Annotated in this window: 132 protein-coding genes and 1 pseudogene (2 of these 133 only partly in view); 53 read left to right on the top strand and 80 right to left on the bottom strand. The window is 54.4% G+C overall.

Going from position 1 to position 106,838, the window contains the following annotated elements:
* The 27 genes from ACZ5M3_RS09790 to ACZ5M3_RS09660 all read right to left on the bottom strand — a co-directional run.
* Window positions 1-286 carry the 5' portion of an adenylate kinase gene (locus tag ACZ5M3_RS09790; RefSeq protein ID WP_464839417.1) on the bottom strand. It extends 305 nt beyond the left edge of the window, so only the first 286 of its 591 coding nucleotides appear in the window; the start codon lies at window positions 284-286; its stop codon lies beyond the left edge, outside the window.
* A 75-nt stretch (window positions 287-361) separates the two neighbouring features.
* Window positions 362-1,807, bottom strand: a complete 1,446-nt coding sequence (gene secY, locus ACZ5M3_RS09785; protein WP_464839416.1) for a preprotein translocase subunit SecY — start codon at window positions 1,805-1,807, stop codon at window positions 362-364.
* A gap of 33 nt (window positions 1,808-1,840) precedes the next feature.
* Window positions 1,841-2,287, bottom strand: a complete 447-nt coding sequence (locus ACZ5M3_RS09780; RefSeq protein ID WP_297090964.1) for an uL15m family ribosomal protein — start codon at window positions 2,285-2,287, stop codon at window positions 1,841-1,843.
* A gap of 11 nt (window positions 2,288-2,298) precedes the next feature.
* Window positions 2,299-2,766: a 50S ribosomal protein L30 gene (locus ACZ5M3_RS09775; protein ID WP_464839415.1), complete on the bottom strand. Its 468-nt coding sequence runs from the start codon at window positions 2,764-2,766 to the stop codon at window positions 2,299-2,301.
* A gap of 11 nt (window positions 2,767-2,777) precedes the next feature.
* A complete protein-coding gene (gene rpsE / locus ACZ5M3_RS09770) occupies window positions 2,778-3,485 on the bottom strand; it encodes a 30S ribosomal protein S5 (protein ID WP_464839414.1) in 708 nt (235 codons plus the stop codon).
* A complete protein-coding gene (locus tag ACZ5M3_RS09765; RefSeq protein ID WP_464839413.1) occupies window positions 3,482-4,087 on the bottom strand; it encodes a 50S ribosomal protein L18 in 606 nt (201 codons plus the stop codon). Before ACZ5M3_RS09765 ends, rpsE begins: the two co-directional genes overlap by 4 nt.
* A 10-nt stretch (window positions 4,088-4,097) precedes the next feature.
* The gene (locus ACZ5M3_RS09760) at window positions 4,098-4,544 is read right to left on the bottom strand and encodes a 50S ribosomal protein L19e (RefSeq protein WP_464839412.1); all 447 of its coding nucleotides are present in this window, start codon (window positions 4,542-4,544) and stop codon (window positions 4,098-4,100) included.
* A gap of 5 nt (window positions 4,545-4,549) precedes the next feature.
* Window positions 4,550-4,933 (bottom strand): 50S ribosomal protein L32e, encoded by a 384-nt coding sequence (locus ACZ5M3_RS09755; RefSeq protein ID WP_297090974.1) that lies wholly within the window; start codon window positions 4,931-4,933, stop codon window positions 4,550-4,552.
* 10 nt (window positions 4,934-4,943) lie between these two features.
* A complete protein-coding gene (locus ACZ5M3_RS09750) occupies window positions 4,944-5,498 on the bottom strand; it encodes a 50S ribosomal protein L6 (protein WP_297090976.1) in 555 nt (184 codons plus the stop codon).
* A gap of 10 nt (window positions 5,499-5,508) precedes the next feature.
* A complete protein-coding gene (locus ACZ5M3_RS09745) occupies window positions 5,509-5,901 on the bottom strand; it encodes a 30S ribosomal protein S8 (RefSeq protein WP_464839411.1) in 393 nt (130 codons plus the stop codon).
* An 11-nt stretch (window positions 5,902-5,912) separates the two neighbouring features.
* Complete coding sequence (locus tag ACZ5M3_RS09740) at window positions 5,913-6,083, bottom strand: 30S ribosomal protein S14 (RefSeq protein WP_014012546.1); 171 nt, start codon at window positions 6,081-6,083, stop codon at window positions 5,913-5,915.
* 1 nt (window position 6,084) lies between these two features.
* Window positions 6,085-6,636: a 50S ribosomal protein L5 gene (locus tag ACZ5M3_RS09735; protein WP_464839410.1), complete on the bottom strand. Its 552-nt coding sequence runs from the start codon at window positions 6,634-6,636 to the stop codon at window positions 6,085-6,087.
* A gap of 11 nt (window positions 6,637-6,647) precedes the next feature.
* Window positions 6,648-7,379, bottom strand: coding sequence for a 30S ribosomal protein S4e (locus ACZ5M3_RS09730; RefSeq protein WP_464839409.1), 732 nt, complete (start codon window positions 7,377-7,379; stop codon window positions 6,648-6,650).
* On the bottom strand, window positions 7,379-7,744 hold the full coding sequence (gene rplX / locus ACZ5M3_RS09725; RefSeq protein ID WP_464839408.1) for a 50S ribosomal protein L24: 366 nt from the start codon (window positions 7,742-7,744) through the stop codon (window positions 7,379-7,381). Before rplX ends, ACZ5M3_RS09730 begins: the two co-directional genes overlap by 1 nt.
* A gap of 10 nt (window positions 7,745-7,754) precedes the next feature.
* On the bottom strand, window positions 7,755-8,180 hold the full coding sequence (locus ACZ5M3_RS09720) for a 50S ribosomal protein L14 (RefSeq protein ID WP_464839407.1): 426 nt from the start codon (window positions 8,178-8,180) through the stop codon (window positions 7,755-7,757).
* Between the two features lie 5 nt (window positions 8,181-8,185).
* Entirely contained in the window at window positions 8,186-8,521 is a 336-nt protein-coding gene (locus ACZ5M3_RS09715; RefSeq protein ID WP_464839406.1) for a 30S ribosomal protein S17, read from the bottom strand.
* Window positions 8,518-8,895 (bottom strand): ribonuclease P protein component 1, encoded by a 378-nt coding sequence (locus ACZ5M3_RS09710; RefSeq protein ID WP_464839405.1) that lies wholly within the window; start codon window positions 8,893-8,895, stop codon window positions 8,518-8,520. The genes ACZ5M3_RS09715 and ACZ5M3_RS09710 overlap by 4 nt, the downstream gene beginning before the upstream one ends.
* Entirely contained in the window at window positions 8,781-9,047 is a 267-nt protein-coding gene (yciH, locus tag ACZ5M3_RS09705) for a stress response translation initiation inhibitor YciH (RefSeq protein ID WP_206204009.1), read from the bottom strand. Before yciH ends, ACZ5M3_RS09710 begins: the two co-directional genes overlap by 115 nt.
* 36 nt (window positions 9,048-9,083) lie before the next feature.
* Entirely contained in the window at window positions 9,084-9,284 is a 201-nt protein-coding gene (gene rpmC / locus ACZ5M3_RS09700) for a 50S ribosomal protein L29 (protein WP_167894555.1), read from the bottom strand.
* The gene (locus ACZ5M3_RS09695) at window positions 9,271-9,900 is read right to left on the bottom strand and encodes a 30S ribosomal protein S3 (RefSeq protein ID WP_297090996.1); all 630 of its coding nucleotides are present in this window, start codon (window positions 9,898-9,900) and stop codon (window positions 9,271-9,273) included. Before ACZ5M3_RS09695 ends, rpmC begins: the two co-directional genes overlap by 14 nt.
* Before the next feature lie 5 nt (window positions 9,901-9,905).
* Window positions 9,906-10,376: a 50S ribosomal protein L22 gene (rplV, locus tag ACZ5M3_RS09690; protein WP_464839404.1), complete on the bottom strand. Its 471-nt coding sequence runs from the start codon at window positions 10,374-10,376 to the stop codon at window positions 9,906-9,908.
* A gap of 10 nt (window positions 10,377-10,386) precedes the next feature.
* Window positions 10,387-10,788, bottom strand: coding sequence for a 30S ribosomal protein S19 (locus ACZ5M3_RS09685; RefSeq protein ID WP_464840899.1), 402 nt, complete (start codon window positions 10,786-10,788; stop codon window positions 10,387-10,389).
* Window positions 10,789-10,793: 5 nt separating this feature from the next.
* Complete coding sequence (locus ACZ5M3_RS09680) at window positions 10,794-11,513, bottom strand: 50S ribosomal protein L2 (RefSeq protein ID WP_074631423.1); 720 nt, start codon at window positions 11,511-11,513, stop codon at window positions 10,794-10,796.
* A 13-nt stretch (window positions 11,514-11,526) separates the two neighbouring features.
* On the bottom strand, window positions 11,527-11,787 hold the full coding sequence (locus tag ACZ5M3_RS09675) for a 50S ribosomal protein L23 (protein WP_055429651.1): 261 nt from the start codon (window positions 11,785-11,787) through the stop codon (window positions 11,527-11,529).
* A 6-nt stretch (window positions 11,788-11,793) separates the two neighbouring features.
* Complete coding sequence (gene rpl4p / locus ACZ5M3_RS09670) at window positions 11,794-12,561, bottom strand: 50S ribosomal protein L4 (RefSeq protein ID WP_074631425.1); 768 nt, start codon at window positions 12,559-12,561, stop codon at window positions 11,794-11,796.
* Window positions 12,562-12,571: 10 nt separating this feature from the next.
* On the bottom strand, window positions 12,572-13,615 hold the full coding sequence (locus ACZ5M3_RS09665) for a 50S ribosomal protein L3 (RefSeq protein WP_464839403.1): 1,044 nt from the start codon (window positions 13,613-13,615) through the stop codon (window positions 12,572-12,574).
* 1 nt (window position 13,616) lies between these two features.
* Window positions 13,617-14,387, bottom strand: a complete 771-nt coding sequence (locus tag ACZ5M3_RS09660; RefSeq protein WP_464840898.1) for a putative RNA uridine N3 methyltransferase — start codon at window positions 14,385-14,387, stop codon at window positions 13,617-13,619.
* A gap of 510 nt (window positions 14,388-14,897) precedes the next feature.
* Here ACZ5M3_RS09660 and ACZ5M3_RS09655 point away from each other — a divergent pair.
* A complete protein-coding gene (locus tag ACZ5M3_RS09655; protein ID WP_464839402.1) occupies window positions 14,898-15,590 on the top strand; it encodes an ATP-binding protein in 693 nt (230 codons plus the stop codon).
* A gap of 141 nt (window positions 15,591-15,731) precedes the next feature.
* Window positions 15,732-16,067 (top strand): hypothetical protein, encoded by a 336-nt coding sequence (locus tag ACZ5M3_RS09650; protein ID WP_464839401.1) that lies wholly within the window; start codon window positions 15,732-15,734, stop codon window positions 16,065-16,067.
* Here ACZ5M3_RS09650 and ACZ5M3_RS09645 read toward each other — a convergent pair.
* Both ACZ5M3_RS09645 and ACZ5M3_RS09640 read right to left on the bottom strand, forming a co-directional pair.
* A complete protein-coding gene (locus ACZ5M3_RS09645; RefSeq protein ID WP_464839400.1) occupies window positions 15,984-16,604 on the bottom strand; it encodes a hypothetical protein in 621 nt (206 codons plus the stop codon). The two genes, ACZ5M3_RS09650 and ACZ5M3_RS09645, sit on opposite strands and share 84 nt — an antisense overlap.
* A 13-nt stretch (window positions 16,605-16,617) precedes the next feature.
* Entirely contained in the window at window positions 16,618-16,989 is a 372-nt protein-coding gene (locus tag ACZ5M3_RS09640; RefSeq protein WP_464839399.1) for a hypothetical protein, read from the bottom strand.
* 163 nt (window positions 16,990-17,152) lie between these two features.
* Between ACZ5M3_RS09640 and ACZ5M3_RS09635 the strand changes: the two genes are divergently transcribed.
* Window positions 17,153-18,565 carry an ATP-binding protein gene (locus tag ACZ5M3_RS09635; RefSeq protein ID WP_464839398.1) on the top strand — a complete coding sequence of 471 codons (1,413 nt, stop codon included), beginning with the start codon at window positions 17,153-17,155 and terminating at the stop codon, window positions 18,563-18,565.
* Between the two features lie 2 nt (window positions 18,566-18,567).
* Here the strand turns inward: ACZ5M3_RS09635 and ACZ5M3_RS09630 are convergent, their stop codons facing one another.
* Together ACZ5M3_RS09630 and ACZ5M3_RS09625 are read right to left on the bottom strand one after the other, a co-directional pair.
* Window positions 18,568-19,746: an aminotransferase class V-fold PLP-dependent enzyme gene (locus ACZ5M3_RS09630; RefSeq protein WP_464839397.1), complete on the bottom strand. Its 1,179-nt coding sequence runs from the start codon at window positions 19,744-19,746 to the stop codon at window positions 18,568-18,570.
* A 68-nt stretch (window positions 19,747-19,814) separates the two neighbouring features.
* A complete protein-coding gene (locus ACZ5M3_RS09625; RefSeq protein ID WP_464840897.1) occupies window positions 19,815-20,723 on the bottom strand; it encodes an asparagine synthetase A in 909 nt (302 codons plus the stop codon).
* Window positions 20,724-20,916: 193 nt separating this feature from the next.
* Here ACZ5M3_RS09625 and ACZ5M3_RS09620 point away from each other — a divergent pair, with 193 nt between their 5' ends.
* On the top strand, window positions 20,917-21,498 hold the full coding sequence (locus ACZ5M3_RS09620) for a P-loop NTPase family protein (protein ID WP_464839396.1): 582 nt from the start codon (window positions 20,917-20,919) through the stop codon (window positions 21,496-21,498).
* On the opposite strand, the gene ACZ5M3_RS09615 is transcribed toward ACZ5M3_RS09620, so the two are convergent.
* Window positions 21,499-22,272: a hypothetical protein gene (locus tag ACZ5M3_RS09615; protein WP_464839395.1), complete on the bottom strand. Its 774-nt coding sequence runs from the start codon at window positions 22,270-22,272 to the stop codon at window positions 21,499-21,501. It abuts the gene before it with no gap.
* A 29-nt stretch (window positions 22,273-22,301) separates the two neighbouring features.
* Window positions 22,302-23,456, bottom strand: a complete 1,155-nt coding sequence (locus ACZ5M3_RS09610; RefSeq protein ID WP_464840896.1) for a pyridoxal-phosphate-dependent aminotransferase family protein — start codon at window positions 23,454-23,456, stop codon at window positions 22,302-22,304.
* A gap of 164 nt (window positions 23,457-23,620) precedes the next feature.
* On the opposite strand from ACZ5M3_RS09610, the gene ACZ5M3_RS09605 reads away from it, so the two are divergent.
* From ACZ5M3_RS09605 to ACZ5M3_RS09585, 5 genes are all read left to right on the top strand, one after another.
* The gene (locus tag ACZ5M3_RS09605; protein ID WP_464839394.1) at window positions 23,621-24,787 is read left to right on the top strand and encodes an MFS transporter; all 1,167 of its coding nucleotides are present in this window, start codon (window positions 23,621-23,623) and stop codon (window positions 24,785-24,787) included.
* Window positions 24,788-24,876: 89 nt separating this feature from the next.
* Window positions 24,877-25,425, top strand: a complete 549-nt coding sequence (locus ACZ5M3_RS09600) for a 50S ribosomal protein L16 (RefSeq protein ID WP_088864062.1) — start codon at window positions 24,877-24,879, stop codon at window positions 25,423-25,425.
* A gap of 143 nt (window positions 25,426-25,568) precedes the next feature.
* The gene (locus ACZ5M3_RS09595) at window positions 25,569-26,711 is read left to right on the top strand and encodes an RNA ligase (RefSeq protein ID WP_464839393.1); all 1,143 of its coding nucleotides are present in this window, start codon (window positions 25,569-25,571) and stop codon (window positions 26,709-26,711) included.
* Window positions 26,712-26,792: 81 nt separating this feature from the next.
* Window positions 26,793-28,160 carry an ATP-binding protein gene (locus ACZ5M3_RS09590; RefSeq protein ID WP_464839392.1) on the top strand — a complete coding sequence of 456 codons (1,368 nt, stop codon included), beginning with the start codon at window positions 26,793-26,795 and terminating at the stop codon, window positions 28,158-28,160.
* A gap of 80 nt (window positions 28,161-28,240) precedes the next feature.
* Window positions 28,241-29,644, top strand: a complete 1,404-nt coding sequence (locus tag ACZ5M3_RS09585; protein ID WP_464839391.1) for an ATP-binding protein — start codon at window positions 28,241-28,243, stop codon at window positions 29,642-29,644.
* Between the two features lie 17 nt (window positions 29,645-29,661).
* Here ACZ5M3_RS09585 and ACZ5M3_RS09580 read toward each other — a convergent pair whose 3' ends face one another.
* Window positions 29,662-29,991 carry a HepT-like ribonuclease domain-containing protein gene (locus ACZ5M3_RS09580; protein WP_464839390.1) on the bottom strand — a complete coding sequence of 110 codons (330 nt, stop codon included), beginning with the start codon at window positions 29,989-29,991 and terminating at the stop codon, window positions 29,662-29,664.
* Window positions 29,988-30,281 (bottom strand): type VII toxin-antitoxin system antitoxin protein adenylyltransferase MntA, encoded by a 294-nt coding sequence (gene mntA, locus ACZ5M3_RS09575; protein ID WP_464839389.1) that lies wholly within the window; start codon window positions 30,279-30,281, stop codon window positions 29,988-29,990. The genes ACZ5M3_RS09580 and mntA overlap by 4 nt, the downstream gene beginning before the upstream one ends.
* A 229-nt stretch (window positions 30,282-30,510) precedes the next feature.
* On the opposite strand from mntA, the pseudogene ACZ5M3_RS09570 reads away from it, so the two are divergent.
* Window positions 30,511-30,744 (top strand): annotated as a pseudogene (locus tag ACZ5M3_RS09570) (type II toxin-antitoxin system RelE family toxin); the annotation flags it as partial.
* Here the strand turns inward: ACZ5M3_RS09570 and ACZ5M3_RS09565 are convergent.
* The 3 genes from ACZ5M3_RS09565 to nuoE are packed head-to-tail and all read right to left on the bottom strand — an operon-like array spanning window position 30,662 to window position 35,784.
* Complete coding sequence (locus ACZ5M3_RS09565; RefSeq protein WP_464839388.1) at window positions 30,662-33,523, bottom strand: NAD(P)-binding protein; 2,862 nt, start codon at window positions 33,521-33,523, stop codon at window positions 30,662-30,664. The pseudogene ACZ5M3_RS09570 and the gene ACZ5M3_RS09565 sit on opposite strands and share 83 nt — an antisense overlap.
* Window position 33,524: 1 nt before the next feature.
* Complete coding sequence (gene nuoF, locus ACZ5M3_RS09560; protein WP_464839387.1) at window positions 33,525-35,327, bottom strand: NADH-quinone oxidoreductase subunit NuoF; 1,803 nt, start codon at window positions 35,325-35,327, stop codon at window positions 33,525-33,527.
* A complete protein-coding gene (nuoE, locus tag ACZ5M3_RS09555; protein WP_464839386.1) occupies window positions 35,320-35,784 on the bottom strand; it encodes an NADH-quinone oxidoreductase subunit NuoE in 465 nt (154 codons plus the stop codon). Before nuoE ends, nuoF begins: the two co-directional genes overlap by 8 nt.
* 167 nt (window positions 35,785-35,951) lie before the next feature.
* Here nuoE and shyB point away from each other — a divergent pair, with 167 nt between their 5' ends.
* The 13 genes from shyB to ACZ5M3_RS09490 all read left to right on the top strand — a co-directional run bounded on the left by shyB (window position 35,952) and on the right by ACZ5M3_RS09490 (window position 45,522).
* Window positions 35,952-36,956 carry an NAD(P)-dependent hydrogenase/sulfhydrogenase 2 subunit beta gene (gene shyB / locus ACZ5M3_RS09550; RefSeq protein WP_464840895.1) on the top strand — a complete coding sequence of 335 codons (1,005 nt, stop codon included), beginning with the start codon at window positions 35,952-35,954 and terminating at the stop codon, window positions 36,954-36,956.
* Window positions 36,953-37,828 carry an NAD(P)-dependent hydrogenase/sulfhydrogenase 2 subunit gamma gene (gene shyC / locus ACZ5M3_RS09545; protein ID WP_464839385.1) on the top strand — a complete coding sequence of 292 codons (876 nt, stop codon included), beginning with the start codon at window positions 36,953-36,955 and terminating at the stop codon, window positions 37,826-37,828. The genes shyB and shyC overlap by 4 nt, the downstream gene beginning before the upstream one ends.
* Window positions 37,828-38,565, top strand: coding sequence for an NAD(P)-dependent hydrogenase/sulfhydrogenase 2 subunit delta (gene shyD, locus ACZ5M3_RS09540; RefSeq protein ID WP_464839384.1), 738 nt, complete (start codon window positions 37,828-37,830; stop codon window positions 38,563-38,565). The genes shyC and shyD overlap by 1 nt, the downstream gene beginning before the upstream one ends.
* Window positions 38,562-39,809: an NAD(P)-dependent hydrogenase/sulfhydrogenase 2 subunit alpha gene (gene shyA, locus ACZ5M3_RS09535; protein WP_464839383.1), complete on the top strand. Its 1,248-nt coding sequence runs from the start codon at window positions 38,562-38,564 to the stop codon at window positions 39,807-39,809. Before shyD ends, shyA begins: the two co-directional genes overlap by 4 nt.
* Before the next feature lie 100 nt (window positions 39,810-39,909).
* A complete protein-coding gene (locus ACZ5M3_RS09530) occupies window positions 39,910-40,617 on the top strand; it encodes a DUF257 family protein (protein WP_464839382.1) in 708 nt (235 codons plus the stop codon).
* Window positions 40,586-41,260 carry a DUF257 family protein gene (locus tag ACZ5M3_RS09525; protein ID WP_464839381.1) on the top strand — a complete coding sequence of 225 codons (675 nt, stop codon included), beginning with the start codon at window positions 40,586-40,588 and terminating at the stop codon, window positions 41,258-41,260. Before ACZ5M3_RS09530 ends, ACZ5M3_RS09525 begins: the two co-directional genes overlap by 32 nt.
* Window positions 41,261-41,390: 130 nt before the next feature.
* The gene (locus tag ACZ5M3_RS09520; protein ID WP_464840894.1) at window positions 41,391-42,056 is read left to right on the top strand and encodes a DUF257 family protein; all 666 of its coding nucleotides are present in this window, start codon (window positions 41,391-41,393) and stop codon (window positions 42,054-42,056) included.
* A complete protein-coding gene (locus ACZ5M3_RS09515; protein WP_464839380.1) occupies window positions 42,056-42,757 on the top strand; it encodes a DUF257 family protein in 702 nt (233 codons plus the stop codon). The genes ACZ5M3_RS09520 and ACZ5M3_RS09515 overlap by 1 nt, the downstream gene beginning before the upstream one ends.
* Window positions 42,748-43,095: a tRNA-binding protein Pbp11 gene (gene pbp11 / locus ACZ5M3_RS09510; protein ID WP_464839379.1), complete on the top strand. Its 348-nt coding sequence runs from the start codon at window positions 42,748-42,750 to the stop codon at window positions 43,093-43,095. The genes ACZ5M3_RS09515 and pbp11 (ACZ5M3_RS09510) overlap by 10 nt, the downstream gene beginning before the upstream one ends.
* Before the next feature lie 44 nt (window positions 43,096-43,139).
* The gene (pbp11, locus tag ACZ5M3_RS09505; RefSeq protein WP_464839378.1) at window positions 43,140-43,448 is read left to right on the top strand and encodes a tRNA-binding protein Pbp11; all 309 of its coding nucleotides are present in this window, start codon (window positions 43,140-43,142) and stop codon (window positions 43,446-43,448) included.
* Window positions 43,449-43,458: 10 nt separating this feature from the next.
* On the top strand, window positions 43,459-44,304 hold the full coding sequence (locus ACZ5M3_RS09500; RefSeq protein ID WP_464840893.1) for a TatD family hydrolase: 846 nt from the start codon (window positions 43,459-43,461) through the stop codon (window positions 44,302-44,304).
* Between the two features lie 229 nt (window positions 44,305-44,533).
* A complete protein-coding gene (locus ACZ5M3_RS09495) occupies window positions 44,534-44,803 on the top strand; it encodes a hypothetical protein (protein WP_464839377.1) in 270 nt (89 codons plus the stop codon).
* Window positions 44,804-44,817: 14 nt separating this feature from the next.
* A complete protein-coding gene (locus ACZ5M3_RS09490; protein ID WP_464839376.1) occupies window positions 44,818-45,522 on the top strand; it encodes a hypothetical protein in 705 nt (234 codons plus the stop codon).
* On the opposite strand, the gene ACZ5M3_RS09485 is transcribed toward ACZ5M3_RS09490, so the two are convergent.
* The 4 genes from ACZ5M3_RS09485 to ACZ5M3_RS09470 all read right to left on the bottom strand — a co-directional run bounded on the left by ACZ5M3_RS09485 (window position 45,509) and on the right by ACZ5M3_RS09470 (window position 47,148).
* Window positions 45,509-45,838 carry a nucleotidyltransferase domain-containing protein gene (locus tag ACZ5M3_RS09485; RefSeq protein ID WP_464839375.1) on the bottom strand — a complete coding sequence of 110 codons (330 nt, stop codon included), beginning with the start codon at window positions 45,836-45,838 and terminating at the stop codon, window positions 45,509-45,511. The genes ACZ5M3_RS09490 and ACZ5M3_RS09485 overlap by 14 nt on opposite strands.
* The gene (locus ACZ5M3_RS09480; protein WP_464839374.1) at window positions 45,828-46,226 is read right to left on the bottom strand and encodes a HEPN domain-containing protein; all 399 of its coding nucleotides are present in this window, start codon (window positions 46,224-46,226) and stop codon (window positions 45,828-45,830) included. Before ACZ5M3_RS09480 ends, ACZ5M3_RS09485 begins: the two co-directional genes overlap by 11 nt.
* Before the next feature lie 129 nt (window positions 46,227-46,355).
* Complete coding sequence (locus tag ACZ5M3_RS09475; RefSeq protein WP_464839373.1) at window positions 46,356-46,727, bottom strand: nucleotidyltransferase domain-containing protein; 372 nt, start codon at window positions 46,725-46,727, stop codon at window positions 46,356-46,358.
* A gap of 7 nt (window positions 46,728-46,734) precedes the next feature.
* A complete protein-coding gene (locus ACZ5M3_RS09470; protein WP_464840892.1) occupies window positions 46,735-47,148 on the bottom strand; it encodes a HEPN domain-containing protein in 414 nt (137 codons plus the stop codon).
* Window positions 47,149-47,220: 72 nt separating this feature from the next.
* On the opposite strand from ACZ5M3_RS09470, the gene ACZ5M3_RS09465 reads away from it, so the two are divergent.
* Window positions 47,221-47,595: a hypothetical protein gene (locus ACZ5M3_RS09465; protein ID WP_464839372.1), complete on the top strand. Its 375-nt coding sequence runs from the start codon at window positions 47,221-47,223 to the stop codon at window positions 47,593-47,595.
* On the opposite strand, the gene ACZ5M3_RS09460 is transcribed toward ACZ5M3_RS09465, so the two are convergent.
* The 3 genes from ACZ5M3_RS09460 to rtcA are packed head-to-tail and all read right to left on the bottom strand — an operon-like array spanning window position 47,592 to window position 49,385.
* Window positions 47,592-48,068, bottom strand: a complete 477-nt coding sequence (locus ACZ5M3_RS09460; RefSeq protein WP_464839371.1) for a PIN domain-containing protein — start codon at window positions 48,066-48,068, stop codon at window positions 47,592-47,594. The two genes, ACZ5M3_RS09465 and ACZ5M3_RS09460, sit on opposite strands and share 4 nt — an antisense overlap.
* On the bottom strand, window positions 48,061-48,318 hold the full coding sequence (locus ACZ5M3_RS09455) for a UPF0175 family protein (RefSeq protein WP_464839370.1): 258 nt from the start codon (window positions 48,316-48,318) through the stop codon (window positions 48,061-48,063). Before ACZ5M3_RS09455 ends, ACZ5M3_RS09460 begins: the two co-directional genes overlap by 8 nt.
* Before the next feature lie 38 nt (window positions 48,319-48,356).
* Window positions 48,357-49,385 carry an RNA 3'-terminal phosphate cyclase gene (rtcA, locus tag ACZ5M3_RS09450; protein WP_464839369.1) on the bottom strand — a complete coding sequence of 343 codons (1,029 nt, stop codon included), beginning with the start codon at window positions 49,383-49,385 and terminating at the stop codon, window positions 48,357-48,359.
* Between the two features lie 91 nt (window positions 49,386-49,476).
* On the opposite strand from rtcA, the gene ACZ5M3_RS09445 reads away from it, so the two are divergent.
* Entirely contained in the window at window positions 49,477-50,067 is a 591-nt protein-coding gene (locus ACZ5M3_RS09445) for a hypothetical protein (RefSeq protein ID WP_464839368.1), read from the top strand.
* Here the strand turns inward: ACZ5M3_RS09445 and ACZ5M3_RS09440 are convergent.
* Window positions 50,048-50,923: a hypothetical protein gene (locus tag ACZ5M3_RS09440; protein WP_464839367.1), complete on the bottom strand. Its 876-nt coding sequence runs from the start codon at window positions 50,921-50,923 to the stop codon at window positions 50,048-50,050. The two genes, ACZ5M3_RS09445 and ACZ5M3_RS09440, sit on opposite strands and share 20 nt — an antisense overlap.
* A 49-nt stretch (window positions 50,924-50,972) precedes the next feature.
* Window positions 50,973-51,485: a metallophosphoesterase gene (locus tag ACZ5M3_RS09435; protein WP_464839366.1), complete on the bottom strand. Its 513-nt coding sequence runs from the start codon at window positions 51,483-51,485 to the stop codon at window positions 50,973-50,975.
* 118 nt (window positions 51,486-51,603) lie between these two features.
* On the opposite strand from ACZ5M3_RS09435, the gene ACZ5M3_RS09430 reads away from it, so the two are divergent.
* The 9 genes from ACZ5M3_RS09430 (at window position 51,604) to ACZ5M3_RS09390 (ending at window position 61,573) form a co-directional block, all read left to right on the top strand.
* Window positions 51,604-52,098 (top strand): hypothetical protein, encoded by a 495-nt coding sequence (locus ACZ5M3_RS09430; RefSeq protein ID WP_464839365.1) that lies wholly within the window; start codon window positions 51,604-51,606, stop codon window positions 52,096-52,098.
* Complete coding sequence (locus ACZ5M3_RS09425) at window positions 52,098-55,367, top strand: AAA family ATPase (RefSeq protein ID WP_464839364.1); 3,270 nt, start codon at window positions 52,098-52,100, stop codon at window positions 55,365-55,367. Before ACZ5M3_RS09430 ends, ACZ5M3_RS09425 begins: the two co-directional genes overlap by 1 nt.
* Before the next feature lie 68 nt (window positions 55,368-55,435).
* On the top strand, window positions 55,436-55,867 hold the full coding sequence (locus tag ACZ5M3_RS09420; RefSeq protein WP_297091749.1) for a translation initiation factor IF-2 subunit beta: 432 nt from the start codon (window positions 55,436-55,438) through the stop codon (window positions 55,865-55,867).
* Window positions 55,868-55,965: 98 nt separating this feature from the next.
* Window positions 55,966-57,534 carry a carboxyl transferase domain-containing protein gene (locus ACZ5M3_RS09415; protein WP_464839363.1) on the top strand — a complete coding sequence of 523 codons (1,569 nt, stop codon included), beginning with the start codon at window positions 55,966-55,968 and terminating at the stop codon, window positions 57,532-57,534.
* 19 nt (window positions 57,535-57,553) lie between these two features.
* Window positions 57,554-57,925, top strand: coding sequence for an OadG family protein (locus tag ACZ5M3_RS09410; protein ID WP_464840891.1), 372 nt, complete (start codon window positions 57,554-57,556; stop codon window positions 57,923-57,925).
* 2 nt (window positions 57,926-57,927) lie between these two features.
* On the top strand, window positions 57,928-58,389 hold the full coding sequence (locus ACZ5M3_RS09405; protein ID WP_464840890.1) for a biotin/lipoyl-containing protein: 462 nt from the start codon (window positions 57,928-57,930) through the stop codon (window positions 58,387-58,389).
* A gap of 6 nt (window positions 58,390-58,395) precedes the next feature.
* A complete protein-coding gene (locus ACZ5M3_RS09400) occupies window positions 58,396-59,601 on the top strand; it encodes a sodium ion-translocating decarboxylase subunit beta (RefSeq protein WP_464839362.1) in 1,206 nt (401 codons plus the stop codon).
* An 84-nt stretch (window positions 59,602-59,685) separates the two neighbouring features.
* The gene (locus tag ACZ5M3_RS09395) at window positions 59,686-60,531 is read left to right on the top strand and encodes a CBS domain-containing protein (RefSeq protein ID WP_464840889.1); all 846 of its coding nucleotides are present in this window, start codon (window positions 59,686-59,688) and stop codon (window positions 60,529-60,531) included.
* A gap of 37 nt (window positions 60,532-60,568) precedes the next feature.
* Window positions 60,569-61,573 carry a homoserine dehydrogenase gene (locus tag ACZ5M3_RS09390; RefSeq protein ID WP_464839361.1) on the top strand — a complete coding sequence of 335 codons (1,005 nt, stop codon included), beginning with the start codon at window positions 60,569-60,571 and terminating at the stop codon, window positions 61,571-61,573.
* Here ACZ5M3_RS09390 and ACZ5M3_RS09385 read toward each other — a convergent pair.
* Window positions 61,560-61,949 carry a hypothetical protein gene (locus tag ACZ5M3_RS09385; protein WP_464839360.1) on the bottom strand — a complete coding sequence of 130 codons (390 nt, stop codon included), beginning with the start codon at window positions 61,947-61,949 and terminating at the stop codon, window positions 61,560-61,562. The genes ACZ5M3_RS09390 and ACZ5M3_RS09385 overlap by 14 nt on opposite strands.
* Before the next feature lie 49 nt (window positions 61,950-61,998).
* Here ACZ5M3_RS09385 and ACZ5M3_RS09380 point away from each other — a divergent pair, with 49 nt between their 5' ends.
* Complete coding sequence (locus ACZ5M3_RS09380; protein WP_464839359.1) at window positions 61,999-62,523, top strand: ASCH domain-containing protein; 525 nt, start codon at window positions 61,999-62,001, stop codon at window positions 62,521-62,523.
* Here ACZ5M3_RS09380 and ACZ5M3_RS09375 read toward each other — a convergent pair.
* The 9 genes from ACZ5M3_RS09375 to ACZ5M3_RS09335 all read right to left on the bottom strand — a co-directional run bounded on the left by ACZ5M3_RS09375 (window position 62,520) and on the right by ACZ5M3_RS09335 (window position 68,110).
* On the bottom strand, window positions 62,520-63,146 hold the full coding sequence (locus tag ACZ5M3_RS09375) for a ZPR1 zinc finger domain-containing protein (protein ID WP_464839358.1): 627 nt from the start codon (window positions 63,144-63,146) through the stop codon (window positions 62,520-62,522). The genes ACZ5M3_RS09380 and ACZ5M3_RS09375 overlap by 4 nt on opposite strands.
* A gap of 65 nt (window positions 63,147-63,211) precedes the next feature.
* Window positions 63,212-63,607: a cell division protein SepF gene (locus ACZ5M3_RS09370; protein WP_464839357.1), complete on the bottom strand. Its 396-nt coding sequence runs from the start codon at window positions 63,605-63,607 to the stop codon at window positions 63,212-63,214.
* 74 nt (window positions 63,608-63,681) lie between these two features.
* Window positions 63,682-63,951, bottom strand: a complete 270-nt coding sequence (locus tag ACZ5M3_RS09365) for a hypothetical protein (RefSeq protein ID WP_464839356.1) — start codon at window positions 63,949-63,951, stop codon at window positions 63,682-63,684.
* A gap of 30 nt (window positions 63,952-63,981) precedes the next feature.
* Window positions 63,982-64,791 carry an exosome complex protein Rrp42 gene (gene rrp42 / locus ACZ5M3_RS09360; RefSeq protein WP_464839355.1) on the bottom strand — a complete coding sequence of 270 codons (810 nt, stop codon included), beginning with the start codon at window positions 64,789-64,791 and terminating at the stop codon, window positions 63,982-63,984.
* A gap of 1 nt (window position 64,792) precedes the next feature.
* Complete coding sequence (gene rrp41, locus ACZ5M3_RS09355) at window positions 64,793-65,542, bottom strand: exosome complex exonuclease Rrp41 (protein WP_464839354.1); 750 nt, start codon at window positions 65,540-65,542, stop codon at window positions 64,793-64,795.
* Complete coding sequence (gene rrp4 / locus ACZ5M3_RS09350; protein ID WP_464839353.1) at window positions 65,539-66,309, bottom strand: exosome complex RNA-binding protein Rrp4; 771 nt, start codon at window positions 66,307-66,309, stop codon at window positions 65,539-65,541. Before rrp4 ends, rrp41 begins: the two co-directional genes overlap by 4 nt.
* Window positions 66,306-67,016 carry a ribosome assembly factor SBDS gene (locus tag ACZ5M3_RS09345; protein WP_464839352.1) on the bottom strand — a complete coding sequence of 237 codons (711 nt, stop codon included), beginning with the start codon at window positions 67,014-67,016 and terminating at the stop codon, window positions 66,306-66,308. The genes rrp4 and ACZ5M3_RS09345 overlap by 4 nt, the downstream gene beginning before the upstream one ends.
* A gap of 11 nt (window positions 67,017-67,027) precedes the next feature.
* Window positions 67,028-67,810 carry an archaeal proteasome endopeptidase complex subunit alpha gene (gene psmA, locus ACZ5M3_RS09340; protein ID WP_464839351.1) on the bottom strand — a complete coding sequence of 261 codons (783 nt, stop codon included), beginning with the start codon at window positions 67,808-67,810 and terminating at the stop codon, window positions 67,028-67,030.
* A 78-nt stretch (window positions 67,811-67,888) separates the two neighbouring features.
* A complete protein-coding gene (locus ACZ5M3_RS09335; RefSeq protein WP_464839350.1) occupies window positions 67,889-68,110 on the bottom strand; it encodes a hypothetical protein in 222 nt (73 codons plus the stop codon).
* A 54-nt stretch (window positions 68,111-68,164) separates the two neighbouring features.
* Here ACZ5M3_RS09335 and ACZ5M3_RS09330 point away from each other — a divergent pair, with 54 nt between their 5' ends.
* From ACZ5M3_RS09330 to ACZ5M3_RS09315, 4 genes are all read left to right on the top strand, one after another.
* On the top strand, window positions 68,165-68,623 hold the full coding sequence (locus tag ACZ5M3_RS09330; protein ID WP_464840888.1) for an HIT family protein: 459 nt from the start codon (window positions 68,165-68,167) through the stop codon (window positions 68,621-68,623).
* Between the two features lie 79 nt (window positions 68,624-68,702).
* A complete protein-coding gene (locus tag ACZ5M3_RS09325; RefSeq protein ID WP_464839349.1) occupies window positions 68,703-72,572 on the top strand; it encodes an Ig-like domain-containing protein in 3,870 nt (1,289 codons plus the stop codon).
* Window positions 72,569-73,471 (top strand): hypothetical protein, encoded by a 903-nt coding sequence (locus ACZ5M3_RS09320; RefSeq protein WP_464839348.1) that lies wholly within the window; start codon window positions 72,569-72,571, stop codon window positions 73,469-73,471. Before ACZ5M3_RS09325 ends, ACZ5M3_RS09320 begins: the two co-directional genes overlap by 4 nt.
* A 157-nt stretch (window positions 73,472-73,628) precedes the next feature.
* Complete coding sequence (locus tag ACZ5M3_RS09315) at window positions 73,629-74,006, top strand: hypothetical protein (protein WP_464839347.1); 378 nt, start codon at window positions 73,629-73,631, stop codon at window positions 74,004-74,006.
* A 13-nt stretch (window positions 74,007-74,019) separates the two neighbouring features.
* Here ACZ5M3_RS09315 and ACZ5M3_RS09310 read toward each other — a convergent pair whose 3' ends face one another.
* A complete protein-coding gene (locus ACZ5M3_RS09310; protein ID WP_464839346.1) occupies window positions 74,020-74,346 on the bottom strand; it encodes a nucleotide pyrophosphohydrolase in 327 nt (108 codons plus the stop codon).
* A 9-nt stretch (window positions 74,347-74,355) separates the two neighbouring features.
* Window positions 74,356-74,643, bottom strand: a complete 288-nt coding sequence (locus tag ACZ5M3_RS09305) for a hypothetical protein (protein ID WP_464840887.1) — start codon at window positions 74,641-74,643, stop codon at window positions 74,356-74,358.
* Between the two features lie 90 nt (window positions 74,644-74,733).
* Here ACZ5M3_RS09305 and ACZ5M3_RS09300 point away from each other — a divergent pair, with 90 nt between their 5' ends.
* The 3 genes from ACZ5M3_RS09300 to iorA are packed head-to-tail and all read left to right on the top strand — an operon-like array spanning window position 74,734 to window position 77,235.
* A complete protein-coding gene (locus ACZ5M3_RS09300) occupies window positions 74,734-74,985 on the top strand; it encodes a hypothetical protein (RefSeq protein ID WP_464840885.1) in 252 nt (83 codons plus the stop codon).
* 5 nt (window positions 74,986-74,990) lie between these two features.
* On the top strand, window positions 74,991-75,305 hold the full coding sequence (locus ACZ5M3_RS09295) for a hypothetical protein (protein WP_464839345.1): 315 nt from the start codon (window positions 74,991-74,993) through the stop codon (window positions 75,303-75,305).
* 31 nt (window positions 75,306-75,336) lie between these two features.
* On the top strand, window positions 75,337-77,235 hold the full coding sequence (gene iorA, locus ACZ5M3_RS09290; RefSeq protein WP_464840884.1) for an indolepyruvate ferredoxin oxidoreductase subunit alpha: 1,899 nt from the start codon (window positions 75,337-75,339) through the stop codon (window positions 77,233-77,235).
* Here iorA and ACZ5M3_RS09285 read toward each other — a convergent pair.
* Window positions 77,232-77,549, bottom strand: a complete 318-nt coding sequence (locus ACZ5M3_RS09285) for a hypothetical protein (RefSeq protein ID WP_464839344.1) — start codon at window positions 77,547-77,549, stop codon at window positions 77,232-77,234. The genes iorA and ACZ5M3_RS09285 overlap by 4 nt on opposite strands.
* An 84-nt stretch (window positions 77,550-77,633) precedes the next feature.
* Entirely contained in the window at window positions 77,634-78,317 is a 684-nt protein-coding gene (locus tag ACZ5M3_RS09280) for a DUF4152 family protein (RefSeq protein WP_464839343.1), read from the bottom strand.
* 56 nt (window positions 78,318-78,373) lie between these two features.
* On the opposite strand from ACZ5M3_RS09280, the gene ACZ5M3_RS09275 reads away from it, so the two are divergent.
* Entirely contained in the window at window positions 78,374-78,844 is a 471-nt protein-coding gene (locus ACZ5M3_RS09275) for a hypothetical protein (protein ID WP_464839342.1), read from the top strand.
* On the opposite strand, the gene ACZ5M3_RS09270 is transcribed toward ACZ5M3_RS09275, so the two are convergent.
* A complete protein-coding gene (locus ACZ5M3_RS09270) occupies window positions 78,815-79,138 on the bottom strand; it encodes a hypothetical protein (protein ID WP_464839341.1) in 324 nt (107 codons plus the stop codon). The genes ACZ5M3_RS09275 and ACZ5M3_RS09270 overlap by 30 nt on opposite strands.
* A 55-nt stretch (window positions 79,139-79,193) precedes the next feature.
* On the opposite strand from ACZ5M3_RS09270, the gene ACZ5M3_RS09265 reads away from it, so the two are divergent.
* Entirely contained in the window at window positions 79,194-80,246 is a 1,053-nt protein-coding gene (locus ACZ5M3_RS09265; RefSeq protein WP_464839340.1) for an AI-2E family transporter, read from the top strand.
* On the opposite strand, the gene ACZ5M3_RS09260 is transcribed toward ACZ5M3_RS09265, so the two are convergent.
* The 5 genes from ACZ5M3_RS09260 to ACZ5M3_RS09240 form a co-directional block, all read right to left on the bottom strand.
* A complete protein-coding gene (locus ACZ5M3_RS09260) occupies window positions 80,173-80,709 on the bottom strand; it encodes a nicotinamidase (RefSeq protein ID WP_464840882.1) in 537 nt (178 codons plus the stop codon). The genes ACZ5M3_RS09265 and ACZ5M3_RS09260 overlap by 74 nt on opposite strands.
* Window positions 80,710-80,753: 44 nt before the next feature.
* A complete protein-coding gene (locus tag ACZ5M3_RS09255; protein ID WP_464839339.1) occupies window positions 80,754-81,473 on the bottom strand; it encodes an ABC transporter ATP-binding protein in 720 nt (239 codons plus the stop codon).
* Window positions 81,470-82,177, bottom strand: coding sequence for an ABC transporter permease (locus tag ACZ5M3_RS09250; RefSeq protein ID WP_464839338.1), 708 nt, complete (start codon window positions 82,175-82,177; stop codon window positions 81,470-81,472). The genes ACZ5M3_RS09255 and ACZ5M3_RS09250 overlap by 4 nt, the downstream gene beginning before the upstream one ends.
* Before the next feature lie 39 nt (window positions 82,178-82,216).
* Complete coding sequence (locus ACZ5M3_RS09245; protein WP_464840880.1) at window positions 82,217-83,251, bottom strand: ABC transporter substrate-binding protein; 1,035 nt, start codon at window positions 83,249-83,251, stop codon at window positions 82,217-82,219.
* A gap of 117 nt (window positions 83,252-83,368) precedes the next feature.
* Window positions 83,369-83,767: a DUF2240 family protein gene (locus tag ACZ5M3_RS09240; RefSeq protein WP_464839337.1), complete on the bottom strand. Its 399-nt coding sequence runs from the start codon at window positions 83,765-83,767 to the stop codon at window positions 83,369-83,371.
* Between the two features lie 98 nt (window positions 83,768-83,865).
* On the opposite strand from ACZ5M3_RS09240, the gene ACZ5M3_RS09235 reads away from it, so the two are divergent.
* From ACZ5M3_RS09235 to ACZ5M3_RS09225, 3 genes are read left to right on the top strand one after another with little or no spacing between them, the layout of a single operon-like run.
* On the top strand, window positions 83,866-84,252 hold the full coding sequence (locus ACZ5M3_RS09235; RefSeq protein WP_464840879.1) for a PaaI family thioesterase: 387 nt from the start codon (window positions 83,866-83,868) through the stop codon (window positions 84,250-84,252).
* A gap of 49 nt (window positions 84,253-84,301) precedes the next feature.
* A complete protein-coding gene (locus ACZ5M3_RS09230) occupies window positions 84,302-84,592 on the top strand; it encodes a PadR family transcriptional regulator (protein ID WP_464840877.1) in 291 nt (96 codons plus the stop codon).
* Between the two features lie 3 nt (window positions 84,593-84,595).
* Entirely contained in the window at window positions 84,596-85,774 is a 1,179-nt protein-coding gene (locus ACZ5M3_RS09225) for an MFS transporter (protein WP_464839336.1), read from the top strand.
* 50 nt (window positions 85,775-85,824) lie between these two features.
* Here ACZ5M3_RS09225 and ACZ5M3_RS09220 read toward each other — a convergent pair whose 3' ends face one another.
* The 5 genes from ACZ5M3_RS09220 to ACZ5M3_RS09200 all read right to left on the bottom strand — a co-directional run bounded on the left by ACZ5M3_RS09220 (window position 85,825) and on the right by ACZ5M3_RS09200 (window position 91,476).
* Window positions 85,825-86,040 (bottom strand): hypothetical protein, encoded by a 216-nt coding sequence (locus ACZ5M3_RS09220; protein WP_464840876.1) that lies wholly within the window; start codon window positions 86,038-86,040, stop codon window positions 85,825-85,827.
* 39 nt (window positions 86,041-86,079) lie between these two features.
* Window positions 86,080-86,334 carry a hypothetical protein gene (locus tag ACZ5M3_RS09215; protein WP_464839335.1) on the bottom strand — a complete coding sequence of 85 codons (255 nt, stop codon included), beginning with the start codon at window positions 86,332-86,334 and terminating at the stop codon, window positions 86,080-86,082.
* A gap of 76 nt (window positions 86,335-86,410) precedes the next feature.
* On the bottom strand, window positions 86,411-88,633 hold the full coding sequence (locus ACZ5M3_RS09210; protein ID WP_464840874.1) for a S1 RNA-binding domain-containing protein: 2,223 nt from the start codon (window positions 88,631-88,633) through the stop codon (window positions 86,411-86,413).
* A gap of 34 nt (window positions 88,634-88,667) precedes the next feature.
* Window positions 88,668-89,846 carry an MFS transporter gene (locus ACZ5M3_RS09205; RefSeq protein ID WP_464839334.1) on the bottom strand — a complete coding sequence of 393 codons (1,179 nt, stop codon included), beginning with the start codon at window positions 89,844-89,846 and terminating at the stop codon, window positions 88,668-88,670.
* Window positions 89,847-90,006: 160 nt separating this feature from the next.
* Entirely contained in the window at window positions 90,007-91,476 is a 1,470-nt protein-coding gene (locus ACZ5M3_RS09200) for an S-layer protein (RefSeq protein ID WP_464839333.1), read from the bottom strand.
* Window positions 91,477-91,543: 67 nt separating this feature from the next.
* On the opposite strand from ACZ5M3_RS09200, the gene ACZ5M3_RS09195 reads away from it, so the two are divergent.
* The 5 genes from ACZ5M3_RS09195 to ACZ5M3_RS09175 are packed head-to-tail and all read left to right on the top strand — an operon-like array spanning window position 91,544 to window position 94,336.
* Window positions 91,544-92,080 (top strand): DUF2391 family protein, encoded by a 537-nt coding sequence (locus ACZ5M3_RS09195; RefSeq protein ID WP_464840872.1) that lies wholly within the window; start codon window positions 91,544-91,546, stop codon window positions 92,078-92,080.
* Window positions 92,081-93,118: a DUF3226 domain-containing protein gene (locus ACZ5M3_RS09190; protein WP_464839332.1), complete on the top strand. Its 1,038-nt coding sequence runs from the start codon at window positions 92,081-92,083 to the stop codon at window positions 93,116-93,118.
* Between the two features lie 40 nt (window positions 93,119-93,158).
* The gene (locus tag ACZ5M3_RS09185) at window positions 93,159-93,863 is read left to right on the top strand and encodes an HAD family hydrolase (protein ID WP_464840870.1); all 705 of its coding nucleotides are present in this window, start codon (window positions 93,159-93,161) and stop codon (window positions 93,861-93,863) included.
* 24 nt (window positions 93,864-93,887) lie between these two features.
* Entirely contained in the window at window positions 93,888-94,082 is a 195-nt protein-coding gene (locus ACZ5M3_RS09180) for a hypothetical protein (protein WP_464839331.1), read from the top strand.
* The gene (locus tag ACZ5M3_RS09175) at window positions 94,082-94,336 is read left to right on the top strand and encodes a type II toxin-antitoxin system RelE family toxin (protein ID WP_464839330.1); all 255 of its coding nucleotides are present in this window, start codon (window positions 94,082-94,084) and stop codon (window positions 94,334-94,336) included. The genes ACZ5M3_RS09180 and ACZ5M3_RS09175 overlap by 1 nt, the downstream gene beginning before the upstream one ends.
* Here ACZ5M3_RS09175 and ACZ5M3_RS09170 read toward each other — a convergent pair whose 3' ends face one another.
* The 6 genes from ACZ5M3_RS09170 to ACZ5M3_RS09145 all read right to left on the bottom strand — a co-directional run bounded on the left by ACZ5M3_RS09170 (window position 94,337) and on the right by ACZ5M3_RS09145 (window position 103,708).
* Complete coding sequence (locus ACZ5M3_RS09170; protein WP_464839329.1) at window positions 94,337-94,729, bottom strand: type II toxin-antitoxin system VapC family toxin; 393 nt, start codon at window positions 94,727-94,729, stop codon at window positions 94,337-94,339. It abuts the gene before it with no gap.
* Window positions 94,716-94,940, bottom strand: a complete 225-nt coding sequence (vapB, locus tag ACZ5M3_RS09165) for a type II toxin-antitoxin system VapB family antitoxin (RefSeq protein ID WP_464839328.1) — start codon at window positions 94,938-94,940, stop codon at window positions 94,716-94,718. Before vapB ends, ACZ5M3_RS09170 begins: the two co-directional genes overlap by 14 nt.
* Window positions 94,941-94,991: 51 nt before the next feature.
* On the bottom strand, window positions 94,992-101,177 hold the full coding sequence (locus ACZ5M3_RS09160) for a DNA polymerase domain-containing protein (protein WP_464840869.1): 6,186 nt from the start codon (window positions 101,175-101,177) through the stop codon (window positions 94,992-94,994).
* A gap of 294 nt (window positions 101,178-101,471) precedes the next feature.
* Complete coding sequence (locus tag ACZ5M3_RS09155) at window positions 101,472-101,693, bottom strand: hypothetical protein (RefSeq protein WP_464839327.1); 222 nt, start codon at window positions 101,691-101,693, stop codon at window positions 101,472-101,474.
* 76 nt (window positions 101,694-101,769) lie between these two features.
* Entirely contained in the window at window positions 101,770-102,852 is a 1,083-nt protein-coding gene (locus tag ACZ5M3_RS09150) for a hypothetical protein (protein ID WP_464839326.1), read from the bottom strand.
* A gap of 22 nt (window positions 102,853-102,874) precedes the next feature.
* Entirely contained in the window at window positions 102,875-103,708 is an 834-nt protein-coding gene (locus ACZ5M3_RS09145; RefSeq protein ID WP_464839325.1) for a hypothetical protein, read from the bottom strand.
* A 221-nt stretch (window positions 103,709-103,929) separates the two neighbouring features.
* Here ACZ5M3_RS09145 and ACZ5M3_RS09140 point away from each other — a divergent pair, with 221 nt between their 5' ends.
* Complete coding sequence (locus ACZ5M3_RS09140; RefSeq protein ID WP_464839324.1) at window positions 103,930-105,288, top strand: RsmB/NOP family class I SAM-dependent RNA methyltransferase; 1,359 nt, start codon at window positions 103,930-103,932, stop codon at window positions 105,286-105,288.
* Here ACZ5M3_RS09140 and ACZ5M3_RS09135 read toward each other — a convergent pair.
* Both ACZ5M3_RS09135 and ACZ5M3_RS09130 read right to left on the bottom strand, forming a co-directional pair.
* Window positions 105,285-106,367, bottom strand: a complete 1,083-nt coding sequence (locus ACZ5M3_RS09135; RefSeq protein ID WP_464839323.1) for a choice-of-anchor L domain-containing protein — start codon at window positions 106,365-106,367, stop codon at window positions 105,285-105,287. The two genes, ACZ5M3_RS09140 and ACZ5M3_RS09135, sit on opposite strands and share 4 nt — an antisense overlap.
* 90 nt (window positions 106,368-106,457) lie before the next feature.
* Window positions 106,458-106,838 carry the 3' portion of a TIGR00296 family protein gene (locus ACZ5M3_RS09130; RefSeq protein WP_464839322.1) on the bottom strand. The gene runs 234 nt beyond the window's last position, so 381 of the gene's 615 nt are visible here — the last part of the coding sequence; its start codon lies beyond the right edge, outside the window; its stop codon occupies window positions 106,458-106,460.

Below are 106,838 nucleotides of genomic sequence, written 5' to 3'. Positions count from 1 at the left end.
CTACAGGGGTTCTGATGGTTGCGTGGGTATCGAGGAGTATGGGCTCCATCTTGGCCATTTCAACGATCCTCCTGGCGACTTTCATCTGGAGTTCCTTCTGAACGTTGGGGTTGAGTTTTCTCATCTCGTCCCTGTGGCTCACCAGTCCCGCCTTCACCGCCTCCTCGAACATGAGATCGCCAAAGTTAACTAGCCTGAACTTGACCTTTGTTTTTCGAAGGGCCATCCGGGTTATTGTGCTCTTACCCACCCCTGGAATCCCTGTTATCATGACCACAAACGGCATCACGCTCACCCAAGGAGGTTTCTGGAAGAAGTAATCGAACCGGGTTTAAAAGGTTTTGTGAAAGAAAAGAAAGACTCACTTGGTGAAGAACCTCCTCAAAGCCGGGAACATCTCGGTGGCCTGTTCTCTGGCTATCTCCTCATAGAACCTGTAGAGGATACCCACCGTAAGGAGGATTCCCGTTCCCGTACCAAGGGCTCCAAGGAAGTCCGCCAGCACTGCCACTATTGCCAGGGTGAACGAACCCCAGAAGGTGACGTAGGGGATGTACCTGTTGAGCACCCTCTCCAGTATCCTAGGATCGCGCCTGAATCCCGGAATCTGGAGGCCGGCGCTCTGAAGCTGTCTGGCGATGCTCCTGGCGTCAAGACCTGTCAGCTCAACCCACAGGAATCCAAAGAGTATCGACCAGAAGATCGTCATCAGCGCGTAGACCAGAGCCCTTCCTGGGTCGGCTATAACATGGTAGATGTCCCTCGGTGGATAGAGGTACGTGACGAAACCGGTCAGGGGATAGCCGTTCTGGTCGAAGGTTCCGAGGAAGGTGTAGCCGAAGCTGTTGAGGAGCCTGGCCCAGAGCTGGATGTTGGAGTAGAGGGCAAAGGTCAGGATGATCGGGATGTTGCTGACGTACATGAACCTTATCGGATACCTTCCGCGAACGGTAACACGGCCGTAGCTGAGCGGTATCTCGACGCGCATGCTCTCAAGATAGACAACCACAAGGAAGACGACTATGGTGGCCAGCAGATCCATCATATCCGGCAGCGTTCCCCTGTAAAGTGCACCCGTGAGGTCGCCGTAGAACAGGTGCTGTATGAAGGCGGGGATGGCACCTATTATCGCAGGCCCTCCTGTGACGGGGTCGATATAGTCAGGGGTCGTTGCGGGGTTCAGGGCCTTCGTAATGACGGTCTGTGAAACACCCGCGGCGATGAAGAGGCTGATACCGCTTCCGATACCCCACTTGCTCACGAGCTCATCGAGGAGGATGAGCATCACGGAGGCGAATCCAAGCTGGAGTATGATGAGTATCGCTAGGCCGAGTCCGATGTACGCCTCACCGGCGGGTGTCGTCACGGTCTGGAAGGCGCCGAGGCCGGTATCCACCCTACCGAAGGCACCGGCAAAGACGTATATGGCTGCTTCGAAGAAGCTCATGAAGACTGCAAACAGCTTCTGAGCGGCCTGATAAAACCTCCTATCCTCGTGATTGGAGAGATCAAGGTGAACTATCTCGGAACCAACGAGAAGCTGCATGATGATGCTCGCGGTGACTATCGGTCCAATACCGAGCGTCAGAAGAGAACCACTCCTTCCTGCGAGGACGAACCTGAGCGTGGCAAAGTAGTCCTGGATCTGTGCAGGGATTCCATAGAGCGGAATCTCGGCGAGTACGAAGTACAGCAGCAGAACGATTCCCGTCCACATAAACTTCTCCTTGAGCGGCACGTGCCTCTTGGGCCGCTCCACCTCGGGGAAGTACCTTTCAATCGCGAACACTACGTTTCTGAACCCCATGATTAACACCCGCCAAAAGTTAAATTAAAGGGGTCAGGCGAGGAGAACCTCGCCGCCAGCGGCCTTTATCTTCTCCTCGGCCTTCGGGGTGACGTAGTAGGCCTTGATGGTAAGGGGCTTGGTGAGCTTCCCGGTGCCGAGAACCTTGTCAACGCCGAGCTGGGTGACGTCAACGACTATCTTCCCCTCCTCCTCGTAGGCAACGCCCATATCAAGGAAGAGGGTGAGGTTCTCGTCTATGTCGCTGAGGTTTATGGTCTTTGGAGTGTACTGGACGGCTTTGGGCCTGTGGAAGCCCCTCTTGCCGAGGTGATCCGGGGCGTATTTGATTGTCCAGGTCCACTTGGTGTTCTTCCTCTTTCCGGTTCCTGCCATTCCCTTACCGCCCTTGCTACCGCCGCCGCGGTGCTTCTTCTTGCAGCCCCATCCGTGAGTGTGACTTCCGCGGAGCTTCCTAACCTTCTTCTTTCTCCTTATCATCTCTCGCCACCTCAGAGCATTCTCTCAATGAGGTCGTTTATCCTCTCGCCGCGGTAGCCGAGGGCACCGCCTTCCTTAAAGCTGCGCTTCTTGCTGCCCCTGAGGCCGCCCCTCGGCGGGTGAAGCCTGAAGACCGGCTTGATGTTCGGCAGGTCGGTGAGCTTCATCTCGCCGTCAACGACCTTCTTGGCGAACTCGTCGATGGTAATACCGAGCTTCTCCTTGACGTACTCGTCGGTTACCGGCCTGTTGCCGATGAGCCTGCCCCTCTTCCTGATGAGCTTGGCAAGGGTCTCTGCGTCAATCTCACCCCAGGTGATGTAGTCCTTGACCTTCTGAACCATTCCCTTGTAGCTCGGGTTGTCGTCGACGAGGACGAGGTGGTTGATCCTGTGGAGGCGGAGCATGGCGAGAGTGTCCCTGACTTCACCCCTCGCCCTTATCCCGCTCCTAAGCCTGATTAGTGCAAGCTTTGCCATCCTCTCTCACCTCACTCCAGCTCAAAGTTGGCTGTCATCTCCCTTCCGACAATGATACCGTACTTCTCTTCCATGCCCGGCTGAATCGCAACGCGGTTGGTGTTGTAGAGCGCGTTGAAGACTGCCTTGGCGAAGTTGACTGTCGTCCTGGTCTCACCCAGGCTCTGCGACCAGACGTCTTGGACTCCAGCGAGGCTGAGTATCTTCTTGCCGACGTCACCGATGACAAGGCCGAGACCACGCGGTCCGGGCATGAGTTTGACCTTAACGCTTCCCTCTTTGCCCTCGACGGCGAACGGAATTGAGTGCGGTCTCCTACAGCGGCACTCCCAGCTTCCACAGCCGCGCTTGATCTCTATGATGTTCATCTTGGCGTAGTTGATGGCCTTCCTGATGGCTATTCCAACCTCCTTGCCGTGGCCGATTCCGAGGCCAACGTAGCCGTCCCTGTTGCCGACAGCCGCGAGAACCCTGAAGCGGATTCTCCTGCCGCTGTCAGTCATCCTGACGGTGAGGGCTATGTCGAGAACCTCCTGGTTCTCCCTGAGGTTGACCTCCGGAAGGAGGACGTCCACTATCTCCGGCTCCTTGATCTGGTACCCCTTGCGGAATATCTCGTGAATGTCAGTTATCTGGCCCTCTTTGACGAGCTGACCGAGCTTGGTCCTCGGCTCCCACTCCTCCAAAACCCTCTGGGCGATCTCCCTCGGGTCGCTCATTCTCTCGCCTCCTCAAACTTCTCGATTATCCTCGCCTTGACCTCCTCAAAGTGCTCGGGGAGCTTTTCCGGATCAAGGCCCTTGACGAGGTATCCTGAGAACTGTTTCCTGTACTTCTCCTCGTCCTCCTCCTTGAGGGCCTTGGCGTAGTTGGCTATGTGCTCGCCGTTTATCCTGTAGTCCTCCGGATAGATCTCCTCGCTGTGCGGGACGTTGAGTCCAGCGTCAACGGCTCCCTTGAGGACAGCAAAGATGCTTGAACCCCTGGTCGGCGGGTGGAGACCTATGTCGAGGATGGCCTCATCTATTCCAGCCTTCTTGGCCTTGTAGCCTATGAGGAGACCGAGCAGGTAGGCACTCGGGGTATTGCCGCCGTGGCCCTTCCAGCCAAAGTCCCTCATAAGCTCCCTGGTGTGGGCTGAGACTACAGTCCTGTCGCCCTTCGGGTCGTAAACGACTATCTGGGCGACGTGGTGGTTCAGGGTCTTCCTCACAACAAGCCTGGGCTTGCCAGACTTGAGGAGGGCGAGCCTCTTGTGATAGTTAGTCTTACCCTCTCTCCTCCTCCTGAACGGAACCCTATACCTCGGTCCGTGTGCCATCTCTCTCACCTCACTCCTTCAAGATACCGTGCTCCTGCATGAACATGTAGAGCTGCCTCTTGTTCTTGAACTGGCCGCCCTTGGCACGGATGTAGAGCCTCCTGTAGGCGTGCTCGTCGAGCTTGCCCTCGGCCTTGAGCTTCCTGAGCTCCTTCCTGAGGGCGCGGATGGTCATCATCCAGCGCTCCTTCTTGCCCATCCTGGCGGTCTTCTTACCCTTCTTGCTTCCGGGGCCCCTGTGGCGTCCCTTCTTTCTGGCCTCCTGATAGGCCCTGGCGCGAGCCCTGCTCTGTCCCTTGACGGGCTTCTTCTTTATGACGCCGTCGTTGATGAGCCTCTTGATGTCCTCCCTAGTGATGGCAGCCGCTACGTCGTCAATCCTCTCCGGGTCGATCCAGACCCTGTTCTCACCGCACTTCAACAAATCAGCGGCAATCCTTCTCTGCATCTTGAGCATGAGTCTCACCTCGCGTTAAGAACCTTCACACCGAGCTCCTTCGCCCTGGCAAGTATCGCCTCTCTCTTCCTGGCACCAACGGTTCTGGCTATCCTGGCGGCCTGCCTGGTCGGGTCGATGGCCTCAAGCTCCTTGACGTTGTGGACGAGGACTTCCTCATACCCGCTCGGGTGGAGTCCCCTAACGAGCCTCGGTGAGCTCCAGCCTATGCTCGGTGACCTGGCCTTACCCTTCTTCTTGAGCCTCATCTTGCTGTCGATTCCCTTGGGCCTGCGCCACTTCGGGTCGTTCTTGAACTTCGGATAGCGCCACCACTCCTGCCTGAGGAAGCGGGGCTTCTTCCTCTTGATCCTGGCCCTTATCCTAAGGAGTCTCGCCTTCTCGTTCATTTCTCACACCTCAGAACTTTATCGGCTTACCAGCCTTCTCAACGATGTAAATTCCATCCTGGAAGACACGCCTGTCCCACTTGGTTATCCTGGTAGCCTGCTCGATGTTCGCAGCGGTCTGGCCGACCGCCTCTTTGTCTATGCCCTCGACGATGACCTCCTGGCCCATGACCTTGACGGTGACTCCCGGAAGTATTTTGGCTCTCCTCGGGTTCTTCTCACCGAGGAAGTTCTCAATGACAACCTCGTCACCCTGAACCTTGACGGTCATCGGGAAGTGGCTGTAAACGACCTTGAGCTTGTAGGTGAAGCCCTCGGTGACGCCCTTGATCATGTTGGTTATGTGGGCCTTGAAGGTTCTGGCTATGGCTATGTCGCGCTTCCTCGGGAACTCCTTGAAGACGACGACCTTACCGTCTTCGGTGAAGATCTGAACGCCCGGGTACCTGAGCTCCCTCTCGAGCTCGCCCTTCGGACCCTTGACCTTGACGACGTTGTTCTCAACGGTGACCTCGACTCCCTCCGGAATCTCAACCTCTTCCCTTACCCACGCGTCTATCGGCATCTCTCTCACCTCAGTAGACGTAGGCTATCAGCCTTCCGCCGATTCCCTTCTCGATGGCCTCTTTGTGCGTCATGATGCCCTGGGAGGTCGAGACTATGAGGATACCGAACTCGAAGGCCGGAAGGAACCTCTTCTCCCATGCCTCGTACTCCCTGGCCTTAACGGGGAACCTCGGCTTTATCGCTCCAGCCTTGTTGATCTTTCCTATGAGCTGCACCCTGTAGATGCCCGCCCTTCCGTCGTCTATGAACTCAAACTCACCGATGTAGCCGTTCTCCTGCATAACCCTGAGGACCTCTCCTATGAGCTTGGAGGCCGGCTTGAGGTAGACCTCCTTCTTTCCGACCCTCTCGCTGTTGGTTATGTGGGAGAGAGCGTTCGCCAGCGGGTCAAGCAAAGTCATCTCCTCTCACCTCACTCGTACTTCTTAAAGCCCAGCTTGGGGGCTATCTCTCTAAAGCAGTGCCTGCAGAGCATAAGGCCGTGTATCCTGATTATCGGGCCGTACTGGCCGCAGCGCATGCACCTTCTCGCACCCTTCCCAAACTTCCTGGGCTTCCTCTTGTTGTAGTCAGCCTTCGCCATCTCACAATCCCTCCACGGTAACCTTAAACTCCTCCATAGCGAAGACGATACCCTCCTCCTTGGTCAGCTTGTGCCTGTTCGGTATCTTCTTCCTCTGCCTCTTCCTCTTGGCAACCCTGAAGCCGGGCCTCTCAAGGGTGACGCAGACGTCCATACCGAAGATGCCTATCTCTGGGTTGTACTCAACGCCCGGTATGTTGATGTGCTCGTCTATTCCAAAGCAGAAGTTGCCGTGCTCGTCGAAGTTGCTCGCCTTAAGCTTGTTGTCAACAGCAGCGAGGAGTCTCTTGAGCATCTCCTCGGCCTTCTCGCCGCGGAGGGTGACCTTGACCGCTATCGGCTCTCCGCGCCTGATTCCGAAGTCCTTGTTGGTCTGCCTGGCCCTTCTCCTTATCGGCTTCTGACCGACAAGCTGCTCCAGCATCTTCTCGGCCTTGGTGAGCCTCTCACCGCTCTCGCCGACACCGATGTTTATGGTGACCTTCGCAATCCTGGGCTTCCTCATCGGGTGAGCTTCCCAGTCTGCAAGGATAGCCTCTCTGTTGATCTGCATCTCATCTCACCTCACGGAAGGGAAATCTCCGGCTTGTCCTTACCAACGACGAAGGCGTACTCCTTCAGCGTGTCGAAGAGCTCACCGTTCTCGTCCTCGATGGTGACGACGTCCGGCCAGCCCATCGGGAACTGCCTGACCTCAACGACCTTACCCTTCCTTGCGACGTTCTTACCCTGGGTAACGAAGACGTAGGCTCCTACCTCGAACGGGATGACCTCAATGACCTCCCTCTCCGGAACCTTCATGAGGACGGTGTAGGCCGTCCTGTACTTGTCCTTGTCGTCCATTGTAACGAGGTGGTTGCTTCCGTCGTGGAGGTTGAGCTGTACCTTCGCACCCTTGACCATTCTCTTGTTGCTTATCCTGAGCGGCTTGATGCCCGCTTCCTTCTCGCTTATCGGGTGGAGTATGAGCTTGCCGATCCTGTTCGGAAGAACCCTGTAGTGCTCGCCGGTCTCGGGGATGGAAACGACGTCCATGATTCCGACCGGGAACTTGTAGTCCTTCCTGACGCGGCCGTCAACGAGTATCTTGCCCTCGTTGAGTATCTTCCTGGCCTCGCGGGCGGTCTTGGCATAGCCGAGGTAGTCCCTGACTATGTAGAGGAGCGGTATGGAGGTCCTCATACTGTGCGGACCCGGCCTCGGCCTGACCGCCCACTTGTAGGTCTTTCTTGAGATGTACCACTGATTCGGAGCGGCAAGCCTCTTAAGGTGCCTCTTGGCTCCTTTCCTCGCCATCAACCAGCCCTCCTATTAATTATCTTCTCCCTCTTCTCGTCCTCAAGGTTGAGGTCTATTATCATAACGTTCGACGGGTGGATCGGGTAGAAGACCTCGGTTCCGTCGACCTTCTTCTGGGTGACTCCCTCGATGTGTATCCTGTACCTCTTGAGGTCAACCTCAAGGACCTTGCCTTCCTTGCCCTTGAAGTCGCCGCGCATAACGCGAACCTTGTCGCCCTCCCTGATCGGAAGGCTCCTCACACCGTACTTGTTCCTGAGCTCCGGGCTCAGAGTGGCGGCCATTATCTTGCTCCTAAGGTGAAGGGGAGCGTTGTAGAGGAACTTCCTCTGCTTCTTGGGCTGTCTCGTCTTCAACTTCATCATTCTCACCTCACAACACTATGCTCGCTATGCTCCCGAGCCTGACCCAGCGCTCGGCGGCTTCCCTTGCTATGGCACCCCTGATCTCAGTTCCCCTCGGGACACCCTCGGGGGTGACTATCGCTGCCGCGTTGTCCTCGAACTTGACGCGCATGCCATCAAGGCGCCTGTACTCCTTCCTCTGTCTGACGACAACGGCCCTGACCACCTGGTGCCTGATGTCCGGTCTTCCCTTCTTGACGGCGGCGATGACCATGTCGCCCACACCGGCTGAGGCGAGCCTCCTCCTGGTTCCCCTGTAGCCAACGACACCTATGATCTGGATGACCTTGGCACCGCTGTTGTCGGCAACCTTGAGGTAAGCGCCTATCGGAAGAGCGCGAGTTGGCCTGACCGGGCTAATACCTCTCGTAGCACCTGCACCCTTCTTCGCCATCTATATCACCTCTCGCCAGCCCTCTTGGTGACTGCAACAACAACCCAGCTCTTGGTCTTGCTTATTGGCCTGGTCTCGGCGATGAGAACCCTGTCACCGACCTTGGCGTCTATGCACTCCGGGTTGTGAGCGTGAACCTTGCTCCTCCTGAGCTCATACCTCTCGTACTTCTTGAGGTAGTGGTAGTGCTGCCTCTCGACGACGATGGTCTTCTTGCCCTTGTCGCTAACAACGATGCCCTCGAAGTACCTGCCGTGTATCTTGAGGTGCCCGTGCCAGGGGCAGTGCGGATCGTCGCACTTCTCAGCGGGAGGCTGAACATTCAATCCGATCTCTCTCATTTTCGCCACCTCTTCTTCAATCTCATCTCGGGTCTTCCAATCAGCTCTTTTCCGTTGATCCGGATCCTTTTATCGCCAACTTCAAACTCGAGCTCCACCACGTCCTTCGGGATAACCCAGACCCTCTCACCGCCGATGGTGAGGGTGTTCCTCGTCTCGTCAAGGACGTAGCCCTCGATGCCAACCAGCTCTGGATGAGATGCCCTTATAATTTTTGCTTTCAGCCCTATGAGCTCGCTCCAGATGATGTTCTTTGCCGTCACTCGATTTCTATCAAGTCCTCTGAAAATCCAAGGTCTCCCAGCAGCTTCTTGACCCTTTCTCTGTGGTCTCCCTGGAGCTCTATCCTTCCCTTCTTTACCGTTCCGCCGCATGCCAGCTTCGCCTTCAGCTTTTTGGCTATATCTTCGAGGTCAAACTCCTTCTCGTCTATGCCCTCGATTATGGTTTTAAGCTTTCCGTAGCGGGCTTTCTCTATGTAGACTCTAATTCTCTGCTGCTCCTTCAGGACCTCCTTAAAGAGCATCTCATCCAGAGGGTTAACAATCCTAGGCACTAACCATCACCTTTTCTCCCTAAGCTTCTCCTTCTTTATGGTCAGCAGGCGCGCGATGTCGCGCCTGATGTTCCGGATGACCATGGGGTTCTCAAGAGAAGCCCCCATGGTGAGCACACCCCTCTCCTTGGCGAGTTCAAGGCGGAGCTCCCTGATCTTCTTGTCGATCTCCTCGATGCTCATCTCCCTAATCTCACTCGGCTTCATTGGTGCTCACCTCTTCCTGAACCTTCTCTATAACCTCTATCTCGTCCGGGAGCTTGGCATCGGGCGGCATGATGGAGACCTTGACGCCGATGACGCCGAGCTTGAGCTTGGCCTGGGCGTAGCCCTTGCTGACGAGGGTTTCAGCCGGGTTTCCAACCTTGGCGAGGTAGCCCTGGTAGAACCTGACGCTCTTGGCCCTCTCACCGGTGAGCTTTCCGCTCAGGCGGATCTCAACACCCCTGGCGCCGTTCCTCATGATGGCCCTTATGGCTGAATAAGCTGCCCTCCTGAAGTGGATGCCCCTCTCAAGGGCCTGGGCAAGCCTGACGGCCTGAACCTTGGCGTTGAGGTAGGGGTTCTTGATCTCCTCAACCTCGATCTGGGGGTTCTCAAGGTTGAACTGCCTCTCAAGGGTCCTGGTGAGCTCCCTAATGCGCCTGCCACCCCTGCCTATAACGTAGCCGGGGTTGGCGGCGAAGATGATGACCTTGGTTCCAAGTGGGGTCTTCTTGATGTCTATTCCGCCGTAGCCGGCACGCCTGAGCTCCTTCTCGAGGTACTCGTCGATGAGCATCTCCTTAACGCCTTCCTTGATAAAGTATCTCTCGATCGCCAAAAGTCTCACCTCCTAACTTCCTCAACGACTATCTCGATGTGGGTGGTCTGCTCGTTGAACGGTGTGGCCCTTCCAAAGGCCCTCGGAATGTATCCGCGGAGCACTGGACCGCGCTGGGCAGCCGCGTGGATTATCTTGAGCCTGTCCGGGTCGAGACCCTTCTGCTCGGCGTTGTTCTTGGCGTTGAGGAGCACTTTCTTGACGGCCTTGGCGACCTTAACCGGGTAGCGACCGGGACCGAAGCCCTTGCCCTGCTTGTGACCCTGGCTGTCGTTGAAGCGCCTCATTGGAACGGGCCTCTTCAGGGCGATAACGTCGTCGAGGTACTTGAGGGCATCGTTGAGCATCATGCCCCTTATCTCCCTGAGGAGCTCGACGCTGTGCTTGGGGGAGATCCTGAGATCCCTTCCGCTGGCGCGAGCCATCCTGTCCGGGTCAAAATTTTGGAATGAGTAGGAAAACCTGCCCCTGCTCATCTATACCACCTCACTTGATGGCCACGAACATTGACGACCTGGTCGCACCGACACCAGGTGAGCCGTGCTGGACTATCTTCCTCGTAAGGGCGAACTCGCCGAGGTAGTGGCCTATCATTTCCTCCTTGATCTCAACTGGGACGAACTCCTTTCCGTTGTAGACGTGGATGGTCATGCCGACCATCTCGGGAAGGATGACCATGTCCCTGCTGTGGGTTCTGATCGGCTTCTTGTACTTGCCCTTCTTGGCAAGCCTTATCTTCCTGAGGAGCTTCTTCTGCTCCGGCGAAAGGCCCCTCCTGAGACTCCTTCTCTGCCTAGCCGGGAGGAGCTTGGCAAAGTCCTCCAGTGACATGTTGAGCAGTTCCTCGAAGGTGTAACCCCTGTACTTAAACTCCTTCTTTCTCGCCATCTTCATCACTTCCTCCTACCCGTTCTTCTCGCGGCTATGTGACCGACCTTCCTTCCGGGCGGGGCGCGCCTCGAAACGGTGCTCGGCCTTCCGATGTGGTGCTCCTTACCACCGTGCGGGTGGTTGACGGCGTTCATCTTGACACCCCTCGGCTTCGGCCAGAACCTGTTCCTTGCCTTGGCGATGTAGTAGGCCTTACCGGCCTTAACGATGGGCTTCTCGAGCCTTCCACCGCCGGCGACAACGCCTATGGTGGCCCTGCACATCGGGTTGAACTGCTTGAGCTCACCGCTCGGAAGCTGGACTATGACTTTGTCCTTCTCCCTGCTGACGACGAGCGCATAGGCACCGCCAGCGCGAACGTACTTGCCGCCGTCACCCGGAACTCCCTCGATGTCGTAGACGTAGCTTCCCTCGGGTATCATTGCCAGCGGGAGGGTGTTGCCTATCTTGATCGGGGCGTTCGGCCCGATGGCTATCTCCTCACCGACAAGGACTCCTTCGGGGGCTATTATGAGCTTTTCCATGCCGTTCTCGAACTTGACGCGGGCGACCGGAGCGGTCCTTCCCGGGTCGTGGAGTATCTCGACGACCTTGCCGACGAGGGTCTTCTCCTTGGTAAGGTTGAGCGGAACGTACCTGACGGCGCCCCTGTACCTGTGGGAGGGGGCTCTAAAGGTCGTGGTTCCCTTACCTCTCCTCTGCTGAATCAAACTCTTTCCCATCTCACTCACCCCGTCAGAACAATCCTATCCTGGCAGCAACCTCACTTGCGCTGTACTCGGGCTTGAGCTTCACGTAGGCCTTCTTCTCTCCCCTCATTGTTATAAGGGTGTTGACCTTCTCGACCTTGACCTCGAACATCGCTTCCACGGCCCTTTTGATGTCGGCCTTGGTTGCCCTTCTGTCCACTATGAAGGTGAGCTTGTTCTCGTTCTCAATCATCGCCACGGCCTTCTCCGTGACGACCGGCTTTATGATGACCTTGTACGGATCCATCTCTCATCACCCGTAAATCTCCCTAAGCCTCTCAATAGCTCCCTTCGTCCAGACCGTGAGCCTTCCGGGGTGGGTACCCGGGGCGAGCAGCTCGGCACTGAGGTTCTCAACGGTAACGACGTCAACGCCCGGGTGGTTCCTCGCTCCCTGGACGATTCCCTCGTTCTTTGCAACGACGATGAGCGGCCCCTTGGCCTTCTTGTAGCGCCTTCCGCGCATCTTGCCCTTACCAGCCCTTATCTTGGTGTTCTTCTTGGCCCTCTCGATGTCGTCCCAGACACCGAGCTTCTTGAATATCTCCCTGGTCTGGGCTGTCTTGAAGACCTTCTCGAGGTCGTCAACGACAACGAGGGGAACCTGCGGGACGTTGTCAACGATGTGCCCCCTGGCCCTGACGAGGTCGTAGTTGGCCGTTGCAGCTATGGCGCTCATAATGGCAAGCCTGCGCTCCTTCTTGTTGATGTCCTCCCAGATTATCTTCTCAACCTTGGGCGGGTGGGTTCTCCTTCCACCCCTCGCGAAGGGGACGAATGCGGCAAACCTCGGGGAGGTCTTTATCCTCTCAACCCTCGCCATGCCGTGGCCCTTTCCGATGTTCTCGGTAACGCGCCTCTTACCGGCCATCGGATCCCTGCCCTGCGGCTGTATCCTGTGGGTCCATGAGGCGATGACAGCCCTCCTGATGAGGTCGGGCCTGAATGGAGTGGCAAAGACCTTTGGAAGCTCTATCTCCTCCACAGGCTCGCCTTCGAGATTGAAAACCTTAACCTTCATCTATCTCACCTCACTGCTTGGATTCCCTACTGACGTAGGTTATCTGCGGCCTCTCAACCGGCGGCTTCTTCTTCGGCGGCCTGATGGCCGGCCTGACCCTGATGATCCTCTTGAAGGAACCCGGCACGGTTCCCTGTATCATGAGGAAGTCGCTCCTTATGATCCCGTAGTGCGGGAAGCCACCCTTCGGGGTGATGTCTATTTCGTCCTTGTCCCCGAGCTTGAGCTTGCCGTTCTCGCCTATGGCTATGAGCCTCTTGTTGAACTCGGTCCTGTGGTGGAAGCCCATCTGACCGGCCTGCGGGACGGTCCACATGACCCTGGTCGGGTGCCACGGACCGAGGTTACCGACGTGCCTGGCCTTTCCAGCGCGCTGGGCCTTGTGGAACTGTATCTTAATGCCCCAGCGCTTGACCGGGCCCTGGGTTCCCTTGCCCTTGGTGACCGCTATGACGTCGAGGAGCTCACCCTCGTGGAGAACCTCACCCGCGCGGAGCTCCTTGCCGATCTTCTCCTTGGCGTATTCAAATTTCGCCTTGACGTCGTCGCCGCCGATGGCGTACTCCATGACCTCGGGCTTCTTCTTGAGCTTGATGAGCCACGGCTGGGTGTGGACGAGAAGGCGGATGTCAACTATCTCGCCGTCGTTGACGAGATCCTCGAGCTGATCGAGCTTCTCCTTGAACGCCTCCTCACCGTACTCCTTGGGCAGGGTCTTTATGCGCCTTTTAACGTAGTCGTTGAGCTCGTGGAACCAGACCTCGGTGGCGGTCTCAAGTCCGAGGTAGCCCTGCCTGTAGGCCCTGATGCCGTAGACGAAGAGCGGCGGGACTTCCACGATAGTGACCGGCATGAAGACTTCTTTGCCCTTGGTGAGCCCTGGCCTGTCGTCTATCATGAGGATGTGGGTCATGCCAGCCTTGTAGCCGGCGAATCCAAGCATCCTGACCTCGCTGTCCTGCGGCCACTTCCTGATTCTCGGGACTATGCTCTTGGCCCTCTTTCTAGGGGAGTAAGCCAGTGAACCTCTCCTTGGCCTGTGTATTTTTCCCATCTCAATCCCTCCTTATGAGATTAAACACCGCGAGTGTGGCTAGCAAAGCCTCCTCGGTGCGGACCGTTTTGGTCCGCTGATTCGGAACCGTGTTGAGGATTAGATCAAAGTCATATTCCTCCTCGCCGAGGAGCTCCATCACGCCCTTCCTCGGTGAGCCGAAGACGAATCCGACCTCCCCCTCCAGCGGGGGAAGCTTCACCTCTCGAACGTCGCGACCCTTCCGCGAGGTCGCGATGACCAAATCCAGCCCGGCCTTTTTAAGTGTTTTCGCCAGTGACTTTCTCGTTAGGTGCACTTTGTATCCCCAGTACTCCTCTGGTTTCGCCGGTATCACCCTGAGCGGCCTTACCGAGACGATCCTGAAGGTCGCACGCCCTTCAACGTCCCCCTCGACCATCGCGAGGTCGTCGAGGCCGATGTCCGCGTAGGTTCTGCGTCCTTTCCTGAAGGCGAAGCCCTCGCGGATTTCGCCCACCTTAGGTTTTCCCTTGAGCTTGTGGTGCGGCGTCCTGAGCGGCGGGATAACGCCGACGTACCTGAGCTCAGGCATCAGCGGAAACAGTTTCTTCCTGAGGTACTGGGGCGTTTCCGCGTACTCGAGGATCGTCTTTATGAACCTTCCGTCCCTGCCGCCTGCTTTGTATATCCAGATGTGCTCGACGCCGAATATCGCGCAGGCCCTGGCTACCTGTCCGACCTTGTACGTCCTGATCTTCGGATCATCGGTCTCTTCGAGGAGTGAATCCGGAATGAAGACGTGCCAGGCCATTTTTCCGTCATCCTTCGCTGTGGTCACTTCAACGCTGAACTGGGGTCTATGGAGAGTATTTAAAAGGCTTTCGAAGGCTGCAACCCTTTTTTAGTCTGGAATGTATGCAACTTTTTTGCAAACAAACTTCGCCTGCGCGACGTTGAAGCGGAGCTTTAACGCACGGGACGACAGTCCCGTTGAGTTTGATCAAGGTTCGTGGTTCTTTTTTCTTTTTAAGATACCAAAGCACGAGTGGATTCTTTTTTACAGGCTGTTTTGAAAGTAAATTCTCTCAATATTGCCTACTCTCAGGGAGTTCCTCTCCAGTGACACCCTCTGAGCGTCGATTCAAGTTGGACTCCATTTAAAATGCAAATTAACGAAAATGGAATTCACAGCCACCCCAGTGTTCGTTTCTCAAGGGAATCCTACCCAATCTGGCGATTTAATAGGAACCACGAACTTTGATGAAACTTTGCGAAGACGAAGTTTCCGGGAAAAGCTTTTAACTTGGGGGGGTGCAAGTTAATGCTGTTCTCACCTTACCCAAAGACGAAGAGGGAAGAACTGTTTGACAGGGAGAGGGAGCTTAAGGAGGTCGAAGAGGCGATAGAACGCGGCGAGAGGTTAATCCTTCTCCTCGGGCTCAGGAGACTCGGGAAAAGCTCCCTCCTAAACGTTGCCCTCAATGAGCTTCCTAACCCATCAATCAAGACAGACGTGCGAAAGACCTACTCGGAGTTCTCCTCCGTAAACAGGTACGTCATCGGGAAGATGCTGCTCTCGGCGATGAGCAGAAAGCGAAGGATCATCGAAGAGGCAAGAGTCTTCCTCGAAAGGGTTAGAGGAGTAAGCGTGTCAGGGGTTAGGATTGAGATAACTTCAAAGGAGTTCTCGATAACTGAGCTCTTGGAGGCCCTCAACGAGTACGGGGAAAGGGCAGGAAGGATCATCATAGCGTTCGACGAGGCCCAGTACCTCCGGTTCGGTGGTGTGACGAAGTACGACGGAATTTTAGCTTACGCAATTGACAACCTCGAGAACCTGACCTTCGTCCTGACGGGCTCGGAAGTGGGCCTGCTCTTCGACTTCCTTAAGTTCAATGATCCGAACGCTCCGCTCTTCGGCAGGCACCACCACGACATAACCCCCGACAGGTTCAGTTCAGAGCTGAGCGCCGAGTTTCTGAGAAAGGGCTTTGAGGAGGAGAAGTTAGGGTAAGCGAGCGCGAGATTGACGCAGCCGTTGAGGAACTGGACGGAATAGTCCGCTGGCTGACCCTCTACGGCTACGTCAGGGTCACGAGAGGGGATAGGACACGAAAAGGCTATCGAGGGAGTTCTCAGGGAGGCGAAATCAGTTGTGAACAGCGAGCTGTCAAAGCTTTTCGCCTACAGTCCGAGGTACAGGGTGATACTGAAGGCTATAAGCCTCGGCTATTCCCGCTGGAAGGACATCAAGGGCTACCTGACGCTCAAGCTCGGCTACGTCAACGACTCCAACTTCTCGTCTCTGCTTGAGAACCTTGTGAAGTCTGGCTACATGGAGAAAAGGACGGCAGGTATAAGATTTCGGACCCTGTTCTCGAAAAGGTTTTCAGGGAGCTTTAAACTCTCAGAGTTTCTTTATCTCCTCCGCCCTGTTGAACTCGCCCCACTTTATTATCTCGATTGCATAGGCATAGAGGCCGAGCTTTAGGAGGTTCTCCGGTGTTGGGTCGCCTTTAGAAAGCTCGGTAATTCTCGCGGAGAGCTTTTGAATAGCTTTTTCTTTTGCATTTTCAGAGTAGTCCGCGAACTCCAAAGCCTGGAGGATTGAGAGGACTTCGAGTTTGGCATCTTCAGCCCCTTTGGCCCCTTTCTGGAACGAATGTTCTGGCTTTTCCTCTATCTTCTTCCCGCTGATCTCCGCCAAGAACTGACGGAACTCCTCAAGCTCCGGCTCGATGTCGATGCCCGCGTTCCGGAGAACGACAAAGGGATCGTCAATGTGGTAGTGTATTGCTCTCCCGAGTATCTCCAGGTTCTCTTCCGTTACTTCTGGAAGCAGCTTGTCTATGATCTTGAAGGTCTTTTCAAAAGCGGTTTCCATTACATTCGTGGTTTTTTCACGATCTACGGTCAGACCCCTCCTCCCTGCGTGGTGTGCGAGCGCACCTGCCAGTCGCTTGTAGTTCTGCTTTATGTATGCATAGTCCCTCCTGTTTTCGTAGAGCGCGTTTAGCAGATCTTCCACCGCCTTGGCGGCTTTACTGCTGTGAACACCCGTGTGGTATGCCATTGCGACCGCGAGGAACGCGTGGAGCAGAGGGTAATGGACTGTGATTATTTCTTCCTCGGGAGTTGCTTTGTATGCATAATTTTTTGTACTCCGCCTCTTGTATTACGCCCGGCTTGCCTGTGCGCGGGTTGTGGTCAAGGATCCTCGCTATTTTTGCAAGATCCTGATCCGGTGTTGCGCGGCTGAGCAGGTAGTATAGACCTTTTCCGTGTTCTTGAACCACGACGGATACCTTCCCCCTTAGACCTTTTGGTACAGTTGACTCTTCTCTTTTCTCTTCCTTTTTCTTCCCTCCAAATATGAACATCCCTGCGAGAGGCAAGAGAGCCAACGCCACCACCCACTAAACTTCACCACAAGAAGAGATAAGCCTTTTCATCATCTGTAAGCCCTCTCGCACCTCTCGACCTTGACATGAGGTTCGCAACTTCCCTTCCGGCGGCATGCACCTGTTTTCAAAACATTTAAATAATTTACCTGTGAGTAAATTACTGTGAAGTAAAATGTTTGTGGACAGGCGTGAAGAGCTGGGGCTTTTGGAGGAGAGGCTCAAAAATGGGAAAGCGGAATTCGTAGTTGTCTACGGCAGGAGAAGGATAGGAAAGACGGCACTCCTCCTTGAGTTCCTCAGAAGAAACGGCGGCGTTTACCTCCTCGCGAGGGAGACGAGCAAAGTCGAAAACCTCAGGAGGTTTTCCGAGAGGCTAGCGGAGGTGTTTAACGACGAACTCCTGAGAAAGAATCCCTTCCAAAGCTGGGACGCGTTCTTTGAATACCTCCACCAGAGATCTAAGGAGAAGAGGCTCATCCTCGTCATAGATGAGTTCCCGTACCTCGTTAAGGGGGATAAAGCGCTGCCCTCCATTCTACAGGAGTACTGGGATTTGAAGCTGTCGGAGGGGGGAATCTTCTTAATCATCTGTGGTTCCAGCGTTTCCATGATGGAAAGGCTTCTAGGCTACAAGAGTCCCCTCTACGGCAGACGAACCGGCCAGCTAAGGCTCCGATCGCTTGATTTTTTCAACGCAAGGTCGTTCCTTTTGGGATACCCGATCGAAGAGTTTATGAAAGCCTACGGCATTCTCGGCGGGACACCAGCCTATCTCCTCGAGTTCAGCGATGGGAAGAGCCTTGAGGAGAACCTGCGAGACTACTTTAGACCCGACTCCTTCCTGTACGGTGATGCGCTCTTCATTCTCAGGGAAGAGCTTGAAGAGCCAAGGAACTACTTCGCTATAATGGAAGCCATCGCAAGGGGGAAAACTTCGCTTGGAGAAATAATGACTGAGACCGGCCTTGAGAGGTCATTGATTGGAAAGTATCTCTCCGTTCTAATCGGGCTTGAACTGGTGAGGCGTGAAGTCCCTGTAACTGCGAGCAGGAAGAGTCGGAAGGGACGATACTACATCAACGATCCTTATTTTTCCTTTTGGTTCCGTTACGTCCACCCAAACTCTGACTTAATTGAGACAGGGCAGGGGGAGCTTCTCGTAGGTCTCGTTATGGAGGACCTTTCGGCGTACATTGGCGTTGTCTTTGAGGACGTTGCAAGGCAGTTTTTGCTCAGATTGAACAGGGCAGGAAAGCTTCCGTTCCGCTTTACGAAAATCGGCCGTTGGTGGCACAAGAGCGAGGGGATTGACCTCGTTGCCTTAAACGAGCGGGAGAAAAAGGCCCTATTCGTTGAGGTAAAGTGGAAAGGCTTAAGCGAGAGGAAAGCGAGGGGGATTTTGAATAGGCTGGAGAGGAGGGCGGAGCTTGTAGGTCTGGGAGGATGGGAGAAGTGGTATGGAGTGGTGGCGAAAAGCATCGAAGGCAAAGAAAAGCTGGAAGGAGAGAAGTGGCTTGCATGGGATCTGAGAGACCTTGAAGGCATTGGTGGTTCAGGCATTAAACGAAAAAGGAACTCCCCTTAAGCTCAGCGTCCCATAACCGTGAACAGCTCCTCCAGGAACATTTCGACGTCATCCCGCGTGTTGTAGAGATGCGGCGAGGCCCTTATCCCGTAGTGGCCGAGAACGCCGCGGTGGCTGACTGAAATCCTCTCCGCGGCGAGCTTCTGATACAGTCTTTCCTCTTCCTCATAGCTCAACCCTGTTTTTATTGTGACTATCGCGGAACCCTCTGCGAGGACCTCAAGGCCAGCGCTCATGACCTCGTCCCTTATCCTCTCCGCGAGCTTCAGGTTGTGGCGCTCTATCTCCTCGATGCCTATCTCGTTTATGAGCCTCAGGGAGGCCTTGAAGGCTGCGACTATAAGATAAGGCGGGCCGCCGCCGAAGTCGAGCTTCTTGACGCCCCTGGCGGGCTTCAGTTCGTCCCAGGGATCCTTCTCGGGCAGTCCCCACCAGCTGTCCCATTCACCCGCTGGAGGTTCGTTGTTCAGCAGGCCGGTTATCGGCTTCATCTCATCTAGAATCTCGTCCGAGACGTAGATTAGGCCCGCCCCAGTGTCGGGGCTGAGGAGCCATTTTTCACCGCCCGCGGAGAGAGCATCAACGCCCTCCTTCTCCGGGTAGAGGCGGAGCGAGCCGAGGTGCTGGACGGCGTCAACTATCAGCCAGGCGCCGTGTTCATGGGCCATCCTCGAAAGCTCCCTGAGATTGAGCCGCTGCCCGGTGACCCAGTTGACGGAGCTTAAGACTACCGCAAAGGTGTTGTCGTCTATTGCCTTTTCGATGTCCTCTAGGCTGTGAACCCCCTTCCTGTTTTTCACAACGCGCAGCTCAAGGTTAAAGCGTCCTGCATAGCTTCTGAGGAGTGCAGGGAGGGTTGGAAACTCCGTGTCCAGTGAAACGATGTTCTGCCCCTTCTTCGGCTCAAGGGCCAGCAGAATTCTCCTCAGGCCCTCCGTGGTCTGTATCGAGAGACCTACACTTTCTGGCTTTGTTCTCATTAACCTGGCCGCCTCTTTCAGCAGGGGCTTCAGAACAGCCTCGTCCATGTAGTCAACCGAGTTGACATCCCCGTTGAATTCCAGGATATCAGTGAGAAGCTCTGCTGTGCTCTGGAGTGCAGTTGATGGCATCAGACCGAGGCTCGCGGTGTTTAGGTATGCCTTAAACCTCTCCAGCGCTGGAAACAGACTTTTTCTCATAGAAATCCCCAAAGAAGTAGGGAGGGATAGTTTAAATGGGTTTTGAAAGGGGAAGGTGTGAAAAGGCCTCAGATCACCGCTGGAACGCCGGGAATCCTCGGGAAGGGCTGAACTTCCGCTATATGCTTCGCCCCGACCATGTACCTGATGAGCCGCTCGACTCCGATTCCTGCTCCTGCGCTCGGTCTCAGGAGACCCGCCTTGGCCACCTCCAGATACGGTCTGAAGGCTTCAAGGCTTATCCCTGCTTCCATCATCTTCCTGACGATGACCTCGTACTCCCACTCCCTCTCGCCGCCGCTCGACACTTCGCCGTAGCCCTCCGGGAGGTATAGGTTGTAGTTCCTGAAGTGGCCCGGCCTCTCTGGGTCTTCCCTGTCGTAGAACTCTCTCTTAATATCGAGTACCCAGAAGGGTTCTTTCATGGCTTTGCTGGCCTCTTCCTCATCTCCGAACTCCTCTTTTATCTCCTCCAGGGTGAAGCGCTTGAAGGGTGTCCTGACCTTCGGAACCTCTCTTTCGAGCCCCCAGCTTCTTGCCTCCCTGAATAGACCGCTGATGAGTCCCTCGATGAGGCCCATCACGTCGTCCATGCTTGCGTAGGCTATCTCGAAGTCGAGCTGGGTGAACTCGTAGGCGTGCCTCCCGTCGTCGGCACTCCTTCCCTCAAGCCTCACGTTCGGCGAGAGGATGAAGAGCCTGTCTATTCCCATCGCCACCGCCATCTGCTTGTGGAGTATCATGCTGTGGGTCAGCCTCAGCCTTGAGCCGTAAACTTCGACTTCTGGAGGCTTCAGGGCTTCTTCAGCGGCGGGATCCGGCCACAGGGGATCGGTTATCGAGCTCAACATCACGGGGAGCATCCACTTGAAGCCCCTGCTCACCATGTACCTTGTCATATAGTCAATGACTCTCGTCTGGACTTCCATTATTGGTTCAATTTTTCTGGTCACAATTTGGAGAGCGTTCATATATATCACCTGATTTTTGTCACAGATTTTCTCCTTTATGGCCTTTATGCAAAAACTTTTGGATTTTGGCCAAAATATGACATTGAATTACAATTATTTCTGAACAATCGACAACATATGAGCCGTTGATTGACGTTTATCAACACCCTCCAGCGATAGCGTTATAACGCCAGCCGAGAACTTTGTATGGTGGTAAAGCATGGGAGTGTACATATTCACACCGGAGGACCTCATACGCTACGGTGCCGCGAGGGAAGGACAGCTTGACATCCTCAAAAAGGCGGTTCTGGATAAAGAGGACATTCTGATCGTTGGCTCAAGCCGCTCCGGGAAGACGAAGCTCGTCGAGGCTCTGATGCACTTTGTTCCCGACGGCTGGAAGGTTGTGGTCATCACCGCCTACGGTGAGTTCAAGCCCTTCAAGCCCAACATCGTTGTCATAGACACCCAGTTCGACAGCCAGTCCCTTGAAAGACGTACCTCCGACGTGATAGCCAAGATAAAGGCGATAAACCCGGACTACGTCGTCATCGACACAATCCACACCATTGACGTGGCGAGGGTCTTCCGTGAACTCATAGACAACTACGCCTTCATGGTCACCTCCCTCGCCCTCACAGACGACATAAAGGATGAGGTAAAGCACTGGCTCAGGATAAGTGGCGAGACCTTCGACAAGTTTGATATCGTGGTCGAGCTCAAGAGGGACTGGAGAACAGGGAAGAAGAGTATAAACAGGGTGTACAGGGTAAAAGACGGAAACCTTGAAGTCCTCCTGTGATCACTCTTTTCTGCTTCTCTCGTGTTTTATCACTTTCTTGAGCTCCCGCAGTATTCTGGTTTGGCTCTCCCGGTTCAGGTAGCCGAGGCGCCAGGCAACGTAAAGGAATACGTTGAAGGCCAGGGTCACGAGAAGGGCGATGACTATTGAGTCCACCGCCACTCCCGCTATTGTCATCTGAGTCCTTCTGAACATTCCAAGGATAACGTAGTCCGTTGGGCTCATGCGCTTCAGGGGTAGCGTTGTTCGCACCGTTCCGTTTTCTGGAATAATCGAGAGCATGTGGTTCCACGTTACCGAATACACCTTAATGTGGGTGCCGTTTTCGGCACAGTTCGGGACTTCCACGTTCCCCTCCGGCCACAGGCACGTCCCGTCGGGGTTTACCGTGGCCCACACGTCGGTGTGTTCATAGGTCTGGAAGTAGACGGTTCTGTTTTCTGGGAAAACCTTGACCACCTCTATATCCTGTGTAGCCCCCCCGTATACCAAGGCCCTGAAGAAGCGGTAGAGCTCGTCTATCAGCCAGTTGCTGAAATACTCGTCCTCCCAGACTATGTAGTAGTATACGTTGCCGTCCCTGTCCACCATGTAGAGCATCCCGTCGGGTGTGTCATCGGGTAGCGCATACACTATGGGACTGTAGGTTGGCGCGTCTTTGCTCTCCCAGGGCAGATAACCTTCGAGGGAATACCCGCTCGTGTAAAGGCCAACAGTCCAGAAGATGAAAAAGTTCAGTACGAACCATATTGCTATCCACTTTTTTGCTGCCATAAACTCCACTTAATCAAAAGAAAAGGGGATCAGCCCTTAAGCTTTTCTATGACCTCGCGCAGGTTCGCCAGCATCTCCTCGATGTCCTCGAAGGTCATGTACCCCATGTTTCCTATGCGGAAGGTCTTCTCGGCGACGCTTCCATATCCTTTGGCCAGTTCAAAGCCGCGCTCGCGCATCGCGTTGTAGACGTCCACCCCCTTCATTCCCTCCGGGACGACGACAGCGGTAATCGTCGGGCTCTCGTAGCCGGGCTCGGCGAGAATTCCAAGTCCCATCTCCTTGACACCCTCGCGTATCATCTCGCTCCTCTTCTTGTACATTCCGAGCCAGGCATCCTTGCCTCCCATCTTTTCAACTATCCTTAGAACGACGTTGAGGCCGAATATCTGCGGGAGCGGGGGCGTTGAGGGCGTTCCCTTCTTCTTCTCGTTGAACTTCTTATATAGCGGGAGGTCGAAGTACCAGCCGCGCTCCGGCATCTTCTCCGCTATCTCAAAGACGCGCTCGCTGACAGCTGCTACCGCTAATCCCGGCGGGACGCCGAAGGCCTTCTGGCTGCTCGCAAAGACGAGGTCAATTCCCCACTCGTCAAACTTTATGTCCGCACCGCCCATCGCTGAGACCGCATCGACGAAGAGGAGCTTGTCGTGTTCGTGGACGACCTTGGCCAGCTCGGGGAGCGGGTTCAGCACACCGGTCGAGGTCTCGTTGTAGGTTATCGTGACCGCGTGGACGTCGGGGTTCTTCCTGAGAGCATCATCGAGCTCCTCCGGCTTGATGGCGTAGCCCGGCTCCTTCTCAAGGACAACGGCTTTTCTGCCGTTGGTCTCAACTACATCCCTAAACCTGTTGCCGAATGCCCCTATCGTGGTAACCAGAACCTTTCCTCCCCGGGGGACGGTGTTCCTCACAGCGGCCTCCATGAAGCCCGTCCCGGAGCTCGGGAAGAGGATTATCTCGCCCCTATCAGCCTCAAGGAATGCCCTGAGCCTGTTGAGGGTGTCAACGTGAACCTCCTTCGCCTCGGCCGAGCGGTGGCTGAACATCTGAACGCTCATTATTGCGAGAACCTCGGGAAAACATGCGACGGGTCCGGCGGTAAAGAGCTTATACTTCGGCTTGACGAGCTCGTAAACCTCCCTGTAGGCTTCCTCATACTCCATGCTGAACTTAAGCTCCATCAGCATCACCTCGGCGGGAGTTTGGAGGTGAAATATAAAAAGGGTTCGTTGGCGGTGCGGGTTCTCCTCTGAAGCCCTGTTTATTTACCGAACCCGTTGCTGAAAAATCTTCGGCATAACCAAGACTTTTAAAAGCTTCACCCTAACGTTCAGAAGGTGGTCGTATGGAATCCAGACGCCTCACAGGGATACTCCTGCTCATACTGTCCGCCTTCACCGGCACGATAGCCTTCCGCCTCGCCACTCCCGCCATAGCGTTCTACACGCGCGACATACTCCGGGCCTCGATGCTATCCGTTTCAATAGTCTCTATGTCCTTCGTCCTCGCGAGGGCATTTTCGTCGGTCTTCGGTGGGCTGATCCTTGAGAGGGGCAAGAGGCTCGTCTATATTGGCGCGGTGGCCATGATGGGGAACGCCCTCGCGGTTCAGCTCTATCCCCTGACATCGACATGGGTTCAGGTAGCTGGAATAAAGCTCCTCAACGGCTTTCTAAACGGCCTCAGCTGGCCGATGGCACAGTTTGTGATAGCCGTGGCCACTCCCAGGGAAATACGGGCGAGAGTTACGGCAATATACTTCTTCTTTGGCAGCATAGCCGCTCTCCTCGGAAACTACGTCTATGCCTACACGATAGACCTCGGACTGGGCGGTCAGATGTGGATCGCCTCGGCCTTCTTCGTCCTGACCGGCCTGATAATGGTGGCCAGCTACGTCCTCCTCTACGATAGAATAACGCCCAAATGGAAGAAAACTCCCGACGGTGAAGGGCCGAGTCTCGATCCGAGGAGGGTTTTGATTATCGCCTCGCTGATGGCCATCATAGTTGCATTCACCTCCGGCGAGATAACCTACGTCTATGTCTCGGAGGCACTGGGGATGGACAAGGCAACGACTGCAACGCTCATCGGCTGGGCCGGTTTTCTGTCCGCGGTGCTCAGCTACGGTGTGTCGTGGCTCGCCGACGTGAGGAGCGAGAGGCGGATGGTCCTGCTGACCTCTCTGATGGCGGCACTCTCGCCTCTCCTTGCGGCGGTGAAGACCGCTCCGACGGTGTTCCTCGGGATATTCCTAGCGCTCTTCGCCTTCCAGAGCTTCAGGCCTGTGTCGAGGAAGGTGTTGGCTTCCTACCACCGCTCTTCCCTTGCCATAGGCGGCGTCAACGGCGTCCAGAACCTCTCAACTTTCCTGGGTGGAATGCTGTTCGGCTTCGCCTACTCGCTGGGGGAGCTTCACTGGGTTGTAACTCTCAACCTCGCCCTGCTGGCGTTCGCACCCGTTTCGGTGACCTTGCTCTGGCAGAGCGTTAAGCTTAAAGGCGGTGGGGAGTAAGTGCCCTTTGACGGAAACTCCAAAACTTTTATAAAAGAGAGCACTCGCCTAAGTTTAGGCTTAGCTTACGCTCATTTGGAGGTGAGAGTATGGGACTGAGACCAGCCAAGATTGATAGGGACGTTGACAAGCCCGCTTACACGAGGAGGGAATACATACGCGGTGCGCCCGGTCCGAAGATAACGATCTTCGATATGGGCAACCTCTCCGCTGAATTCGAGTACGAGGTCAGCCTTCACGCCGAGCAGGCCATGCAGATAAGGCAGAACGCCCTTGAGGCCATCCGTATCCAGGTGAACAGGTACCTCCAGAAGAACGTCGGAAGGAGCAACTACCACTTCAAGATAAGGGTTTATCCCTTCCAGGTTCTCCGCGAGAACCCGATGGCCACCGGCAGGAAGGCCGACCGTTACGGAAACGGTATGAGGAGGCCCTTCGGAAAGCCGATTGGCTTAGCCGCCCGCGTTAAGAAGGACCAGAAGATACTCACCGTCTGGGTGAACGAGAACCACCTCAAGTTCGCCCTTGGAGCGATGCACAGGGCCAAGATGAAGCTGCCCTACAGCGCCTACTACAGGATCTACGACAGGGAAGGCAACGACATCACAACCAAGGTTCTCTCGACGATGAAGCGTTGATGCGCAGCGCTGACGTGCGCTGGAGCCCACCGGGCTCTTCCTCTACAACTTTTGTCGCGTTTCTTGTGGTGGAGTTTTTGACAGGTTTCCCATATATTCATAATGATTATTAACGATGCCACCATAGGGCCAATGGTGGGACGATGGTAAGCTCGCACTTCATGAGCATGCTCCTTAAGATTGGCGTTCCAGAGGACAGGCTTCTGGTTCTTGAGGGAAAGGGCGGCATAGTCGAGGACGAGTTCGAGGGGATAAGGTACGTCCGCTTCCGCGATTCCGCGAAGGGCTTCCGCAGGGGGACGGTGGTGTTCGAGAACGGGGAGGCGATTCTTGGTTTTCCTCACATAAAGCGCGTCGTCCATCTCGAGAACGGAATAAGGCGGGTCTTCAAGAACAAACCTTTCTACGTCGAGGAGAAGGTGGACGGCTACAACGTCCGCGTCGTGAAAATCGAGAATAAGGTTCTTGCCCTAACGAGGGGAGGCTTCGTCTGCCCCTTCACGACCGAGAGGATAGGTGACTTCATCAACTTCGACTTCTTTAAAGACTATCCAAACCTCGTTTTGGCGGGAGAGATGGCCGGCCCCGAGAGTCCGTACATCGTCGAGGGGCCGCCCTACGTGAAGGAGGACATTCGGTTCTTCCTCTTCGACATCCAGGAGAAGGGAACCGGGAGGAGCCTGCCGGTGGATGAGAGGTACAAACTGGCGGAAGAATACGGCATACCACAGGTGGAGCGCTTCGGCCTCTTCGACCGCTCCCGCCTGGATGACCTCTACGACCTAATCGAGAGACTCAGCCGGGAAAAGAGAGAGGGCATCGTCATGAAGACCCCGGATATGAAGAAGATAGCGAAGTACGTGACGCCCTATGCCAACATCAATGACATCAAGATAGGCTCGCACATATTCTTTGACCTTCCTCACGGTTACTTTGTGGGACGGATTAAGCGCCTTGCATTTTATCTCGCTGAAAAGCACGTCAGGGGCGAGGAGTTCGATGAGTACGCCAAAGCCCTCGGAAAGGCCCTTCTCAGGCCCTTCGTCGAGAGCATACACGAGGTCGCCCACGGCGGAAACATCGAGGAGGTCTTCACGGTGAGGGTCAAGAACATAACGACCGCCCATAAAATGGTGACCCACTTTGAGAGGCTCGGCGTGAAAATCCACATCGAGGACATCGAGGATTTGAAGAACGGCTACTGGAGAATAACCTTCAAGCGGGTCTATCCCGACGCGACGAGGGAGATGAGGGAGCTTTGGAATGGCCTGGCGTTCGTGGATTGAGTGGATTTGAATTTTCCCCTTGCAATCACTAAAGAGTTGGGATTCAAAAGGTTTAAATTAGATGATCTCGGTTATATTATCATGATTATGCAAAAATTCATCAATAGAAGGGAGGAGCTGGCCAGACTCCGTGAGGCTTTCAAGAGAAACGCCTTGGTAATCGTCTACGGGAGGCGGAGGGTTGGAAAAACCCGACTCATAGTGGAGGCCGTGAGGGATTTTCCCCACATCTACCACCTCTGCAAGGAGGAGGAAGTGAGTGAAACCCTGAAGAGCCTGAGCCTCAAGCTCTTTCAGCTTACTGGGGACGGGAGGTTTGTAAAAAGGCCTCTCTCCTCCTTTGAAGAGTTCTTTGAGGCCGTTCCGCCCGGTATCGTCGTGATCTTTGATGAGTTCCAGGTCCTGGTTAGGAACCACCCCCGCATCCTCGGGGTTCTTCAGGAATACCTCGACTTTCGGGGAGGAAACCCCGTAGTCCTCTGCGGTTCGAGCGTCTCGATGATGGAGGAGCTTACCCAGTATGGAAGTCCAACCTATGGAAGAAGGGGACTCTCCCTGAAGGTTGAACCCCTGAGCTTCTTCCACATCCATGAGTTCCTGCCGGAATATTCCCCCGAAGACCTCGTGAAGACCTACGCCGTTCTTGGCGGCATTCCGGAATATCTCCTTCGCTTCGATCCATCCCTTAACCCCGAAGAGAACATCAGACGGGAGTTCTTTGGGAGGGGCTTCCTCTACGGCGAGGCCGAGTTCCTGCTCCGCTACGAGCTTAGGGACTTGAGCACTTACAACACAATCCTTGAGGCACTGAGCTACGGTTACAGGTCTTTCGGCGAGCTGAGGAACGCGACCGGAATAGATGGCTCCAAACTGCCCCGCTATTTGAGCGTCCTCATTGAACTCGGAATCGTGAGGAAGGAAGTTCCCATAACTTTGAAGGGCAAGAGCCGCCGGAGGAACGCGAGGTACTCGATAGGCGACAACTACTTCGCTTTCTACTACTCCTTCGTCTATCCCTTCAAGGAGGAGATAGAGCTGGACCTCCTCGATGCCCCCCTGGAGAACTTCGAGAGGGACTTTAACCGCTACCTTGGCTTCGCGTTTGAGGGAATAGCAAGGCAGTTTTTAATCGAGCTGAACCGGGCTGGAGAGCTCCCGTTCAGGTTCACGAAAATTGGAAGATGGTGGCACAAAAGCGAGGAGATTGACCTCGTTGGGTTAAACGAAAGGGAAAAGAAGGCACTATTCGTTGAGGTCAAGTGGAGAGAGTTGAGCGAGAGGGAAGCGAGGGGGATTTTGAAGGACTTGGAAAGAAAAGCCGAGCTGGTGGGACTGGAGGAGTGGGAGAAGTTTTATGGGATGGTGGCAAAGGGCATCGAAGAGAAGGAAGGGCTTAGGGAAGAGGGCTACCTCGTCTTCGACCTGGGTGATTTTGAGCGGATTCGATGAATTGGGAGCAGGGAAAGCGAGAGCCAGCGACCTCTTATCCAGCGAAACCCTTTTATGTATTTTCGACTCACGATTATATTATGAAGATTCGAAAATTTGTCAATCGCAAGAGGGAGCTTGAAACCCTTGAAAGTCTCTATCGGAGAGAGGGCTTCACCCTTGTCCTTGTAACTGGAAGGAGGAGAATCGGGAAGAGCAGGCTCGTCAGGGAGTTCCTAAAGGGAAAAAATGCCATAAGTGTCCAGTTCGAGAAGAGGCTCTGGGAGTACAATCTGAACAAGCTCAACAGGGTCATAGGGGAGTATTTTGGCATTCCGGCCCCAAACTTCTCCACCTTCAGCGACGCCTTCCGCTTCATCGCCTCCCAGCCGGGTGGAAGGCTCATCGTCTTCCTCGATGAATTTTCTTACCTGCTCCGCTATTCGGAAGTTGAGGCAGAGTTCCAGAGCATAGCTGACGAAATACTCGCGGAGAGCAACGTCATGCTGATCCTCTCGGCTTCCTCGGTGGGGTTGCTCAAGAGGAGCTTCTTTGACTACTCCAGCCCGCTCTACGGGAGGAGCGACGCGGCGCTGAACCTTCAGCCGCTGAGCTTCAAGCACCTATTCGAGTGGTTTGAAGGCATCTCGCCGGAGAATGCAGTGAAGGTCTACGCCGTAACATCCGGCGTTCCCAGGTACCTTGAGCTCTTCGAGGAGAGGGACGTTGATGGGGAAATCAGGGCCAACTTCTTCGACCCCAACTCCTTCCTCTTCCGCGAGGCCAAGGAACTGCTTGAAGAGGAGTTCAGGGAGCCTGAAACATATTACACTCTGCTTGAGGCTGTAGCCAAGGGAAAGACGAGGGTGAACGAGATAGCCCAGCACGCATTCCTTGAGCCCAAGAACACCGCGAGGTACCTTAGAATCCTCGAAGACCTCGGGATACTGAAGAGGGAGCTCCCCGTTGGCAGGAAAGCCAAAAAGGGCATCTACCGCTTCAAAGACCTCTACTTCGCCTTCTGGTTCAGGTTCGTGGCTCCATACTTCGAAGAGATAGAGAGCGGCTTCCCCGAGGGCGCGCTGGAAGACTTCAACGCCGAGTTCAACAACTACCTGGGCCACGCTTTCGAAGAGATAGCAAGACAGTTTTTAATCGAGCTGAACAGGGCTGGAGAGCTCCCGTTCAGATTCACGAAAATTGGAAGATGGTGGCACAAAGGCGAGGAGATTGACCTCGTTGCTTTGAACGAGCGCGAGAGAAAGGCTTTGTTCGTTGAGGTGAAGTGGAAAGAATTAAGCGAGAGGGAAGCAAGGGCGATTTTAAAGAACTTGGAGAGGAAGGCGGAGCTTGTTGGACTGGAAGAGTGGAAGAAGTTCCATGGATTGATAGCGAAGAGGGTTGAGGAGAAGGGAGAGCTGAGGGAGGAAGGCTGGTTGGTTTGGGATTTGGCGGATTTTAACAAAGCTTATGACGTGCCCCAGAATCATGGGAAGCGTAGGTAACCTGCCCAGGTGATGGTTCACAGGAGCTCTGAGAGAGTTTCCTTGAGGTGGAGGCTGTCCCCTTTTATCATCTTCCAGACGACCCGGAGGTCGACGCCGAAGTACGCGTGGATGAGCTTATCCCTCATGCGGGCCATTTCCCCCCAGTGGAGCTGGGGATGAGCGCTCTTAAACTCGTCTGGGATGGCCTTGGCGGCCTCACCGATGACCTCAAGCGCCCGGATTACCGCGAACTGGGTCTTTCTGTCGCTCAGGAATTCCTCAAAGCTCATCCCCTCCGTGAACTCCTCTATAAGGGAGATCGTCTCAGCCATGTCGTTGAGGTAGTCCTCGTGAGTTCGCCTCATACGTAGATAACCTCCCGCCTCACGTGCTCGGCTATCTTCGGCTTTAACGCGGACTTCATGACGAGGTCAACCCTAACGCCGAGGAGGTCTTCGAGGTACTCCTCAAGGCGAATGAACTCGAGAAGGGAGGGGATTCTGTAGAAGTCCACCAGAATATCGACGTCGCTGGTCTCTCTGGCCTCACCCCTGACGTAGGAGCCGAATATACCTATCTCCCTGACCCCAAATCTCTCCTCAAGTTCGCGCTTATGTCTCCTCAGGATGTCTTCAATCTCTTCGAGGTTCTTCATGGCTAGGTAATTGGTAAGCTAAGCTAAAAAACGTTTCCAATAGACAACTTCCTCGGCTACGAGTCGTTGAGCGGTAAGGAGAAAGAAGAGCTCAGGAAGATGTGCGAGGAGGTTAAGGGGGAGAGTTCGTCCGCTTTGAGGAGCTCTTCGAGGAATGAGCATGTGCGAGGTTGTTTTACCCGTAAAGCCGCGAAGCAGTTAAGAACCTTGAACCCGCCACGGGAGAAAGCTTAAGGATATAATTTTGACACTCTCCCAGAATCCCTTTTCATACCCTTACAAGAAGATTAGGGGTGAGAAGCACACTTACAGGATCAGGGTTGGCAGTTTCAGGATACTCTACGAGGTGGATGAAAAAAAAGGCCCACAGAAAGGGAAAATCAGGAGAAGAAGAGCTCAAAAACCCCGCTGGCCTCTTCAACGGCCCTTCCTACCCTCAGCTCCATCCCAAAGGCGTTCGTAACGGTGCCTTTCTTGGCCGCCCAGAGGCCCGCCGGGAGCACCAGTACGTCACCCGGCAGCTTCCTTTCCGTCCTTCCGATGACAACGTAGGCTTCAGCCTCAGGTATTCCGGTTATCCCTGCTTTAATGAGCCCAGCCGCGTTCACGCCGCTGTGCAGAATCAGCGTTGGAACGTCCAGCGGTTCTCCCTCCTCAAGTATCGCAACGTCGTAGTTCTCATCAACGATTTCCTTGCCCTTCAGGAGTATCTTGAGCAGCGGGTACCTCTCGGGGTCCGCCCTCAGGAGAACCCTCCTGGCGTTTCTGACGTCCTCAAGCGTGGCCGTTGAGAGCCCGCCCTCGACGGTTGAGCCTATCGGGATGCCCTTCTTCTCCGCAAAGGCCTTGAAGAAGGCTATCTCCTCGTTGGTCAGTTCAGGAGTAAGGATTAACGCGTACTCCCTCCCGGCCATGAACTTCCTGGCCTCATCCCAGCTCACCGGTTCGCCGTTAAGGAGCGGTTGAGTTAGGTCTTCGGCCCACGGCCTGGCAAAGCGGCAGAGGTCGCAGAGGTGCCTGTTCCAGCTCCCCTCGAAGCTCGAAGCCCTCACGAGCATGCCGTCGTAAACCTCGATGTTCATCTCGCAGGCAAAGGAACAGCCGTTGCAGACCGTCTTTACAGGCCTCGTCTTCCAGGGCCCGGGCTTGACGAAGGGGAGCTTCTCCGTTATTGCCCCAACGGGACAGAGGTCTATTGTTTCGCCGATGAACAGGCCGTCCGTATCTCCCAGCGTCTCCCCGAGGGGTGGTGAAATCCTCGTCTTGAATCCGCGGAAGAGGTAGTCGAGGACTCCCTCTCCAGCGACCTCGTGGGTGAAGTTGACGCACTGGCCGCAGAGGACGCACTTGTTGTTGTCGAGGGTGATGAACGGGTGGCTCTCGTCTATCTCGAACCTGTTCTGCTCGCCCTCGAAGGCGTACTGCTCGGCACCGTAAAGCGTCGCGTACTCCCTCAGCTTGCACCTGAAGACCTCCATACAGCCGCAGCTCATGCACCGCTTGGCCTCTTCAAGAACCTGCTCCTCGGTTAAGGCCGGCTCGACCTCCTCGAAGGTTCTCTTCCTCCTTTCCGGGTCGAGGAGCTTAACCTTAGCCCTCGGCTTCCTCTCAACGGCCTCGTAGTCCTTCTCGGTAACATTCTTCCAGTGGTTGTAGGGCCTGAGGTCGAAGAGGACGCGGTAAAGGTCATCATCGCTTAAGACTTCCTCGATGTGCTTCTCCGGCTCGGTGAGCACTTCTCTGGCCTTCTCCAGCTTGCCCTTAAGATACAGGTCTATCATTATCGCGGCCCTTCTTCCCGTTGCTATGCTCTCGATGACCGTTGAGGGCCCGAGGACGAGGTCTCCGCCGGCGAAAACTCCGGGAACGCTCGTCTGGAGCGTCACCTCATCAACGAGAGCCTTACCGCGCCTCGCCTCGATGCCGAGGCCCTTGAGGAACTCCTCGTCGCAGTACTGGCCTATGGCGAGGATGACGTTGTCGGCCCTGACGCGGAACTCCGAACCTTCTATAGGTATCGGCCTCCTCCTTCCGCTTGAATCCGGCTCACCGAGGCGCATCTTTACGAGCTCCACCTCCTCGACCTTCCCGTCGCCGAGAATCTTCACCGGGTTCGTCAGGAACATGAACTCCACGCCTTCCTCCACCGCTTCTTCCACTTCTCTCTCGTTGGCGGGCATCTCGGCCTTCGAGCGGCGGTAGACCACGGTAACCTTCGCACCGAGCCTCAAAGCTGTCCTTGCGACGTCCATGGCAGTATTTCCGCCGCCAACGACTATGACGCGCTCCCCAAGCTCGACCTTTTCACCGGTGTTGACCTTCCTGAGGAACTCTATGCCGTGCATCACCCCATCAAGCTCCTCGCCCGAGATACCCATCCTCCTGCTCCTCCACGCTCCAACGCCGAGGAAGACCGCGTCATATTCTTCACGGAGCTCCTCAAGGGTTACGTCCCTTCCGAGGGCGGTGTTGGTCTTCACCTCGATCCCCGTGTTGATCACGGTCGCTATGTCCTTATCGAGGACGTCCCTCGGGAGCCTGTAGGGGGGTATTCCATAGCGCATCATACCGCCGAGTTCCGGCATGGCCTCGATTATCGTAACCTCGTGCCCCATAGTCCTGAGGTAGTAGGCGCACGCCAGTCCGGCCGGCCCGCCGCCGACGACAGCCACTCTCTTCCCGGTCGAGGGCGGGATCTCCGGCATCCACGGGCCGTGCTCGAGGTCGTAGTCGGCCGCGTACCTCTTCAGCTGCCTTATCGCCAGGGGCTCCTCGACTAGGTTCCTCCGGCAGGCGTCCTCACAGAAGGCCGGGCATACCCGTCCAAGAACCGCCGGGAGAATGTACTTCTCCTTCATCAGCTTGACCGCCTCGTGGTACTTCCCCATCGCTATGAGGGCCAGATACCCCTGAACGTCGCTGTGGGCGGGACAGCCGTCCTGACATGGGCCGATGCAGTCGCCGTAGTGGTCGGAGAGAATGAGCTCCAGCGCGGTCTTTCTCATCGAAACGACTTCGTCGCTGAGGGTCTCTAACTCAAGCCCCTCCATCGGCTTGAGGGTGCACGAGGTGGTGACGCCCCTCCTGGTGGAGACGAGGCACAGGCGACAGGAGCCGTAGGGGTCAAGCTCGTTCGTGTAGCAGAAGCCGGGGACGTGCTCCTCAATCTCACGGAGAAAGTCTATGAGCGGCTTCCCCTCCGGGGCGTCGAACTCCTTACCGTTGACTATAATTTTGACCATCTCACTCACCCCCCGCATCGACTATCTCTATGGCGTTGAAACGGCACACCTCGTAGCAGGTTCCGCACTTGATGCACTCCTCCTGGTTGATTACGTGGGGCTTGAGCCTCTCGCCGCTGATGGCTTTGACCGGGCAGAAGATGGCGCAGGCTGTGCAGCCGGTGCATTTATCCGTGATTATGACGTACCTTATGAGAGGCTTGCAGACCTTGGCGGGGCATTTTCCTTCGATGTGCGCTAAGTATTCGTCCTTGAAGTAGCGGATGGTCGTTAGGACGGGGTTCGGGGCGGTCTGTCCGAGGCCGCAGAGCGAGCCGGCTTTGACCTGGTAGGCGAGCCTTTCGAGCTTCTCAAGGTCTTCCTCCGTTGCTTCGCCCTTCGTGAACTTGTCCAGAATCTCCCACATTCTCTTAGTCCCCAGCCGGCAGAAGGTGCACTTTCCGCACGATTCTTTGACCGTGAAGTCGAGGAAGAACTTCGCCACATCTACCATACAGGTGTCCTCGTCCATGACGACCATTCCGCCGCTCCCCATTATGGCGCCGGTGGCGTTCACGCTCTCGTAGTCAACGGGCGTGTCGAACAGGTACTCGGGAATACACCCGCCAGACGGACCGCCGAGCTGCACCGCCTTAATCCTCTTGCCGGTCTTCGTACCTCCTCCTATCTCGTAGAGTATCTCCCTCAGCGTCATCCCCATAGGCACTTCAACATTCCCGCCGTGCTTTATCTTGCCGGAGAGGGCGAAGACCTTGGTGCCCTTGCTCTTCTCCGTCCCGATCGATGCGTAGGCCTCCCACCCGTGCTTGATTATCCAGGGCACGTTCGCCCAGGTCTCAACGTTGTTGATGTTGGTGGGCTTTCCCCAGAGGCCCTTTTGAGCGGGATACGGCGGCCTCGGCCTCGGCATTCCGCGCTTGCCCTCTATCGAGGCTATCAGCGCCGTCTCCTCGCCGCAGACGAACGCTCCGGCACCTTCCTTGATGACGATGTCGAAGGAGAACTCGCTTCCGAGGATGTTCTCACCGAGGAAGCCCCTCTCGCGCGCCTGCTTCAGGGCTATCTTAAGGCGCCTTATTGCCAGCGGGTACTCGGCGCGGACGTAGATAAAGCCCTTGGTTGCTCCAATCGCGTAGGCGCCGATTATCATGCCCTCTATGACGCGGTGTGGGTCGCCCTCAAGGACGTTCCTGTCCATGAAGGCCCCGGGGTCGCCCTCGTCGGCGTTGCAGATTATGTACTTCTCGTCGCCTTTCGCCTGCCTTGCAAACTTCCACTTCAGCCCCGTGGGGAATCCGGCACCGCCCCTTCCGCGAAGCCCAGACTTCATTACGACGTCTATTATCTCCTCGGGCTCCATCTGAAGGGCCTTCCTGAGGGCCTCGTAGCCGCCAGCTTGGATGTACTCGTCTATGTTCTCCGGGTCGATGTAGCCCGAGTTCTCCAGCACTATCTTCCTCTGCTTGGCGAAGTAGCCGTCCACGTCCCAGGTCTTTCTCTCGCCGTTCTCCCACCAGTCGCGCTTGACTACCCACTCCCCGACAGGCTTTCCGTTGATGACGTGCTCCTCTATAATCCTGGGAACCCTCTTGGGGTCAACGTGGCCGTAGGTGATTATCTCCCCATCGGTGATGATGTCAACGAGGGGCTCGCGGTAGCACATACCGACGCAGCCAACTATCTTGAGCTTGATGTCAAGGCCTCTTTTCTCAAGCTCGGCCTTTATGGCCTCGTAGGTCTCCCTCGCGCCGGCGGCAATGCCGCAGGAGTTCATGCCGACCGCTATGGCCTTGATTTCAGACATCGAGCTTCCCCTCCTTAAGTTGCTTCATCAGCTTTCTCACCTTGTCGGGCGTGAGCTTGCCGAAGACCTTGTCGTTTATCATTATGACCGGGGCCAAACTGCAGCATCCGAGGCACGCTACGCGCTCCAGCGTCACGAGGCCGTCCTCGGTTGTCTGCCCCTCTTCAATTCCAAGCTCCTCGGTTATGGCCTGGGATATGTTCACGGCGCCGTTTACGTGGCAGGCCGTCCCGTGGCAGATTTTGACGACGTACTTCCCGAGGGGCTCGAAGCGGAACTGGGCGTAGAAGGTCGCCACGCCGTAGACCCTGCTGAGAGGGACACCGAGGTAGTTCGCTATCTCCTCAAGCGCCTCCCTGGGGAGGTAGCCAAACTTTTCCTGAGTCCGCTGGAGAAGGGGAATCAGCGAGCTCGGTTCCGGAGGGTAAGAGCGGATATAACCGAGGGAGGATTCCATTTTGCATCACCGCAAGGATTTTTCGGAAAAACTTCGACTTTAATGTTTATAAGCGTGCACTAAAGTACAAGTTAGTAACATTTGGTTGGTAACCGTTTGTTTGAAAAATTCTTAAATCAATCCTTTACAAACTTAAAATCGTAAGCCCGTTCGAGGCGGTGATGCCCTTGAGATACATAAAATTGCCTTCCGAAAACTTTGAGAAGTTCTTCAAGTCACTCGAAGCCTGGGGCACTGTCTATGCTCCAGTAAAGAAGGGGAGCATCTACTCTTTCCAGGAGGTGCATGACCCGGCGGAGATAGCGCTGGACTACAACAGGACCATGCTTCCGCCGAAGAAGTTCTTCTTCAGGCCCAGAGAGGCTATCCTCAGGCTGAAAAACGGCCGCTGGGAAGAGGAGATAGAGGCAGAACCGATGGTCCTCTTCGGACTCCATTCCTGCGATATCCACGGTCTCAAGATACTCGACAAGGTGTACCTCGATGAGCCCGCCGACCCGTACTACAAGAGCAGGAGGGAAAAGACCCTGATAATAGGGATAAGCTGCATGCCCGACGAGTACTGCTTCTGCAAGAGCCTCGGCACGCACTTCGCAATGGACGGCTTCGACCTGTTCCTGCACGAACTGCCGGACGGATGGCTTGTGAGGATAGGCAGCGTCCGCGGTCATGAGATAGTGTGGGAGGACGGCGAGCTGTTTGAAGAGGTGACCGATGAGGATCTGGCCAACTTCAAAGAGTTCGAGGAGAAGCGCGCGAAATCTTTCCAGAAGGAGCTCCCGCAGGAAGGTCTCGCAGACATGCTCGATCTGGCGTACAACAGCCCGGTATGGAAGAAGTACGCAGAGATATGCCTCGCATGCGGCAACTGCAACATGGTGTGCCCGACGTGCCGCTGCTACGAGGTCTGCGACCGCTGGATGGACGCGTACAAAGCGGTCCGGGAGAGGCGCTACGACTCGTGCTTCATGGAGAACCACGGACTCGTTGCAGGGGGCCACAACTTCAGGCCCACACGTCTTGACCGCTTCAGGCACCGCTATTACTGCAAGAGCTACTTCGACCCCTCGGCCGGCTACAACTGCGTTGGGTGTGGGAGATGCGACGAGTTCTGTCCAGCCAAGATAGAGCACGTTAAGGTTCTTGAGGAGGTTAGGGGGTCTCTGAAATGAGCGAGAACCCGTATGTGGCCTATAACGCCAGGATTCTCGAAGTGAAGGACTTGACATCAAGGGAAAAGCTCTTCACGCTACGCTTCCTCGATCCCGAGGTCGAGGCCAACTTCAACTTCAAGCCAGGGCAGTTCGTCATCGTTGACATACGCGGCTTCGGCGAGTTCCCGATAAGCATATGCTCCTCCCCGACGAGGAGGGGCTACCTCCAGCTCTGCATCAGGAAAGTCGGCAGGATGACCAAGTTCATACACAAGATGAAGGAGGGCGATATAATAGGAATCCGCGGGCCCTACGGAAACGGCTTCCCTATGGAGAAGATGGAAGGGGCAAACCTGATCCTCGTCGCCGGCGGCCTTGGAATGGCACCCCTCCGTTCGGTGCTCTGGTACGCCATCGACACCGGCAAATACGAGAACGTCTGGCTGCTCTACGGAACCAAAGCCTACGAGGACATACTCTTCCGCGACGAGATAATACACCTCCTGAAGCACGGTGAGGCCATGAACTGCTCGGTCAAGCTCGCCTACGAGGTCGAAAGCCCGTCGTGCATCTATCTGGAGAGGGGCTTCTCGGACAGGGTGTGCAAGGGTGTCGTCACCGACCTGTTCAGGGGGGAGGAGTTCGACGTGAACAACACCTACGCCCTCATCTGCGGCCCGCCGGTCATGTACAAGTTCGTCATAAGGGAGCTCCTCGACAGAAAGCTCTCTCCGGGCAGGATATACATGACCCTCGAAAGGAGAATGCGCTGCGGAATCGGCAAGTGCGGCCACTGCATCGTCGGAACGAGCACGTCCATCAAGTACGTCTGCAGGGACGGTCCGGTCTTCACGTACTGGGACGCTCTCTCCACAAGGGGGTTGATATAATGGACAAGCTCAAGTTGGGGGTTTTCGAACTTACCGACTGCGGCGGATGTGCCCTCAACATTCTCTTCCTCTATGAAAAGCTCTTCGACCTCCTCGAATTCTACGAGATAACCGAGTTCCACATGGCGACCAGCCTGAGCGAGGAGAACCACTACGACGTTGCACTCGTAACCGGCACGGTTTCGAGCCACCGCGACCTGAACCTCCTCAAGGAGGCGAGAAACCACTCCGAATACCTCATAGCCCTCGGAACCTGCGCAACCCACGGGTCCGTTCAGGGGAGCGTTGAACTCCCCATAAGGGAGAAGCTGAAGGCCGTTTACGGGGACAGTGGGAATCCGATGCGCGCCCTCGACTCCAAGCCGGTCGTCGAATACGTCGCCGTTGATTTCGCCCTTCCGGGATGCCCGTACGATAAGGAGGAAGTCTACCAGGTGCTCATCGACATTGCCAAGGGCATCGAGCCCGTTAGAAAGGACTACCCAGTCTGCCTTGAGTGCAAGCTCAACGAGTACGAGTGCGTGCTGGTAAAGAAAGGCCTTCCGTGCCTCGGCCCGATAACCTACGGAGGCTGCAAGGCTGTCTGCGTGCGCTCGGGTCTCGGATGCATAGGCTGCCGCGGTCCGCTTCCGGGGGAGGTGAACCCGGCCAGCGAGTACGAGATTCTCAAGAGCCTCGGCTACGATGACGAGTACATCGTGAGGAAGTTCAAGACCTTCGCGAGGTGGGAGCCATGATAATCGAGATGAGGGAATTCACGCGCGTTGAGGGCAACGGCAAAGCCGAGATAGTCATCGAGGACGGTGAGGTAAAGGACGTCAGGCTCCAGATAGTTGAGGGGCCGCGCTTCTTCGAACTCCTGACCCTGGGAAGACACTACTACGATGTTCCTGATCTTGAGGCGAGGATATGCGCCATCTGCTACCTCTCCCACAGCGTTGCCTCAGTCCTTGGAATCGAGAGGGCCTTCGGAGTTGAAGTTCCGGAGGAGATAACGCTCCTCAGGGAGCTCGGCCTGATAGGGGAGTTCCTTGAGAGCCACGCGCTTCACCTCTACCTCCTAGTTGCGCCGGACGTCTTCGGCTATCCCGACGCCATAAGGATGGCGACGAAGCACGGCGAACTCGTGAAGGAGGGACTGGCACTCAAGGCCTTTGGGAACAGGCTCAGAGTCATCATAGGCGGAAGGGAGATACACGGCATAAACGTCAAGCCCGGTGGCTTTGGAAGGTATCCGACCGTTGATGAGCTGGAGGAGATAGAGAGGGAAAGCGAAGCCCTTCTCCGGCTGGCCAGGCGGGCCGTGAGGCTCTTCGCACAGTTAGACCCCTACGGAGAGAGGGCAAAGCACTTCGTTGCCACCGACGGCTACCTGTGGGGCGAGAAGCTGATATCCGACGAGGAAGGCACCTTCCACTACACCGAGAGGATAGAGGAGCGATCCCTCGTCTACAGCTTCGCCAAGCAGAGCAGGTACAGAGGCGAGGCCTTCTTTGTCGGAGCGCTTCCGAGGCTGCTCCTTAAGTCGGAGATGCTCACCCCCACGGCAAAGAGGCTCTTTGAGGAGCACCGGGAGAAACTGGAGACAGGCTACGTCAGCTACAACAACCTGGCCCAGGCGATAGAGCTGGTCTACTCCCTCGAAAAGGCCAACGAGATAGCGAGGACTCTGCTCGATAGGGGCATCGATGGAGAGAACGTCCCCGTTGAGCCCAGGGAAGGCGAGGGAATCGGCTACGTGGAAGCGCCGAGGGGGCTCCTCATACACCACTACCGCACCGATTCCGAGGGCAAGATAGCCTACTCCAACATAATAACACCGACCGCGCTGAACCACGCCATGATAGAGGCCAGCCTCCTGAAGGAGGCCAGAGAACTCTACGGCGAAGTTGACGAGGGCAGGATGATAGGGCGCCTTGAGGAGACGGTGAGGGCGTTCGATCCGTGCATATCCTGCTCGGTGCACATTGTCAAACTGTAAACTTTTCTTTTCTGTTATTTTAACATATCTCCGATTATTCAGAAGGTTCTCCGGGGGCGCAAACAAAAGGCATATATTGCAGCGTATATAACCACATTATATGGTGGGATATCCTATGGACAGCATCAACGACTTGCTAAGGGCAATAGATGCCGTGAAGCCGGGAGAAACCGTTCTGGTGGAGTACCACCCATCCTACGTCCCGGAGTTCGCGACGCTGGCCCTGCTGATGTACGCCAGGAGGAAGGGCCTGCCGGTGGTGATAGACGACAACTTCGACGCCCTCCACGTTATACAGAGGCACCTAGCCCTGTGGGGGATTCACGAGGACTTCAGCGACGTTTTTGTCATCAAGTCCGACGGCCACGTGGATGTGGGCAACATCGTTGCCAGGATAAATTTCAGCGAATCGCCCGATGTCTACGTCAAGAAGTACGAGGACATTGGGAAGAAGCTGCTTTCAAGCATAGGGCCCTCCGTGAACATAGTCCTGGGGTTTGAGAAAATATTCGCCTTCATCCACAGCATCAGGGAGTTCTACCTCGTCATGACCCGGATCCAGAGGTTCCTCGGAAATCCAAGGAGGGCGTTTTACCTGGTGAACAAGAAGACGGCGGAGGGACTGGAGTTCAACCCCCTGCCGGAGATGGAGCGCATAGCCAGTACGGTGGTCGAGATCATCCCTTCCCCCGCATCTGGCAGGATAGTCTTCAAGAAGGCCCCATTGTTCGAACTCATCGGGAGCGAGCTTGAGGTTCCAATCGGGGTGATAGCAAATGCAGCCGGTGGCAAAGGAGACAGCGTTTAGGTTCATAGAGGGGGCACCCTTCGGGGACGTAATCCTTATGGAGGACGAGTCACCGTACGGAGCGGCCCTTGCCACGTACGTCCTTGTAAAGTACGCCAGGGAAAGGGGACTGCCGGTCTACATTGACGACGTGCTGGACTCCCTAGCACTCGTTAGGAAGCACCTGGAATTTCTCGGCATCCACGAGGACTTCTCCGACGTCGAGGTCATCAAGACGGGGGGAATGGAGACCGTGGGAAAAGTCATGGGCAGAATCCACCTGGAGGCCGAGCCCATCGTTTACATCACCCGGCACAGAGAAGTTACCAGGAGGATACTGGCATCCGGAAAACATCTAAACATATTCCTGGGTCTGGAGCGGCTGTTTGCATTCCTTGAGACCCGCAGGGAGTTCTACCTGTTCATAGCATACCTCAGGGAGTTCATCGGGAACACCAACAGGAAGTCATTCTACATAGTCAACAGGCCGGTGATCTCAACGCTGAGGTTCAATCCTCTCCCCGAACTCGAAGAGATCGCCAGCACCGTAGTTGAAATAAAGAGTAAAAAGGGAACCCACGTCGTCATCCCCCAGAAGGCCCTGTTTACCGGCATTATTGGCAAGGAGTTCCCGGGGATACCCGAAGAGATAGCCAAATGGTGACGTGTCTGATGGTTTGAAGGGGGCAGAAGGCCAGCCAGCGCTGCAACAGCGCCTGAAATCCTCTTTTTATCTCCTGTATGCCCGCAAAATGTTTATATCCTCTTAAAATAAACTTTAAAGGGTGAGAACTATGAACTGGGAAAAAGCCACCGAGATCGCTGACTCCCTGCTCCCCGGCGAAACAGTTCTCGTGAAATATACTACATCCTACATCCCCGAATTCCTGCTGAAGTTCTTCGTGGAATACTCCGAAAGAAAGGGAATCCCCCTACTCATAGATGACAATTTTGATACCCTCCACTCAATCGCGATCCGTGCAAAGATGATGAACCTCCCCCTGAAGCTGGACGACGTGTACGTCATAAAAACCGGCGGAAAACTGGACGTCGGAAACGTTGTGGCAAAGGTCCAATTCCACCCAGACCCGAGGGTCTACCTCAAGAACTACGAGGAGGCCATACAGGAGGCACTGAAGGAAATCCCAACCCCCGTGATAAACCTCGCAATCGGGGTGGAGAACCTGTTTCTCATAATAAGAACACCCCTCGACGCGTACCGGCTGATACTGGCGATGCAGAAGTTCATGGGCAACAGGAACAGGAAGGCATTTTACATAGTCAACGAGACCGTAATGGAGAACCTTCCGATAAAGGTTCTCCAGGAGTTCGAGAGGATAGCCACCACCGTCATAAGGCTCACGCCGTACCATACCGGCGCGACCCTGCGGGTCATCAAAAGCATTAATCCAAATCTCATAGGAAGGGAGGAGAAAATAGACGTCGAGGGGTGGATGTAATGGAGGCGTTTAAAAAGCCCGTTCTGGTCACCAAGAAGGATCTAGACGCCATGGTAGAACAGATCTGGCCGGGAGGCACTACAATAATTGAAAACCGCGGTGCCCTGGGCGCCGAGTTTGTCCTCCATGCGTTCATCCAGTACTCAAAAAGAAAGCGCATACCCCTCATAGTGGAAGACATCTTCGACACGCTCCCCATCTACGTACGGCACCTCAGGCTGATGGGCGTCCGGATGGATGATAGGGACATCACGGTGATCAAGGTTGGTGGGGCGCAGGAAGCGGGAAACGTCATAGCCAGGATTAGGTTCGAGAACGACCCCCACGTGTACCAGAGGAAGATCGATCAGGAGCTTCAGAAGGTAGTAGGCGATGGTGTTTACATACACCTTGTTCTCGGGCTGGAGAGGCTGCTGTTCCTCCAGGGCGACGTTCGCAGCACATACACCCTTCTGGGACTCATAAAGCAGAAACTCGGTGACAAACGCAGAATAAACGTCTACCTGGTAGAGGCACCCATAATGGAAACACTGGACTTCAACCCCCTGCCAATGCTGGAGGACATAGCGACCTCCGCAACAGAGCTCACCAGCGAGGGGGAGCTCATAAGGATGAAGTTCAGGAAGTCGGTGTTCACGCTGCTCATGCACAAGGAATACGTCCTCATATCCCCCAGGGAGACACTGGGGTGGTGGAGTTGAGCCTGCTCGGCAGGCTGTTCAAAGGGGGCAAAAAAGAAGAGTCAAAAATACGGCCGGCCCCCGGAAAGCCTGTGGGAAAATTCAGGGTGGAGAGCGTTCTCAGAGTCTTCACCAGGCAGGTTCTTATCGGAGAAGTAACAGAAGGCGTCGTTTATCCAGGTTGCAAGCTCAAGGGAGATGGCATCGGGAAGGTCGTGAAGATTGAGATGAACAGAAGGCAGGTGAACCTCGCCGAAAGCGGCAATAAAGTGGCCATAATGCTGGAAAATGAAATGCCCGTTGGAGAGAGGACGAACTGGAGATATACCCATGACAACGCGGCAGACCCACGCCCATAACAACCTTTAATTTCTCAGGCATTGACTCATATGAGGGGAAGACCATGGGCATCTTAGAGGGGTTCAGAAAAAAGAAGGATGAGCCAGAGATCGTCTCAAGGCACCCTGTCGGCAGATTTAAAGTTGTCGGGATTACGTACGTACTTGGAAAGCAGGTCTTGGGCGGAGTCGTGATGGAGGGGGTGATATACCCCGGCTACAAGCTCAAGGGGGGCGGAGTGGCCCTGGTGAGGGAGATCCACATCAGGAACAGGAAAGTGGATTTCGCCGTGGATCACGATGAGGCGGCCCTGGTTCTTGAGGGAAGGCTGAAGGTCAAAGAGGGCGAGGTCATAGAAGTTTACCAGTCGTGAGGTGATGGCAATGATAATCTGGGACGACCACTTCCACGTTGATCCGTTTAAGGGACTTTTCCTTGAGGCTGTCAAGCAGTTCCACAGGGCGGGAGGAACTCACCTCGTCGTCGTCTACAAGACGGCCCACGACTACGGCTTCCCCGGAATGGGCGCGGAGGACTTCATCAAGGCGATGGACTTCCACATTGAGCTTGTTGAGAAGATAAACAAGGAGACGCCCGTCAAAGCCTACGCCGTCGTCGGTGTTCATCCCGCCGAGTTCGTCTATCTGGCAGAACAAAAGGGCCTTGAATACGCCAAAAAAGAGGTTATGAAGGCCCTCGAATACGCCCAGAGGCTCTGCCTTGAGGGGAAGGCCATGGGCATCGGTGAAATCGGCAGGCCTCACTATCCGGTTCCCGAGGAAATCTGGAATGCCAGCATCGAGCTGATGAAGTACGGGATGAGCCTGGCAAAGGAAGCCGACTGCGCGGTTCAGCTCCACACCGAGAGCTTCGACGAAGCTAAATTCAGAGAGCTGGGCGACATAGTTAAGGAGGTCGGGATAAAGCCGTACAAGGTCGTCAAGCACTTCTCACCGCCGTTGGTGAAGGTGGCCGAAGAGGTCGGCGTCTTCCCGAGCATAATAGCGAGCAGGAAGAACATAAAAGCTGCCATAGAGCAGGGAAACCGCTTCATGATGGAGACGGACTACATAGACGATAAAAGGAGACCCGGAGCTGTTTTGGGGCCGAAGACTGTTCCAAAGAGGACGAAGGCCTTCCTCCAGAACGGCATCTTCACAGAGGAGGATGTCTACAGGATTCACGTTGAGAACCCGAGGAAGGTTTACGGGGTTGAGATAGAGGAGTGAGGCAGGGTATCCCAGCAAAAGGGACTTACACAATAGAGGGCATGAAACGTTATATAAGCGAACCGCAAAGTAGTAAGGGTGCGGTAAATGGTGATGATGCATAAGGTTAAAGCAAAAAAGATCGTCCCAGGCAGGTTCGGCAGGAAGAAAACAATCGAAGTAGATTTGTACGCACCGTCAACATACACACATATATCGGAGATGGCAGGGCACGCAGCAGGCGTTTCAGATGGCGAGGCTGCCTACGCCACACACACATGTCCATTACGGAGATGGGGGAGAGTACATTCTTTTCGCAAAAAAGAGGGGCTACGACAAATTTGCATATGATGCGCTAATTGGCATACTTGGAGGCATAGCAAGCTGGAAGTACGGCGTGGGCCACATAGATGATAAATATCGGCAAATACTTGTGAGAAGGGGGCAAAAAGACGGGGATGCATACTACTTTCCAAGGTCTGTAAAAAAATACGCAGTGACTTCTTTCCAGATTCTATAGCAACAGTTGTTCAGTTGCCCAGCTTTGACGAATTTATAGAGAGGCACGGAGACTACCTGAAACTGATGCTGCTTCAGGAGATCCTCTCAAAGTCGCCGAAGAGATTGTCAAAGGATGAGGAAAAGAAAATAGAGAAAACGATAGATATTGCGATAGATGCTGCAAAGAAGCTGGCAGAAACGTATGGAGATCCTGAAAAGCTCGTCCACGTTGGCCTGCTGAAAATAAGCCATGCAAAAGATGCGCTTAACGTTCTAGAATTTCTTAATCCCGAAAAACACCCGTTGGATGTGATCGGCGAGCACATAATTGAGCTCAAGAAAATGCATCCCGAAGTAGTGAAACCAGAAAAAGTATATGGACAAGAATGGTACGAGCTCCTCAAGAAGAGAGGGATCGATCCGAAGACGCTGGAGCCAGCAGAGGTAAGGCGGAAGTTTAAGAAAGTCCAGAAGGAGGCGGAGGAGCTCAGGACGAAGAGGCAGGAAGAGTTACGCCGAGAGGCCGCAAAGCTCCTCGGCGTTATCCAGGGTCTCAAAATGGCAAACGCCGGCGAGGAGGCATTGAGGGAGCTTGAGGAAAGGCTCCGGGAGGACATCAGAGGGCTTGACCGAGAAAACCTTGAGCTGGCCGGCCTCTACGCCCTCGTCATTGCCCACCTCCGCGATAACGACCTCGAAGGAGCTGAAAGGTTTCTCTTGGAGGTTACAGAGGGCTAAACTGTGTAGTCTGGGGATAGACCAACTTCCCCTCTGCCAGAACCGTCTTTATAAAGCTGTCATTTCTCCTTTTGAACTCCTCCGGCTTGATGACGATGGGACTTATCAGCTCGCCATGTTTGAGGAGGATGGCCGTTACAACCTCCATGAGCTCATCAAAATCCACCTCACCCACAATGAGCACATCTATGTCGCTCTCTTCGTCGTAGTCACCCCTCGCGTATGAGCCGAAGAGGATAACCTCCTCTATTGAATCACCAAAGCGCTCTTTTATGGCCTTCATGAACTCGTTAAGAGCCTGGGCCTTACTCCCCATTTCCAACCTCCTCCAGGGCCCTCTTAATCCGCTCAAGAAACCTCTCAGCGTTCTCAACAATGGCCTCTGCTTCCTCTTCAGTCGGTTCATAGTAGACATCATAATCCGCCCTGGAACGGAGGGAAAAAGCGGAGGTCAGGTACTTGGCATAAATCCTCTCAAGGAATCCTTCATCCACAAAATGAAGCCCAAACAGCCTGATCACACCGGAGTGCTTCTTGGGGTTCAATCCCTTTATCAGAAGAAGGCCCTTTGCCGCGTGGAACATCGAATAATAGGCTCGACTAATCGCGTCCCTGAGCTTTCCATTCTGGAGAAGGAGTTTAGCCGAGGACAGCTCCTCCTCTGCGAGTTCAATGTGTCTGGCGACTTCTTCTGGAACAGCCATGCTCACACCCGGTACAGTTTCATCCTCCGCATATTTAACCCTTTTCCCCGTATAACAGGAGGAGATGCTCGAAAAGCTCGCCAAAAAGCTCGGAGAGTCAATGGCAAAGGGACTGAAGGGAGCGAAGGACTAAACCCTCATCACCCAGTATTTCTCCTTCCTCATGCCCCTTTTCCTCAACTCTTCAAAGTACCTCTTGGCCGTGCTGTAGAAGCCGTTGTCGTGAAGCAAGATGCCCTCCTTCATGGCATCGAGGGCAGATGGAGAGAGATTTTCAAGTGCCCTGAGAAACTCCGACGGAGTGTAGGCGAGTATATCAACGGGCAGGAAATCTTCATTGAGCTTGTAGAGCGATTTTGTGCGGCGAAGGAAGTTTCCACTCAGCTTCTTGGAGATCACTATCAGGTCGTAGTCGCTTGCCCTGTTGTAGTCCCCTCTGGCTCTGGAACCGAAGAGAATGACCGTAACGTCTCCATTGAAGTAGTCAACTATTCTCTCCACAAACCTCTCAATCTCCGGCGAGATTCCTTGCCGTCCTCTTAACGAAGTTGATGACCTCTTCGGCATAATCAATCATCTCCATCGCGATGTCCTCCGAGTAGTACTCGAAGGGGGAACCCTCTGGATAGGCATCGGGGTATCTTGGAGCTATGTAGTTCCTGTCGAGCTCCATCGCCCTGTGGAACAGCTCCCTCGGAACCTCAAGGCCCTCATCGCGCAGGTTTCTGAGCAGGCGCGTTATGGAATGACCGATGGGTGCAAACCCCATGCCACGAAGGAGAGCCTTAACCGCCAGCTCCGCCGCCTGCTGGGCCTTAAAGCTCGCCCACTCATAGTCTCCCCCCTCAAGATCCCTGAGGGCGGAGCGGAGGGTCTTTTCGGCCTGCCTCATCCACCTCTCGTACTCGCTCCACTTGAACATGGGCACCATCAAAGGTTGGTAGAGGCCCTATTTAACCCTTCCCCCGGTATTATACCCTCCGGGAGGAGGGAAATGAGCATTGACTCTTTCTATGTGGCTTTTGGATATTTTATGGGAATAACCTACGCTGTATTATTCGTGTTTATTGGACTTTGGGATGTTCAGAGAAAGAAGAATACTCTCTTAGGAGAAAGCCTCGAAGACTCAAAAGAGCTTTACAAAGCCTATTTAGGCATATGGGCGTTGGGTTTCCTCTTTAATCCTCTAGCATACTACCTCTCCAAGAGCATCTATCTGGCCATGCTCGATGGCATCTCGGCGTTTACAATGTTGGTACTCGGAATTATAGCTTACAGGAGATACAGATTCTTCAAGACCCAAAAACTCCTCCAAGAGGCAATCGCCAAGGGCGTCGAAATCGGAATGAAGAAGGCAAAAGAAACCTAAGGCTCACCCGCTTCCCCCAGTATCTTTTCATAAAGCCCATCGCTCAGCCAGAAGCCCGTAGCCTTTAGTTTCTCCAGCTCGTCTCTGAGGCTGGCTATCTTACCAGTGAACTTAGCTTTGAGGAGAAGACCGATGGTTCCGGCAATCCTGAGACCGAGAGCCCTCGCGATCTCTCTTCCGTCGTAGTCGTCCATCAAAATAAGCTCGGCGTTCTTTTCCAAAGCTAAGACTATTGCCTCGCTCTCACCCCCGTCCAGCTCAATCATCAGAGAACGCTTCAGCCTTTCATCCGTTATTTTCTCCACCTTAATCCACTCGGCGTTTTTAATTGCCCGGGCGTCTTCGCTATCGCTACCTTCAATTACGCATTCTCGATAAACTGCCTCAGGAATTAAGACCTCGCCGAAGAACTCCCTGAGAAGCTCGAGCCTTCCTATTTTAGCGAGGTGAATGAGGGAAGTTGAATTACTCACCACGGGAAAAGGCTACATCCTCCGCCAGTTCCCTCTCCGTGTAGTGTCTCGGAACCTTTCTCTTGACGAGCTCTTCAAGGAACTCCCTTTTGGTTATTCCTGCAAGCTTCGCCGCCTTTCCAAGAGGGAGGATACCTCGCTGGTATAGGATAACCGCAAGGTCAAGCCTGAGCTCCCTCTCAACCTCATCCCTGGGGAGCCTCATGGCAGTGATAACATCCTCTGGAATAACTATCTCCACTACTCTCACCGACTTAAGGTTGGAGCCGGGGATATTTAACCCCTTCGTTAAACCTCAGTCCTTCTCACGACCCGTACAATCCCCGGCCCTCCAACCTCCCCCTCAACCTCAAACACCTTCCCGAGGAACCGCTCCACCACCCAGACGTTGGTTACGAGGTGGTTCGTTATCTCGGCAACCCGTATCTCCCCTCCAGCAAATGCCAGAAACGGTATCAACTGGTCGCCGAGGAACTTATCCACGGCCGCCCGGGTCGTCAGCTGGTCAAGGAGCTCTTCAGCGGCTTCTCTGCCAACCACTTCAGCGGGCTTGCCCCTCTTTCCTAAAGCATCGCCGCCAAGCCTCAGCTCCTCCGTCTCCGCCCAGACCACTATCCCACTCCCCGGGCCGAGGGAGCGTGAGACCTCGGTTTTTATTTCAACCGGGACGCTGTAGAGCTCCTCAATTCTCTCCCTTGCTGCTTTAGCTTGTCTCTCGGCTACGTGGGCGGGCAGGCTCGTCGCGTGGCTTATACCGCCAAAGCGCTCTATCCCCTTCCACTCCAAAGCCACGAGCGGTTTCCTATCCTTCCACGGCTCTACCCTTCCAACAACGAGGCCGCCGCCCTTCGGGTAGTGGCCCCTACGCCTTATCTCCAGCTCGACTTTGATGCCCATCTTCTCGAGGGCAAAGAGGGTGACGTTCTTGAGATAATCCACCGGCGGGCTCCAGGGGACGTCAGTCCCTCCCGTTATCCCAAAGCTCCCGCCGGTGAATGCCATCGCCGGCAGTAAGGCCTGGAGGACGAGGGTTATACTGCCGGCGGTCTTTATCTGGACGCGTATATGCTTGGGCCTAACCTCGCGCGGGACGAACTCCAGGACCGTCGAACCGACCTGGGCCCCCCTAACCCTCGCGCCGCTGAGTTCCTTCAACGCCAGAATCCCGTGGAGGTGCTGGGGTCTGAGGCCCGGGTTGGGCCTGTTTGCCCTTATGTTGTAAATCCTGACCGGCTTTCCGGTGATGACCGACAGAGCCACCGCCGTCCTCAGTATCTGACCGCCGCCCTCACCGTAGGAGCCGTCTATCACTATCACCTCTCCCCACCGATACCAGTTCTCCGGCCTGGCTAAAAACCTTGCCGAAAGGCTTTTACCCCGGGAGGAGAAAAACCGGGATGGTGTGGCTATGGACGAGCTTGAGTTCTGCGTGAAGAGTCTGAGCTATCCCCTCGGCATGGTGCTGGAAAATCTGGAGAGGAGAGAAGGCCAGCGCGCTGAGATACGGGGAAGAAGGCTAACCCTCCCCGAAGTCCCGTTTCCCGCTAAGTGCTATCTTGCCGCTCTGGTAATCTTCGAAAGCCTCGATGCCGTCGACAGAAAGCGTCTGAGCGATGACTACAGGGAACTCGAAGAGTTCAGAGAAAAGATACTGAGCTCCAAACTGGGTGAGCTCGTTGGTAAATACCTCCGGAACCCGTGGATGTACCTTGGGAGCAGGAGCCCCCTCTCCGTCGACTGGCTCGAATTTGAGAGGAGGGAGGAGAAGGTAAGGCCCTACCTCGAAAGGCTGAAGACCCTTAAGGAAGAATCAAAGAGCAGAAAAGAGTTTCTGGAAAAGAGCGGATTCCTGAAGGAGCTGAGTGTTGATGAAGCACTGCTCCTCGGCTATCTCGCGGAAGGCAAAAAGTTTAGGGAGCTTATAAACGCGGCCCTTGGGAAACACAACCCCATGTTTAAAGAAATGGTGGTGAGGTACTTCAGGGCCCTGAAGGCTTAGAGTCGTCCAGCCTGAAGTCAGAGGGGACGAAGCCGAGGTTCACGAATACCGCAGTTTCCAGTGCCTTTTCCTTATCAACGCCCCTCTTTGAAAGCTCCTCCACGATCCTGACTATGGCCTCGATGCTCCGGTAGTTCAGCAGCTCCGGGGGATAGTCGCTGAACATATCCTCATCAACGGGGAACCCCACCCTGTCCTCAAGTTCCCTGGCGAATTCGCCGGTTAAGAGGGGCGGGATCTTAATGCGCACCCCGAACGGAATCATAAGGTACTTCTCCGGGAAGACCGTCTCAACGACCACCTGAGTGACCTTTTTCATAGCTTCAAGAACCTCTGCAGGGGAGGGCTCCCTCAGGAAGGTGGCCCCCTCGGGAACGAGCGGCTCAACGTTTATCCCCCTCCAGTTCACTATCAGCGTGTGGAGGCCGAGGTTCAAAGCCCCGGATATTGAGAGGGAAAAGCCTGCCTTTTTAGACCTCTCGGACCCCTTTATGTGCTTGAGCTTCCCGTAGAGCTTCTCACTCACCAGGGTGAACTGGTAGAGGCTCTCGACGCCTTCCAGGTAGAGAATGCCGTTGGAGAGGAGCTTAAGACCCAGTCTGGCGAGGGTGGCACCAAGAGACGACTCACTCCTCGTAGTTATGGCGCTCCTCCCCCCAACCTCTTCCCTACCCCTGCTGATGAGCCTGTAATCTCCCGGGAAAAGGCCCTTGGCGTTAAAGAACTCCTCAAGGGTCTGCCTGGCTTTCTCCTCACTAACCCCATAGACCTTTATGAACTCCACGTTCTCTCCACTGTCAACGCCTATCAACACGACCGCATCATGCCTTTCCTTCGGAATCAGCACGTCCTCCATACTTACCGCCGCTTATCCTTTGCTTGATTTGAAGATAGAAGGGGATTCGCTAGAGGCTCATCGCCCCCAGAAGCTCCCCGGTGTCGAGGTTGATTATCTGCACTTCCCTCTTCCGGGTGTCCAGGAGGGCAACGCTCCTCACACCGCTGACGTAGCCGCAGACTTCACCGGGGTTGACGAGTATGGTTCTTCCCTCCTCGCGTATCTCGTAGCGGTGGGTGTGGCCGACTATGACCACATCGTAGAGCTTGCTCCTGGCCAGCGCACGGACGATGCGCTCGTCGGTGCCGTGAGTTACGGCTATCTTCATGCCGTCAGCTTCGATTTCCAGTATCTCATCGTAGATCCCCAGTGCTTCGTAGAGACCTTTCCTTTCGCCGTCGTTGTTGCCGAAAACACCCCTGAGCGGTGCCCTGAGCTTCTTGAGCTCCCTGGCAACAAAGGGGGCAACATAGTCCCCGGCGTGGATGACAAGCTCAACGTTTCTCCCGTTGAACAGCTCAACAGCCTTGGCGATGGCCGGGAGGTTGTCATGGGTATCGCTCATTATCCCTATCAGCATGCTCTCACCACAGATATCTACGGCGCCGAGCTTATAGGATTAACCGTCATTCACATCCCATCATTAGGGTAAAGTTAAAAGCATCATGGAGTATGGGTATATTCGAGAGGGTGATGTTATGTTCACCGGTAGAGCCGTCATAGCGGTTAAAATCCTCCGCCCCCTGGGGGACTGGAACGCTGGCGATGTCGTCCTCCTCGAGGACTGGAAGGCAAAGGAGCTCTGGGAGGCCAGGATAGTCGAGGTCATCGATGAGACCGACAAGGTTATAGGGGAGATAGACCGCGCGATAGCCGAGGAGAGGGAGAACGAGCCCCTGATGCCCCTCCCCGCGGGGCTGTACGAGAGGGCCGAGTTCTACATGTATTATCTGGAGAACTACGTGAGGATGAACGCCGGGGAGGGGATAGAGACCATAAACGTCAAGCTGACAAAGCTCGCCAACCTGAAGAAGAAGCTGGAGCACCTCAAAACGATACGCTTCAACAAAATCCTAAAGGCTGTTATGCTGAGGCCCAACAGCCTTGAGCTGCTGTCGAGACTCTCACCGGAGGAGAGGAGGATATACCTCCAGCTTTCCAAGATCAGAAACGAGTGGCTGGGTGAGGAGTGATGGACAGGGAGGACATGATAGAGAGGTACGCGCGCTTTCTGAGGGAGTACGTGGACGACAGCGGGAACGAGGTGTATCTGAACAAGCTCAAGGATCTGCTCACGGTCACCCCAAAGCGCTCGCTGGCGATAGACTGGACGCACCTAAATTCCTTCGACCCCGAACTGGCGGGAGAGCTCCTCGAAAACCCCGAAGAGAGCATACTCGCGGCCGAGGATGCGATTCAAATAGTCCTCCGCGAACCGCCCCTCCTCAAAGAGGAGGAGTTCAAAGTTCACGCGAGGTTTTACAACCTTCCAAGGACTCTCCTCGTCAAGGAACTCGGGAGCGAGCACATAAACAGGCTCATCCAGGTGGAGGGCATAATCACGCGCGTGAGCGAGGTGAAGCCCTTCGTCGAGAAGGCAGTCTTCGCCTGCAAGGACTGCGGCAACGAGATGGTAAGGTTACAGAGGCCCTACGAGAACATAGTCAAGCCGAGCAAGTGCGACGCCTGCGGAAGCAGAAACGTTGACCTCGACGTCGAGAAGAGCCGCTTCATAAACTTCCAGAGCTTCCGCCTTCAGGACAGGCCGGAGAGTTTGAAAGGCGGCCAGATGCCCCGCTTCGTTGATGCTATACTCCTCGACGACCTTGTGGATACTGCCCTGCCCGGCGATAGGGTACTCGCCACCGGAATCCTGCGCGTCATCCTTGAGCAGAGGGACAAGAGGCCGATCTTCAAGAAGGTTCTGGAGGTAAACCATATAGAACAGCTCAGCAAGGAGATCGAGGAGCTTGAGATCTCACCGGAGGACGAGCAGAAGATAAGGGAACTTGCCAAGAGGAAGGACATAGTGGATGCGATAGTGGATTCCATAGCGCCGGCAATCTGGGGCCACAGGACGGTGAAGAAGGGCATAGCCCTTGCACTCTTCGGCGGTGTGCAGAGAACACTGCCCGATGGAACCAAGCTCAGGGGAGAGAGCCACGTTTTGCTCGTTGGAGATCCGGGAGTTGCCAAGTCTCAAATTCTCCGCTACGTGGCCAATCTGGCGCCGAGGGCGATTTATACAAGTGGTAAGAGCAGTTCGGCCGCGGGACTTACTGCAGCCGCCGTGAGGGATGAATTCACAGGCTCCTGGGTTCTCGAAGCTGGTGTTTTGGTGCTCGCCGACGGCGGATTCGCGTTAATCGACGAGTTCGACAAGATGAGCGACAGGGATAGGAGCGCCATACATGAGGCGCTGGAGCAGCAGAGCTACCACCACGACTTTGAGCTTCTGCTCGCTGATGGCAGAAAGGTCAGAATCGGCGAGCTGGTCGATGAGCTCATCGAGAAGAACCGTGACAAGGTGATAATCGGCAAAGACACCGAGATACTGCCGGTTGACGATATCGAACTTCTCGCCTATGACCTCGAAAGGAAGGAAATCGTGAAGGTCAAGGCCGATCGCGTGAGCAGGCACAAGGCGCCGGACAGGTTCATACGGATAAAGCTCTCGAACGGGAGAGAGATAACCGTAACGCCGGAACATCCAGTAATGGTATGGGAAAACGGCAGGGTAAGGGAAAAACCTGCCGAATCTGTCAGACCCTGGGACTACGTGCTGGCCGTAAAGGAATACCCAGCCCTTGGAGACGGGTGCATACCCGCTGAAGAGCTCCTGCTTGAGATAATGAAGCCGCAGAACATGAGAAAGAGGTTTAAGCGCGGCGCCCGCCTCCCGGAAAGGGCATTTTTAATGAACAGGGAGTGCATCAGGGACTTCCTCAGGGAACTGTGGGCACGGGCCGGTAAGGTCGGCAGGAGGCTTTCATACATAACCGTGCCAGGCAGGGGGCTCGTAGAGGACCTCCAGGACCTGCTGCTGATACTGGGAGTCCCCTCATCCATCGAGGTCACACTCAGTGGATGGAAGCTGGTGGTGCCAACCGAAAGGGCAGACTTCCTGAGATTCAGTGGAACCCCGGAGGAGTCCAAGATAGGGGCATACGTTCCGGGGGAGACCGTAAGGGACATTCTCCGGGCGGCGAGCCTGTTGAGGGCGGAGCTCAAGCACTCCGAGAGGCTGGCCCTCAGAAAGGAGGCCGTGCCTGTAAAGACCGTCCACAGAATCATTGGAAAGATAGAGAATAGAGCGGAGGAGGTAAGGACTGCCATAGAGACCGGCGACGTAAAGACTCTCAGGAGTGTCGCAAGGGTCTGGAACGTCTACACCAAGTACGGGCTCACCCAGTTCTCTGAGAAGAGAGAGCCCAAAAAATACATAGAGATTCTGAAACATGAGGCCAGATTAAAGCTCGAAGAGGCTTTGGAGATTGTGAACTCAACCAGAAAGAGGCTTGAAGACAACTTTGTTCTTCTGAAAGTCAAAAGGGTCGAGGTCGTTCCAAACGACCGCTGGGAATGGGTCTACGACGTGACGGTGGAACCCCACCATCTTTTCGTCTCCCATGGTTTGGTTCTCCACAACACAATCAGCATCTCCAAGGCCGGCATTACCGCGACCCTCAACGCAAGAACCACCGTCATAGCGGCCGCTAACCCCAAGTTTGGCAGGTTCAACAGACACAAATCCCTTCCGGAGCAGCTGGACCTTCCGCCGACCCTGCTCAGCCGTTTCGACCTGATATTCCTTCTCCTCGACGAGCCGGACGAAAAGGTCGATGCGAGCATAGCGGAGCACATTCTCCGGGTGCGCAGGGGGGAGGCCGAGGCCGTAACGCCCAAAATACCCTACGACCTGCTCAAGAAGTACATCGCCTACGCGAGAAAGAACGTCCATCCTGTTCTGAGCAGGGAGGCAATGGAGGAGATAAAGCGCTACTACGTCAGGATGAGAAAGGGCTTTAAGAGACCGGGAGAGGACGATGGCGTGCAGCCGATTCCGATAACGGCGAGGCAGCTGGAGGCGCTGATAAGACTCAGCGAGGCACACGCCAGAATGCGCCTCAGTGAAACCGTAACAAGGGAAGACGCAAGGGCGGCGATAGCAATAATCGAGGACATGATAAGGAAGATAGCCGTTGACGAGGAGGGGACTCTGGACGTCTCGATACTCGAGGTCGGCAAGAGCTCCAAGAAGATAAACAAGATAGACAGGATGGTTGACATCATAAAGAGCCTTGAAAGTGAGGGAGAGTTCGGAGCTCCAGAGGACAGGATAATCGAGGCGGCGAAGCAGGCTGGCCTCGGCTCGGAGAACGAGATAAAGAAGCTAATCAACGACCTTAAGCGCGACGCCAGGATATACGAGCCGCGCGCGGGCTTCTACCGCGTGCTCTGATTCCCCTCCATTTCCCCACGCCAAAAGGTTATAAACGTCTCCCGGTAGTTAAGATGGAGGTGAGGAAAGTGAGCGAGAAGAAGGTTGACTTTTACGATTTCGAGGGCCTGCTCGATAAGGCTTACGAAGAGCTTCCCGAGAACGTCAAGCATCACACTTCCCGTTTCGAGGTTCCAGCCGCGATAGTCACGATCGCCGGGAACAGGACTATAATCGAGAACTTTGTGGACATAGCCGAGGCCATGAATCGCGACCCGAACCATCTGCTCAAGTTCATACTGAGGGAGGTTGCCACTGCTGGAACGCTTGAGGGAAGACGCGTCGTCCTGCAGGGACGCTTTACACCGTACCTGATAGGCAACAAGATGAAGAAGTACCTCAAGGACTACGTTATCTGTCCGGTCTGCGGAAGCCCTGATACCAAGATTATCAAGCGCGGACGCTTCCACTTCCTCAAGTGTGAGGCCTGCGGCGCGGAAACGCCGATTCAGCACCTTTGAGCCCCCTTTTCTTTTCAAGGTTTGACGCCCGATAAAAACTCTTTTAAACTTTACAAACTACAAGTAGGCGACACTCTCAGCAGTCAGGGGGAGTTCTCATGAGCATAGAAGAGAAGGTTAACGAACTGTATGAGAGAAAGAGGAAGATTCTTGAGATGGGCGGCGAAAAGGCCGTCGAAAAACAGCACGCTAAAGGAAAGTTAACAGCACGCGAGAGAATTGAGAAGCTCCTCGACCCAGGAAGCTTCGTTGAGATAGGTGCGTTCGTCAGACACCGCGGAACGGAGTTCGGCATGGACAAGAAGGAGCTGCCCGCGGACGGCGTTATCACCGGCTACGGTACCATCGATGGGAGGCTCGTTTTTGTGTTCGCCCAGGATTTCACCGTCATGGGCGGTTCCCTCGGTGAGATGCACGCCATGAAGATAAAGCGCATAATGGAGCTCGCCCTTGAGGCTGGAGCGCCGGTAATAGGCCTCAACGACTCAGGTGGAGCAAGAATCCAGGAGGGCGTTGACTCGCTCAAGGGCTACGGTGAGATATTCAAGATGAACACCATCCTCAGCGGCGTCGTTCCGCAGATCACCGCCATTATGGGGCCCTGTGCCGGCGGAGCGGTTTACAGCCCGGCCATAGGAGACTTCATCCTCATGGTGGACAACCCGGCCAGCTTCATGTTCATCACCGGCCCTCAGGTCGTTAAGGCAGTCACCGGAGTCGAGGTCACCCCGATACAGCTCGGCGGGGCAATGGTTCACGCCCAGCGCTCTGGCCAGGCTCACCTCGTCGGAAAAAGCGATGAGGAGGTTCTGGCACTCATAAGGAGGCTCATAAGCTACCTCCCGTCCAACAACATGGAAAAGCCGCCGCGCGTCAAGACGAACGATCCCCCCTTCAGGAAGACCGAGAACCTCTACTCAATAGTCCCTGACGACCCGAACAAGGGCTACGACGTGAGGCAGGTGATCTACGAGATAGTGGACAGGGACGAGAACGGCAACCCGGATTTCCTCGAAATACTCCCCTACTTTGCACCGAACGCCGTCGTCGGCTTTGCCAGGATGAACGGCCAGACCGTCGGTATCGTCGCCAACAACCCGATACACTTCGCAGGCGTTCTCGACATAGACAGCTCCGACAAGATTGCGCGCTTCGTCAGAACCTGCGACGCGTTCAACATCCCGATAGTCACCCTCGTCGACGTTCCGGGATACCTGCCCGGCACCCAGCAGGAGTACGGCGGAATCATCAGGCACGGCGCGAAGGTGCTCTACGCGTATTCAGAGGCGACCGTTCCGATGGTGACTGTGATACTCAGAAAGGCCTATGGTGGGGCATACCTCGCCATGGGGAGCAAGCACCTCGGCGCGGACTTCGTCTTCGCGTGGCCAACCGCGGAAATAGCGGTCATGGGGCCCGAGGGAGCGGCCAACATAATCTTCAGGAAGGAAATCGCCGCGGCCGAGAACCCGGAGGAGGTTCGCCAGCAGAAGATACAGGAGTACAGGGAGCGCTTCGCCAACCCCTATGTCGCCGCCGCGAGGGGTTACATAGACGACGTTATCGACCCCGCCGAGACGAGGGCAAAGATAATCCTAGCCCTTGAGGCAATGGAGAGCAAGCGCGTTAAGCTGCCCCCGAAGAAGCACGGCAACATACCGCTGTGAGGTGTGAGACATGGTATCAATGGCAGAGTTCATGGAGGGCCTGAACATCACGGCCCTTGGAGTGACGGTGGTCTTCGCCGTCCTCGCCATTTTGGCACTGGTGCTCTACTTCGTCGGCTGGCTGGAGAGGCGGCTTATTGAGAGGGAAGAAGCCGCCGCGCCGGTTCCGGCGCCGTCCGAAGTCAAAGAGGTCGAAGAGGAGAAGCCGGCCATACCCCCGAAAGACCTCGCGATCATAACGGCAGCCATACTCGCGTACACGGCGGAAAAGGCCTCGCAGCTCAGGCCTCTGCCGTTCAGGAGGAAAGTTTCAGACGCCTGGCGCCTCTACGGCGTCCAGTCAACAATGGAGGAAGTTGAAGACTTCAACTATGAGCTTGGGAAGTGGTGAAGATGGCGAAGGTTAAGGTCATCGTTGATGGTATCGAGTACGAGGTCGAGGTTGAGGAACTCGGAATGGGCAGGTTCAGGGTTGCCTTTGAGGAAAAGGAGTACACCGTTGAAGCCAAGGGACTGGGGATCGACATGAGCGCCCTGAACGCGGCCCCGGCCCCTGTTACGACTCAAACACCCACCGCACCCCTCCCGGCCGCTCCAGCGCCGGCTCCAAGCGCTCCCCCGTCTCCGGCTCCGGTTGCCGGTGAGGGTGTCGTCACTGCGCCGATGCCGGGTAAGGTTTTGAGGATTCTCGTGAAGGAGGGCGAGCAGGTCAAAACTGGCCAGGGATTAGTAATCCTCGAAGCGATGAAGATGGAGAACGAGATACCAGCGCCAAAGGATGGAGTCGTGAAGAGGATCCTGGTCAAAGAGGGCGACACCGTCGACACCGGACAAACACTTATAGAACTAGGGTGATGGGTGATGGCAGGACTGGAGCAGGCGATAATAGACTTCTTCGAACACATGGGGCTGCTCAACCTCACCGTGGGAAACATAATCATGATAATCGTCGGCCTGACGCTGGTGTACCTGGCCGTCAGGTACAAGATGGAGCCCCTCCTGTTGCTCCCGATAGGCATCAGCGCGGTTCTCGTTAACCTGCCGCTGAGCCACCTCGTCAACTGGCCGGTGGCACCGCAGCTTCCGCCGGGGATGGAGGAGAACATATTCACCACGATGGCCTATCTCAACCAGCAGTACGGCCCACCGGGACTCTTCGACCTGATTTACTACCTGCTGATAAAGACGGAGATAGTGCCGCTGCTGATATTCTTCGGGCTCGGGGCAATGACGGATTTCGGCCCCATGATAGCCGACCCCAAGACGGCACTCCTCGGTGCCGCGGCCCAGATAGGCGTTTTCGTAGCCATGCTGACGGCGGTCATCTTGGGCTTTACCCTGCCGGAGGCGGCTTCAATTGGTATCATCGGTGGCGCCGATGGGCCGACCACCATCTACCTGACCACCAAGCTGGCGCCCCACATCCTCGGGGCAACCGCGGTCGCCGCTTACAGCTATATGAGCCTTGTCCCGCTCATTCAGCCGCCGGTCATAAAAGCCCTGACCAGCAGGGAGGAAAGAATGATACGCATGGAGCAGCTCAGGCCGGTGTCCAAGAGGGAAAAGATACTCTTCCCAATCGTCAGCATGATAGTCATAGCCCTCCTCGTCCCCACGGCCGCGCCGCTGGTCGGAATGCTCATGATAGGCAACCTATTCAGGGAGAGCGGCGTCGTCGAGAGGCTCAGCAAGGCCGCACAGGAGGAGCTGATGAACATCGTCACGATATTCCTCGGCCTTGGAGTGGGTTCGACGATGCGCGCCGAGAGCTTCCTCACGGCACAGACCCTCATGATCCTCGGACTCGGGATAGTAGCGTTCACCAGCGCCACTGCAGGGGGTGTGCTCCTCGGGAAGCTCATGATGAAGCTCTCGGGAGGAAAGATAAACCCGATGATAGGGGCGGCTGGCGTCTCAGCGGTTCCTATGTCCGCCAGGGTCGTCCAGAGAATGGCCAGCGAAGAAGACCCGGGGAACTTTCTCCTAATGCACGCGATGGGCCCGAACGTCGCAGGGGTCATCGGTACGGCCGTCGTTGCTGGAGTGCTCCTCTCTGTTCTGGGCTGATGTTCCTCCATCTTTTTGTCAATTTTTGAATGAAAAGCTTAAAATAGGGGAAGAGCGCTTTAGGTTAAAGCGGTGGTGAAGGAAATGCGTGTGAAGACTTTGATGACCCCAGATCCAGTTGTCATAGAACTTCCGGCAACGAGGGAATACGCCCTCAGCCTCTTCCGGAAGCATAAAGTAAGGTCATTCCCCGTCATCAACAAGAACACGAAGGCCCTCGCAGGGATCATAAGCATAAAACGCGTTCTGCTCCACCCCGACGAGGAGCAGCTCGCGATGCTGATACGGAGGGAGGTTCCCACAGTCAGGCCCAACGATGACCTTAAGAAGGCCGTCAGGGCGATGCTTGAGATGGACTACAGGCGCGTTGTTGTTGTCGACGAGGAGAAGCGTGTTCTTGGAATACTCACCGTTGGGGATATCGTGAGACGCTATCTGGCGAAGAGCGAGAAGCTGAAGAACGTGACGATTGGGAAGTACTACCAGAAGAACGTTGGCCTCGTCTGGCACGGGACGCCGCTTAAAGCCGCCCTCAAGGCGCTCCTCCTGTGCAACGCCATGGCGATTCCGGTTATAGACGACGAGGGCAACCTCGTGGGGATGGTTGACGAAACAGACCTCCTCAAGGACAGCGAGGTTGTGAGGGTCATGAAGCAGACGGCCCTCTCAGCTTCGAGTGAGGAGGACTGGATACTGGAGAGCAACCCAACGCTGCTTTTCGAGAAGGCGGAACTCCAGCTCCCCAAGAAGCCCGTGTCCGAGATAATGAACAGGGATCTCGTCGTTGCGACGCCCCACATGAGCATCTACGACGTCGCCCAGAAGATGGTCCAGTACCACATTGAACAGCTCCCTGTCATAAGGGGCGAGGGAGAGCTGGTGGGCATCATCAGGGACATGGACATCATAAAGGTCATCCTTAACAAGTGACCCCCGGCTTAATTTCCTTTTCTTGCGGGTGGTGTCGGTGAAGGAGATAAAACTCTTGCTCTTCGGTTTTGGGAACGTTGGAAAGGCGGTCTCACGGGTTTTGCTGGAGAAGGGAGCGCTCTTCCGCGAGAGGTACGGTGTTGAATTCAGGGTAGTGGGCATAGCCGATACCAGCGGGGCCGTCTGGCTTCCCGAGGGCATAGACCTCCGGGAGGCGCTCATCACCAAGGAGAACTTCGGAAAGCTGTCCGCATGGACGAACGACTACGAGGTCTACAGCTTCACACCCGACGAGGCGGTTAGGGAGATCGATGCAGACATCGTTATAGACGTCACCAACGATAAAAACGCCCACACCTGGCACCTTGCCGCCCTGAAGGACGGCAAAGCCGTTGTTACGAGCAACAAACCGCCTCTGGCCTTCCATTACTCCGAACTTATGAAGGAGGCGGAAAGGAGGGGCCTGCCCTACCTCTTCGAGGCCACCGTGATGGCCGGGACGCCGGTCATCGGGCTGTTGCGAGAGAACCTGCTGGGGGACGCTGTCGAGAGGATAGAGGCGGTTCTGAACGCGACCACGACCTTCATTCTAAGCCGGATGGAGATGGGGCTCGACTTTGAGGAGGCACTCAAGGAAGCGCAGGAGCTGGGCATAGCAGAGCGCGATCCCAGCGGGGATGTACTCGGGATAGACGCAGGCTATAAGGCCACAATTCTCCACTGCGTTGCTTTTGAACCGGTAACCTTCGACGAGGCAAGGGTGAAGGGAATATCAGAGGTGACCGCTGGTGAAGTCCAGAGGGCGAGGAAGAAGGGCAGGACGATCAGGCTCGTTGCGACCGTGGAGAAGGGAGGTATAACCGTCGAGCCCAGGGAGATAGCCCTGGACAGCCCCCTAGCCGTTGGAAGCCACGAGAACACCGCTGTGATAAGGACCGACCTTCTCGGCGAGCTCGTCATTAGAGGTGCAGGCGCGGGGCTCAAAGAAACGGCGAGTGGAGTTGTGAGCGACATTATAAAGGCCGCTCTCAGAAAAGCCTAATCTTCTCTCCCTCAAACTCGACTGAAAGAGTGGGAAAGAAGCGCCTCGGCAGTACCTCCAGTATCAACTCCTTTCCGTTTATCTCAACCGTGTTCCTTCCCGGAAGGAGGGGAACGGTCTTTTTCTCCCTGCCCTTGATCACAACGGCCGAGAAGTTCCAGTTCGGATAAATCCGATAGAGCGAACCGTTGATGCTAACCTCAACGGCAGGAACACCCACCCTACCAAATAGCACAAGGAGCAGTCCCTGAGTGAAAAAGAGAACACTCAGGCCAGAGTCAATCTTGAGAGATGCAAGGGCTAGTGCAAACTCAACAACTGCCACGCTTACCAGCAACTTGTGCATTTTTTCCCCGACGACACGGGTTCGCCTCATCAACCCAAACTCTTTTTAAGGGTTCTTAGACCTTCCGGTTGGTGAGAGGATGGAGCACGTGATAGCGCTCCACCAAGTCTATGCAGAGCTGATATTCCGGGGACTGAAGACGGTAGAGCTGAGGAAGGCCAGGGCATTTAGTGAGGGGGACACCGTTTTCCTCTACGTGGCGAGGGGAAATCCCTACGAACTGAGGGACACCCTGAGGAGGCTCGGTCTCCACGGAGAGCAGACTCTGACACGGAGGGGGACGATAGCCGGGGGCTTCGAGGTTGGCGAGGTGATAAGGGCCGACCTCGATACGCTCTGGGAGATGACGAAAGATACGAGCGGTCTAACGCTGGTGCACGGTGAAAACGGGAAGCGCTGGCTGGGGGAATACATCAGGGAGCACGGCTACGCGTTCACCATAGAGAGGCCCTTCCTCTTCAGGGAGCCCATGAGCCGGGAAGAAATGAGGGAGCGATACGGAGTCCACGTTGAGGGTATAATCCACCTCTCAAGGAAAACCAGAAAGCCCTGGGTAAGGGCCCTGATAGAAGACCTCCTTGCAAGGGACGTGATATACCTCTAACCCTCCGTTTCTCCGCCCTCTTCGGGCTCAACGAGGACGTACGGGCCGAGGCTGAGGCCCTTAATTTCCTCCTGCGTCAGAAGCCTGCTCTTCACCTTCTCACCGATGAGGGCGCTGTTGCCGAGGGGATCCATAATCCTCACGGTGAGCGGTTTTTTGCCCTCCTTCACCTGCTCGATGTACTCCAGTATCTCTTCGGCCTTTTTCACGGCCTCCTCGTCCCCCTCCTGCTCCCTGAAATGCCGGGCCATTATAAGGGTCTCCCTGACCCGCTCAAGGACCCCCTCGACGTTGCTGACGAAGCCCTCCGCCGCCGGCCCCGGTTCGATCTTGACACCTATCTCTTCGAGCTCGATGGTTCCGCTCTTGCTCCTGACAACGCGGGTGAAGAGGTCCTTTTCTTCCTCAACTTTCACGGTGTAGAGCTTCGGCGGCCTGTCCTCCAGGATCATGACATCCGCGTTGCGGTAGCCGCACTTCTCACAGATTATCGTGCTCTCCATGACCTTGCCAAAGTAAGGTATGTCATGAACGTACTGAAGGGCCTTGAGCGTGCCCTTTCCACCGCAGATTGGACAGTCCCCCAGCCTGATTTCCTGAATCTCACCTTCCCTCCGGGTCATCTCTCACCACCGAAGAATAGACCGAGTGAATCCTTTATAAAATCGTGGGTAGAAAAGAAAGGCAGTCACCTGGCTATCCTTATGTCCGCCGGGACAAGGATCAGCTTTATCTCGTGCTTGCAGATTTTAGCGGCCTGACCGCCGAGGGCGCTGACCATGCCCTTTATCTGCTCCGCAACCTTCTCAAGAACCTCCGGCTTGACCTCAAGCGGCGTGAGGTCGACCAGAATTATGTTGCCGTTCTGGAGCTCCTCAGAAATCTTCTCAAGGTCGGCATAGCTGGTAACGACGATCTTCTTGAGGTACCTGACCTGGGGCTTGACTATCTCCTTAGCAAGAACATCCTCCTCAAGAGGAATGACATCGATGTCACGCCTAGGAGCAACCTCCTTCTTAATCGCCGCGGGCGGCTTCCTCTTGGCCTTTTCGTCCTTCTTTTTGAGGCTGTCAAACAATCCCATAACTGTTCCCCCCAGTTAATCGTAAGGCTGGATTAATTTGGGCATTGGTGTTTATATCTCTTTCTGAAGATGTGTCAGTCTCCCTCCTCCTGCAGCCTGAAAAGTCCAAGGACGCTGAGGAGGAAGGTGGCAACTGCAAAAGCCAAGGGCACATAGGTGTAGATGTCCCATCCCCATGTAAATGAGGCGTTGTAGATAAGCCAGACGCCCAGGGTAATAGCGAACAGGGCGAGGGTCAGGTAGAGCTCCTTTTTGGAACCACCACTAACGGCCAGTCTGAAGAACTGAACTAAAAAAAGCAGGAGCACTGCAATGGCGATGATGTCGACGAAAAGGCTGCCCATTGCGGTCACCTGGAGGTGAAAAGAAAAGGTTCATTCGGCCTTGACGGCCTCAAGAACCTTCTCCCTGATCTCGGCGGCCTTCTTCAGGGCCAGATCGACCGCGTACATAACCTCCTCAAGCTTAAAGCTGCCTCCCTCGCTCTTCTGAACTGAGGAAATCATGCCGTTCTCGTCGGTGGTTATGGTTATCCTGCCGTCCATCACCCGCTCCTCGTCGAGGTTCGGGTCGGCCAGGAGGTTGCCGCCGATCTTGGCTATGGTAACCGGGATCGGTATCTTACTGACCGGAAGGGGTTCGTATTCGTCGAGAACCTGAACCTCGTCCTTCTCCCCATCGTAGACGACCTTCGGCATCTTCGTGCTCAGCAGGGCCGCTATTGCGCCGATGCCGCTGGCGTCAAGGAGGTTTCCGTCGTAGTCAAGGACGTGAACGTCTATGAAGACCACCCTCACGAGCTTGCCCGGGACAATGACGAGCTTCTCCAGCTCCACAGCCCCGCTCTCCCTTATGCCCCTGTCTACGACCCTGGCCAGCTCGATAGCGTTCTCGTCCGGGGGCCCCGGCTCAAAGCTCGGTGAAGCGAGCGGCACGAGCTCGACGTTGGTGGTTATGACACCCTTCTCCGGGAGGTCGGGGAAAGGTTCACCCACGTCAACCTTTATGCCGACGAGAACCTGGGTGTTCCCGAGCTTCACCCACGCTGAGCCCTCCGCCTTCTCGATGACGTTGACCCTGACCTCAAGATCGCGGTAGTCCTCAAGCGAGCGACCGTCTAGGCGCCTGCCCTCCTTGAGGAGGCTCAGGATGTGGTCGCGCATTATGCTGGCCATAACTTCCATCTCACTCACCCCCACCGACCTCCTCGGCTATTTTGAGATACTTGACCTTCAGCGCCTCGCGCTGCTTCTGATAGACAGCCTTGGCCCCCTTAATGGCAAGCCTCACCGCCTCGATGAACTCCTCCCTGGTCAGATAGCCGTCCATCTGGAGGAGCGTTATGTCGTTCTTGAGGGGCATTATGGCCACTGGGACGTCGGCTTCGCCGTAGTTGTCCTCATCCTTGTTGAGGTCGAGGACTATCTCGCCCTCTATCTTACCGGCGGCGCAGGCCGCGACCAGGTCCCTCATGGGCACGCCCGCATCCGCAAGGGCGAGTGAGGCTGCCGTTATCCCGGCAACTCTCGTTCCCGCGTCGGCCTGGAGAACCTCGATGAAGACATCTATGGCCGTTCTGGGAAACATCTCAAGTATGAGCGCCGGCTCAAGGGCGCCCCTTATGACCTTGCTTATCTCCACACTCCTCCTGTCCGGACCAGGCTTCTTGCGCTCCTCAACGCTGAAGGGAGCCATGTTGTACCTCACACGTAGTATCGCCCTGTCCGGCCTCTGGAGGTGCTTTGGATGAATCTCCCTCGGCCCGTAAACAGCTGCCAGAACCTTGTTCTTGCCCCACTCAACATAGGCAGAACCGTCGGCGTTCTTCAGCACGCTGACTTCCATCTTTATGGGCCTGAGTTCGTATTTCTTTCTTCCGTCCATTCTCTTCCCGTTCTCATCTATGAGCTTTAAACCCTCTGGCTTGCCCATCATTCTCCTTCACCCTCTCCAGCAGTTTGCTCTTCAATCTGGGGTATATCCTCAACGACTCCCCGCTCCTTGAGCTCCTGGAGCCTGGTCATGAGAAGCTCCTTGACCCTGTCCGTGAGTCCCTGGGTGTGGCTTTCTCTGTCCACCTTGAGTATGGCCTCAATCGCAAGCTTCTCAAGCTCTTCCTTTCTGCCGCTGACCCAAACCCAGCCGTTCTGACCGACTATTATCCTTGTCCCGGTCAGCTTCTTTATGAGGTTTATCATCGAACCGCCCTTACCTATTAGCCTCGGCACTTTGGAGGGAGTTATCTTGACTATCTGCCCTCCCCTGAGCGGGCCGCCTCTAAAGGGCATGCCCTTCGTGGTCAGGTCTATCTGGTTTATCTCGTTGTACGCCTTTATCCTGGCGTAGATTATGTCTCCAATGTCGAATATCTTCCTGAGGTCGGTTTTCAGTATGTCTATGCGCTCCTCCGTGGCGTCCTGGACACGCAGGTTGGCCTCGTAGGGTGCCCCTATGTCCACACTCCAGTTGGAGAACCTGACGTCGGTTATCTTGCCGAGAACGTTGTCACCAACCTCCGGCATATACGGACCTTCCAGGGGTATCACCCTTATCGCGTCTCCCCTGATCTCAACCAGCCCGACGACGGTTGAGTATATCCTGTTGCCTTCCCTGAACGTCCCTCTTCCGCTCTTAAACGGCCCCTGGGCAAGCAAAGTCCCAGGAACCACCAGTTCCCTATTTTTTACAAAAATCCGTCTCATAGTCCCTTCCTCTCTATCAGTTTAGTTATCGCATTGCCCTTCGTGAGGGCATTAAGCTTCTCATAAAACTCCTCCTCGACTCCTCCGGGAATCTCGATGAGGAACATCCACGAGCCGTCGCTGGCCCACTCTTCGCGCTTTATGGTTCCGAACTTCCTTACCTCTCCGTATGCCCTGCCCACGTAGTCGCCGGGTATCTTCACTGCTATAACCTTCATCTCAAGCTTTATCGGGAGGAGGGGCCTTATGGCCTTGATAACGCCCGGGACCTGGGCCTCGGCGTCCTTGAACAGGTCGATGTGAACCCCGGCCTCTTCCATCGCCCGGAGGATTCTATCAACGGGGTGCGGATAGCCCGTCCTTGGGTCTACGGCGTGCCTGTGAATCACCGTCGCTATGTAGCGCCTCTTATCTTCGAGCATCTGCCTCCTCTGCCCTGCTGTGAGCTGAACGTCCCCCTTGCGGAGGATTACCTTCGCCACCTCGTAGGGGTCGCTGGTTCCGAATATCTTCTCCATCTCGTGCTCGCTGGCCTTGTCGCCCTTGTGGGCGTCCTTGAAAACGTAGGGAGTGGCGAGGATCTCCTCTATGGGAACGTCCTTGCCCTCCTTGAAGTCCCTCGCGAGGTAGGGGTCAACGAGTATCTCGAAGGTCTCACCGTGCGTCTTCAGACGGGCGATGACGGCCTTATCAACGCTTATGGGCATCGCCCGTCACCTCAGTAGTTGCTGTCCAGCTCGGAGTAGTCCTCTTCCCTCTCCTCAACTTCCTCTTCCTTGACCTCTTCAAGGATTTCATCGAGGTACCTGGCGACGTCCTCCTTGCCGAGCTTCTTCCAGCGCTTGTCTTCGGTGGTTATGTAGGCGACCTCTATGCTGTCGGGGCTGGGCTCCTCAAGGGTCTTCGCGAGCGCCATTATTGCCAGCTTTATTGCCCCCTCCATGCCTATGTCGTCGGTGTAGTGCTCCTCAAAGATTGCCATGACGGTGTTCCTTCCGCTGCCTATTGCCACGGCCTTCCACTCGAAGTAGGCCCCGCTCGGGTCAGTCTCGTAGAGTTCAGGCTCCTCGTTGACGCCCGCCATGAGAAGGGCGGCACCGAAGGGCCTCACACCGCCGTACTGGGTGTGGGCCTGCTTGAGGTCGCAAATCTTCTTCACCAGAACGGTGAGCGGAACGGGTTCGCCGTAGGTGAGCCTGTAAACCTGGGCCTCCAGCCTGGCCCTGTCGACGAGAACCCTCGCGTCAGCAATTATGCCGCTCGGGGCGGCCGCTATATGGTCGTCGATCTGGAAAATCTTTTCGTAGCTGCTGGGCTCGATGAGCTTGCTGGTTATCCTCTTCTCCACCGCGAGGACGACTCCTTCCTTCCACTTAACACCAACGGCGGTTGCTCCCCTCTTGACGGCCTCTCTTGCGTAGTTTACCTGGAAGAGCCTTCCGTCAGGGCTGAAAACAGTAATGGCCCTGTCATAACCTGCCTGTGGTGGTACAAACGCCATTTTACATCACCTCTAACGTATTATCGTCATATCTCCTACTCTCTGCCCATACTTCTCGGGCGGCATAATTAAGCTTTTCTATTCACCCCGCAAGGCGAGCATCGCCATCTTTCTGGCTATTCTCCTGGCAAACTCCAGCGGAATGAATGCGATTACGAACAGTATCACGGCCAGAATCAGGGATGGTTCCCGTCCGAAGGGCTGAACTATCATCATCCCAAAGGCCACCAGCAGAAAGCCCATGCCGAACGCGAGAAACTTCCGGTAGGTCTTGTTCATTACCTCGAGGGTCTCCTCCATCTCACCACCGAGGCCTTTTTATCTGGAACCCGTTTTAAGTCTTTGGTGCTGCCGATGGAATGTCCGTTCTGCACGCCGAGGGAGGGGACGGTTCTCTACGAGGACGAGCTGATTAGAATACTCATCGACTCCTACCCGGCCAGCAGGGGCCACCTTTTGGTAGTCCCGAGGAGGCACGTTGAGCGGTGGGAGGAACTAACGGGAGAGGAGAAATCAGCCCTGATCAAGGGAATGGAGCTGGCGATGGAGAAGCTTGGGGAGGTTCTAAAGCCGGACGCCTTCAACGTGGGGATGAACCTCGGGAAAGCTGCTGGCCAGACTGTTCCACATCTGCACCTCCACGTCATTCCCCGCTGGGAAGGGGACTGCAGAAACCCGCGGGGCGGGGTCAGGAAGGCGGTTCTGGATCTGGAGGACGAAAACCTGAGGTTAAGGGAGAGATGGGAGAGGAACAGAATGGGGGAGGAAGAGGTCGAGCGGCTGAGGGAGGCGTTTGAACAACACTCCAAGTGATAATTTGATTCGTTCTCACAATGTTTTTATTCACAATTCTTCAATATATACAATGCAACAATCCTCTATGGTGATGAGTATGAAGCGGCCGGTTGTAGTAGTTCTCGCCGTGCTGCTAGTACTGAGTAGCCTGCCACAGACAACAGGAGCAGTATCAACAGTCCAAAACAAAGGAAGCGTTGTCAATCCGTTCTTCGAGAAGTACCTCAACGCTCTCCAGAACGCCACTCCAGAGGAAAAAAGGGCAATACTGACGCTAATGGAAGCCCTTCTCAACGGCACACTGAAAGGGGAGATGGTGATTTCAGAGAACATGAGAATCAGGAACACGCACTGGGACGGAACCGACTTGATATTCCAGATATGGTGGTACAACGGCACCGAGCCCACCATAATAAAAACTTACCTCTGGAGAAATCCTCTGAAGGCATTAGAGGCACTCCAAAAGGAGAAGGAAACTGGTGTCTACTCCATCCAGTCTGCAGAGACCCTTAGTGATGAATTCACGGTCGAAGTGCTCTCAACAAGTTCTGCAATTCAAATAGTAGATGTGGATTACCTCACTAACGATGGAACAGGTGAATATGCATATCTGTACAACCCAAGCTCCATGTCTCAGAACTTAGATGGGTGGCATCTACTCGATGATTACGCATACAATAAACCCAGTTGCTGGATGAATGAAACGCCCAAAGATGACTGTATGGATTCATTCAAACGAGGCCACTCAATAGAACTCAGTAATGCCATACCCCCATATACCACGGTGAAAATCCTGATAGCCACCTCTCCTGAGAGCGCAATATTGAATAACAATGGGGATACTCTGTACTTGATAGACGGCTGGGGGAACGTGATTTCAAAGTATCAGTATCACGCATCACCTGAGATTACGATTGAAGAAATCGAAATAAACCCCAATCCACCGGTAGAGGGAGAACCACTAGGGTTAAGGATAAAGCTGGACAACAGAGGAGCACTAGATGGAACTGGAACAATTGAAATTTATGTAGACGGTACTTTGGTGAAGACCAAAATGGACGTAAGAGTGAGCAAATACAGCATAATAGACTACAATATTTACGAAGTCTGGAACGCAACCCCCGGTGATCACACAATCGTGGTTAAGTTCATTCCAAATTACAACGGAGAAACTTCCACCGTTGGAAAAACGTTCCACGTAGACAAAACCCCCCACCCGTACATCAGGGAGGTGAGATACGGCACGCCAGTAGAGGCTCATCCTCTGAGATTCAATATTACTGCTGAGAATCCGACTGATGCAACCATGGACATCCAGTTGAAGTTGTTAGTTGACGGAGTCAAAGTTTATGAATTTAACAGAGGCTTCATCTACGCCCACAGCTACTACGACAGATTCTATCTAATCTGGAATCGACCAGCTCCCGGCTATCACAATTTTACAATAATAATGACCGCTGAAGACGGCTCAACGAGCGAGTGGAGCAGAAAGATCTACGTGAGGCCCAACTCTCCTCCAAGGATTAAGAGCGTTGAATTTCCAGGCCAAGTGTACGCCAACGAGAACAACACCGGCCAGGTTTATGTTTATGACCCTGATGGGGATACTGTAAACGTGTGGGTAAACGTTGGCGAACGCTTCAGTTTTCTCGTTCCCCAGGTGCCCTCAGGAGAATCAGGAGGGTTCTATCTCGTCCTATACAATTACACCAACTGCCAAGAAAACGTTACCATTGAGTTCACCCCCGTAGACAAGTACGGAAAGGTCGGGGAAACCTACAGAATGAACGTTACAGTTATTACAGACAGTGACAGGGACGGGTGGTGCAATGCGGAGGATATAGAGCCATTTAGAGATGCAACGGTAACTGTCTATATATTTAGGTACCGGGAACTCGACGCAGTTAGTGGAGACGTCAGCTTAAAAGCGTTTACACTCATAAACGGAAAGTATCAGGAAGTGTACAACTCACAACTCGCATATATGACCACAGACTACGAAAAGAGAACCCTCCTCGGAGAAGATATTTTCGGCAACCTAGACGGGCAGGCAATAGCAAAGTTCACCTTTGACATCCCAGACAACGCAGAGACTGTAGATTTGTGGTTAAACCTGAACGATGGGGAAAACGTGCTGGATATCTCACCAACATCCTCTCTATTTGCTCATATAGTGTTTAACACTCTAACCGGAACCTGGAGCGGAGACGACTATCCCAACGATCACAAAGAATACTTTGGCTACGGCCACTTGAGCGGCTGTGGGGACGGTTCCTGTGGTGACATAAACGCAAGCACTGACATTGAGCCATTCGTCAAGTACTATGATGAACTTGAGGCTCTCGACTATGATTTAAGCGTTGTAAACATCACCGACGTTAAAGGATGGGACGGAATAGAGGAGCTGGAACTTAAAGACTACCAGAGCGGAACCCTCTACCAATACACAAACCCAGAAGAGGCAGTAATCTTCACCCTCGCACTCCCCAACGGGACTCAGAGGAGAGTCCTTATCATCAACAAGCGGAACGCCGAAGTGAGGGCAATGAAGCTGAACGATGAAGTGAACGTATTGTCCACGGGAGAGGCAGACAAAGACGCCAACATGAGCAATGTCACGACCAACGCAACGCCAAAAGCCAAGAACGAAGCCAAATACGAGGCAACGCTCACTTTCAGGAAGAGGAAGGGTAGCGTCAAGGCCCTCAGCACGGAGGCAGTTTCGAGTTCAGAAACCTCTACTGAGACAAGCGCGCTGACCTTTGACGCTGTTGCAACTTCAACGGACGTTGATGAAGACGATGCGGAGATATGGTTCCTCATAAAGCTGAACGACGCCGACGGCGATGGGATACCATTCCACAGAGAGCTGGAGCTAAACAAAGAGCTTGGAACCAACAGATTCTCGCCGAGCATAAACGACGCTTACGGCGACTACGACGGCGATGGGGTTCCTAACAGCGTTGAACTGTTCATTGGGAAGAATCCTGCAAAGAGGGACATACTCGGCATTGAGCTGAACATCTCAGTGGAATGGACGATGAGCGAAGAAGACAAGAAAAACTTGATTTACAGCATCAGAAAGGCGAGTGACTTCATCTACGACTACACCGACGGCTACGCGATGATAACCAAAGTCAACATATGGGACGGAAAGAGGAACTGGGACATGGCCGATGTGAGAGTGCATGACACTACATGGCAAATTCCTCAAACATCAGGAGAACTCCTATATCCGGGATGGCCAAAAGCTGTAGTCGGGGGATACTGGATGAAAAGAGATCCCGGAGTATCTCCCCAAGAGAAAGCATTCATACATATAATGATGTCTGAGAAATTCTGGGGAGGAGACTTTTGGGGCTCAATAGGGGAAGAAGACTGGGGAGAAATGTTGGGGCACGAACTTGGCCATTACATCTTCTGGTTACGTGATGAGTATCAAGACTGGCATGGACACAAATACAGAGAATGGTACCCCGCAGTGCTAGCAGAATTTGTGGGTCCAGATACTCTCGAAATATACTTAATCCTCACCGGAAAGATGCTAGATTTACACACAGTAATGAATAAGCAATGGAGATGGAGCGAACTCAGTGTCCCTAAAGACTATGAAAAATTCAAGAGTTGGAGCCAAGAGTTATGGTCAAAATATCCATATGCTTGGGCAAGTGCAGGATACAACACGTACATGGACATGCTCCCGGATCAATGGGGCAATCCTAATGACACGACCCAATGGCATTCATCTGGTTGGGAAACAGTGTACAAGATTCTCACAAGCCAGAATCTAGAAATAAACGCATGCGTACCACTTGAGGATCCCAGCAAAGGGGCATATGCATGCAGACCACAGAATATAATTATGTCCAATGGGATCCAAATTGATTTTGTTGTTGATTTAGGTTTCGTTCCTAGAACGGGGCCTTATACAGGCGTTGGCTACCTCATGGAGGTGACCTGGAGATGAAAAGGATCCTGGTTGCTGGGCTTCTGGTTCTTCTTTCCTTTTTTGCCTACAACGCCTACACTTACCACCAGCTCTCCTCTGCAGAAGGAGCCTACAAGTTAGCTGAAATTTCAAGCGGGGAAAAGATCATTGCAGTCTATCATGACGAGAATTTCTGGCAGTTTGCAACCTACAACCCCCAAAGCCAGGAACTCAAAGTTTATTACATTGGCCAGAATTCTCCGCTATTTTTCAGAACTAAGAAAACAAAAACAGCCAAGACACAATTAAACTATTCTCCACTTGCTCTTGATGTGAAACTCCTTGAAAAAGTACCGAAAGAAACTCCAGCGTTACTCTTCGCTGGAAAATGGCACACTAGAGAAAACCCACCGAAATTCCCAACGGTAGAACAGATCCTTAAACAGTACGACAACAAAACAATCAGAAGGGTTGCCATACTATACGCCAAAAAAGAACTTTGGATAAAAACCTATCTTCATGTGGATTCCCGCGCCTATGAAATCGGTACGGAAGATGTTTTAGTAATTCCCAGTCTAAGCAATAAACCTTCTTTTATACCTGTCATCGAAATACCTAATGGAGAACATACTTCAATCCTCGCCGTTTACTATTCAGACGTTACGATAACAGGATCCGGCAAGACCTTTTATCATGGCTCGTTTAAGCTCAATGGGCAATTAATTGAAGCTATCCTCAACGTTTCCACTCATTATCTGACCAATAACACCAGTTTTGCCAAAATTGAGATCTACTGCTTTTTCCCGAACGCAGGATTAAATCGAGTATCTGTTGAAAAATACTTCAAGGGGATTTCAATGAAAGAAAGGCTTCCAGCTTGGTACCTCAATAGGAAAACAGGAGACACCCTCCTAAAGTGCAACAAACAAAGAACCTAATTCATCGAGGTGATTTGGGGATGAAAAAACTCCTCCCATTGCTTTTTGCTCCTCACTCTTATGGTTAATGCAGTGAACCCCTGGAAGCACATAAACACCAGCAGGGAAATGTATTCCGTGAGTCTTCAACTTCTCCATCTGGAACGTCACCAAAGTCATGGAAGAGTACCAGTGGGGCCTAGAGAACTACCTTCCCAACATAACAGGGGAAGTTATGGACGGCGTTGAATGGCCCGAAAACTACTGGGTAAGGAACATAGTCATGTGGAACGTCCTGATAAACGCGAGTAAATTCCGGGTAACACTATTCGCATATGCCCCAGGAACTCCGGCGTGGGGTTACGTGATCTTTGAATGTCGGAACCCGAAGAACATGACATGCAACTGGAAAGAGCCAGTAGTAGACGTAGAAGTGATGGAACCTCCAACAACCACGACAACCACAGAACAGGAAGAGACGATCTGCGGGCCGGGTTTGTTAGTTGGATTAACGTTGGCCCCATTAACCCTGAGATGGAAGAAGCACGGTAGATGAAAAGCGAACCCCTCTATTCTCCAATTTTTTCGAGGGGGTACTTTCTCTCGTTCTTCTCCAGCTTCCTCTCCAGGGCCTCATCGAGGTCTATCCCCAGCTCGTGGGCTAAAAGCGTGAGGTAGATTATCACATCCGCTATCTCGTCGGCTATCGCCTCCTTTTTGAATGGATCCCTGACGGCTTCGAGTATCTCCCCGTTGCTCTCCCACTGGAAGTGCTCCAAAAGCTCCCCCAGCTCAACCGCCGCCGAGATGGCCAGGTTCTTAGGCGTGTGATACTCAGCCCAGCCCCTGGCATTTCTGAAGGCGACGAGCCTTTCCTCAAGCTCCCTGAAGTCCATCGAATCACCTCAGTAGGCGTGGGCATTGGTGGTTCTCAGCAACTCGAGCATCCTCAGGAACTCCCTGAGCTCCTCCTCGGAGAAGTGGTTCTCCACCTCATCGTCCGGGTCGAATTTGCTCAGGTATTCTCTGGCCTTTAGAAGGTCATCCAGATCCTCCTGGAGCTCCAGAACCCGCTGGGCAAACTCGTAGCTGGTGTGCGGGCTCTCAAAGACCCTGTTCTGATTGGCAATTATCGCTATCTTCAGGTTCGCGATGGTCTCATCGACCAGCTCGATAAGCTCCCCAACCTTCATATCCACCACGTTATAACCTACGCATCAGGGTATTTAAGCTTCCCGAAAGCTTTTTTCACAGAAAAGAACAGATTTTGTACGGTGGAAAGGATGGACTTCGACCTCTTCATGGAGAGGTACGGATACAAGATACTCTTTGGAATCTTCGGTCTGGTTCTGCTCGCGATATTAGGGATGTTTGGCTTCTACGTCTACGCGGTGATCAGGCTCTTTGGGCTCTTTGCCGGCGGGCTGCTACTGCTTCTGGCACTTGTGCACGCCTTCACCGCGGGCAGGAGGGTGCTGGAGGCCCAGGCAAAGGTTCACGCCAAGTACTTCCATGACGACAGGCCGAGGAGGTGAGGGGAGTGGACATCGGGCTGTTCATGGGGCGTCTCACCGTGCTCTTCGCCTCCATCGTGGTCGGGATTATCAGCGTTCCGTTCCTCATCCTGTTCTGGGGATTCTCCGGCTATGCAGCCGTTGCAGGGGCCGTTATCCCGGTCGCGTTCATCATAGGAATGCTCTTTGTGATGGCCCCGGGAGTAGCGCTCCGGAACCATAACGGAACCCTCTTCAGAACCCACAACGAGGTCTACTACGACAAGAACGAGAAAAAACGGGGTAGCTTTTCCGAAAATTTTTCGATTTTTATCGACACTTTTCTGAAGGTAGAGTTTTAACCTCCTCCGCAAAGAGACTACGGTGGTCATTGTGGAAGCGGTTAAGGCTTATCCTTCTGATTCAACAGAACTCAAGGCCAGGAAACGCGAGAAAAAGCTTCTCATGGGCAACGAGGCCATAGCTTACGGCGCCCTTGAGAGCGGCGTTGTCTTTGCGACAGGCTATCCAGGAACTCCATCAACCGAGGTTATAGAGACGATAGCCCGCCTGAAGCCGGAGGTATTCGCCGAGTGGGCGCCGAACGAGAAGGTGGCTCTGGAGGAAGCGGCAGGGGTTGCATATACGGGACTGAGGACTCTCGTCACCATGAAGTGCGTCGGTCTCAACGTCGCGGCCGACCCGCTCATGAGCCTCGCCTATTCTGGCGTTGAGGGCGGCATGGTCATCCTCGTGGCCGATGACCCCGGGCCGCACACTTCTCAGACCGAGCAGGATGACAGGTATTATGGAAAAATCTCGCTTTTGCCGGTTCTTGAGCCCGCCGACCCTCAAGAAGCACACGACCTGATCATCTACGCCTACGAGCTGAGCGAGAGGTATAAGGTTCCAGTGATATTCAGGACGACCACGAGGGTAAACCACACGACGGCCGATGTGGAGGTCGGCGAGTTCGTTGAGCTTGAGCGCGAGCCGAAGTTCAAGAAGGACATCGAGCGCTACGTCAGGGCGAGCATGGAGGGCAACAGGAAGAGGCACCGCTGGTTGAACGAGACGCTGGCGAGGATCGAGGAGGAGTTCAGCTCGATGCCCTTCAACTGGATCGAGGGGAGCGGAAAAATCGGGATAATAGTGGAAGGCGCACCATACAACTACGTGAAGGAGGTTCTGCCAAAGATAAAGGGAGATTTCAAAGTCCTCAAGCTCTCAACACCACACCCCCTCCCGAGGAAGCTCGTCGTTGAGTTTCTCAAGGGCGTTGACTTCGCGATAGTGGTCGAGGACGGTGCTCCCTTCCTTGAGGAGGAGGCCAAGATAGCGGCCTACGAGGCCGGCCTCAACGTCCCGATCTACGGCAAGAGAACCGGGCACTTCCCGCTTGAGGGCGAGCTAACGCCGAGCCTCGTCAGAAACGCCCTGCTCGGACTCATCGGTGAGGAGGGAGAGACCTACGAAAAGCCGGAAGAGGTCAAACTGGCAGAAAGCCTCGCCCCGAAGAGGCCGCCTGTTATGTGCCCCGGCTGTCCGCACAGGGGCTCGTACAGGGCGGCGCTGGATGCCCTGAGAGAGCTGAAGCTCGGGAGGTACGGCGTCCCGATACACGGGGACATAGGCTGCTACGCGCTGTCGCTGCTCCCCCCGCTTGAGGCCATCTGGACGGAGTACGTCATGGGCGCGAGCATCAGCCTGGCCAACGGTCAGAGCGTGGCGCTTAACAAGAAGGTGATAGCCACCATCGGGGACTCGACCTTCTTCCACAACGGAATCCAGCCCCTCATAGATGCCGTCTACAAGAACCTGAACGTTCTGGTAATGATACTGGACAACAGAACGACGGCAATGACCGGCCACCAGCCGCACCCCGGAACCGGGGGCAGCGAAACCGGAAGAAGGTTCAACGAGATCGACATAGAGGCCCTCGTCAAGGCGCTGGGAGTTAGGTACGTGAAAACCGTTGACCCCTACGACCTCAAGGCCACGAGGGAGGCGATAAAAGAAGCAATGCAGATAGAGGGGCCGGCGGTCATAATAGCGAAGCAGGAGTGCGTTATCCCCGTCATAAGGCGCGGCGAGATAGGTGAAATACCGCTCGTCGTCGAGGAGAAGTGCACGGGCTGCAAGGCCTGCATACTCCTGACCGGCTGTCCGGCTCTGGTTTACGATCCGGAGACAAACAGGGTGAGGATAGACAACCTCCTCTGCACCGGCTGCGGCGTCTGCAACCAGCTCTGTCCGTTCGATGCCATAAAGTTCCCGAGCGAGCTGGACTAATACCACCCGTAGCGCCAGCCCCCTTTTCTCTTCCCTCTCGCATTTTCAACTTCATCCGAGATCACTGCGTGGAAGAGGAGAAAGTAGGCCGTGAGAAGGAAAAAGCCGATGACTGTCCCCATGTCGGCATCCACCAGTGAGAGAACCCAAACCCCTGCTGAGAAGGGAAGGAAAAGCCTCGCCGCCCCGTTCCGGATCAGCCTCCAGTTTTCTGGATCCAGATAAGCGAGACTTCCCGGGCGGGAAAAGGGGTCGTTGAAGAACCAGTAAAGGCCGCTGGCCATTATCGATGATATCCCCACTGGAACCAGCATCAGGAGGGTATAAATAACGGCAGGCCAAGGCACCATTGTTACCCACGGCTAAAGTATACACGTGACGCTTTTAAGTTTTTGCCCTCACTCCCTCCACACTTCCAGCACCATGAAGCGCCTCACGAGCGGGTTTGGGTACAGCTCCCAGCCAACTCCGTCCGTGTCAGCCCCGATCTCCCCGAAGAGGCCGCCCTCCCTCGGATCCAGGCTCTCTCCGTAGATTTTCCCGGGACGGATCTCCACCGTCATATACCTGGGAAGGCCGATGATGGCCCTGCCGTGCTCCCTTGCGTACCCAATCGCCCATCTGGCGGTGTAGAGCCCCGAGTATATCTCGGCAATCCTCACCGGGACGCTGGACTTTCCGATGGCGATCATCTCTATCCCCGTCTCCTCCCAGAACCTCTTCGCCAAGGGCTGGAGCTCCTTTGCCAGATCCTTCCACACTTCCTTGCCCCTGTCGGTTATCGTCAGGGCGTCTATCGTCGGCTCGTCGAGCTTCCTGACCTCGATTCCGCCGAGGGTCGAGTCGAGGTGTACCACGTCGGGTTTAACCTCCCTCGCCAGCTCGACCGCAAGATAGGCTTCATCTTTTATCGCTTGCCTACCGCTCATGTCGTAGTTGAAGGGGTCAGCATACCTAGCGATACTCAGCGTTGCCGTCCTGTAGGGCTTCTCGACAAGCACGGCTGCAGTCGCTATAAGCCCGACCGGCTCGTAGTCCTCGGTCAGCAGTGCACCGCCTGTGTCGGCTGAAACTATCCTCATCGCAACCACCGTTAACGGGTAATTACCAATATACAACGGGAGCCAAGGTTATAGTGGTGATAGCGTTGGATGGGTCAGGCGATGTGGTTTATGAAGCTTTGGGTTCTTACATAGACGGCCTCTGCGGTTCAGTGTTTCTCGGAACCGCCCGGGGAAAGGTCGTCCTGTACAAAATGGGCACTTACCCCCTGACGCCCACCGGCGATCCGCTTCCATTTCTCAGTGTGTTCTATTCTAAGGGCATGCTGGAGATAACGGGGATATGGAACAGAAAGGGCAAGAGCGGGGCTTTTCTTCTGAGGATGATCCCAGCGGGAATAGAGGTCAGGGATGGGGGCATCATCTACATAACCTTCCCTCCACGTGAGGGGGGCATAGTTCTGGTCACACTATACGGAAACGAAGGCCTCGCAAGGACGCTGGAGGGTGCGGTCATGGACTGCAGAAGGGACAGGAGAGAAGGGGAAAAGATACTGTCCTCGATCTCTCCGGCTGAGTCATCCCCCACCTTCAGGACGGGGCAGTGAATCCCTTAGCCTCTTCACCTCTTCCCCCAGAGAGCCCACTGTTCCCCCATCGAGGCTGGAGATCCCCGCGTATCGGGATATGATGCCGTAAACTTCGGGGTGCCTGCTTTTCAGGATCCCGACCATCTCTCCGGCAGGCATGAGGAGTCCCGTATCAAGATAAACGAGGTACGCGCCGATGGTATAGAGGGCATCCATATAGGCATTGTAAGCCATATCAAACCGCTTTTCCTCCAGATAGTAATCTGCACGACGTATATAAGCCACAACCTTCTCCCTCAGCTCCGCTTCCATTCATCCCACCACGCATGGTTTATAAGGAGGGACCTAATAAACCTGTCGAGGGACTATGAGGGCGGAGAGACTCGTCTGGGTAGCCACGGTGCTCATAATAATCTACATCACGTGGGAGGCCATCAGCCCGCTGATAACGCCGATATTCTTCGGCCTGATTCTGGCCTACGCGGCCCATCCAATCCACCGGCGACTGAGTCCCAGGATTGGAAGAACACACTCAGCTTTCATTCTTACGGTGGGGATGCTCGGCCTCGGGGGTGTCGTCACCTTCGAGCTCATCATGATATCCGTTCAGGTCGCCGCCTCTTTCTACCAAAACGTTGTCGATTTCTTCAGGTGGCTGATGACGCAGCCGCTGCCCCCGGAGGTTCTGGACTTCCTCCAGAACTTCTTCAACCAGCTGATTCCCAGGCTCTCAGAATACATATCAAAGCATGCATTCTCCCTCCCCATGTACCTCCTACAGCTCGTTGTCTTTCTGTTCACGTTCTACTATGCACTGGCCTTTTCTCATGAGATAGCCGAGGAAATACGCTTGGCCATCCCCGAGAGAAACCGTCACTTGGGGGAGGAGATACTGAAAAGCCTCAACAAGACACTGGGTGCCCTTGTAAGGGCCTGGCTGGTGCTCAACATAATAAAAGGAGTCCTGATGACGCTTGGATTCCTGATCTTCGGCGTCTCCGACATCTACACTGCGATAGTCGCGGGCTTCCTGACGTTCGTCTTCTCCTTCGTCCCCCTGTTTGAGGGCTGGATGATATGGCTCATCGCGGCGGTGTACTTTGCCAGGGAGGGCATGTATCTACACGCGGTCGGGATATCCATCTACGGCTTCCTGCTGGTCTCCCCGATGCCGGACTACACGATAAGGCCCATGATGGTTGCGAAGGATGCCAACCTGGACGAGACCCTGGTCTTCATCGGCATGATAGGGGGAACCTGGGCCATGGGGGTCAAGGGGCTCATAATAGGGCCCATAGTCCTCAACCTTCTCCTCGTCCTCCTGAAGGAATGGAGGAAGGTCGTATCTAAAGAATCCTCACGCCGGCAGTCTCAAGCTCCCTCAAGGCCCTCTCCTCGTCCCCTTCATCTATCCCCTTGACCGCGTCGCGGAGGAGGTAGGTCTCGAAGCCGTGCTTGACGGCATCGAGGGCGGTCGCTTTAACGCAGTACTCGGTTGCAACGCCGCAGATGTAGACCCTCTTGACCCCGCGTTTTTTAAGGATCTCCGCCAGCTCAGTGCCTTCAAAGCCGGAGTATGCCTCCCTATCGGGCTCCGTCGCCTTGGAGATTACCACCGCATCGGCCGGAAGCTCCACCACGAACTCCGCACCGGGAGTGTTCTGAACGCAGTGCCTCGGCCACGGCCCGCCCTGCTCCCTAAAGCTGATGTGGTTTTCCGGGTGCCAGTCCCTCGTTGCCACGATCAAGGCCCCCCGTTTCATGAAGGCCCTGATGTACTCGTTGCACCTTGGGATTATCTCATTCCCCTCCGGAACCGGCAGAGCGCCGCCGGGCATGAAGTCCCTCTGCATGTCCACAACTATGAGCGCCTCCTCTGGCATCCACCTCACCACATATAGATTCGCTAAAAAGGTTAAAACCCTTATCAGAACAGCTCCCCTCTTATGAACCTCCTCGTCAGCTCGTTCTTCGGGTTCTCAAAGATATCCTCAGTTTTTCCCAGCTCAACTATCCTCCCGGCGTACATGTGGGCGACTCTGTCGGCGAGCCTCTTTGCCTGGAACATGTTGTGGGTCGAGAAGACTATCGTCGTTCCGTTCTCCCTGGTGATCTCCCTCACGATGTCCTCTATTATGGCCGAGTTCGTTGGGTCAAGATTAGCGGTCGGCTCGTCCATCAGGAGGAGCTCCGGCTCAAGGACTATCGCCCTCGCTATGGCAACTCTCTGCTTCTCGCCGCCGGACAGCGTCTTCGCCTTTCTGTTCCCGTAGCCCTCAAGCCTCACGAGGGAGAGCACCTCGCGGACTCTTCTCTCGACCTCGGCCTTGGAATAGCCCCTCAGCCTCAGGCCATAGGCTATGTTCTTGAAGACGGTGGTATTGAACATGATGGGGGTTTGAAACACCATCGTGACCTGCTTTCTCAGCTCCCCGGGCCGATTCCAGTTTACCCGCTTTCCATCAAAGACGTACTCCCCGGAGTCGGGCCTCTCAAGTAAGGCCAGAATCCTCAGGAGGGTGGTTTTCCCGGCCCCGCTGTGCCCCATGACGCAGAATATCTCGCCCCTTCTGACCTCAAGGCTCACGCCGTCCAGCGCCCTGTGGCCCCCGTAGGTCTTGGTCAGGTTCTCGACCCGTACTATCATTCCAACCACTTCCGCACGAGGTTTGAAAGCAGGTTCACGGCCAGGACTATGCCCATGAGGATTATCCCCAGCGCTATGGCAACGCTTATCTCCGCCCTGACGGTGTACATCTGTATGGCCGTCGTGAGAACCCTCGTGTTGTAGACGCCGCCCCTGACGTAGACGTTGCCGCCGATCATGAGGGCTATGCCGAGCTCGGCTATGGCCCTGTTGAAGGCCGCTATGATTGCCAGCACTATCCCACCGACGCTCTCCCTGACGACCTGGAAGGAGGCACGCAGTTCATCCGCACCGAGGGTCAGCGCCAGCTCCCTTATCTCACCCTCTATGGACTCCAGCGAGTTCACAACTATGCTCATTATTATCGGGGTTATCAGGAGGGCCTGACCGATGCTTATTCCCATCTCGGTGTAGAGAAGGCCGAGAGAACCGAGCGGACCGAGTGGGACGAACATGAGGTACAGCACGAGACCCCAGATAACGGTCGGGACTCCCATGAGGCCGTTTATCAGGGTCTTGACAAGCCACTTGCCCGGGAAATCCTTCAGGCCGAGGAGCACGGAAACAGGCAGTGACCATGCCACAGCCATCAGAGTTGCCACACCCGAAACCTTGATGGAGCGGAGGGCTATCTCTATCACGTAGGGGTCGTCTATCAGCTTCACCGCCTCTGAAAATCCCTGGATTATGTAGTCCCACGCCATCTTTCATCCACCCGGAGATGGAAGGAAAGAATAAAAGGCCTAGCCCTCGACCACCGAGGCCGGGAACTCGAAGAAGCCGTAGGTAGCGTTGTACCTGAACTTCTCGGGGCACTCGGTGTATTTGTCACCGTCCTTCATGAAGCCGTACTTGATGATCCACCTGAAGACCTCCCCCTGTTCATTCTTGAGAACCGGAACGGCGGGATAGAACAGGGGCCTCCCGAATTCCTCCTTGCCGTACTCGGCTATGGCCTTCTGCCCCTCATCGCTGGTGAGCCACTCGGCGAGGAGCATCGCGTCCTCAAAGTCCTTGTCGGGTATCTTCTTCGGGTTGATGATGATTATGGCGTAAACGTTTATGAGCTCCTCCCCCTTGTCAACGAGGACGTCAAGGTCTATCTTGCCCTCCTTCTGGTACTTGAGGTACGTCCCTATGTCGGAAAGGGTGTAGGCCTTTCTCTCGCTCGTGTAGAGGAGGGTGTTCCCCATTCCAGCGCCGGTCGTCCCGAACCAGCTCTCGTTCTTCAGCTCGTTGAAATCAAAGCCGGCCTTCTTCCACAGGGCTATCTCCTTCGTGTTGGTTCCCGAACCGTCGTCCCTTGAGACCCAGACGATTTCGTTGGGGTGGGCCCTTCCGTACTCGACGATTTTCTTAAGGGCCTCTGAAACGCTCAGGCCCCTTATTCCAGCGGGGTCGTCCTTCGGGCCGACTATCACGAAGAAGTTGTACGCGAAGACCTTTCTGTTCACGCCGTAACCTTCTTCCATGAATGCCTGCTCCTTTGGGAGGGCATGAACGAGTATGGCATCGCTGGCACCGCTTTTAGCATCGAGAATTGCCCCCCCGGTACCCTTGGGAATAAAGCGGAGCTCTATGTTGTACTTCTCTTTGAAAACCGGCGCAACCACGTCCTCAAGTATGCCTGTGTCGTAGAGGCTGGTGGTGGTTGAAATCGTAAGAACCCTGGGCTTCTCCGTCGCCGTCTGAGCTCCGCCGGTGCCCCCTATGCACCCGTAGGAAAGCCCGGTAATGAGCAGGACCAGCAAAACGAGTACCTCTGCCCCCTTATTCATAGTGCCCACCGTTAGCTGGGTGAAGACAGAACTTATAAACATTTCTGTCCATTTTAAGCGGTTTTGTTTAACAAAAGTGCGCCCCTCCGGGAAGCCCCGGGCTGAAAAGTGCGAGAACTAAAGCTCAAGCCTATCCCTGAACCGGGACATATCAACTCCCTTGTCCATTCCAAAGAGGTAGGCCAAAACCTTCTCGTCCAGGTCGCCGTAGCGCTCGCGCATCGATCCGATGCCTTCGACGACCTCCTCCCTCTCCCAGCCAAGGGATTCGGCTATGTAAGAGACCATCTCGTTGAAAAAGTCCTCACCGGCCTCCTCCTCCGCGAGCAGGGCTTTGTTGACGACCAGAAGGCCGTCCTTTTCCTCAAGGAGCCCCTCCTCCAGAGACTTCGCTATTAGCTCCTTCGCGGCCTTCACGTCCATCAGGCGGAGGCTGAAGGAGAGTATCCCAACGAGCTCGCTCCGGGTGAACTCCAGGGAGCCCTTGTACTCAACCGCGCGTTTTATCGGGTGCACGCAACCACCTAACTTTTTTAGGGCGCTGGAATAAATAAACCTTTGCATACCGCCGTTAGATGTTTAAGCACCGGCGAGAACTCTAAACGGTGATGCCGATGGGGCAGAGGACTCACAGGTTAACCTCCGAAAAACTGGTTGGAAAGCCCGTGAAAATTGAGGAGAACTACGCGGAGGTCGTCTTGAAGACGACTGAGGAGATGGCCGTTGATGAGTACGGACTCGTTCACGGCGGCTTCACCTTCGGACTGGCCGATTACGCGGCCATGCTGGCCGTTAACGAGCCCACGGTTGTCCTCGGAAAGGCAGAGGTCAAGTTCCTGAAGCCGGTTAAGGTCGGGGAGAAGCTCACCGCTCGGGCAGAGATAAAAGAGGATCTCTGGAGGAAAAAGCTTGTATGGGCAGAGGTCTTCAACGAGAGGGGAGAGAAGGTCTTCGAGGGGATCTTCCACTGCTACGTGCTGGAGAAGCACGTGCTCGAATGAGCCAAAATTTTTTAAGCCGTAATATCTTATTTCGATATCGGTGTTCGATATGAAGTACCGCGACTTCCTGGCCCTGCACATACTCCACCATGCGAGCGAAGAACCTGTCACGGGCTCGTTTCTGATGAAAGAACTTGAGAGACACGGTTACCACATCAGTCCGGGAACGATGTACCCCCTCCTTCACTCCCTCGAAAAGGAGGGCCTCCTGAAGAGCCACTGGGAGGTGAGGGATGGCCGGCGGGTCAGGATCTATGAGATAACGGAGGCCGGCCTGAGTGCCCTCAGCGAGGGTAAGGAGAGGCTGAAGGAGCTCTGTCTCGAACTGCTGGGGGAATGAGGAATGGAGGAAAGGGAGAAGAAGATCTTCGGGATAAGCTGGAACGTCTTCCTGCTCGGGATAGTCAGCTTCCTCAACGACATGAGCAGCGAGATGATAATGCCTGTTATGCCAAGCTACCTGATGGAGGTTCTCGACGCCAGAAAGCTCCTCAGCGGCTCCGTCATGGGGGCGATAGAGAGCATGAGTTCCCTCTTTAAGGTGGCCTTCGGCTACGTGAGCGACCGATTTAGAAAGAGGAAGGTGTTCGTCTTCGCCGGCTACGCCCTCTCAACCCTCGCCAAGGGCGCTTTAGCGCTCACCCGCTACTGGTGGGACTTCCTGCTCCTGCGCGCGGTGGACAGGATAGGTAAGGGTGTAAGAACAGCCCCGAGGGATGCCCTGATAGCGGAGTCGAGCGAGAGAGGAAAAACCGGGAAGTCCTTCGGCTTCCACAGGATGATGGACACGCTCGGCGCCGTGGCAGGTCCGCTCGTTGCCATAGGCCTCATCGAGCTCCTCAAGGGGCTGCCTTCCGAGACAATGTACCGCTACATCTTCCTGCTCTCGGCCGTTCCAGGGGCGATATCGCTCTTCGTGATAATTCTCTTCGTGAAGGACAGGGGCGGTGAGGTCAAGAAGAAGATCAAGGGAATTTCAACGCTGAAGAACAGAAACCTGCAGCTCTTCCTGGCGGTCGTTGCCATCGGGGCGCTGGGGAGATACAGCTACGCCTTCACGATGTGGAAGGCGCAGGAGCTCGGCTACTCAGTGGTACAGAGCATAGCGTTCTACGCACTTTTCAACCTCATCTACGCCCTCTCGGCCTACCCCCTCGGCGTCATCTCGGACGGCTTCGGAAAGAGAAGGCTGATTACCATAGGCTTTGCTGTTGCGGCTTTGGCGGCCCTGGCTTTCGCCTACGCGAGGGACTTCTACACCCTCATAGCGGCCTTCGTCCTCTACGGGGTCTACATAGCGATAGAGGACACGATTCCGAGGGCATACATGGCGGATCTGGCCAAGGAGTACGAGAAGGGGACGATAATAGGGGCGTACCACACCGTCTTCGGCATCTTCGTCCTCCCGGCGTCGGTGATAGCGGGCTGGCTCTGGGGGAGCTACTCCCTGGCGTACTCCTTCACCTTCGCCGCGGCCATGAACGTCACCGCCATGATTTTAATGACCTTCGTGGGGGAGTGAAGCCCCCAATTTCATTAATTTCAGGTAGAAAAGGTAAGAAGGGGTGCGGCTCATGCCCCAAGTTTCCTCAGCTCCTCCTTTCCAACCAGAAGAGGCCTCCCGGCTTCAATGACGTAGCTGAGCTCCCACTTAACTTCGCCCCTGTTCATAGCCCTTGCATAGCGCTCGGCTATCTCCTCAGCCTCCTCAAGTGAAGACGCCTCGACGATCCTCCTGACGTACCACTTCATATCGCCGAAGCGAAGCTTGAACTCCGCCAGGTACATGGGCACCACCGCAGAGAGTTGGATGGGGACTATAAAAACCTAAGGCTCCATCGCCCGATAAATTCCCTCGACCTCCCCTGCCTCGAAGACCTTCCCGCCTTCCTTCGTCCTCAGCTCTATGAGAACCTTTTCGGGTTTTTTCTCCACTTCAATCTCAACCTTCCTGGTGCTTAGAACCTGGATGAAGGCATCCCCAAGCCTCTCGAACTCAAAAACGAGTGCGTCCTCCTCCCAGCGGTGGCCGCGGTAAGAAACGCCGCCCATTCTGAAAGTAACTTCAAGAACGATTTTCATCAACATTCCCCCACATTTTCTTAGGGAGGTGATTCTCGCGAAAGGTTAAAAAGGTTGGGAGAAAGGGAGAGGAGCATCAAGCCTTCTTCAGCTTGACCACCTGCTTGGCGAACTCCTCAAGCACTTCCTTCCTCATGCCCTCGAAGAACTTTATTGAGCCCGCGTAGCTGTGGCCGCCGCCCTCTATTCCGGCACTCGGTAGCGTCTCCTGAAGCTTTGGAATTATCTCGTTCAGGTCGAAGCCGTAAGCGGCCATTCCATCTGCCGCCCTGACCACCGCGAAGTCCGGGCCGTAGGCGAGGGTGAGTATTGGAGAATCCTCGCCGTACTTCTCCTTGAAGTGGTCGTGAATTAAACCGGAGAGCTTGCCCGGGCTTGGATAGGAGAACTTCGGGGCGAAGAGCTCGATGTCTATGGTGTTGAACCTTATGCCGTTGGGCAGGACGACGCTCTTGACGTGGGGCAGTGAAGCCCTGAGGGCCTTCTCCTGCTTTTCCTTGACCTCCGGGTAGATGGCGTTTATCAGCTCGCGGTGCCTCTGGAGGTTGCCGGTCAGGAGGAGTATCTCGTCGATTATCCCGTGCCCGTCCATGAACTTCCAGAAGTAGGCCTCGTGGTCTATCACCTCGGCTATCTTCTTGAGGTCCTCCTCGTCGAGGCCTTTAGCCTTCTTTGCTATCTCAAGGTACTGGTAGAACTCCGGGGCCTTGCTCCTGTCTCCGGTTCCCGCTATGGCAGGAAGGTGCTTTATCCTGTCCTCAACCTTAGGGTTGATGAAGCGCGCCACCTCCGTCGCGAGCATTCCGGCGGTTAGCTCGTAGTAGCCGCGCTTGATGTGGTGCGGGTTGACGTGGACGTCAACGTAGTCGTCCACCTTGGCCCTGTCCTCGCTCACCCACTCGCGCGGGTCGTGGTGGTCTATGACGACTATGGGGACTCCATAGGCCCTTATGCGTTTGTAAGCAGGAATGTCCTCGCTGGTTCCGCCGTTGTCGACTATGACGAGGAGCGGAAGGGGGTCGCCGAACTTCTCATGGTCCTCGACCATGAATATGATGTCCTTGAGGACATCCTCCAGCTCGTAGAAGGGCGCCCTGCTCGGTCTGCGCTTGAAGAGCTTCCACCTCGCACCGGAATCCGGTGACACCTCCTCGATGAGCGGGACTATCGCATACTCAAGGGCCAGGCCCGAGGTGTAGCCGTCCGCGTCTGCGTGGTGCCTCAGGAGGATGGGCCTGCCCTCGTAGATGGCCCTGCGTATCATGAAGGCGGCTTTCATTATCCTGGGCTTCAGGGCCTCAAGAACCTCGCTCTCCACAAGGAAGCCGACGTCCCGGGGCTGGGCCTTCCTGTCGAGCTCCTCCTCTATGCGCTTTTTGACCTCAGCCGCTTCCGGTCCCCACAGCCTCGTCATGTCGCTGGTCTCGATCTGTATCTCCCCTGCGTGGAAGGCCACTTTGCCTATTACCTCGACGACGTCGCCCACGTTTATGTTGGGATATGCCCTGACGCCCGGAGCCTCAAAGGCGGCAGCCCAGGTTATTCCAGTTCCGTCGGTTATCGTGAAGACGGTTGGGCCACCCGTCACCTGTATCTGGGTCACCTTGCCCCTCAGCCTCACCGTCTGGCCTGCCATGTCCTTGCTGAGCTCGCCGATTGGAGTAACCGGAAGCTCCTTCCTCACAGTCACCTCCTTGTAGTGCTTGAGCGCCGACTCGATGAAGTCCACTTCGCCCTTGTCGGGGCGGACGTCGAGAACCTGAACGAGAATCTCCTCGCCGGGCTTGTACTCCCTGCCACCAAGGAGGTCCTTCCGCCTTACGAGGCCCCTAACGTGCGGGTTTAGCCTGACGAAGATGCCAAAGCGCTCCACCCTGTCGATGGTTCCCTTGTAGACGTTGCCGACCTCCACGTCCTCCAGGTCACAGGTCTTATCGAGGAGGTAGACCACCTTGTACTTCCTCATGCATTCCGAGCAGACCCACGTTGTCTCCATGCCGGGCTCCCAGGGCTCCTTAACCTTACCGCAGATGTCGCAGGCAAGAACCCTTCCGGTACCCCCGCAGGTCGGACACGTATCGTAAACCGGAACGACGCCCTTTCCGTGGCACTCGGGACAGGGTATCTCGTCCACCTCGTCCTCAACACCGAGGTAGTCAAGGTTCCTGTAGCCCTTCAGCTTGTCCCCTACTTTGAAATCAGCGGGAACGTACCCCCACCCCTCGCAGACGGGGCATTCCTTCTCGCCGGCCTTGATTTTCCCGGTTCCGTGGCACTCGGGACAGTCCTTAACCACCATGAGCATCACCCTAGAAACCTCTCATCTGAGAGACCTAGGCCGGCTCCGGCTTATAACCTTTTGTCTCCGCCTTACCGAAGAAGCCCCAGAAGACCACCATGGAGAGGCTGTACAGGAGAGCGGTTATCATGAACGGCCAGGTGAGGGAGAGATCAAAGAGCCTGCCGCCCAGGTACTGCCCCACACCAAACGTAGCGGTCCATGACAGGTTGTTGAGTGCCATGACGGTTGAACGCTCCTCCTTTTTGAAGAAGCCCACCATAAAGGAGTTCCAGATCGGATTGACGATGTTCATGAGGATGGTTCTGACGGTGTAAATAACCGCGGCTATGAGGAAGGTTGGGGAGAATGGCATCGCCGCTATAAGGAGGCTGGCGCTCCCGTTGAAGGACACTATGGTCTTGACGCTGCCGAACCTGTCCGCTATCATCGGAAGCAGGAACATTCCCAGCCCCATGATGAACTGCTGGAGGGCGAACAGCCACCCGATGTTCTCCAGGCTGGTTCCAAAGCGCTGGTTGAACCAGAGCCCCATGTAGGGTATCGTAACCCCCGCACCCAGGCCGATGAGCGCGCTCGGAAGGGCGAAGCGTCCTATCCTGACGAGAAGGGTCCTGTTGAGCTTGAGCTTCTTTTCTGTCTCGGCCAGAACCGACCTGACGAACAGCACCAGGACGAACCTCACCGGGATTATCACGAGGACTAAAGCGAAGACCTCCCTGTACGGGAGATACCTCGGCAGGAAGCCGGCCAGAATCAGGCCGACGGCTGAGCCTATGGTTCCCATTGCTGAAGAGAGGCTGAAGAGGTAGTGCCTCTTCTCGTCACTCACCTCGCCGCTGAGCAGTGCCATGTAGGATGGGTTCTCAAAGGCCATACCGATGCCCACAAGAACGCCTCCGATGGTCAGGAGGGCTATCGTGGGGTAGGCCACCTGAACCAGCCTGCCGAGGAACATCAGGGAGACTCCCAGGAGGACCGCCTTTTTGTAGCCCATTTTCGTGCCGAGGGGACCGGAAAAGAGGAGAACGCCGGCCTGAGCTATGGTGGACATGGAGAAGACTATCCCGATGTCGGTGTAGCTGAAGCCGAGGGACTTCAGGTAAAACGGGAAGATGAACCACGCTATGTTGCCCCCAAGCCAGGAGATGAAGGAGTAACCCACGAGCAACCACGCATCTTTGCTGAATCCCCTGTAGTTCTGCAGCGACATGAACGTTCAGACCGCTGTCGAGTATATAAACTTACCCCTCACCCAACCGAAAAGTTTATTAAAAATTTCGGGAATTACTCAGCGTTTAAATCAAAAATGCGGCTCTTTCCTCGCTCAAATGAGCAAGAGTAAAATTGGAAAAACGGGATAAAATAAGATTTCACATTTCTTCCATGAACTTCTCCACGGCGAGCCTTGTCTCGGCGTAGGTCTTTCCCGCGAGGATTATGACCTTGTAGTTCTGGTTTTTCGGGTTCTTGAGCTCCTTTATCACGTAGCCCTTCTGGCCTATTTCGGCCTTGATAGCATCTATGGTGTTCTTTCCGTAGGCCTGCTCCAGCAATGCCCAGGCCTTGTTGCTCACCCATCCCCCGACTATTATGACGTTCTTGTCGGCCGGGAAGCCCTTGAGCTGGGTGTCCTCGATGATGAACTTGTAAACGTCGTCCGTAGCCTCAATCTTAGGTGCGGTTATGGAGACCTTCTTGGTCACCGAGACAACACGGACGAAGCGGTAGCCCTCAACCCCGACTACCTCACCCTCGTTGTTCTTTGTGAAGACTGGAACTATCTCAAGGCCCCAGTTCGTGGGCAGCTTAAGGGCAGAGCCCTCGCCTATGAAGACCCTCTTGAAATCGGCCAGGCTCTCGTTGACGTGAAGGTAGAGGATGTAGAGGTTGTTGTTCGGGTCTATGTCCCAGACCCACTGGCCGCTGTAAACGTCGCCGTCCTGGTACTGCTTGACCTTCTCGTAGTACCCGTAGTTGTAGGTGACCATGAGGGTTCCGCCGACGCCAACGAAGAAGTCGGTGGGGGCAAAGAGGAACAGCTCTCTAACGCCCCTCTCAAGGAGTTCGTTGATCCTTGCAGATGGGTATGTGCTGAAGATCTCAAAATCCTCGTTCCCATCAGCATCAACGTACATTATGTAGTAGCTTCCCTTCTCCATGGTCTTCTGTTTTATCATGCCGCTCGGATACGTGAGGTCAACGAGCATCTCCTCCTGGTTTATGTTTATATCCACGAACTTTATGCCCCAGCTCCCGACGGATATGCTCTCACCGAGGGAGCTTGAGGTGGAGTCAACCTCCGTGTAGGCGTAGAAGTACATCGTGTCCTTCCCGTCGACCGTCGTTGAGATGACCCTGTAGTCACCGCCGATGTCGAGGGGGGTCGTGTTCTCGTTGAATACTATCTCCACGCTCCTGTCGGTGAACTCGGCGGCTTTTTTGGTGGAGTTAAAATCGACGCGCGAGAAGTTGACCTGGATGACTATGCCGTGCCCAACGGGCTCGTCGCTAACGTTAACACCGACGTCAGGCATGTCGCGGGAGTTGAGCTTGTAGGTCTGGTTTTCATCGGGGATGAGCACGCTGTGGTACTCAACCGGCACAGAAACGGTCTTTGTATACGTTCCCTGGGAAACGCCCTTGAGAACAAGAAAAGCACCGAGTCTCGAACCTGTTATAGCGTCCTCACCTATGTGAAGCGGCACTCCGTTGACTATCTTGGTGGTGGGCAGAACTATCACTGTGTTGGAAGAATTGATCCCCGCAATCGCTGCGTTGATCGGCGTAAGGAGCAGGCCCAGAACTATCAGGCCCATAAACAGAACCAAAGCCCTTTTCATCGTTTATCACCGATTTAAAGTGCATCTCAACCTTTATAACCTTTCCCCGGAAGTTAATTCTGCGATGATGAGTGAATCCAATGCTGACCGGATGATGAACCCCGAACCTGAGCGCCGGATTGAAAACGAAAGGCAAACCAAAATGGAGAAACAGCTTGAGGAGCTCTACTCCAGCATCCAACAGCTGAAAAAAGAGAACGAGGAACGGAAAGCTCCAGACCAGCTTGGGTGGGACGACATCGCCCAGGAAATCATAGGCGCGGTCACCTTTGCCCTTCCGTTTCTCTTCACGGCGGAGCTGTGGGAGATCGCCAAGGACATCTCGGTTGAACGCTCCCTTCTGGTGTTCCTGATGACCCTAGGAGTCGCCTACCTGTTCATCGCCAAATCCCGGATAGGGAACCTCAAGAGAGAGGAGCTGTTTCACGTCCCCAAGAGGCTCCTGACGGTCACGGGGATAGCGTACTTCATCTCAGCCGGACTGATATACCTCTACGGGATAAACAGCCTGGCCGACTTCACGGCCGGACAGTACCTCAACGCTACCATACTTATAAGCACCTTCGCTGTGATAGGTGCGATAACCGTTGACATGGTGAAGTAAATGAGGCTAGTGACAGGAAAAAGGTGGGAAGCGTTTGCAGACGAAAAATCCCTGCTCTTTCCCGAATACCGGAAGAACCGCGGTGAACTCATCGACTTCGTTGATTCACTGACCGGGGAGGAAACCGTGGTCACGGCGAGCCTTGAGCTTGTCGATTTAATCGCCTGGAAGTTCAGGCGGGGCGAGGAGAACGTTCTCGTGTACTCCGACACCGGGAAGAGCCTCACGCTCAAGGAGGTCTACGAGCTGAGGAAATACCTCGACTTCGACGTCCGCGGCGGCTTCTCCGGGAGAGGGGGTGAGACCAGCGTCCTCTTCGTTGAGGGCAAAACCGACGCCAAGTTCTTCAAAGCGGCCTTCAAGAAGCTCTTCGAGTTCAAGGAGAGCCGGGAGGCACCGCACAGCCTGAGGTTCATCGAGCGCGTCTTTGAGAGGGACAACTTCGACCTGCTCAAGAGGGAGGAGGATGACTACTACCTCGCGGTCATCCCGAGCGAGGGCAACTCCGGGGTGATAAGGAACCTCGGAAACTTTCTGAGGGCGATGGAGGTCTTCGACTTCAGGGTTGGGAAAATCGGAGTCGCCATCGACATCGACGAGGACAGGGAGAGCGCTCTCGCCTCGATAACCGGGAAGCTCTCAGGATTCAAACACGAAAAAACACGCCTCGGCTACAAAGTTGGAGAAACCGAGGTAATACCGCTGGTAATAGGCCTCCCCTTCGAGGACGATACGATAGAGTGGAAGAAGCCAACGGTTGAAGACCTCATGCTCCACCTCATAGCGAGGGAGGGACTGCTTGAGAGGATAAAGCCCGGTCTCAGGGCCCTCAACGAGAGCCTCGGGAGGAAACTCAAGCCCAAGGAGGTCATGTACCTCGCTTTGTCGGCCTACGGCCACTGGGGCAACCTTGAGGGATTCTACGAGCTCTTCGTCATGCGCTCCCGGTTCAGGAACCTGAAGGCTGTCCTCAGGGAGGCCCGCCTGATGGGGGGGCTCTTCTACCTGGCCGGAAGGGAAGGGGAAAGGAGGCGTTGAGTTTTTAATCCCCCATCCCCAACCCAACCCGGTGGTGGAGATGAAGCTCGCTTCATTCGACGTCTGGAACACCCTCCTGGACATAAACATCATGCTCGACGCCATGGCGGTTGAGCTCTCCAAGCTCATGGGGACGTGCCTGATAGACGTCGTCGAGGGGATGATGCTGGCACGGGGCAGGATAAAGCGAATGAGAGCTGAGGGTGAAGGCGACCCCGCCAGAGCTCTTGAGGAGAGCCAGGAACTCCTGGCGGGGCTGTTTGAGATTGACGTGGAGCTGGTCAGGAGGGCGGCTGCCAGGGCCGTCCTGAAGGTCGGGGACGAGATAGTACTTCCCGGAGCTGAGGAGGCCCTCAGGGGCGTTAAAAAGAGGGGCCTTAAGGTCACCGTCACGGGCAACGTGATGTTCTGGCCCGGCTCTTACACGCGCCTTCTGCTGGAGAGGTTTGGCCTGATGGATCACATCGACAAAACCTTCTTCGCCGACGAGATTCTGGCGTACAAGCCACTGCCCGAGATGTTTGAGAAGCCGCTGAAAACATTTAACGTCGAGCCGGAAGAAGCGATCCACATAGGCGACACATACGCCGAGGACTTTGAAGGGGCGTTGAGAGCTGGAATGTGGGCGGCCTGGATAAACCCCGAGGCAGAGAAGGTCAGAAAAATCCACGAGCGGGGCTTTGAGGTGCCGAGTGTTGAGGGTATTCTGGAGGTTCTGGAACTGACAAAAGGAAAGAATATTTAAGTTAATGCACCAAATATAAACACGGTGAGGAGTTTGAGTGAGGTCATTGAAAGGCTGGAGAGAATAGAAAAGCTGCTCATAGCGCTTAACTCAAAAGTGGATAACTTTCTCGGATATGAGAGCCTGACGAAAAGAGAGCGCGAAGAGATTAGACAGATGAGAGAAGAGGTCAGGAGAGGCGATTTCGTGAAGTTCGAGGAGCTCTTCGGTGAAGACTGATGTACGAAGTCGTCTTCACAAAGAAGGCCGCCAAGCAGGTTAGAAACCTCCAGGATGCCCACAGAAGAAAACTTAAAGAAATCATCGTTGCCCTCTCGGGAAACCCCTTTTCTTACCCTTACAAAAAGATCCGCGGAGAGGAGCACACTTACAGGATACGGGTCGGACAGTTCAGGATCCTCTACGAAGTTGACGACGAAAACAACAGAGTCGTGATATTCAAAGTCGAACGCCGGGAGAGAGCATACAGGTAATTAGGTAATGAGCTTCGCTTTTACATAATTCTTGGCCGCATAGTACTGCCCCTCGTCCGCAGTGTGAAGTTCCGCGTTGAGGGCTTCGGCGAGGGCTATGTAGAGGGCGTCGTAAATCGTGATGCCCTCCTTCAGGGCTATTTCGAGGCCCCTACCGAAGAAGTTCTCAGCCCGGAATAACAGCATCCCCTCTCCGAGGAGCCTCAGAACAGTTACAAGGCTTTTGGCACTCTCCTCCGTTGCCCTGCCCCTTTTGACGGCCTTCCATATGGCGTTCATCCCCTCAACGAGCGCGTAGTCCAGCGTTGCCGTGTCAGCCCCGAGCTCTATTTCTTCCCAGCCGGGTTCCTTGAGGAGAACTTTAACGAGGACGGACGCGTCAACGACTATCACGGTCATCCCTCACGGATTTTGCTGCGAAGCCCGTTTCAACCGAGACTGGAATTCGCTTGAGTATCTCCATAGCCTCCTTTATCTTTTTCCTCCGTTCCTCCTCGTCTATCTTCTTCCGTATGAACTCCCTTATCTCCTCGCTCCAGTTTATGTCGAGTTCCTTCATCTTGACTTTCAACTCGTCGGGAACCCTTATGGTTATGACCGCCATGCAATACACCTCGAAATACGTTTTGTATTGCTGGGATAAAAGGATTTCGGATTATTTCTTCCCCTTCGGCTTCAGCCATGCCCCAAGCCCGACCTGCCTCGTCTTCTGGTAGCGTAAGTCCTCCTTCTTGTAGCCAAAAGCTTTTAGAATCCTCTCCACAGCGGGCAGAACCTGGTTTTCGATGTAGTATTCGGCGTCATAGCGGTGCCTCGTCGGGTCGAACTCGTCGAAGGGAATCGCCCTGTCGCCTATCCTTCCGCTGCCCTTGAGCACGATGTAGCTTATCACCGTTCCCGGCCGGATCTTGATTCCCCTCGATGCCAGTCTTTTCGCGACGGCCACGTGCGGTCCGATGGCTTTGTAGTCCTTCAAGTCCCGCGTTATCTGCTCGTGGATCACAAGCTTCTCGGGTGGAACCTCGTACTTGCTGAGCTTTTCCGTTACTTCCTTCACTATTCTGACAGCCTCCTCAACGTCACCGTGCTTGAGAATTGCCTCAAGAACCCTCGCCTGCGTTTCCTTCGCTATCTCGCTCCAGTCGCGCCTCACAATCTCAAGCCCGCGCGTTATTATCTTGCCCTCCTCGTCTATGAGTGCATACTTCTTCTTCGTGACGAAGAAACCCCTAACGTAGAAACCCTCGTATTCAAGCTCCAGCAAACCGGGCAGTTTGGAGTTGATGTATTTTAAAAACTCTCTGGCCTTCTTTTTGACGGTCTCAGCGTCAGCACCGGGGATTGTCGCAAAGAAGCCATCCGTGTTGTGAACGAGTATTCCGTTCGCGAAGAATCTGTGTGTTCCATCTACCTCGATGTCGTAGACGTACCCGTCGTAGGGTATTTCCTCTATCCTCTTGGGATACACCAAGTCAAAGCCATAATTATAGGCCCTCTTCTTGTTTGTGTAACCGCCCAAGTTTTCGGAGAGCTTCGAGGCTTTCCTGTCCAGAACAAAGCCTATCCTCTGGGCAAAGCGGTGTTTATTCTTTATCCTGACGTGAATCGAATGAGTTCTGCTTTCCTTTCCGAGGTATCTGTTTGGCTTGGTCTCGGTGAACATCGAATTGGAGACACCAACGAGCCACAACAACTTTCTGACCGAACTACTGAGTTCGGGATTAACACTTGTTAGTCTAACCTCCGGAATTCCTCTGCGAAGACTTACCGTTCCATCAGCAGAGAACAATCCGCGTAGAAATGCCTCTATATACTCCTTCGGAAGGTTGAACATGAAGTCAGGGATTCTTTTGCTCCCGTTCTCGTCTTTAAAGTGTTTGACCATGAACCCTGCGAGCCACTTTGAGAGTATTGAAACATCTCCCTTCTCGCTTTTGTTGTAGTAATTGGAGATTATTCCGGCATTTTTGAGGGGTTTGAGGATTTTGTCCTCAATCTCCTTCTTGTCTAGCCCAAGGGGGAGACCAACATAGTATTTGGCCCAGTTTGACCGCCCACCCCAGTTACCGTCGCCAACCAACAGCCCAATGAGTTCCCACAGTTTAACAGAAGTTTGACTGGGCTTAATGCTCTTGGCAATCGGCTGATTGGGTGTAATGAGGGACTTAACTTCCTTTCCAATATCTTTCGGCTTCACCTCGCGAAGGCGTTCCTTTAGGGGCTTTCCCGGCTTTACCTTGCTGGTGTTAAGGTATCCTATCAAGGAGTGATCCTCCGTAACGTCGAGATACCACGAGTTAGTGAACCAGATGCGGTAAATTCTCTTGTTTGTCCTGTGTCTCATGACGTAGGGAACCCTCTTCCAGACGAGCCGTCCCCTGTTGTCCAGCGTTAGCGCCTCAATGCCCTCAAGAATGCAGTACTCTTTCTCCCCAACCTTGTGATCAACACGCTGAAAGAGTTTCTCAATCGGGACGAACTCAACCTTTCCGTTTCTCCTGATTATAATTTCGGTTTCGCCAGTAACGCTGTCTGCGTAAAGCACTTTAAACCCGAATTTACTTTCTATTTCCCTTATGGTCGTTTCTATGTACTCCCTGCCCCAGGCTGTGACACTCTCTGCGCACTCCCTGCAGTACCAGCGAGCCTTTGCGTAGCCGTAGTAGCCGTAATAGCTGTTGTGCGCATAGACAAATCCAAAGCCAACGAGGAAGTTCTCGTTGTCCTCGACACTGAGGTCGTAGACGTGGCCGCTGTATTCCTCCACCTCAACGGACTCAACGTGGTCAAGCACTACGTCACCCTCAATGAGCCAGGAGAGCTTTTGGGCCTTTTCGGGATCGAGCTTTCCTTCTTCCACCATCTTTCTGAAGGTCTGCGGGCTGACGTTCTTCTGGAAGACCTTTCCAAAGACCTCGCTCAGGACTTCCTTGGGGATCACGTGCGAATAGTAGGCGTTCTTTTTCTTGTCAAGCTTTACGAACGGGAGCTCCTCGTTTATGTAAATCCTGTAAACGCCGCTGTCGTGCCCGAGCTTTACGGCTGAAACTCCCACCGAGTTCAGGAGGAGGACGAGCTGATTGGCCAAAAGCTCGCTCTTCGTGGAGAGCCTGAGCCTTTTGCTCGGGTGGACGTCGCCATCACCGATGAAGTATCCCTCAAGGAAAGCCAGCTTAATTTCTTTCGGAGACGTGAAGATGAACTCGGGGATCCTCTTGTTCTCCGCCAGAACACCACAGAGGCCCTCAAAGAGCAGGTAGCCCATCTTCCTCGATATTTCAACGTAGTTCCTAGCCCGTCTTGCATTCCCAAAAAACCTACTGGCCAGTCTCTCCATATCGTCCAGTACTTCAAGGTCTTCGTTGTAGAGCTTCACACTGTAGCTCCAGCCGTTTTTGAAGTTCCTTTGCTTTCTTGCATGGCCCTCGCTTACGTAGTAGCCCAGGAGCTTTGCTAACGATTCGTCAACTTCAATGAGCGGGCTCATCCTGAAGCCGTTCAGCGTGCCAATCTTCCACTCCTTAAGCTCTTCCGAGGGCATTAGGCTTACTACGTCCCGGATGGAGTTGAATTCAACGAGGTACTCCCTCTTATTGCCGTTGTATCTGACGTTCTCCACAAGCACCTCGTAGAGCCTTCTGTATTTCCTAAGGGATTCCCAGTCGAGGACTTCATAGCCTATCTTCCTAAGCCGGACGTAGCCAAGGTCCTCAAGGTGCTCGAGGTAACGCCTCGCTGTTCTTGGCCTTTTCTCTTCCCCAAAAATCCAGCGCAGGGTTCTAAGCATTCCTTTAAAGAAGTTCTTCCGTTCTTTGACGGGAATCGTCATGACAATGTCTGACGTTTCCTCTTCAGGCAATCTCAAGAGCAGTTCAACGAGGTTCAGCACGTGCTTTTTCTCTGGAAGCTCCACCCTCCGAGGAACCGCAATCAGGTCTCCGGGCCTGAGTTCATCTCCATTAACCTCAACGAGCTCCCCGTTTCTCACCGAGAAGAGGCTGTGGCCCGAGGTTATCTTTATTCTCCTCCCAGACCTTAGTTTGATGTTGTAAGCCCTGCCCGAATAGCGGTGCCGGATCAGGGCCTTTACCCTCTTAAGCTCGACCTTCTTGGTTTCCCTGCTGAAGGAAGGGACTTCAAGACCGCTGATCTCAAGGACTTCCGTCTCCCCATCCCTGTGCACTCTTTCAGCGTTTTCCTCCATCCTTCTGTCTATGAACTCCCCAACCCTGACGAAGCAGACCTTTCCATTTTCGAGGATTGGGAGCCATTCGTCGGGTAGGATGCTGTTGGCGAGGATCTTGATGGCGCGCTGCCTGTAATCCAGGAGCTTCTTCTCGATTGGATCAATTGTCGCCTTCATCTTCCTCTTTACCTTCTGCCTCTCCTCCAGTAGGTCTCCAAGGAGGCTCGGGATGAAGCCGGGGAAGTCTTTGCAAAACTTGTGCCCGACCTGGGGGGCGGTATCGTACTCCCTGCAGCCCTCCCTGTTGAGCGTATCGGGGGAAACGTTGTGGGTGATGATTATAGAGGGATATAGCGAGTTGTGGGTTAATATTCCGTTTGCGAAGTAGTAGGGCGTTCCCTCTAGAGTCAGGTCGTAGACTTTACCCCTGTAGTACTCTTTAGTTGCTTTAAATTCGGAGAGGCTGTAGAAGGCGTTGTCTTCGAGGCGGTTCATCTCCCTGCCCCTAATCGCCTCTCTGAGGGCTTGGTTCTTTTCCGTACTTATAAACCCCACCAGCGTTTGGAACAGTATGAGACCGTCCCTGCCCGTGATTTCAATGATGTATCTCGTCAGCTTCTTTCCCCTTTCGGTGTACTCATAAGTGTACCTGCTGTGGGGAATTCCGAGCTTTTCCAGGAGCCTTGAGATAAGTTCGATTTTCCACTTGTTGTTGGTGCCCTGGCTTACAACTACCGTCCTACGAACCCTGTTAACCGTTCCGTCGCCCTCAAAGAACCCCCTCAGCACTGAGGGAGCGTTGAGGCTCTCAACGTTTTCCATGAGTTCCTTGACCCTGAGATAGACCTCTTTCTTGGCAACCTTGAGGGTTACCGCGTTGGCGCCTTTTTTCTTGGAGATCCTTGGGGTTACGCCGAAGAGCCTCTCGAAGATGTAGATTATCCTCCTTTTGAATTCCTCTTCGTGTTCCCCGACGGTTATCTCGACTCTATACTGATGCGATATCCTCCTCTTGCCCCTCGACGAGTCAAAGTACTCTAGATCTTTCCTGAGGAGTGTGCCTTCAGCGAGGATTATCCCAGCGAGTTCACCCTTGAGCACTTCCTCTTCGGGTATGTTCTCCTCCGCAATCCTTCCAATTCTCTCAAAGAGTGGTGTGGTTATGAGCCTGCCCCCAACCTTCTTAGTGAGGAACGACTTGGCGAGGCTGTCTCTTATTCTGGTCTGTCTCTCGTTCTTTCCAACTACGGGTAGCTTGTGGTTGGGGGTACACCTCAAACCGTTTATATTAATGAGTTCTCCCTCGTAGTCGTATTCCCAGACCTTCTTGACCATCTGCCAGCCGTCTATACCAAGAACGCAGTCCCCTTCCCGTACTTCGCTTATGTTGATTATGCCCCTTCCCTTGACTACCACCTTTGTATCAGCTGGGTGGCACCTAAAATCTAAATAAACTATGTTCTCCCAGAGGCCCCTTTCCGGCTCCTTGACGTAGCCGCCCGCGTAGCCCCCGCGTCTCTCTTCATACTCCCTTCCAGAGGGCTTGTTTGGAGCCAATTCGTTTCTCTCATAGGCCTTTCGAAGGAGGAACCACTCCACGAGGTTGCCTGTGCTCGAGCGCGAGACGTCCCAGAAGCTCTGGCCGACCAGCCTGGAGAGCTGGGCCTCCATCGGGAAGAACTCCCTGCCGAGTTCAAAGGTGACCTTCGCGTCCTCCATCGAGTAGCGGGCAACCCTCTCAAGACCCTCCCCGCTCTCCCACGCCTGCGCTATCTCTTCGGCGTAGACCTTCTCCTTCGGCTTCCCAAAGACGGCCTCGTAAACCGCCTCAAGGGTGTAGGTTGGAAGGTTTATCGTGCGCCTTATGACCGGATAGAGGTCGAAGTGTATCCTCCCCTTCACCTCGACGGCGAAGCGGTCTCCCATTCTCTGTATCTTAGGCTCACTCCCGTCCCTGCCCAGAGTGAACTTTATACCGAGCCTCTCGCAGCGCTTCTTGAGGTAGGCGAAGTCGAAGTTGTCCCCGTTGTAGGTTATCAGAACGTCCGGGTCCTTTTCCTTTACGACCTTGAGGAAGCGCTTTATCATCTCCTTCTCGGTGGAGACGACGTCGACGTAGGGAAGGTCGATCTTCTTCCAGGTTATAACGCGCGCCTCGCCCTCGTCGGCGTAGCTCATCATGAGGATCGGCCCCTCGGCGAACCCCTCGCCCTCATGGTAGAGCGTCTCGATGTCAAAGGCGAGCATCTTGAGCTCCTCGTCACCCTCCATCGGGACAAGGTTTTTGTCTATGAGGTAGCGCTTGGCGAAGGGTATGTCGTACTCGTAAATGTCCACAACCGCCGGATGCCTCCTTATCTCGTCTCGAATGGCAGGCACGTCCTGGGGGTGGGTGAAGTAGAGCTTCCAGACCTCTATCGGCCTGCCGAGAAACTTCTTCTTCACCTTCTCGGCGCGCTTCACCCTGACGACTTTGCCGTGTCTTTCGACGGCTATTTTCTTAACTTCCTCTATGGCAGAATCGTCCCTAAGGAGTGCGTAGATGTAAGGCTCAAAATTCCGGTCGTACTCTATCTTGAACTCGCCGTTCTCCTTCTTGAAGATTCTGATGACGGGCTTTCCATCTTCGGTGATGTAGTCAGTATCGAGGATCATGAGGGACACCGAGTAAATTATGGAAGTGAGAACTAATAAACTTCGCCATCGATGTGCATTGGGAAGAGAGGAGAGCAAGACAATTTTGATCTGTGCGGTTTTACAACTTTTCCTTCGCTTGTCTAATTCTCTCGGAGGAAGCCCATTCATATGGGTAGTTCATATCTGCCTTGAGCTTTGAGGAGGTTACAGAATAGACGATGGCCAGCAAAGTGAGCAGCAAATAGTTCCCATTTAGGCATACATTTATGATGCTCGCCGTATAATATCAACTATGTATGGTTATTTTATATTTCAAGAATCCCTAATGGGAAGACACTCTTTTCTCTTGTTCAGTTTATCAATCCTGGATGCAGTATAAAGGAACCAGAAAATCCCGAACAGGAACACGAAACCCAGAGCAGATTCCACAGTCTTAGCGTCGTTTCCAACAGTTCCAAAGATAAACGAAAGAATAAAAGAAGCGGGTATGCTCCTTATCAAATTAAATCGTATCTTCCAGTTAGGATCTGCCATTCAAGTCCCTCCATATTGATGCAGGACAAATCCCTCCCGGGGAACATGATGACCACCGTGATTAATTTCCAAAGAGCTAAGATTGGACAGTTATTTCATGAAGGATATCATGCCATATCAAAAACCCCAAAGTCTCTGTTTTCAACTCCAGTGCCATCAAATAAAGTTTGTACTTCTCATATTGCTGCGAATCTGCATCGATTTCAGTGCAAAGCGATTGGAACTGTTTGAGCTCTGGAAGTAACCGCGCAATAAACACTGGATCAAGCCAAAAGACACCTTCTTGATGCAGTTTTTTGAAAGTCTCCGAGATTATGGCGTCAACAGCACTGGAATTTACCACGTATTTCTCATTAGGCAAACTTTGAGAAACCTGATAGTAAGAGAGAGCATACGAATAGTCCAGCAGGGCCAGTGCATAATAGCCCCGCTTATATTCTGAAATGGAATACTGAAGCGCAATTCGTCCTTTCTTAGCCCACCAGACCCTTTCCTCAAGACGGCTTAAATTGGAGTCCAGTCGGGGAACACTTTGGTTGAGGTAGACTTTCACTTTTACACCAAGCCCTATGCCATCGGAACCGGAGTTTTCAAGTTCGGCTATTTTGGAATCGAGATATGGAAATACATAGTTATTGTAGTACCGGGGAGCGATCTTGGCCCAGATATATCTTTCCAAGGTAACATTAGTAGTGTTTTCATTGATATTAGGCAACTCGAGCGTGCCGTCTCCCACAAGGAACTCAAGCCATGCAAGGAGGGCATAGGAGTTCGGATCAGAGACTTTAAACTCAAGATCCCTAAGTGTTTTCACGTAGGACCTCATTTTCAACTTTATATTCCGGTATTCCTCGGAATTTGTTCTAACGAGAGACAGATACATCTCAGGAGTTACATTAACAATTTGAGCACTTACATTTGCGGCAAGTTGCTGGTACCAATAATCAAAAGGACTGATCAGAGCAGAATTATTAGAATATCCAGTCCAAAGGTTTAATTTGGGGGCTAATTCGGTTGTATCCTCACATCTCCCATAAACAGCAACATCCCCTCTGAGATCCGGAATGGGTCTAGTGTTCATTGAAATTGAACGAGAGTAATATATGCCTGTGATTAGGAGAAAAATCAGAAAAAAAGCAAGCAAATAGACTTTCTTCATTGGCACACACTCCGAGCATTTTTCAAAGATTTCTCCTGAAGGTTATTTCAAAGGTAGTAGAGGTATATACACTTCCAACATACTTAGTTTCTACCAGTTGAGGATAGATCTTGTTCATATCCACACTAGGTTTTGAAGGAGTTCCAAATGTCCATGAATACGAGTACCTATAATAAATATCACTGCTGGCAGCTGCTGTAATTTTGTATTTAAAGATACTCTGGGAAGGATGCTGTCTCAAGTAATCCTGATAATTAAGCGCCCTAACCCACAGAATCACACCTGCACTATTTGAATTTCCGGGATATATGGTGATACTGTTCTTGCCATAATATGAGTTAGGTTCGTATTGGCGTGTTGTCAGTAATTCGATACTGTCTAGTATCTGTGAAGCATAGGGAATAAACCTGTCCAAAAGTGTCTTAAGCCAATTTGTTGCCAAAACAACCAAATCCCTATAAGGTCCCAAGCCATCACCACTATTGTCTCCGACCCACAGAACCACAAATTCCACGTCCGAAGGACTGTACCAGGTGTTTTGGAGTACTATTTTCTGGTTACGTGGCACAAAACAAGCCGATCCCGGGTAACAATTATTTTTTTCTATTGATGGTGTGATACTCACAGACAGCTCAAAGACATTACCAATTTGGGCACCAAAGTTAGGATCTTCTCCATCAACCGATATAATCATCGCCGCTCTAGTGCTCACAGGCCCATAAGAAAATGTATGTATCTGACCATTGCCATCATCTATGTGGGTATATGCTGCAACTACCGGGACAGTTGTAGAGATAGAGCTAACTATAAGCACCAATAGTAGTATAACCAACAACGAGCTCGGTTTAGAGTTCATGTTGTTCACCTCCAATCCAATCTTTCATTACAAATAGAACCATTTTTTCTTATAAACGTTTCTGTTTATCATTAGTAATTTTTCTTTCTTTTTTTTTCGAGGATAAATTTTTTCCGAGTTTAGTTTCACAATGAGAACTAACCAAAAGAAGCGAGAGTAAAAGAGTTGCATGCTCATGCACTCACCGCCACCTTTTTAAGGTCCCCCTCAAAGGCCCTCCCATGGAGCTGTTTTACCGCGTGAGCTTTCAGGAAGTGGTGGCAGACGCGTTGAGCCTGGTTGAGGAGCGCGAGCTCTCTTCAAAGCACGCCCTTGAGAGGGTCTTCAGGCGGGTCGCCGGAAGAGACCGCGAGAAGGCGCGCGGACTGGCCCACGCCTACGTCTTCGAGATAGAGAAGTGGCGGGCGAAGATAGACTTCATAATAAATTCCGTGCTCAAAGGCTCAAAGATCGAAGAGCTAGACCCCTATCTGGCAAACCTCCTGAGGATAGGGACCTTTGAAATACACTTTCGCAATGTTCCTCCAGCCGTGGCCACTGACTCTATAATCCGCGTTGTTAAGGAGAAGTTCGACTTCTCAAAAGCCAAGTTCGTCAACGCCCTCATGCACTCGATAGAGAAGTTCGACGTGGATAAAGCCTTAAAGAAGTTGAAGGAGAGGGACAGAATCGAGTGGCTCTCCGTTCGCTTCTCCCACCCGCGCTGGTACGTGGAGTATGCCATTGACCTCCTCGGCTACGACGAGGCGGTAAGGCTCCTCCTCAGCAACAACAGGCCGCAGAGGTACTACGTTCGGGTGAACACACTCAAGACGGACGTGGATTCCCTCCGCGACTACCTTGAGGAGAAGGGCGTGAGAACCGCCCTGACTCCCGTCCCCGACGTTCTGAAGATTCTGGAGTACAAAACCCCCGTTACGAGGCTCGACTGGTACAAGAGGGGGATGTTCGTGATCCAGGATTTGGCAAGTGCCTACGTCGCCCACGTACTTGCCCCAGAACCCGGCGAGAGACTCCTCGACCTGGCGGCCGCCCCGGGTTCGAAGACCTTCCACGCGGCAGCGCTGATGGAGAACAGGGGCGGGATAGTTGCGGTGGACTACTCCTACGACAGGCTCATGCGGATGAAGGAGAAGATGAAGCTTTTAGGCATCAAAAACGTCAAGCTCGTCCACGCCGATGGCCAGAGCTTCAAAGATAAGGAGAAGTTCGACAAAATCATCCTCGACGCCCCGTGCTCAAGCTCCGGAACCTACCGCCAGTTCCCCGAGGTGAAGTGGAGATTCGATGAGAAGAAGATAAAGAGGATAATCAGCGTCCAGAGGAACATGCTCCGCAACGCCTACGAGAACCTCCGCGAGGGCGGCGAGATGACCTACTCGACCTGCTCGATTAGAGTTGACGAGGACGAGGAGAACGTGCTCTTCGCGGTTGAGAGGGTCGGGCTTGAACTGGTAGACTACCCCTTCGGCTGGGGTGATAGGGGCTTCCTTGAAATCGGCGATAGGGTCTTTCGCGCATGGACGCACAGACACGACTGCAACAGCTTCTTCATCGCAAAGATGAGGAGGGCGGATTAACCGCCCCCAAGCTCTTTCATGGCATCCAGGAGCATGTTAACCGCATCCCTTTCCATGACGTATGCCTTCCTCACCAAGTGAAGCCTCGGGTACGTTGGTATCGCCCCCCAGACGCGGAGCTTTATGTCGTCAAGGTTGTCCGTATGCCATGCCTCCATCATCATCCAGGTCGCGTTCTCGTGGAGTTCCTTTGCCAGAACCAGGGTCTCGTTGTCCACCCCCTCGGCGCTTGCGTTGGCGTAGACCTCATCGAAGTCGTCGTGAAGCCTGAAGAAGTACAGTGTCCACACCTGGGCTATGACCATCATGCGGTTGTAGATGAAATAGGCAGGTGGAACATCGAACTTGAGGTCGTCTATCAGAACCGCCGTGTCAACGACGCTGTCGCCCTCATCTCCGATCTCCAGAACCAAGGTTATCTTCTTGCCCTGGTACTGGGAGACATCGACCTTGGCCACGTATATGGAGCTCATTCTCCACAGTACAACGCCATCCTGTCCGTTGATTGACGTCAGGTATGGCTCGATTGGGGTTATGTAGGGAATCGTGCCGTTGAGTATCGTGGCGGCGACCTTTTTGGTGCCATCCGGGAAGACCACGTAAGCGTAGAAAAAGTCGTTGTACGGGGAATAATCGTCCGAGACCATCCTCCAGCGGAAGGACAGCTCCTTAGCGCCGTAGGGCACTTCGAGGGTTATCTTAAGCCTGGCGACGTCGTATATGTCTTCCCCGGTTACCGGATGCCCCCCTTGTATGGAGAGGCCGCCCACGTTTTCTACGTCATACGCGCTTCCCTGGGTGATGTACCTTGCATCGCCGGAGCTCAGGACTACATAGGAGTCCCCCTCAATCGGAAAACCGAGAAGCGGCTTCGTGGCGACCAGAATCTGCTCCTCAACGCCCCTGAACTCAGCACCTACCAGTGAATTCTGAAAGTTGGAGTTTAGGATGGCCTTGGCCGCACTGGTCGCGTCCCTCGTAATGACCGTGCCGTAGGTGGCCCCAACATATCCCAGAGAGACAAAACTGCCCAGAATCAACAGGAGGGGCAGGGTCACCAGAACTTGTCTTTTTTCCACTTCAACCTCACCTTATTTTGATATATGTCCCATAACTATTTAAATATTTTCAAGAAATTTTGGTGATTATCCGAAAGAATTTCAAAATCATCACAGCGGCTTCCTCTTCACCGGCCCCCAGGGCTTTTCCTCCTCGAAGACCTCCGCCGTGAAGCGGTAGACCTTGGTGTCCTCATCGAGCCAGCAGTCGGGCGGAAGGCCGGCCTTCCAGCAGGTCTGGGCCATAAACTCCTCCTCGTCCCAGCCCCACTCGATCGGCACCTGAGGGAGAAGCAGGCCGGAATAGATTCCCTTCTCGATTATCAGACCGTCCCTGCCCACCTTTATCTTCCTCGGCCTCTCCTCCGGCGGGCCCTCGATTAATTCTGGTGGCGTCAGGACGCTGACCTCCACAACAATGTCATCAAGCTCGCTCTCCCTCACGGGCGGGAAGCGGGGATCGTCGACGGCAGCGTATATCGCCGCCTTTAT

The organism is Thermococcus coalescens, assembly GCF_055392585.1.
This window is presented reverse-complemented; position numbering and strand designations above follow the sequence as displayed.

Excerpts from the sequence above, each read along its gene's own strand:
- secY (WP_464839416.1), bottom strand. The coding sequence starts at position 1,807 with ATGGGGTTCAGAAACGTAGTGTTCGCGATTGAAAGGTACTTCCCCGAG.
- ACZ5M3_RS09780 (WP_297090964.1), bottom strand. The coding sequence starts at position 2,287 with ATGATAAGGAGAAAGAAGAAGGTTAGGAAGCTCCGCGGAAGTCACACT.
- ACZ5M3_RS09775 (WP_464839415.1), bottom strand. The coding sequence starts at position 2,766 with ATGGCAAAGCTTGCACTAATCAGGCTTAGGAGCGGGATAAGGGCGAGG.
- rpsE (WP_464839414.1), bottom strand. The coding sequence starts at position 3,485 with ATGAGCGACCCGAGGGAGATCGCCCAGAGGGTTTTGGAGGAGTGGGAG.
- ACZ5M3_RS09765 (WP_464839413.1), bottom strand. The coding sequence starts at position 4,087 with ATGGCACACGGACCGAGGTATAGGGTTCCGTTCAGGAGGAGGAGAGAG.
- ACZ5M3_RS09760 (WP_464839412.1), bottom strand. The coding sequence starts at position 4,544 with ATGCTCAAGATGCAGAGAAGGATTGCCGCTGATTTGTTGAAGTGCGGT.
- ACZ5M3_RS09755 (WP_297090974.1), bottom strand. The coding sequence starts at position 4,933 with ATGAACGAGAAGGCGAGACTCCTTAGGATAAGGGCCAGGATCAAGAGG.
- ACZ5M3_RS09750 (WP_297090976.1), bottom strand. The coding sequence starts at position 5,498 with ATGCCGATAGACGCGTGGGTAAGGGAAGAGGTTGAGATTCCGGAGGGA.
- ACZ5M3_RS09745 (WP_464839411.1), bottom strand. The coding sequence starts at position 5,901 with ATGACTTTGCTTGACCCGCTGGCGAACGCTCTCTCCCACATAACCAAC.
- ACZ5M3_RS09740 (WP_014012546.1), bottom strand. The coding sequence starts at position 6,083 with ATGGCGAAGGCTGACTACAACAAGAGGAAGCCCAGGAAGTTTGGGAAG.
- ACZ5M3_RS09735 (WP_464839410.1), bottom strand. The coding sequence starts at position 6,636 with ATGCAGATCAACAGAGAGGCTATCCTTGCAGACTGGGAAGCTCACCCG.
- ACZ5M3_RS09730 (WP_464839409.1), bottom strand. The coding sequence starts at position 7,379 with ATGGCGAGGAAAGGAGCCAAGAGGCACCTTAAGAGGCTTGCCGCTCCG.
- rplX (WP_464839408.1), bottom strand. The coding sequence starts at position 7,744 with ATGAAGTTGAAGACGAGACAGCCCAAGAAGCAGAGGAAGTTCCTCTAC.
- ACZ5M3_RS09720 (WP_464839407.1), bottom strand. The coding sequence starts at position 8,180 with ATGGCGAAGAAGGGTGCAGGTGCTACGAGAGGTATTAGCCCGGTCAGG.
- ACZ5M3_RS09715 (WP_464839406.1), bottom strand. The coding sequence starts at position 8,521 with ATGAGAGAGATCGGATTGAATGTTCAGCCTCCCGCTGAGAAGTGCGAC.
- ACZ5M3_RS09710 (WP_464839405.1), bottom strand. The coding sequence starts at position 8,895 with ATGCGGCGGAACGGTAAAGAAGGGAAGGATAGAGCTCCAGGGAGACCA.
- yciH (WP_206204009.1), bottom strand. The coding sequence starts at position 9,047 with ATGCTCTTTAAGGAGGTCCTGAAGGAGCAGCAGAGAATTAGAGTCTAC.
- rpmC (WP_167894555.1), bottom strand. The coding sequence starts at position 9,284 with ATGAAGCCGAGTGAGATTAGGGAGATGAGCATCGAGGAGATCGACAAG.
- rplV (WP_464839404.1), bottom strand. The coding sequence starts at position 10,376 with ATGAGCAGGGGCAGGTTTTCCTACTCATTCCAAAATTTTGACCCGGAC.
- ACZ5M3_RS09685 (WP_464840899.1), bottom strand. The coding sequence starts at position 10,788 with ATGGCGAGAAAGAAGGAGTTTAAGTACAGGGGTTACACCTTCGAGGAA.
- ACZ5M3_RS09680 (WP_074631423.1), bottom strand. The coding sequence starts at position 11,513 with ATGGGAAAGAGTTTGATTCAGCAGAGGAGAGGTAAGGGAACCACGACC.
- ACZ5M3_RS09675 (WP_055429651.1), bottom strand. The coding sequence starts at position 11,787 with ATGGATCCGTACAAGGTCATCATAAAGCCGGTCGTCACGGAGAAGGCC.
- rpl4p (WP_074631425.1), bottom strand. The coding sequence starts at position 12,561 with ATGAAGGTTAAGGTTTTCAATCTCGAAGGCGAGCCTGTGGAGGAGATA.
- ACZ5M3_RS09665 (WP_464839403.1), bottom strand. The coding sequence starts at position 13,615 with ATGGGAAAAATACACAGGCCAAGGAGAGGTTCACTGGCTTACTCCCCT.
- ACZ5M3_RS09660 (WP_464840898.1), bottom strand. The coding sequence starts at position 14,387 with ATGGCCTGGCACGTCTTCATTCCGGATTCACTCCTCGAAGAGACCGAT.
- ACZ5M3_RS09655 (WP_464839402.1), top strand. The coding sequence starts at position 14,898 with ATGCTGTTCTCACCTTACCCAAAGACGAAGAGGGAAGAACTGTTTGAC.
- ACZ5M3_RS09635 (WP_464839398.1), top strand. The coding sequence starts at position 17,153 with ATGTTTGTGGACAGGCGTGAAGAGCTGGGGCTTTTGGAGGAGAGGCTC.
- ACZ5M3_RS09630 (WP_464839397.1), bottom strand. The coding sequence starts at position 19,746 with ATGAGAAAAAGTCTGTTTCCAGCGCTGGAGAGGTTTAAGGCATACCTA.
- ACZ5M3_RS09620 (WP_464839396.1), top strand. The coding sequence starts at position 20,917 with ATGGGAGTGTACATATTCACACCGGAGGACCTCATACGCTACGGTGCC.
- ACZ5M3_RS09615 (WP_464839395.1), bottom strand. The coding sequence starts at position 22,272 with ATGGCAGCAAAAAAGTGGATAGCAATATGGTTCGTACTGAACTTTTTC.
- ACZ5M3_RS09610 (WP_464840896.1), bottom strand. The coding sequence starts at position 23,456 with ATGGAGCTTAAGTTCAGCATGGAGTATGAGGAAGCCTACAGGGAGGTT.
- ACZ5M3_RS09605 (WP_464839394.1), top strand. The coding sequence starts at position 23,621 with ATGGAATCCAGACGCCTCACAGGGATACTCCTGCTCATACTGTCCGCC.
- ACZ5M3_RS09600 (WP_088864062.1), top strand. The coding sequence starts at position 24,877 with ATGGGACTGAGACCAGCCAAGATTGATAGGGACGTTGACAAGCCCGCT.
- ACZ5M3_RS09595 (WP_464839393.1), top strand. The coding sequence starts at position 25,569 with ATGGTAAGCTCGCACTTCATGAGCATGCTCCTTAAGATTGGCGTTCCA.
- ACZ5M3_RS09590 (WP_464839392.1), top strand. The coding sequence starts at position 26,793 with ATGATTATGCAAAAATTCATCAATAGAAGGGAGGAGCTGGCCAGACTC.
- ACZ5M3_RS09585 (WP_464839391.1), top strand. The coding sequence starts at position 28,241 with ATGAAGATTCGAAAATTTGTCAATCGCAAGAGGGAGCTTGAAACCCTT.
- ACZ5M3_RS09580 (WP_464839390.1), bottom strand. The coding sequence starts at position 29,991 with ATGAGGCGAACTCACGAGGACTACCTCAACGACATGGCTGAGACGATC.
- mntA (WP_464839389.1), bottom strand. The coding sequence starts at position 30,281 with ATGAAGAACCTCGAAGAGATTGAAGACATCCTGAGGAGACATAAGCGC.
- ACZ5M3_RS09565 (WP_464839388.1), bottom strand. The coding sequence starts at position 33,523 with ATGGTCAAAATTATAGTCAACGGTAAGGAGTTCGACGCCCCGGAGGGG.
- nuoF (WP_464839387.1), bottom strand. The coding sequence starts at position 35,327 with ATGTCTGAAATCAAGGCCATAGCGGTCGGCATGAACTCCTGCGGCATT.
- nuoE (WP_464839386.1), bottom strand. The coding sequence starts at position 35,784 with ATGGAATCCTCCCTCGGTTATATCCGCTCTTACCCTCCGGAACCGAGC.
- shyC (WP_464839385.1), top strand. The coding sequence starts at position 36,953 with ATGAGCGAGAACCCGTATGTGGCCTATAACGCCAGGATTCTCGAAGTG.
- shyD (WP_464839384.1), top strand. The coding sequence starts at position 37,828 with ATGGACAAGCTCAAGTTGGGGGTTTTCGAACTTACCGACTGCGGCGGA.
- shyA (WP_464839383.1), top strand. The coding sequence starts at position 38,562 with ATGATAATCGAGATGAGGGAATTCACGCGCGTTGAGGGCAACGGCAAA.
- ACZ5M3_RS09530 (WP_464839382.1), top strand. The coding sequence starts at position 39,910 with ATGGTGGGATATCCTATGGACAGCATCAACGACTTGCTAAGGGCAATA.
- ACZ5M3_RS09525 (WP_464839381.1), top strand. The coding sequence starts at position 40,586 with ATGCAGCCGGTGGCAAAGGAGACAGCGTTTAGGTTCATAGAGGGGGCA.
- ACZ5M3_RS09520 (WP_464840894.1), top strand. The coding sequence starts at position 41,391 with ATGAACTGGGAAAAAGCCACCGAGATCGCTGACTCCCTGCTCCCCGGC.
- ACZ5M3_RS09515 (WP_464839380.1), top strand. The coding sequence starts at position 42,056 with ATGGAGGCGTTTAAAAAGCCCGTTCTGGTCACCAAGAAGGATCTAGAC.
- pbp11 (WP_464839378.1), top strand. The coding sequence starts at position 43,140 with ATGGGCATCTTAGAGGGGTTCAGAAAAAAGAAGGATGAGCCAGAGATC.
- ACZ5M3_RS09500 (WP_464840893.1), top strand. The coding sequence starts at position 43,459 with ATGATAATCTGGGACGACCACTTCCACGTTGATCCGTTTAAGGGACTT.
- ACZ5M3_RS09495 (WP_464839377.1), top strand. The coding sequence starts at position 44,534 with ATGGCGAGGCTGCCTACGCCACACACACATGTCCATTACGGAGATGGG.
- ACZ5M3_RS09485 (WP_464839375.1), bottom strand. The coding sequence starts at position 45,838 with ATGGGGAGTAAGGCCCAGGCTCTTAACGAGTTCATGAAGGCCATAAAA.
- ACZ5M3_RS09480 (WP_464839374.1), bottom strand. The coding sequence starts at position 46,226 with ATGGCTGTTCCAGAAGAAGTCGCCAGACACATTGAACTCGCAGAGGAG.
- ACZ5M3_RS09470 (WP_464840892.1), bottom strand. The coding sequence starts at position 47,148 with ATGTTCAAGTGGAGCGAGTACGAGAGGTGGATGAGGCAGGCCGAAAAG.
- ACZ5M3_RS09465 (WP_464839372.1), top strand. The coding sequence starts at position 47,221 with ATGAGCATTGACTCTTTCTATGTGGCTTTTGGATATTTTATGGGAATA.
- ACZ5M3_RS09445 (WP_464839368.1), top strand. The coding sequence starts at position 49,477 with ATGGACGAGCTTGAGTTCTGCGTGAAGAGTCTGAGCTATCCCCTCGGC.
- ACZ5M3_RS09440 (WP_464839367.1), bottom strand. The coding sequence starts at position 50,923 with ATGGAGGACGTGCTGATTCCGAAGGAAAGGCATGATGCGGTCGTGTTG.
- ACZ5M3_RS09435 (WP_464839366.1), bottom strand. The coding sequence starts at position 51,485 with ATGCTGATAGGGATAATGAGCGATACCCATGACAACCTCCCGGCCATC.
- ACZ5M3_RS09430 (WP_464839365.1), top strand. The coding sequence starts at position 51,604 with ATGTTCACCGGTAGAGCCGTCATAGCGGTTAAAATCCTCCGCCCCCTG.
- ACZ5M3_RS09425 (WP_464839364.1), top strand. The coding sequence starts at position 52,098 with ATGGACAGGGAGGACATGATAGAGAGGTACGCGCGCTTTCTGAGGGAG.
- ACZ5M3_RS09415 (WP_464839363.1), top strand. The coding sequence starts at position 55,966 with ATGAGCATAGAAGAGAAGGTTAACGAACTGTATGAGAGAAAGAGGAAG.
- ACZ5M3_RS09410 (WP_464840891.1), top strand. The coding sequence starts at position 57,554 with ATGGCAGAGTTCATGGAGGGCCTGAACATCACGGCCCTTGGAGTGACG.
- ACZ5M3_RS09405 (WP_464840890.1), top strand. The coding sequence starts at position 57,928 with ATGGCGAAGGTTAAGGTCATCGTTGATGGTATCGAGTACGAGGTCGAG.
- ACZ5M3_RS09400 (WP_464839362.1), top strand. The coding sequence starts at position 58,396 with ATGGCAGGACTGGAGCAGGCGATAATAGACTTCTTCGAACACATGGGG.
- ACZ5M3_RS09395 (WP_464840889.1), top strand. The coding sequence starts at position 59,686 with ATGCGTGTGAAGACTTTGATGACCCCAGATCCAGTTGTCATAGAACTT.
- ACZ5M3_RS09385 (WP_464839360.1), bottom strand. The coding sequence starts at position 61,949 with ATGAGGCGAACCCGTGTCGTCGGGGAAAAAATGCACAAGTTGCTGGTA.
- ACZ5M3_RS09380 (WP_464839359.1), top strand. The coding sequence starts at position 61,999 with ATGGAGCACGTGATAGCGCTCCACCAAGTCTATGCAGAGCTGATATTC.
- ACZ5M3_RS09375 (WP_464839358.1), bottom strand. The coding sequence starts at position 63,146 with ATGACCCGGAGGGAAGGTGAGATTCAGGAAATCAGGCTGGGGGACTGT.
- ACZ5M3_RS09370 (WP_464839357.1), bottom strand. The coding sequence starts at position 63,607 with ATGGGATTGTTTGACAGCCTCAAAAAGAAGGACGAAAAGGCCAAGAGG.
- ACZ5M3_RS09365 (WP_464839356.1), bottom strand. The coding sequence starts at position 63,951 with ATGGGCAGCCTTTTCGTCGACATCATCGCCATTGCAGTGCTCCTGCTT.
- rrp42 (WP_464839355.1), bottom strand. The coding sequence starts at position 64,791 with ATGGAAGTTATGGCCAGCATAATGCGCGACCACATCCTGAGCCTCCTC.
- rrp41 (WP_464839354.1), bottom strand. The coding sequence starts at position 65,542 with ATGATGGGCAAGCCAGAGGGTTTAAAGCTCATAGATGAGAACGGGAAG.
- rrp4 (WP_464839353.1), bottom strand. The coding sequence starts at position 66,309 with ATGAGACGGATTTTTGTAAAAAATAGGGAACTGGTGGTTCCTGGGACT.
- ACZ5M3_RS09345 (WP_464839352.1), bottom strand. The coding sequence starts at position 67,016 with ATGCCCATAAGCGTTGATAAGGCCGTCATCGCCCGTCTGAAGACGCAC.
- psmA (WP_464839351.1), bottom strand. The coding sequence starts at position 67,810 with ATGGCGTTTGTACCACCACAGGCAGGTTATGACAGGGCCATTACTGTT.
- ACZ5M3_RS09335 (WP_464839350.1), bottom strand. The coding sequence starts at position 68,110 with ATGGAGGAGACCCTCGAGGTAATGAACAAGACCTACCGGAAGTTTCTC.
- ACZ5M3_RS09330 (WP_464840888.1), top strand. The coding sequence starts at position 68,165 with ATGGAATGTCCGTTCTGCACGCCGAGGGAGGGGACGGTTCTCTACGAG.
- ACZ5M3_RS09325 (WP_464839349.1), top strand. The coding sequence starts at position 68,703 with ATGAAGCGGCCGGTTGTAGTAGTTCTCGCCGTGCTGCTAGTACTGAGT.
- ACZ5M3_RS09320 (WP_464839348.1), top strand. The coding sequence starts at position 72,569 with ATGAAAAGGATCCTGGTTGCTGGGCTTCTGGTTCTTCTTTCCTTTTTT.
- ACZ5M3_RS09315 (WP_464839347.1), top strand. The coding sequence starts at position 73,629 with ATGGAAGAGTACCAGTGGGGCCTAGAGAACTACCTTCCCAACATAACA.
- ACZ5M3_RS09310 (WP_464839346.1), bottom strand. The coding sequence starts at position 74,346 with ATGGACTTCAGGGAGCTTGAGGAAAGGCTCGTCGCCTTCAGAAATGCC.
- ACZ5M3_RS09305 (WP_464840887.1), bottom strand. The coding sequence starts at position 74,643 with ATGAAGGTTGGGGAGCTTATCGAGCTGGTCGATGAGACCATCGCGAAC.
- ACZ5M3_RS09300 (WP_464840885.1), top strand. The coding sequence starts at position 74,734 with ATGGACTTCGACCTCTTCATGGAGAGGTACGGATACAAGATACTCTTT.
- ACZ5M3_RS09285 (WP_464839344.1), bottom strand. The coding sequence starts at position 77,549 with ATGCTGGTTCCAGTGGGGATATCATCGATAATGGCCAGCGGCCTTTAC.
- ACZ5M3_RS09280 (WP_464839343.1), bottom strand. The coding sequence starts at position 78,317 with ATGAGGATAGTTTCAGCCGACACAGGCGGTGCACTGCTGACCGAGGAC.
- ACZ5M3_RS09270 (WP_464839341.1), bottom strand. The coding sequence starts at position 79,138 with ATGGAAGCGGAGCTGAGGGAGAAGGTTGTGGCTTATATACGTCGTGCA.
- ACZ5M3_RS09265 (WP_464839340.1), top strand. The coding sequence starts at position 79,194 with ATGAGGGCGGAGAGACTCGTCTGGGTAGCCACGGTGCTCATAATAATC.
- ACZ5M3_RS09260 (WP_464840882.1), bottom strand. The coding sequence starts at position 80,709 with ATGCCAGAGGAGGCGCTCATAGTTGTGGACATGCAGAGGGACTTCATG.
- ACZ5M3_RS09255 (WP_464839339.1), bottom strand. The coding sequence starts at position 81,473 with ATGATAGTACGGGTCGAGAACCTGACCAAGACCTACGGGGGCCACAGG.
- ACZ5M3_RS09250 (WP_464839338.1), bottom strand. The coding sequence starts at position 82,177 with ATGGCGTGGGACTACATAATCCAGGGATTTTCAGAGGCGGTGAAGCTG.
- ACZ5M3_RS09245 (WP_464840880.1), bottom strand. The coding sequence starts at position 83,251 with ATGAATAAGGGGGCAGAGGTACTCGTTTTGCTGGTCCTGCTCATTACC.
- ACZ5M3_RS09235 (WP_464840879.1), top strand. The coding sequence starts at position 83,866 with ATGGGGCAGAGGACTCACAGGTTAACCTCCGAAAAACTGGTTGGAAAG.
- ACZ5M3_RS09230 (WP_464840877.1), top strand. The coding sequence starts at position 84,302 with ATGAAGTACCGCGACTTCCTGGCCCTGCACATACTCCACCATGCGAGC.
- ACZ5M3_RS09225 (WP_464839336.1), top strand. The coding sequence starts at position 84,596 with ATGGAGGAAAGGGAGAAGAAGATCTTCGGGATAAGCTGGAACGTCTTC.
- ACZ5M3_RS09220 (WP_464840876.1), bottom strand. The coding sequence starts at position 86,040 with ATGTACCTGGCGGAGTTCAAGCTTCGCTTCGGCGATATGAAGTGGTAC.
- ACZ5M3_RS09215 (WP_464839335.1), bottom strand. The coding sequence starts at position 86,334 with ATGAAAATCGTTCTTGAAGTTACTTTCAGAATGGGCGGCGTTTCTTAC.
- ACZ5M3_RS09210 (WP_464840874.1), bottom strand. The coding sequence starts at position 88,633 with ATGGTGGTTAAGGACTGTCCCGAGTGCCACGGAACCGGGAAAATCAAG.
- ACZ5M3_RS09205 (WP_464839334.1), bottom strand. The coding sequence starts at position 89,846 with ATGTCGCTGCAGAACTACAGGGGATTCAGCAAAGATGCGTGGTTGCTC.
- ACZ5M3_RS09200 (WP_464839333.1), bottom strand. The coding sequence starts at position 91,476 with ATGAAAAGGGCTTTGGTTCTGTTTATGGGCCTGATAGTTCTGGGCCTG.
- ACZ5M3_RS09195 (WP_464840872.1), top strand. The coding sequence starts at position 91,544 with ATGAGTGAATCCAATGCTGACCGGATGATGAACCCCGAACCTGAGCGC.
- ACZ5M3_RS09190 (WP_464839332.1), top strand. The coding sequence starts at position 92,081 with ATGAGGCTAGTGACAGGAAAAAGGTGGGAAGCGTTTGCAGACGAAAAA.
- ACZ5M3_RS09185 (WP_464840870.1), top strand. The coding sequence starts at position 93,159 with ATGAAGCTCGCTTCATTCGACGTCTGGAACACCCTCCTGGACATAAAC.
- ACZ5M3_RS09175 (WP_464839330.1), top strand. The coding sequence starts at position 94,082 with ATGTACGAAGTCGTCTTCACAAAGAAGGCCGCCAAGCAGGTTAGAAAC.
- vapB (WP_464839328.1), bottom strand. The coding sequence starts at position 94,940 with ATGGCGGTCATAACCATAAGGGTTCCCGACGAGTTGAAAGTCAAGATG.
- ACZ5M3_RS09160 (WP_464840869.1), bottom strand. The coding sequence starts at position 101,177 with ATGATCCTCGATACTGACTACATCACCGAAGATGGAAAGCCCGTCATC.
- ACZ5M3_RS09155 (WP_464839327.1), bottom strand. The coding sequence starts at position 101,693 with ATGGCAGATCCTAACTGGAAGATACGATTTAATTTGATAAGGAGCATA.
- ACZ5M3_RS09150 (WP_464839326.1), bottom strand. The coding sequence starts at position 102,852 with ATGAAGAAAGTCTATTTGCTTGCTTTTTTTCTGATTTTTCTCCTAATC.
- ACZ5M3_RS09145 (WP_464839325.1), bottom strand. The coding sequence starts at position 103,708 with ATGAACTCTAAACCGAGCTCGTTGTTGGTTATACTACTATTGGTGCTT.
- ACZ5M3_RS09140 (WP_464839324.1), top strand. The coding sequence starts at position 103,930 with ATGGAGCTGTTTTACCGCGTGAGCTTTCAGGAAGTGGTGGCAGACGCG.